This window comes from Paenibacillus sp. PK4536, from assembly GCF_028594455.2.
GTDB classification, from domain to species: Bacteria; Bacillota; Bacilli; order Paenibacillales; family Paenibacillaceae; genus Saccharibacillus; species Saccharibacillus nuruki.
Genome location: NZ_CP126313.1, coordinates 4,765,560 through 4,880,902, shown reverse-complemented (window position 1 = coordinate 4,880,902; position 115,343 = coordinate 4,765,560). Strand labels below are relative to the sequence as shown.

Here is a 115,343-nt window from a genome sequence, read left to right as displayed (position 1 = left end):
TATCTGTATTTGAAATCTACAAAATGAGGTGTATGATCAAAACATTACAGCAAGGAGGATTATCAATGAAAAAGGAAACTACTTTCAATGAAATCGTACGTAAAGTACGTAAAGATACATTTGGCAAAGGACCGGAACGGATTCATACGACCTTTGTAGATAATATGGCAATTACTAAAATGTGGGGCAATTTTACACCTACCGAAAAATTTATTGCTTTAACTTCTGAAGGCAAAGAAATGGTACACCGTGCGCGAACACAGATGGTGCAAGGACTATATGATCAGCATGTACCTGATGGTATGGAAGAATTATGCGGTTCTAAATTACAGCATTTGTTTACCGATATTAAGGTGGAAGATGATTTTGCCATCTCTGTATTTGTTTTCGAAAAAAATATTGAGCAAGGATGAGGCAGATGGATCTAGAATTGCAACAAGAGCGTACGATTGTGCGTTACCGGCGCGGACAAGTCACCACGATCACCGATCAGGTCGTTAGCGAACAACCGATTACTGTAAAAGTAAACGGCGAAGAATTTGTAACATTAGTCTGCACACCTGAGTATATTGAAGATATGACAGTAGGCTTTTTGGCTTCAGAAGGCGTGATCAAGCAGTATAGCGATATTCAAGAACTATGGGTACAGCCTGAAGAAGGTTTTGTCCATGTGCGTACAGATCGCTGGAAGCCACAGCATCGTCAATTATTTACCAAACGTTATATTACTTCTTGTTGCGGTACCAGCCGTCAGGGATTTGTTTTTTTTAATGATGCACGTACAGCCAAAGTTATAGATACAGTTAACGTTACTTTGTCTTTTGAAGATTGTTTTCGGCTAATGGAAGAAGTCCAACAAAGCGGGGAATTATTTCGTCATACAGGTGGTGTGCATACAGCCGCTTTATGCGATCCGAGTGGAATTATTGTGGCACGAAGCGATATTGGTCGCCATAATGCATTGGATAAAATTTATGGTTGGTGCCTCAAACAGAATCTTAGTTTAGAAGGTAAAATTATCGTATTTAGCGGTAGAATTTCTTCCGAAATTTTGACGAAAGTATCCAAAATTGGTTGTGAAGTAATCTTATCCAAATCTGCGCCTACAGGATTAGCTCTTGAGCTAGCCGATCATCTAGGCATTACAACTGTTGGATTTATTCGTGAAGATTCATGCAATGTATATACACATTCACAAAGAATTCTGGAATGTCAGGACATATCACCAGATTCTATGATACTCTAGTATGAAACCAAAAAATAAATACCAGAAGAAGATAATATTCTAAACTATCTTGCAACAAGGTAAGATGAACACGTTTCGAAGTCGATGTAAGACGGTACTAGCGAGGAATGGAGAGGTGTCTATGACTTCAAAAGATCAACATAATCGTATATTAAGAGACTTGCGCATCTCTGTCACAGATCGCTGTAACTTCCGTTGTCGATATTGTATGCCAGAAGAAATTTTTGGTAAGGATTATGCCTTTTTACCTAAAGAAAGCGTACTGACAGAGGAAGAGATCGGTCGAATTGCCAAAATATTTGTATCTCTAGGAGCCAAAAAATTACGAATTACCGGCGGAGAACCTTTACTGCGTAAAGACTTGCCTAATATTATAGAGCGTCTATCCACTTTGGATGCAGAAGATATATCGTTAACGACCAATGGTAGTCTGCTATCTCGTATGGCTGTAAGCTTGCGTCAAGCTGGACTTCATCGTGTTACCGTGAGTCTGGATAGTCTGGAAGACGATATGTTTTTGCAGATGAATGGAGGACGCAGTCGTGTTCAACCTGTACTTGATGGGATTGATGCGGCAGCTGAAGCAGGATTACAGGTCAAAGTAAATATGGTCGTACAAAAAGGATTCAACGAAGATGCAGTTGTACCGATGGTCGATTATTTCCGCCAAAGAGGTCATATTTTACGTATGGTTGAATATATGGATGTAGGAAATAGTAATGGTTGGAATCGTGAGCATGTAGTCAGTAAGCAAGAATTACTGGATCGGATCGGCGAACACTTTCCACTTCAACCGGTTGCACCGAATTATGATGGTGAAGTAGCAACACGTTATCAATTTGCAGATGGTATTGGAGAGATTGGGTTTATTTCCTCGGTAACCGAAGCTTTTTGTTCATCATGTACACGAGCAAGATTGTCTGCTGAAGGGAAATTATATACTTGTTTATTTGCAACTAAAGGTCATGATCTTAGAGATTGGTTACGTTCAGACCGTAGCGATGAACAGATTGCAGATTATATACAAGCCGTATGGACCAATCGTAAAGACCAGTATTCGTTAGAGCGAGGATTAGCTTCTGACAAAAATGATCCGAATGGTCATAAAGTAGAAATGTCGCATATTGGAGGATAGAAGGGGCAACCCTTCTATTTTTTTATTTGCAAATGTAGCAGAATTGGGTATTCCAAAATTTTATTTGTCACAGTATTGACAAACTTTAAGCACCAGATTAATCTTAATGAGCAGTTAGCGATTATTATTTGAAGCAGACTCATAGAATGTTTTTGCTTTAAATCTAACGATCAAGTTGATTGGTATCCTTATAGGCGTCTGTAAGGGCATTAACCAGCATTAATTATTCTCTATCCTCTTTTTGAGCTAGATCTAAGAGGTCTATTGGAGCATTGTTAATGGTGGTTTTTTGGCGTTTTTTTATAGTTTATGATAACGACGATCTGTTACAACGATGATGAACATGGAGGGTTTACAATGTCTTTTTACACCCCGCAAGAAATTATGAATATCACCGCTGAAAATGGTCTAAAAAAATCAAGATTACCATTCTGGACGGTATTGATTTTGGGCTTTCTAGGAGGAGCATTTATCTCATTAGGATTTTTAGCTGATATTCGTGTGATTGGTACAGCACCCAAAGAATTAGGCTCAATCGCAGGCTTTTTTGGAGCCGCTGTCTTTCCAGTAGGTCTGATGTTGACGATTCTTGCAGGAGCAGAGTTATTAACAGGCAATATGATGGTGATGGCTATGTCGTGGTTTGCCAAAAAAATTACACTATCTCAAGTAATCAGCAATTGGGTATTGGTATTGCTATCTAATTTTATAGGTGCGATTGCAGTTGCTTACTTTTTTGGACATGTGGTTGGACTTACAGAAGGTGATTTTTTAGCTAAAACACTCGCAATTGCACATGCCAAAGTGGGCGAAGGTTTTGGTGAAGCTTTTGTATCTGCGATTGGTTGTAACTGGTTAGTCTGTCTGGCAGTCTGGTTAGCTTATGGCAGTAAAGATTCAGTCGGTAAATTTATAGGAATCTGGTTCCCGATTATGGCATTCGTTGCAATTGGATTTCAGCACGTGATCGCTAATATGTTTGTGATTCCAGCGGCTATTTTTGCAGGGTCTGATATTACATGGACGCAATATGTAGAGAATTTTGTGCCTGTCTTTTTAGGGAATTTAGTTGGAGGGGCTATCTTTGTTGCTCTTGCTTATTTTGGAGCTTATCGCTATACGACAGAGCTTGCTATGACGACAGAAGCAGTAAGTGATTCTAACCATTATCATGAGCAAGGATTAAGTAGCTCAGTGGTCAAAGTCAAACACTAACAGCCATATACGCATATCTATCTATAAAAAAAGAAGCATGACCGAATCGATACGGCAATGCTTCTTTTTTATAGAAATAAAGCTAAATATACAAATCCATCATGTCGCTATTAAGCCGAAGTTTTCTCGTCATGTGGTGTTGAAGTAGGAGTAGATGGTCTGACGATCGATTCAACATTATTAGTGTCTGCTGAATCAGCTACTTCATTCATATCGATCTGGAAGCGGTTCAGTTCGTGTTGCATTTCTTCGCGAATCTGACGAAGCATTTTCACTTTTTCGCTAGATTCTAAGAATGAACGTTGTTGTTCCACTGTAGAAGCTGTAATTTCTTCACTACCAGCCGCTGATTGTTCAGTGATTGCACTGATATTTTCGATCGCTTGATGAACCTGGCTACTCATATCTTGAGAAACTTTCATATCTGTTGCGAGCTTACTTACATGTTCAGCAATCTGTCCGACTTTACTGCTAATTGCCGCAAAGGAAGCATCTGTAGAACTTGTCGCTTGCTCTTGTTCCTGAAACAGATCAATACTTTGAGCAACAGAAGATTTTACTTTATTCATCGCTACAGTAATGCCTTCAACTGCTGCAAAAATTTGTTGTACCGCGGTCACAGATTGAGAAGCTAGCTTTTTCACTTCATCTGCAACGACAGCAAATCCTTTACCTGCTTCGCCCGCGCGAGCCGCTTCGATGGAAGCATTCAGAGAAAGTAAATTCGTTTGTGATGCAATTTCAGACACTAACTTGGTCATATCTGTGATTTGTTCTGCATTTTTTTCAAGTTCAGAGACGGTTTTCTCGACTTCAGCCATCGCAGAACGATTGTTAGCTACGAGTTGCAATTGTTGCTTCATCACAAGACTACCTTGTTCAATCGCTTGAATCGCTTCTTCACTATACGCCGCAGATTCTGTGGTCGTCTCTAGATTGGATGAAAATTTCTGTTGCATATCATCAACAACCATAACTGTTGTGCTCAAGTCTTCCGCAATCTTCTGACTACCGATCGCTAATTCTTCTGTCGAAGTAGCGACTTGATTCACAATCTCTTGCATCACATCATTGCTACGATCAATATCTTGCGCCATATTATCGACACGGACGCCTGCTTGATCAATAGAAGTTACGATACTACGCAAGTTATCAATCATAATATGGAATGAACGATTAAGATCATCGAGTTCGTCTTTACCTTTAGTCTCTGCTAACTTGATCGTTAGATCGCCATCAGCAATTCGTTGAGCGGCAATATTCATTTGTTGAGTACGACGTGCAAATTTACGTGCTGTCCATGTGTTAAATACGCCGACAGCAATCAGTAAGAAGATAGCGCCGAATAAAGCGATTTGCCAAGTGAGATCAATACTGTGTGTTAAGTCTTTAGTATATTCGGCATACCGTGTCTGAGTAAGTTCATTCAAAATATAAATATCGTTCTGAACGCCTTCGATACGAATACTTTGACGCTTGGCTTCTGAGCTATCATCGTTTGTTAATGCTTGTTGTGATGTGTCACTTAAGTCTTTGAATTTAGTCACTATTAAAGTTAGACGTGCTTGTTCTTCAGGCGTCTGTAACATGCCATTCGAAAGGGTATCGATCGTTGCTTGCGTCTGAGTCAATTGAGTATTTACACTCGATTTATTACTAGCTGACATGGTAAAAGAGAAGTTAGCTAAAGCTTGCCCTGTCTGTACCATATTACCATCTAGCTGTTTGACATTTAGCATAGCTGGAACGAGATTATTGTTTTGTGAGTTGATATTAAGTAGTTGAAAAATAATGTATGCGACAAGAATTAAAGAAGCGATCAGCGAAATCATCGCATTTAATACTAATTTACCTTGTATTTTCATAAGATCCTCCACGTAGTTACTTTTAAATTCAGGAGCTATATTAGATTGATTAAGAATTTAGATCAATTTTGATCTCGCCTGAAATCAATTTTTTCTTTAAATCTTCTAATTGTTTTTGTTGTTCTTCGGTTAATTGAATAACATGAATATCGGTTAAGCCTACACCATCACCAGTTAGACCAAACACCATGTCTTTTTCTTTAAACGTTTTATTGTTTTTGGCAAAAGATTGTAATGCGCTATACAAAGCGACATCGACATTTTTGATCATCGAAGTCAACACTGCTTTTTCAGCTACGAAAAATTGATCGCTATCTACACCAATCGCATATTTACCTTGTGTCTGTGCTTCTTGTAAAGCACCTACGCCCGTCAAACCTGCTACAGTATAAATCACATCTACATTTTCATTTTCAATCATTTCTTTCGCTGTTTTGGCACCTAGTTCTGAATTACCAAAGTCACCTGTGTAGTTGGTTACAAAAGAAATATTAGAATTTACAGAGCGAGCCCCTTGTTCAAATCCAGATTGGAATTTATGCAATAATGGGGATTCTACACCACCCAAAAATCCAATACGATCAGATGTACTTGCCATAGCAGCTACAGCGCCTGCCAAAAAACTACCTTCTTCTTCTTTGAACGTGATCGAAGCAACGTTAGGTAGCTCTGAAGTCTCATCTACAATAATAAATTGTTTGGTAGGATTAGCTTTAGCCGCTTTTTCTAGACTTTCTTTCATGATATAACCAAGTCCAATAATGATATCGCTGTTTTCTTTCGTTAACTGGTTAAACGCTTCATCATACGTTTTGGTCTGAGAAATTTCTTTATAATCAAAGGTAATACTTTCTTCATTTCGTGCCTTTATTAATCCGCGAAAAGCAGCATCACTATAAGATTGATCACCTAAGCCAATATCCGATAATACAATCCCTACTTTGATTTTGTTTGCCCCTGTGGCAGCTTCTGTTTTTGTTTGCTGAGAAGAGCAAGCACTTAGTAATAACATGATTGCGATTAAAGCAGTCAATCCAGATAGAAACGTTTTTTTTCTCATCATACTTCTCCTATTCCCCTCTAATCCCAAAATAAATAACTTCCTTTCTTATATCGGTTGATGAGAGAAGTTCGTTTATAAAATTTTATTGATAACAACCTAATCTTTTAAATTCAAAGTATTTATTGAAGCACAAAATAGTTTTTTTGAAATTAATGCTTGGATGCGACACTGTGACAGGGTATGATAGACAATAAAAATACGAATTCGTTATTACTGGAGGAGAAGCATGAAGTATATCAGTACTAGAGGACAAGTAGAACCAAAAGGATTTATTGACACTGTATTAATGGGGCTTGCTGATGATGGCGGTCTAATGGTACCCGAGCATATTCCGGTGATTGCTCCTGAAACGTTAAATGAATGGAAAAGTCTAAGTTATGTAGATTTATTCCTCACTATATTTTCTTACTATACGAATGATGAGATTCCAGCAGAGGATTTGAAAGATTTAGCGACTCGCAGTTATGCTAATTTCCGTCATCCTGAAGTGACACCTGTGACTAAGATTGATGAATCTCTTTATATTATGGAATTGTTCCACGGACCTACATTTGCATTCAAAGATGTAGCTTTACAATTTATGGGTGAATTCTATTCCTATGTATCCAAAAAGCAAAACGAGATTATTCATATTTTGGGAGCAACATCCGGGGATACTGGCGCTGCGGCTATTCAAGGGGTGCGTGGTAAAGAAGGAATCAAAATCTGTATCTTACATCCACATGAGAAAGTAAGTCGTGTACAAGAGCTACAAATGACAACAGTGGATGATCAGAATGTACTCAACTTATCGGTTAAAGGTAATTTTGATGATTGTCAGAAGATTATTAAAGAGTTGTTTGGCGATCTCAATTTCAAAAAAGAATATCATCTACGTGCAATTAATTCGATCAACTTTTTGCGGATTTTAGCACAAACGGTGTATTACTTCTATGCTTACTTGCATATCGATCAAGGACAACACCAATTGAAAAAGATTAATTTCAGCGTACCTTCCGGTAATTTTGGTAATATCTTTTCAGGATTTTTGGCTCAAAAAATGGGATTGCCGATCAACAAACTGATTATCGCAACCAATGAAAATAATATTTTAGAGCGTTTTGTACAAACAGGTGAATACAAACCGGGTGATTTCAGAAGTACACATAGCCCTTCGATGGATATTCAAGTGGCCAGTAACTTTGAACGTTATCTTTATTATTTTGTAGGTGAAGATGCTACTAAAGTCTCCGAATATATGAACGTTCTCAAAAGCGAAGGACAAATTGTGATGACAGGCGAAGATCTAGCCAAAGTACAAAGTGACTTTGCGGCTTATGGCGCTTCCAATCAAGAATGTCTGGATACGATTTTGAAATATAAAGGCAATCATGATTATTTACTTGATCCTCATACAGCATGTGGGATTACAGCTTATGAGAAATATCAAGGAGACGATGAGATTTGTATTACTTTAGCCACTGCTCATCCAGCCAAATTTGATGAAGCCATTATTCTATGTGAAATTGAGCAAGAGTTCCCTGACGAAATCAAAGCACTATTCTCCCAACCGCAACATCAAGAAGTGGTTGAACATGATACAGCAGAAATTGTACGTCAATTAGAAGCTTTTTACACATTAGCGTAGTTCTAACCATATGACCGAATAAACATCCTTGTATTCTTTATATTCTGTTCAGGTCACCAGCCAGAAGAATAGATATAAAGAAAAGGATGTTTTTTGGTATGTACACGTAATGAGCTTTATTGACGATCATTCTTTGCTTCGTTAAAATTAAAGACATCATACATCTTGATTATATACAATCGCTTTTGACCAATATCATAAAGAGTACAGATAGAGCTAAACGCTAGGAAGTAGGGATCGATATGAAATTTTCAAAAGCTACCAATTATGCACTGCATACAATGGTCTATCTGGTGCAACAGGAATCGAATAAGCCTATCGGAGTGCAACAAATTGCAGAGACCTTCTCCGTCTCACCAACCTATTTATCCAAAATCTTGACCAAGCTGGTCAAAGCAGGCATTATTGAATCGGCTTCAGGAGCGAATGGAGGATATCGCTTAAGACGGAAGCGTGAAGAGATTTCATTTCTGGAAGTGATTCATGCTATAGAGGGCGTTAATTCTTTATTTACAGGCTGTTTGAATAACAATGATCAATGTGCTATTCAGCGAGTGATGTTCGAAGCAGAAGGTCAGATGGAACACTATCTCAAAGAGAAAAAGTTGATCGATGTGTCTATCCATTCGGAGATGACGATATAAAATAAGCTCCTTTTTGATCCAGTAGATCGCAGGTAATTATATCTGCGATCTTTTGTTTGCGTTAAGCCTATATTAAAATGGGTACTAAGAGGAAGCTGTATATGTTACAAGTTATGTATATTCATTGTTATACGAGGACATATTTGGGTCTGTAGAAAGGATGATATAGGAATGCTGCAACAGAATCTAGTCGAATGGCAACAACAATGGAAGCAATTATTGCACCAATTGGAGCTAAAAGGAGCAGACACTGCACTGCTCTGGGAGGAACCAGCTACAGATCAAGAAATTACTGATATTGAGCATCAATTAAAGATTACATTGCCAGAAGAGTTAAGAAGTCTGTTGCAAGATGGTGGCAAAAGAGTCATGGTCTACTGGAATATTTCATATGCTCAAACGGCTCCTTTTGAGTTATCTGGAGATACGGGTTGGGATATAGAAAGTATAGATTTTTCCGACTTTGGAGACGATGAACAGATTGATCAGAAGCGTTACTTATGCTTTTACCATGCAGGTAATGGCGATGAGCTGGTATTGGATCTGTATAGTAATCCTCAGCGTCCAATGGTATTCCACTGGGCACATGAGACAGGCGAATTTCATATTCTAGCTGTCTCGCTTACTGACTTTTTGAATAAAGTCACAGAACTGAGTTGTATCGGTGCAGAAGAATGGCAGTACCAGCCGTTTATCGATAATTGTGGATTGAATTTGTATAGTAAGCCTGCCAAGCAGTGGCAACAATGGATTCATGATTATCTGCATTTTACGTTAGAAGACGCAAGTCAGGATCTAAATCAATTGATTCGTTATACAGAATTAAATGGAATAGAAGATGATACGGTTCAAACTTTTGCACATTATCATCCAGACGAAGTATTACAAGCATGGCTTGAACGGATTCAGATCGAACATACACAGTCTATCAAAGACGGATTAATCGAATATACCGGATTAATTAATCGACATCATGCTGCGGATTGGGTGCGCAAATTATGGGATTTACCTGAAGATCAACGGATTAATTCATATATTCTTGCCTATCTAACAGCAATTTGCTTACCAGAAGATGAAGGTTTGGAACGGATATGGAGAAAGATTGAAGAAAAAGAAAAGGAAAAAGAGCGCAAATTAAATGGCTATGAAGCGAATACCGGTCTCAAAAATTTTCACAGTCGCAAAGTTATTCACTGGATCAAAGATCGAGTCACTTTTCCATACGATGGTTGGGATCAGCTCTTTGCCGTTTCGAATCCACAGAGTGAAGATTATATAGAGTGGTTACAAGGCAATGATGCACAGCGCCAGATCGCCATTTCAGCACTGGGCAAATCGGTACAATTAGATCAAACGTTTCACAGAGTTGAACAAGTTGAAAGTGTGCGTGTATTATTAGAACAGGCTATGAACAAAGCTGTAATTAAAAAAGAAAAGCGAATTATCGCAGAAGCGTTGAAAGTATTGGATCAATACAATGTTCAATAAGTAAATAAAGAATGATTTATAGTGGAGGCTAACTACGTGGTTCTGGTTATATTGTCGTGTCTTATTTTTGTGATCACATTAACATTTGTGATCTGGCAACCACGGAATCTGTCGATTGGTTGGTCTGCTTGTGGAGGTGCAGTCCTTGCGCTTCTGTTGGGTGTAGTGAGTTTTCATGATGTCTGGGATGTTACCTTGATCGTCTGGAATGCTACACTGGCTTTTGTTGGGATTATATTGATCTCGCTGATTTTGGATCGAGTAGGGTTATTTGAATGGGCAGCACTTCATGTCGCTCATATCTCCCGTGGTAACGGTGTACGGATGTTTATCTATGTAGGTATTCTGGGCGCTATTGTATCTGGACTATTTGCTAATGATGGAGCAGCACTGATCTTAACACCGATCGTTTTGGCGATGGTGCGTGCACTCAATCTGGATGAACGTAAAGTGTTTCCTTTTATTATTGCAGGTGGGTTTATCGCAGATACGACATCATTACCGCTAGTAGTGAGTAATCTGGTGAATATTGTATCTGCTGATTATTTTGGGATTACATTTATGCAATATGCAGGGCATATGATTGTGCCTAATCTATTCGCACTGATTGCCAGTATCGGTGTATTGTATCTTTATTTCCGCAAAAGTATTCCTCGTACGTTTGAAAGTACTCATTTAAAACCACCTATGGATGCTATTAAAGATGTACGGATGTTTCGCTTATCCTGGATCGTGCTGATTGTATTATTAATTGGCTACTTTGTGAGTGAATTTTTGAATATTCCGGTATCGATTGTTGCAGGAGTTATTGTCATTATTTTCTTAATTCTAGCACGCAAAAGTCCAATTGTTCCTGTCAAAGAAGTACTTAAAAATGCTCCGTGGTCGATTGTCTTTTTCTCTATCGGCATGTATGTCGTAGTCTATGGATTACGTAATGCAGGCTTAACCGATCTGTTAGCTACCTTAATTCAGAAGATAGCCGACCAAGGACTGTTTGCAGCTACGATTGGTATGGGCTTTATTGCAGCGATTATATCATCAGTGATGAATAATTTACCAACCGTTCTGATCAATGCACTTGCTATCAAAGCAACTGTAACATCAGAACCGATTCGTGAAGCACTAGTGTATGCGAATGTGATTGGTTCCGATCTGGGTCCTAAAATAACGCCGATTGGTTCTCTAGCTACTTTATTATGGTTGCATGTTCTGGCAACCAAAGGAATCAAAATCTCATGGGGAACCTATTTTAAAATCGGAATTATTTTGACCATTCCGACATTATTAATTACGTTACTTGGATTATATTTATGGTTATTGGTCGTATAATCATTCATCTGTATGCATGGTTAAACGTACGATTTCAACAGTATTGTTTCTCACAAAGAAGCGGTACTGTTTTTTTATGATTAATATTGTAAACGTTTACAAAATAAAGGATGTATATGGTGGCATAGATAACAACAGAAGCATATAATAGTCAATGTAGAACAACTATGAGATTTTTAACAATAGGCAAACAGTCGGAGGAATGAAGCGTGAGAATAGAAAAAGACTTTTTGGGTACAAAAGAAGTTCCCGATGAAGCATACTATGGTATTCAGACGATGCGTGCAGTAGAGAATTTCCCTATTACCGGACAACGTCTACATCCTGAATTGATTCGTGCGATGGCGATCGTCAAAAAAGGCGCAGCAATCGCAAATATGGAATTGTCACGTCTATATGCTCCTAAAGGAGAAGCAATGGTACAAGCGGCTGAAGAGATTATTGCTGGACAATGGCAAGATCAATTTATCGTTGATCCGATTCAAGGCGGAGCAGGTACCTCAATTAATATGAATACGAATGAAGTTATTGCTAACCGTGCACTGGAAATTATGGGAAAAGACAAAGGAAGCTATGTCGATATCAGCCCGAATAATCATGTGAATATGGCGCAATCCACCAATGATGCTTTTCCAACAGCGATTCATATTGCTACATTATCCATGATTGAGAAATTGCTGGTAGCGATGCGTGAATTACAGCAATCTTTTCAAGTGAAAGCAGATGAGTTCGATACAGTGATCAAAATGGGACGTACTCATTTACAAGATGCTGTACCGATTCGCTTGGGTCAAGAATTTCAATCTTATGCTCGTGTATTGGGACGGGATATTCGCCGTGTAGAAGCGACCCAAGAAAACTTGCTTCATATCAATATGGGCGCAACCGCTGTTGGAACAGGGCTAAATGCAGATCCACGTTATATCGTACGAGTAGCTGAAATACTGGCTGATATTAGTGGATTCCCTGTGGTTGCATCAGATCATCTCGTCGATGCGACTCAGAATACGGATGCTTATACAGAAGTATCCGCGGCTCTCAAAATCTGCATGATGAATATGTCTAAAGTGGCGAACGATATTCGCTTAATGGCTTCAGGCCCCTATGCAGGATTAGGCGAATTGGTATTACCTGCTCGTCAACCGGGTTCTTCCATTATGCCGGGGAAAGTTAATCCAGTAATGTGTGAAGTCGTTAACCAGATTGCTTTTCAAGTGATTGGTAATGATCATACAATCTGTCTAGCTTCAGAAGCAGGGCAATTGGAATTGAATGTTATGGAACCGGTATTGGTCTATAATTTATTGCAGTCTTTAGAAATTATGAAGCAAGGATTTACCGTTTTCCGTCTTCATTGTATTGATGGGATTCAAGCCAATGTGGATCGTTGCCGTGAGTATGTAGAACGCAGTGTAGGCATGATTACAGCCCTCAATCCGCATCTAGGTTATGAAGTGGTATCTCGTATTGCTCGTGAAGCGATTCAGACAGGTAAGCCTGTACGTGAGCTTTGCTTGCTGTATAACGTACTAACCGAAGAAGAATTGAATATTATTCTAGATCCATACCAAATGACAGAGCCGGGTATTGCTGGTGAACAGTTGTTGCACAAAGAATAATAGAATAATTATAGTCGTATAAAACAAATAAGCGATGCCTTTTCTCTACAGACAGAGAGGCATCGCTTATTTATGTAGAAGAACTGGAAAAGGGTTGGGCAATATGAGAAGGAATCAATAACCCCAATGTACTCATTTCTTGCAATATACAGCTCACATGATAATTGTAAATAATCTGCTGAGAAGAGATATCCAGTGGCAATTGAGCCATCAGATGACTGTGATGTTGCTCGGGCAGATCCCAATGATGATGAGTGGGTAATTCATCGGTGAGCAGACGAATCATTCGCATATGAGAGTACGTATTGTGATAGACATCGATTTCTTGCTCCAGATGCTCTAACATTTGTTGCTTATTCTTTTTGAGATGAAATTCAGAAGCATAGGTTTCATATGCTTTTTCCAAATTAGCCATATCTTTTTTGAGTGGACTAATATGAATAGTTCCACCTTCACGTAGCAATTCATGAGCGAGTTTGGTTAAGTGCTTACGCAATACACTACGCATCTGCTCCATCGACCGTTCATGATCTGGTGGGAAAACGAGATAATTAACCAGTACAGCGACACTAATCCCGATCAATGTATCTGCGACACGGTGCATACCATACAGAAAAGGGCTTTCCCCGGGGCGCAAATTCAGCATAATTGCTAGAAAGACAATACTGGCAATCGAGATCGATTTGTTCCATTTGAGCAAATTACAAATATAGATCACGATCACGATACCGATTGCAGAATAGACGGCACTATGCGGATCGATCCATGCAAAAACAAAGCCAATTGCCGCACCCACCAGTGTACCCATCATTCGGTTTTTGCCTACGGTATATGAGTTGGTTACCGAATTTTCCATAGCAATGATAGTTGCAATCACTGCGTAGAAAGGATACTCTAATTGCAGAAGTTGTGAGATAATGATGCAAATAAAAACAGCCAGTGCTGTTTTGAGATTACGCATACCTACTAAAAATTTCATAAGATTTCTGTGATTCCTTCCTAGAAAATAGTGAATCCTGATACATATCTGTAAGGAGGTCGATATTCGTTACCCTATGCTTTAATACCCTTAAATAAGGACGATTAAAAATATATAGTTTACTAACTGAGTGGAGGAATATAATGATGATTACCAAAAAGAAAATAATACAATTCTCTCTTATCTGTACAGCTTGTGCTGGGATACTGGTGAGTGTAAGCCCATTATCTTTACCTGCTACTACACAAGTGGTAAGTGCCGCCAGTAGCAAAGCCGATCAGAGTACAGATGTCACTTCCAAATTACAGCTAGTGGGTCAGCCTTTTTCTACACCTGCATATGCTCGTAATGTATGGGATATGCAAGTATTTGATGGCAAAATTTATTTGGGTCATGGCAATAGTAGCAATGCTGAGCCTTCACCTAATGCAGGGCCGATCCCTATTGTCTATTATAATCCTCAAACCAGTCAATTTGTAACGGAAAAAGTCACATACACCGATCCAAAAACAGGCAAACAAAGCACAGAAGATGCAACAAGTGAAGAACAGATCGATACGTTCAAAATTTTGAAAGGCAAACTCTATATTCCGGGTAACGATTCCAAAAGTGAACAGTGGAGCTTCGGTAATTTCTACAAGCTAGATGGCGGTCAATGGAACAAATATCGTAATTTGCCAGACGGTATCCATGTATACGATATGGCTTATTATCATGGGAAATTGCTAGCGGCGATCGGTACAGATACCGCACCCAAAGTACTGATTTCAGACGATAATGGAGAGAATTGGAAAGAACTCGCTCAGATCAAAGGATTAGGCACAAGAGCGTATAAGTTTTTTGAATTTAAAGGAACATTATATGCAGCTGCTATCTTAATGCCTAATAACAATATCTGGGGAGATCAGACCCATCTTCTTGCGATTGACAAAAAATTTAATGTGACACAACAACAAGTATCCGGTACTAATTTGTTGCCCGGTATGACCTATGTACAGACAGCTGGCAAAACACCGTATATGAAAATGGGCAAGACGGTCGTATTTAGAAAGCAACTTGCTTATATTGTAGGCGATGTATACAATGACGCTCAATTAGCACCTAAAGCGTTAATCGTTACTAAAAATATTGCAGACCCTGCACGTACAGTGACATTCCCTGATACCCATGCATTGCCTACTGATATTATCACACGTCCTAATAAAACCTATGTGCTTACGTATACAAAGCAAGCAGACGGTTCGTATATCAACCGTGTCTATATGACAAAGAATCTAACCAAGTGGACACAAATCTTGCAATTCAATCAAGATACGTATGCGAAGTCATTTGAAGAACTAGACGGTGATTTCTATTTTGGACTGGGAACAGACACCAAGCCTGTATCCGAATCGGCAGGTAAGATTTTGAAAGTGAAAGCTTCTGATCTTAAAGGAAAGTCTTAATCGGATCAAAGATTGAAAGTAACCGATGTGAGTGTTAAACTTACATCGGTTTTTGCTATACACATTAAAATAATATCGTGTATCATTTCACACAATTTAATTTATAGAATGGTATTTGCAAACATATGTACAATGTGTTATATTAGTTGAGTACTCAATAGTTGACGGGTCAATTAATAAGAAGTAATTGAATTGAGAACATGCTATATACTAGCAGTTCTGGATAAAAGGATTGGTTTTGGACAAGGAGGGACGCTGTGCTTCATTCATCGTCTGAAGATATTTTTAACCAGTTGCAAGGGCTGCATCGTCAGATCAGTAGCGTATTTGAACGTTGTGCTGGCATAAGTGCGTCGCGCCTACAATTGTTGCATCAGCTTTATCAAGTGGAAGAGATCAGTCAGACTTCTTTGCAAAAAACACTGGGTATTGATAGTGCAGCTGTCACTCGACATTTAAAGCAATTGGAAATATCGGGAATGGTGACACGTCGCATGAGTCCTGAAGACAATCGTTTTACACTCGTGCAATTGACTGAAGAAGGTCGGCAGAAAATTCTAGCCTACACCAAAGAAAAAGAACAATTTCTTGGAGATATGCTACAGAATTTTGAAGAGAAAGAACAAGAGCAATTATTGGATATGTTGCGTCGTCTCAATCAAAATATGAGTGAGATGTAACGATTAAATTGATATTTCAACTTACATTTAAAGGAGTTTTCCCAATGAATACTGTAAACCAAATTACAAAAACAAATGATTTTAACAAAATTGCTTTAGAGCGTCGTTCAATTAAAAAATACGACCCAACTGTAAAAATCAGCCGTGAAGAAATGACTGAAATTTTGGCTGAAGCAACACGCGCACCATCTTCAATCAACTTACAACCTTGGCGTTTCCTTGTTATCGAAAGTGACGAAGCCAAAGCTACATTGTTGCCACTTGCTATGTTTAACCAACGTCAAGTAGAAACAGCTGCTGCGGTTGTTGCTATTTTCGGTGATCTTCGTCATGAAGAAAATGCAGATGAAATCTTTAATGCTGCTGTAGAAGCGGGGCATATGCCTGCTGACGTAAGAGATCAACAACTTCCGTTTGCTAAAGCTTATTATGAAAATATTTCTGATGCTGCACGTAAAGATATCGCATTGATCGATAGCGGTCTTGTAGCAATGCAATTGATGTTGGTTGCTCGTGCTCATGGTTATGACACAAATGCAATCGGTGGATATGACAAAACTAAAATTGCTGAAGCATTTGGTATGGAAAAAGATCGTTATGTACCTGTAATGTTGTTGTCTATGGGTAAAGCAGACAGCGAAGGTCACGGTTCAGGTCGTCTTCCTGTAGAAAAAGTAGCAGAGTGGAAATAATCATCTACAACGTAGATGTGATCATATAAATAACAAAAACAGCAAAAAAACCTCCTTGCACAGTATTCGTGTTTAGGAGGTTTTTTGCTGTTTTGGAATCAGAGATAGTTAGTTTTTGATTTTTACCGCTAACATACCTAAATATTCTTTGATCGCTGTAGCCGTCGAAGACATAGCGCTTGCTGATGGATAGAATTTGCTGAAATACATCGACGAAGGCTGACTTACCCAGTAATCGGTTGGGAAAGGTTGAACGGTCAAGCCTACACGCTGGAACTGCATGACAGAGCGTGGAAGATGAAATCCAGAGGTGACCAATATCGGATGAGATAATCCTTTTTCTTTTAAAATCACAGCCGTATTATTAGCATTCTGCGCTGTATTAAGCGAGCGATTTTCAACCATAAGCTTACTTTCCTCTACACCCATGCCCAAAAGCTGGCGTTTCGCAATATCAGCTTCATTTCCACTATCTGAGAAGACCTGTCCACCCGAAAATAAAATCGGCAAACCGGTAATTCGGTGAAGACGTGCAGCTGTGATCAGACGGTTACCTGCTGAACCATACATATTACCTGTACCATCAATATCAGGTGTACCTTTAGAAGCTCCGGCACCAAGTACTACAATAACATCACCTTGAAGTTCAGCTACCGTAGGTTGTGGATACTGACGTTCTAGACTACCAATCAGTAGATTACTAACAATGCTAATCGAAGATATGTAGAGTAATAGTGTAATTGCTAACAGAACCATAGCTACGTTAAATTGACTTCGCCACAACCAGACCGTCATACCGAATAGTAAAACAATAAAAAGCCCGGGAGGGAGTACAAAACTATACAAAAATTTGATAATGTAAATCAAAACCGATCAACCGCCTTCTTTATTGCGCAACAGAGACACAATCCATTGGAATCAACTTAGAACATTAGATGTATTGTAACACGGTTATATCGATCATAAAACAAGCGTAATAAATAAAGACAGCTCAAGTGTATACTGATCCTAAAGATCGGGTATGCTTGGCTGTCTTTAATTGGTTTATACATCAACCTTTTGATCGGCTTCATTAGAAGTGAAGAGTTCTAGCTCAGGCCACTGAATATGATGCTTGGTATGGCTGAGCTTTTCATAACATAGAACCGAACCTTTTTGAAATAATCGAGTTAATACATGCATCAAAAAGCTAATATCAATCACAAATAATAATAAGCTACATAACGCACGCCAGACTGTATGAATATCAGGCAACACGATCAGATCACTCAAAATGTTGTTAAGCCCGAGAAATACCCCATACAATAACCCATAACGAATCGTTAAAGCTAGCAAAGATACTCTGGAGTGATCAGGACGTGTGCTAGTGACATAGATACGAACAATCCATTTACCTACCGTAATCCCATGCGTCCAATAAGGAATCAGAATGTAATAGATACCACTCGATATCCAGAAAGGAATAGGAATATCATTCAAAGTAAGCAAAATCATCAATAAATACCAGATAACTAGGTCAATCATAAAAGCCACAGCACGACGCGTATAAGACACACGTTTACTGGCACGATCAATATGGCGATCCAGATGTTCAATACGAGGGAGCCGCTTCGCAATCCATTCGGCAATCAAAAATCCAAGAATACCACCAAGTGTATTACAAAGTAGATCATCAATATCAAATATCCGGTAAGCATGATCATAGATACCATAGATTCCTGTGAGTTGAATCGTCTCAAACCAGAGCGATAACATAAACGATAATATCAATCCACTTAGCCAGCGAACTCTAAAATAATAGCGTAAAAACATTCCAAACGGCACTGTCAGTAAAATATTAAATACCACTTGTAAAAAAGCTCGCTCAACAAACATATGCCAGTACGTAGATGGATGCCTAAAGGAAACCGACGTTTCTTTCAAAAAGTCATATACAAATTGCAATGGCAATAATTGTAGATCACCATTCGCTAAAGCTGGATTATGACGAGAAGAAGGTAACGGTAGAATCACTAGAAAAAAAGCATTCATCAGATACAGTAACAGCAAATACAGCGTGATCGCACGTACTTTGTGAATATAACCATATTTGCGATACTGCACGATTAGAAAAGGCAAAGTGAACAAAGCTGCTACAAATGGAAAAGCAATAAAAGCATAGGCGATAGGGAATAGATAAGATTGATACATTGGTTGGACACCTGCCAGCAAGTAAATTGTATTTTTAGTCTAATATATCTTTTGTTCATATTCCATTCTGTTTAGTGAGCAGATTTGCGGAACTTAAAGATAGACCATACAATCAGAAAAGCTAAGAAGATCAAGCAAGCACCAATACTGATTCGATTATTCGCATCAAATATAAACAATATTGCAATGACTGCCAGACACAGAGTAGTGATTCCTGTGATATAAGGATATCCCCAGATACGGAATGTTGGCTCAATCGGATAGACTTTTCTTAATTTTAACTGAGCAAGACAGATACTAATCCAGACCAATAACACCACAAATCCAGGAACAGCAAGTAAAATACCAAATACTTGATCTTGAGCGACATAAGCAAGCATGGCTCCACCCAAAAGAACAACCGCACATAAAATCAAACTGTTGATCGGTACTCCTTTGGATGATGTTTTGGCAAGTGCTTTGGGTGCTTCATTATTTGTAGCTAGTGAATGTAACATCCGAGTTGCTCCATAGATTCCGGAGTTCGCAGCAGACAATACAGCAGTAATTAGAATAAAGTTCATAATATGAGCTGCACCTTGCAGTCCTGTCGAAGATAATACTTGTACAAATGGACTGGTCTGATCACTAAGTTGATTCCATGGAATCAGTCCACAGATGATTAGAATCGGTAAGGTATAAAATAAAACAACACGCAAAATAAAGCTTTTCACCACTTTAGGCAATATTTTATCTGCATTTTCTGTTTCTGTTAGCGTAAGTCCGATCAGTTCAGATCCACCATACGAGAACATGACGACCAGAAGAGCAGATATAATAGCTGTCCAACCATTAGGGAAAAATCCGCCATGAGCAGTAAAATTGCTCAAGTAAGGTGTAGGATCGCTAGGAATAATGCCGAATAACAGTAGACCTCCTAGAGCGATAAATACAATAATCATGCCTATTTTGATACCAGCAAGCCAGAATTCGACTTCACCTAGATTGCCGACACTCATCGTATTAATTAATAAAATAAATACAGCACTTGCTAGACTAAGTATCCATAAAGGGACATCCGGCATCCAGTACTGAAGAAAGCTACCCGCAGCAATGACTTCGATTACGCAGACCGATAACCACATAAAGCAGTACAACCAGCCTACAATAAAAGATAATCGTTCGCCAAAAGCCTGACGAATAAAGTCTTTCATATTCATATTAGGATAAACAGTAGCCATCTCTGCGATCGCACCCATGACCACTAATAGTAATATTCCTGCAAAAATATAGGTGAAAATAACGCCCGGTCCTGCTAACCCTATCGTTTCAGAACTCCCTTTAAAAATCCCTGTTCCGATTACGCCACCCATAGCCATAAATGTAATATGACGTGGACGTAATTTTTTCTGTAATGATGCTTCTTCTTTGACGTTCAACGTTCCAATCCTCCTCCATAAATACACACACTCTATATATATCGTTCGTTCAGACTATCTATATTACACCAGAATGTAAGCATGAGAAATGAATTTAATATGCAGTTGCTAACTCGGTAGCTAGTAACATCGATTTGACTCTATCTAGATAGACAAAAAAAGAGGAAACAGAATAATTCTGCTTCCTCTTTTTTATTATTTTTGAAGTACACTTGCCAGTACATCGTCGATGATTTGACCGTTAGCGATCGCACCGGTGTACAACCAGCTTGAATCTGCACTGAAATCATAGACATGACCTTTTTTGACTGCCGGAATATTTTGCCATACCGCAGGGCTAGTGATTTCTTCTTTGGATTGTTCGGTACTGTTAATCAAAAATAAATAATCAGCATCCAGATCAGTTAATTTTTCTAACGAAATGGCTTGCCAGTTTGCTTCACCTGATTTGGAAATTTCCTCTACAACCGCAGGAGCTTTTAAGCCCAGATCGTTATAAAGTACATCTCCACTGGATAAGTTACGACTTACCACATAGATATTTTTACCTGTCACCCATAACGCAGCCGCTGATTCGTTACCAATCTGTTGTTGCAGTTGGTCTTTTGCTGTTTTGGCTTTGGCTTCATAATCCACTAACACTTTTTTGGCTTCATTGCTTTTGCCAAGTACATCACCTATAGTGAGTAATTCTTCTCGCCAATCGTTATTTTGCTTTTTGCCGACCACATAAGTCGGTGCGATCTGATTGTATTGAGCATATTTGTCGCCAGCTACCATTTCAGCGCTATCCATCAAGATCAGATCAGGATTAGTATTCAGTACCGCTTCATAAGGAAGAGTGGAATCGATAGGAGGAACGTTAGCTAATTGTTTTTGCAAATAACCTTGTGTATTTCCTTCACCGATTGCCCATTGTGCAACAGGTGTTACTCCCAAAGCCACTAAAGGATCTTCCAAATACGAAGCCAAGACACGCTGTGGATTTGCAGGTACTTTGACTACATTTCCTATTGCATCGGTTAGTGTACGCTCTGTAGGAATCGACTCTGTGGTTGCTGTATTTTCAGTACTTGTTGCGGGTGCTGGTGTAGATGTGCCTGAAGAACAAGCACTTAATAAAAGTCCCACGCTTAATAATAAAATAAGGGTTGCTGAGTAAGTATGCTTACGGTTCATGTGTATATTCCCTCCACCAAGTTGTTGAAAATGATTATCATCCTCATCGCTAGTATAGCTTTAAATGTATACCATCACAACGAAAAATAAAGAGATTTGCAACATTTTCTTAGAAATATAACGTCAACCTAGGATCAGATCGGAAAATATCCTGTTTTTCTTACTAATTGTTGACCTTGCTCGGACAAGATCCAATTTAAAAAAGGTTGAATATTAGGATTCGCTGTATCCGTTGAATCTTTTGCTGTACGATCCGAAGCTGTAATCGCATAAAAAGGAGTAATAATAGGATAATTTTCATTACGAATCGATGCTTCATCTGGATATACGCCATCTACAGCGAGCAGACGGATATCATCGTTAGCATTCATTTGGGTGGCAAAATAGTGAAAAGAATATCCAATCGCATTTTTGTAATTTCGATAATCAGCAGTCTGTTCCATAATTCCACCCATACCTGATGCTACATCGTCTACAATTGGAGTCATCGGTGATTGATCACCCATCCAGCGCCGTAACATCGCTTGACTACCACTATCTTCAGGACGTTGAAAAGCACGAATCGGATCATTATTGCCTCCAACTTGTTGCCAATTGGTGATTTCACCTGTATAGATTTGCTTGATCTGTGCAGAAGTTAAGCTATGTACCGGATTATTTTTATGTACAAAAAATACAAAAGCTTCGCGTCCGATCGGTTGCATATTTAATTGTAATCCTTTAGCTTGAGCTAATTTTTCTTGTTCTTTCGATGGAGCTGCGGCAAAGATCATATCTACACGATGATGAATTAAGTGTTTGTATGCTTGACCTGTTCCTGTCATTCGAACACTACTTTTTTTATCATTAGGCTTATAATCGTTAGCTGGATAGACAGCTCTGACAAAAGCAGAATAAAGTGGATACAGAGCGGTTGCACCATCTAATACAGGTAATTGATCCTGAGCAGTTAGGGTATAGGTTGAAGGTTTATCTAATGTGACCACTTTAGTATGATCAGCAAAAGGGCGATAATCATCGACATTGACATCCTGTTCACTCACAATTAAATGTTGATCATACGCACGATGAATATGATAACCGACAGCTGTTAGTACAAATAAACCAAGACTGATTTTGATAGCTAATGGAAAAAAGCGATGACGAGCAATCGACTGAATATTGCTCAAAATCACTGCAATGATCATCGCACCTGCTAGGACAAAAATAAACGGAATATAAAAAGGCTGTGAATTGCTGAATAAAGCAACAACAATCAATCCTACAAAAGCTAAAAATAAAATCGCCAGAATCGCTCCAAAGCTTTTAAATAAATGATCTGCTTTGTCTTCTTTCAACACAAATCCTCCTTTAACGTAGCTTGCTCTTCTATTCTAGAATCTAGGATTGTACAGCATGATGTGCAGGCAACTCTGGAAAATCATTGATCTCTAACATAATCGGGCAATGATCACTACCCATAATCTGATGATCAATTGAAGCATCGATAAGATAAGGAGCAAGACGTTCAGAAGCTAGAAAATAATCGATACGCCAGCCGATATTACGTTCACGTACTTTGGACATATAAGACCACCAGCTATACACATCGGTCGTATCCGGATAGAAATAACGGAATGTATCCATAAAGCCTGCATTCAATAATTCGGTCATTTTACCGCGTTCTTCGGTCGTAAAGCCTGAATTGCCATGATTGGACTTGGCATTTTTGACATCAATATCGAGATGAGCGACATTCAGATCACCACAGATAATAACCGGCTTAAGCTGATCCAGTTGCTGAACATAGTGTCGGAACCGATTTTCCCATTCTAAGCGATACGGTAGGCGTGTCAGATCACGCTTGGCATTAGGCGTATACACATTAACCAGATAAAAATTCTGAAATTCCAGTGTGATCATACGACCTTCTTCTTCAGCATTTTCTTCTATACCGTAATACACAGATAGAGGCTTCACTTTAGTAAAAATAGCTGTACCGGAGTATCCTTTTTTGACCGCGTAATTCCAGTATTGATGGTAACGATCTCCATGATCCATTTCAATCTGTCCCGCTTGTAATTTAGACTCTTGAATACAGAAAATATCAGCATTCATAAGGTCGAAATACTCGTTAAATCCTTTTTTAACTGCTGCACGCAGTCCATTTACATTCCAAGATATTAATTTCATAAGTAAGTTATTCTCCTTTGTCAGACTTTTCATAGTGTACCATAACCAGTTATGATAAGAATCTAGCATTACCAACACCAAAGGAGCTCATTATGAAAGTATGCTTATTAATCCACGGATTTACCGGAGGAGAACATGAAGTATCTCCATTAGCTGAATATTTAGCACAACAAGGTTATCTAGTGAAAATGTTTACGTTAAAAGGGCATGGTGGCAGTAAAACCGATCTCCGTAATACTGATCGTTATGATTGGATCGACAGTGCTGAAATACAATTAAACCTATTGCTAACTACATATTCTAAAATACATCTTATTGGCTTTTCAACAGGATCATTAATAGCAGCTCATTTGGCTGTTAAATATCCAGATCGTATCTGCTCTTTGACGATGCTGTCTACACCTGTTTTCCCGCTCAATCCACAGCAGATTATTCGTACACTATATCGCTGGCCTATGGTGAAAGCTTATATTCGCAATTTCTTTGTTGTGCCTTCCAAAGCGACACGCGAATTTTACCGGATTGTTCATGAATCATTCGCTATTTATCCTCAGATCAAAATCCCTGCACTAATTGTACAGGGAGATGCTGATCATTTAGTCAAACCCAAAAGTGCTGCTTATCTAGCCCAACATCTAGGCACCTCTGATACTCAATTGGTGATGATACCAGATAGTGGACATTTGGTCTGTTATGCAGCACATAAACATATAGGTTTTACAGCTATTTACAACTGGATCAAGACTCACTCTATTCCTCAGGTAGATGAATAGAACACTTCTGAATGTTTGCTGCTAGACCACCTACTTGTACACTTTCGATCGATCCTTGAGTATTCAGTTGTAGTGTGGTTAGCAGGCGGGAAGGTAAATTCATCGTATACCCTTGTTCAAAAATAAAAGGTGCAGTAGCTGTGAATGGAATAGAGTTATGCTGATGGAGATAGCATATTAATGCTCCTGTAGAAGTACCTGTAGCACTTTCTTCTGGAATATCATACAGTGGAGCAAAGTTACGACATTGTGCGATAGCATCACCCGTTGTATCCAGTGTAAATAAGTGATAACCGACAACATCATACTTTTGTGAAATGTTTTTGATCTGCTCCAAATTAGGCTCTATGCGTTGTAATGTAGTTAACGAACGAATAGGGATCATCAGATCTCGCAATCCTGTAGATACGATCTGAACAGGTAAATCTACACTTAATTCAGATACAGAAATCCCTAACGAATCTGCAATCTCATGACGGTCGATTTCGATATCAAATTGAGGTAATGTCTGTGTTAAAAATACATAATGATCATCTTGAATATGTACGTCCAATCGTCCTACTAACGTCTCAATCTGATATTTGCCAGGGCGAATATGTTGCTGATTCACCATCAAATAAAAACTAGCAATCGTAGCATGACCACATAGATCCACTTCATGATTTGGTGTAAAATAACGAATGTGATAATCAGCGACTGTAGAAGGCAGGATAAAAGCAGTCTCTGAAAAGCCTAACTGGTGCGCAATATGCTGCATTTGTGCGGTCGATAAATGACTGGCATCCAGCACAACACCCGCAGGATTACCGCCTTGTTCTTGATAGGAAAAAGCATTTAAAGTATACACTTCAATATCCATTCTCAATCCCCTTTCTCAATATACGAAAGTATATCATGAGTCAAAAGTGATTCAAGAAAAGATTTTGACTGTAATAAGGTAATAGCAGAAGTTCAGAACAATGTATTTTATATTGTTTGCGTTCATCTTTTTAGCAATTAAATTGCTATTCACAAAAATATATGCTAGAATCCTACCGATGCTTTAATACAGCTTAGTCCCACTCCTTTAGTGCGTTACATTCTCCGTTTGGAGCGTGTATATTCGATTCAGGCGGATCAACGTCTCTCGGATGGACAGCCCGGCATATGGAACCGGTCAGAAAATCAAAGTGGAGGTTATCTCAAAAGATGAAAAAATTACCCGCTCTTCTTATATCTTGTGCATGTTTGTTCGGTACAGCTACGGTGGCTACGCCAGCCCATGCATTGATGCTGACACAAGGTATGAAAAATGAACAAGTAAGTCAGGTACAGGAGCAACTGGCTTCACGCGGATATTTTCATGTTGGCGTTACCGGTTATTACGGTCAAATTACCAGCAAAGCCGTTAAAAATTTCCAAAGAGATCATGGATTAACAGCAGACGGAGTTGTAGGCCCTGCAACTATGAAAAGGCTTAACCCGTCAGGCAAAGTCAACAATCACTCATTGAATATGTTAGCTAAAATTATTTATGCTGAAGCTCGTGGAGAATCATTCCGTGGACAAGTTGCGGTAGGTGCAGTCGTGTTGAATCGTGTGCAATCAAATCAATTCCCTAATTCGATCTCTGCTGTTATTTTACAACCCGGACAATTTACAGCAGTGCAAGATGGACAATACGGAATGAGACCGAATCAGAGAGCTTATGATGCAGCAAGACAAGCATTGAATGGTGTTGATCCAACGAACGGATCACTTTACTATTACAATCCTAAGATTGCAACGTCTAGCTGGAGTATTGCCCGTCCTAAAGTGATTTCTTTAGGTCAACATACATTTACGAACTAATCCAATAGAGATAAACAATATAATTTAATTGCCGTTTTGCTGATTCTATATGTGTAGAAAAGCAAAGCGGCTTTTTGCTTTAGGCTTCAGGTCGATGAGTAGGTAGAAGATATATTATTTTGCAAAATGTTGAATGAATAGGTTATTAAGTGGAAGAAGGGAAATATTATTCTAATCACATCTAAACATTTATTAGTAGGGATGTGATGATCGATGACAAAATGGAAAATATTCTATTATCGAAATGTCAGCATAAATTACTGGTCGATGCCTCACGGAATCGACCCCAAAAAGTTGTTTGCGAGATTGTACGAATGATAGAAACGCCCAGACCGAAATAACTTGAGATTCCAAGCTATTTCGGTCTGGGCGTTCGATTGTACGGGCTGATACCGCGTATGCCTGACAAACTGGTGGGGCTTTTTTACGTTGAGGAAGCGGAAAGGCTCGTGGAGAGAAGATAGCAGCTCAGATGCTAAAAAGAGGAATTCATGAGGATAGTCGCTTCTCAGCTCCAGATAAGCCCAGCAAGGACATCATCTCTAAGTTGATAGTTCAAGAGAAGAACTATTGGGCTTTTCCTCATCACTTAAAACAAGCTTCTAATATCCGTTTAACCCATCTTCAATATATTCCAATAGATCAGATGAATGATTGCGATATCTTATTTTCATTTTTGCTAAAAGTTCAACAGCTTTCTCGCCTCTAATCTCATCGACTGCACAAGCCACACCTATGAGTTCATCTTCCGCCAAGAGATCCGATTCTGCCGACGGCTGCAATAAAGACTCCAATAGAAACAAACCGTTTTCATTTTTCAGTCCACCAATCACATTGATCAGGACAAGCCGTATACTTTTGATACCGAGCAGATCCTCGATTGTATCTAAAGCATAGCGAGGGTTTCTACGTCCAACCGCGCTAAGAGCTTCTTGTAATTCGTATTCAAAATCATTCGGATCAATACGTCCTAGCTCGGGAGGATGTAATAAAATATCAATTAAAATATCGAACGAATCGTCTCCAAAAGTATCGTAGACATCCGTATGCATTTTAATAAAATCCTCAACAGAATCCATTTTTTGGAATGGGCTAAGTCCGTCGCATAAATATTTAAGAACCTCTACAATTGTATCTCTATCGTTTCTTAGCATACATAATCTCCTTTCAACATATTATTCTTCTACTACAAGTTCATAAATCGTTCTCGAAGTTTCAGATCCGACCCAATAGCCCACGCCTCCTGCTGCAAGCGTTCCTACTCCATGTGCCGCCCATGCCCAAGGTCCCGCTACATCCGCAGGTGCCCACCAAGCCGCAAAAGCAGTTGCTGAGGCAGTTGCTCCTGTCCAGCCTCCGGTGGATTCAACAATAGCTTTTACTTTATCCTCTGCCACATAAACCTTGTAAATATCAGCTCCTACGCCTACTACAATTAATACTTTACCTCCATAACGAAAAACATTGTTCACGATTCCCGTCCATTGATTCGATTTAGCTAAAGCTTCAGCAGATTCAATCAATGCAGGTTCTGCTACAATTCCGCGTTCCTTGATAAGTCTGGTTAAGTTTGTAATCCCACCGTCAACTTGAATTTTCGAAGCATCTGCGACTATTGCAAACTTACCATTTCCTGTTTTCGAAAACAGGCTACCATTTAGTATAACTTCTCCAACTTTAGATGTAGAGAGTCTAACTTTTTCTCCCACTTCATTCCACATTAATCTTTCCGCAATTTTATGCTGAGTTTTTGCTACTAAATTCATGTCTTTTGAGTTTAATTTTGCATCAATAGCTTTACCTGTTTGTTGTAATCTATAGGATTTAATTTTTGTTTCGGCTTCAGTCCTAGAAGCATCTTTATATTTATTATATATCTCAAGTAACGCAGTCTCATCAAAAACAAGCACATCTTTCGGCATATTGATTTTAACATCAATTTGAAAATCTTTCGTTTTATCAATACCAGTATAGGGGTTGCCTTCCAGTACAAAAAATGCCGAACCTCCATTATTTGAAAGTTCCGGCTTCCACGCGGGTTCGCCTTTGGACAGATTTTTCAAAACCTCTAGGGCGACTTCAGGCGTCACTTTGGTGTTTGCAGATGATGAAGGTGAATCACCTCTAGAAGGAGGATAGTAGAACCGAAATACTTCTTCAGCAAACTCTTCTGCTTCGCGTTCTTCGATCTCTTGTTTAAAAGTTCCTGAATCTTCTTCCCAGAATCCTCGGAAATTTTTAAGTGTCATGTATCCCCAAGCTGTACCAGCGACCGAAGACCAGACATGAAATTCATAAGGATAAGGAGCATAGCCTTTATTCGAATAAACCATGGCTCCGCTAGGATTAGCCGCTTGCATATTCAGCATTGATTGAGTCAAAGGACTTACATCTTGATTCAATCTCAAACCCAATGCAATGACTCCCCATGTCCCTTCAGACCAAACGATATCAGGTGCATCGGGATACGATGAGCTTTTTAAGTAAGGTTTATACCCGGATAATGAAGCCTGCGAAACGAAAGAAGTATTGTATGAGTTTTTTTCAGTGCTAGCAGACAGGGTCTGACCACTTAAATAAAATTGATTTGTGGTATCCATTGAGGCTTGTGCCATAGATTCATCGCCTATAGCATGGGCAAAAATCCCTCCCCATGAACTTGTATCCAAAGCATAAGCATCATCTCCCAATCCTTGATAAAAACGCTTTTCGGATGCCTTCCAATGATTTTTTGTGAGCGAATCGCGGACTGCTTTTGCGGCATCAAAATAATCAGGGTTTTTGCTCAATTCATACAAATCTCGAAAAAAGAAATAGCAATCGATGTTATGCTCTGTTGAATACCAATTTACATCGGGACCGCCTTTAAAACTTCCAGTCGATTTATCTTGCATAGTAAGTAAATAATTTGCGATTTTTTCGGAAAAGGGACGATAGGTTGAATCGGCGAAATACTTTTCATACACAACAGCTGCGTATCCAACCCAGGCTATTGCCCCGGATCTTTTAGCCGTGTCCAGTTTGCCTGAATAAACGTCGTATGCAAACTCTAAAGAACCGTCATTTTCCTGTAAAACCTGTAAAGATGATAAAATTTTTGATGCTCTGTCTTGATTGCCGGCCATAGAAAAAGCGATAACAGCAAGAGCATCATCATAAATCCAGCTTCTTCTATTGATGTTGGCAATTCGATCAGGATCATCGTTAGGAACTTGGAAAGAGCGTACAAGATTATAAATTGGAATTTCTGTAGACGTAATTACTTCTCCATGATCGATTTTCACCAAACTAGCTACTTTTGTGCCTTTATGTACTGTTGGATAATAATCCACAATATCGCGGTCAGCATTGAATACAGGCACCGGCTGGGAAACAAACGATCCATCTCTTCGTAATGGGATTTTAGCTTGCACATACGGTACATCGGATACAGCATATACCCAAACTTCGTATTGCGAGTTAACACTTACTTTTGAATCGCCCAAACTGCAAACGATTTTTCCGTCGGCCGTCATAAGATGCACTGACAAATTTCCGCGAAGCGTCAATTCTCCGGCATCCCACGTACCATTAGAATTTAAAGACACTTCTTTTTTTAAATATTCAATATCTGTTTTATCATATACAGCGATTTTGTAATCGCTTGGATTACTGATATCTGTCCATATTCCATGAATAGAAGAGGGTTCTCCTATAGTATAAGCGCTAGATAAAGCGATATAAGGATAAGCTTTCCAGTCTGAGGAAGCTAATTTGTCTACTTCTACATGACCTGTGACTTCGCCCAAGTATGAATCGGAATAGTTCTTCGAAAATTGGATATTCATATCATACTCAGGTTTATCTTGTTGTTTTGCCAACCAGTTTATCATTTTGGCTTGAGCACTAGTTGTATCTGGTAATGAACTTGCATAACTAACAGAAATCATAGGTACAGGTAGATTAACCATCTGTGTAATCATCAGCATAGCTAACATAAGTGAAACGACTTTTTTAATCAATGACATGAACTTTGCTCCTTTTTTGAATCTGAAAATCGTACATGAACTCGATGTAGTGTAATCTATTAATACATATTTTAGTAGGAAAATAATACATAATTTAGAATATAATTATAAATATAACTAAATTAATTACTTAGTATTTAAATAAATTGAAAAGAGAGGCTTTTTCGCAGTTTTCTTGTGTCAAAAGTAAAATATAAACATTTGTTTAAACAAGAGGGAGCAATGGGTGGACTGGAGCCCTTCGTAAGCTTATTATCAGGTCACAAAGTTAGCGAAGGAAAGTAGCGCATTGGAGCGCCGGATAGATCTGTATCACGAGATTACCACGCATCGCGGGAATTTGTGCTGATCCATATGTTCGACATCTCTTACCGCTAGATAAGGAGAGGAATCGGACTGCTTTATTTGTATATGAGCATTGGTTCATTTTCGTGTAGGGTCAATACCTATCTGGCTGTGTTTATCGCCTGCTTCAAGTCGATGCCGAACAATGGCATTGAATCGTACGGCTCCAACAAAATATCTGGATGGTTTGCTGTATTGGCGTATCGCAGTGCGGGTGCAATTTTTATTTGTTTTAAATTTAACAATAACGTTAAATTTATTAAGGTATATGATTAAATATATAAAAGTTACCATATTTGAAAAGGGGACATCATCAACGTGTTCGAAATCGACAAAGTCGCCCAAGAGACGGGACTTACTAAACGAACGATTCGTTATTACGAAGAACTCGTACTGGAACGAAACGATGAAAAGCGAAGCACTGATACAAACCACTCAACTGCCACGGAGAAAAAAATCCTGAAACAAGGCGGTTTTTATCGTAGCCAAAAGCGGACTAAGCCGTTATATTCGCCTGCATCATCTCGTTTATAGGCAGCGGGTTGTTCGATCTGTTTATGGCGACAGTGTTATCATTGATCGTCGTATCCACTTGATTACTGCTAAAGTGATTATATTGTTCTCGTCATTCCGAATACTTTGGGTAATAGATACAATAGACTTGTATTCTCTCGCTAAGGAGGGGTGAAATGAATCAAATTGCAGTACAACCTTATTACAAAGTCGAACGCAAAATCGAGAGCAAAAGCGATGGACTGGAACAACAGCATTGGATTGATGAACGGATGCTTATTTTATATCAAGATCGAGTAACGACTCATCGCCGAGAATTTGCTATTTTGGATGTATTTGATATGTCTTATCGTACATTTAGCGATGGGGAAGGTTTCTTTTATTTGCATACGCGTAAAGGTGTATTTTCATATATGATTCGTGAAGATCCTTCTTTGTTTATTCAGGCATTCAAAGACTACGCCAAGCCTAGATTGCACCTCAAGTGAATCGAATGCGAGGTACAAAACGTTGTGAGTCGTTGCTATCAAAAGGATCGATATATATTGTATTTAGCCCTAATCCTCGTTGGGGCTATTTTTATTTTGAGTAGAACTTTGAGATAATAAGAAATACTGAATAGAAAGAGAGATGAGTAGTATGGATTGGTTACATCCAGAAGTAGCATCACAATGGAGACAAGAAGGTAAAAAGTATGCGCATGCTATTAATGAATTTGTACGTATTGGTATAGCAAGTGATTGGCAGGAACCTCAAGACGAACCGGAAGAAGACAAGCGTCCTGTATTGGCATCTGATGTGATGGAAATGATTATAGCGGCTAATCAAGCTGATGATATAGAGCGTCTACATGAACAAGTTCCACCCGCATCTTCACCAATTACGCCTCATTTTGAAGAGCAATTACAACCGGTATGTCCCATCGGATGTATTCAGGATTATGCTATTGTTCAAGCAGGTAATACACGCGAGCATACGAAGTTGTATTTAGCCAACAGCGAGCAATTAATCGAAATTCCTAATATTCTTCGACTAGGTATATCTCCTGACCAGCAATATATAGCCAAAGTCACGGCAGCAGGGATTAGTGTTGTACATAACCCCGATCTTTTATTAAATGGAGATCATACCGCTTATTTTAGCTGGGAACATATTCAACAGATCCTGAAAAAGAAATTATCGCGCTGGGAATCACTCGCCGATAGTATCTATCCGGTTGAGACTTTGATTGATATTATTCCATTTGCCCAAGGAACCAAAGTATTGCTAGTTAGCGGATATGGTATTTATCTAATTGAAGGAGAACAAGCAGTCTTACTATCGCCTGAATTAGCAGAGATCGAATCGTATGGAAAAGAGTATACAACGATATCACTGGATATGGCGCATGGCGCAGTATCATTGGATAGTCGCTGGATTGCTTATGGTAGCCAGATGAGTGAACATTGCTTGTTAGATACATATACGCAGAAAATACACAAATTCGAACCGGCATCCAGTTATCCGCATTACAGTTTATTTGCACACGACAATCGTAGTGTCTGGTACAATGCCTGTCATTTTTATAATGGAGCAACCATTAAAGTTGATCTTACAGACATTCAACAAGATGAGATCAACGAAGAAGACGAATTACCATTGATGGATCAAGAAATGCGTGTCTATGCAGGAGCTTCATTGCCGTCCGGTAATATTGTAGGCGATGCTTATGGATACTTGCGCTTGATCGATTATGATGGACAAGAAATATGGCGTTATTTTGTAGGCAGTACGATTGTAGGTGTTGTTGTATCTTCTGATGAAAAGTGGTTAATTGTAGGAACGCATGGCGGTATGGCACATTGGATTGATCTACAAAGTGGAGTAAGAGATGAATATACCATTGGAACAGCACCGATAAGTGAAACCAGTCGCTGGATTCTTTGGAAAGATCAAATCCCATTACGCTGGTAATCAAAGTGAAGATGTACAGTATAGAGAAAGGAGTCTATTGATGAGCAATTGGATTGCAGGCGAATTAGAGGTGAATCAAGAACGAGCAATATATCCAGTACTGACGTTAGAAGAAGTATTACAATCTCAATGGTATAGCGATTATTTTACAGAAATTCGGGATATGAATAATGGTTATGTATGGTACTCTTTTCACAATGTTCCTATCTGCTCTAAACTATTTTCGTTAGCATTATGTTTTAAAAATTCAGTATTGGATAGTGTAATTATGAGTATTGACGATGATCAATATGGTACATCATGGGACGATTGGACGGAAGCGAAAGAGTTGCAACGCAAGCAAGAACATGATGCTTTGCTCCGCCAAGAACTAGAACGTGAACCAGATGTTCGGCGCTCTAAGCCCTATCCTTATATCGAATATAAGGTAGACTATGGCAGCATTAGCTCATCTTATGATCCTCGTTCTGCTAGTTCCTCGATAAGTATTACCTATACGTAATAGAATGGCTATATGTATACAACGCAAAAAACTCTCATACAAGTAAGAGAGCAGGGGAAGTGCTGGATTATAACGCCAGTGCTTCTTCTGTAATGCGTTTGATATCAATCGGAGACAATGATTCTTCATTCACCATATCCGGCAAAATCTCTTCAAGGAAATAATCAACACAATGCAGTTTGATATGCTTAATTTTGACCAGTGCATTACGATACATCACAATAAATTCTTTTTCCGTATTGCCACGTTGTAACTCTGCAAAAGCTTCATACACCTGATCCATTTTATCCGCAACTTCCAAAATCAAACCTTCAACCGATTCATCTTTACCTTCACGTAATTGTTGACGGAATATCGCTTTGAAATCTTCCGGAATATGTTCCTCGATAAAATGCTGTACCATGCCTTCTTCGACTTGTTGGATCAGCTTACGCAGTTCCATCGAAGAGTGCTTCACCGGTGTTTTGATATCTCCAATAAAGATTTCGCCATAATCATGACTACTGGTAATCTCATATAACTTTTTCCAATCGACAGTGACACCATGTTTTTCTTCAATATCTGCTAGTGTTTTGGCATACTGCACCACTTTCCATGAATGAGCAGATACACTGTGTTCTTCGAACTTAAATTTACCCGGGCAACGAATAATGCGTTCCAATTCATTAAGTGATCTAAAATACGCATGAATTCCCATAATATAAGCCATCCTTTAGCTACATCAAAGTAGTAGATTTTGATGAACACTTACATTCATTTCACAAAAAAATGTAAATATTCAGCAAGAGTATTGATAAGCTAAATTATAATGTTCATATGTTAGTAGGGTATTAACGCAGTATGAAATAAATGGTTATGATCTACAATTTATTTCTCTTTGTACACTGAGATAAGAACAACAGCCGTATCTTCCCCGATATTTTTAACCCGATGAGGGACAGAAGCATTCCAACTAAATGAATCACCTTCATGCAATTCAAATTGATCTTCACCTTGTTCTGCATAAATCGTTCCTTTAACCACAAGATGAACTTCTTCTCCTTTGTGCGCCATCGGCACTTCTCCTGTCGAAGCTCCTGGAGGAACTTCCACTAACATCATTCGCATATTCGAGGTATGACCCAGATGAGAGACTTTCAGCTGGTCAGGGCCGCTTGAAGTCAATTCACGTTCTTCTTTGCGAATCACTTGCATCCGTTCTTCTTGCTGTAACAGTAAATAGCTTAAAGGCACTTGAAGCGTCTGTGCTATATGTTCCAATGTATTGATCGAAGGAGAAGTTTTGTTCGTTTCTACCTGACTCATGAATCCTTGGGATAGTCCGGTTTCTTTACATATTTCTGCAATCGTTATATTTTTACGCTTCCGAATCGAACGAATCATAGCTCCTATATTCATTATATAACCCCGCATTTCTTTACATTATATTATGAGTTATTGTAACAACAAGTAATTAAATATAGCAACTAAAACCATTGTTTTTTATTAGTTATAGAAATATTTTATTGATAATAATAATATTTTTGTTGACAGTTCTGTTTGTATTGCTTTATAGTTACAAAATAAAAGTTACAGTATAAAAGTAACTATTAGAATATAAAAGGAGATGTATAATGATGAAAATTAACGTCGTTACAACTATTATGAGAGTCGTATTAGGAATTTTGTTCCTGGCACATGGTATGAGTAAAGTACAAATGGGCTTTGGAAATGTAGCTGGATTTTTTGAAAGTCTAGGCATTCCAGGATTTATGGCTTACGTTGTAGGTACGATCGAAGTGGTTGGAGGTATTATGTTGATTATTGGTTTATTGACACGTTATATCTCAATCGTATTTATTATTATTCTGTTAGGTGCTATTTTTACAGCGAAGTTATCTGCTGGTCTAATGGGCAATGGTCAAATGGCAGGCTACGAATTAGATATCGCTTATATTGTGATTGCGCTCTATCTAGCTGTAGCAAATACAAGAAGCTGGTCAGTAGACGGATTGTTATTTAAAAAGTCGTCAACAAATCGCTAATTAAATGTAGCGTAACCCTCATCTTTATCAAAAACCTCTGTGATCATAGCAATATGGTTATAGAGGTTTTTAGCTGTATATAGCTTCTATCCGATATACATAATCTTCGAAAAAAAGGTATACATATTCTTTTTTAAATAAAAAAGAAACCATTTACCCGGCTACAACGTATTATTCAAAAAGTTGCATTTCTTATATGTAAAAAAGATCATTTGAATAACCAATCAGCTTTAACTCTATTTTGTTCGCCCAAAACAATAGCAGAATATATTCATTTTTTATACTTGGCTAATCATGTTTATATGATATAATTTTTCATGTCGGCAGATTGACAATAAGGAAATATGTAGTATATTTATGGTTTTATAGGAATCACGAATATAAATAGAGTGTGCTAGATCGAAGAATGAATCATATCTTTCTTCATCTGATTTTTTTAAACATACCAGAAAAAAGAGAGAGGGTTGTGCGGTAATGACGTATAGTCATTTGTTTGAAATGAGTACATTTTTAGAAGCATTCGCAACACCTGTAGGCTGGGGCTTTATTTTATCCCTTGTCATTATCGAAGGTCTGCTATCCGCAGATAATGCGTTGGTTCTAGCAGCAATCGTTAACAAATTGCCTGCGCATCAACGTAAAAAAGCATTATTGTATGGTCTATGGGGAGCTTACGTTTTCCGGATCATTGCTATCGGAGTCGGTATTTACCTCGTGCAGATCGCATGGGTCAAATATATCGGTGCGGCTTATCTTCTCTGGATCGCGATTAAACACTTTTGGGATAAATTCAAAAGTAAAGATGGCGATGATGAAGGTGAAGAAGAAGGCGGTTTACAGAAATTACTTGCTAAGACAGGTATGAGCCTTTTTGTTCGTACAATCATTACTGTTGAAATGATGGATATCGCATTCTCTATTGATTCCATTCTAGCAGCATTTGCTGTATCACCTAACCCGTGGATTCTGATTGCGGGTGGACTATTGGGTATCTTGATGATGCGTCTAGTTGCTGGCTTTATCCTGAAATTGATGGATAAAATTCCTGAACTTGAAAATGCAGCATTTATCTTAATCGCTATTATCGGACTTAAAATGATTCTAGATACAGCAGGTATTTACCATATGGGACATGCTACATTCTTTGTTCTTCTGGTTGTTGTATTCGCAATTACATTTGTAATCAACCGTATTCGTGTAAATAAAGCTAAAGTATAATCAAGAACTCCTTTGTCATAACGACAGAGGAGTTTTTTTTATTATCTAGATATAAACCGTTTACATTTAGAAATGAACATGCTATTGTACGGATACGGATTGTGACTGATAATGCAGGCAAAACCTAAGTATATGTATCGCCCACACGTATGGGGTGCTACATGTATTTAGGTTTTTTTTCGTTCTCAGTCATGGTATCTGATGAGCAATTAGAAAAGGGGACTTATCATGAAAAAAGAAAAATGGCTCAAAGTGGGAATAGTTAGTCTACTATGTGTATGGATATTAACGGCTTGTACTCAAGCACAACCTCAAGCAGGAACCAAGCAGCAGACGAATTCAGATACACAGACTACAGTCGCTACGCCTGCCCCAAATCAATCGTCTAAAGCTCGAACAGTCATCACTACCGATGGTGAGGTGGATGATATGAACTCGGTCATTCGCTTTTTACTCTATGCGAATGAAATGGATCTGGAAGGCGTTGTATTAACCAGTTCTATGTATCATTATGCAGGAGACAAACAAGCGGGAATTAAGCCTTTCCGCTGGACAGGAACACAGTGGGTATCGGATATGACGGATGCTTATGAAGAGATTTATCCGAACTTAAGTCAACAGGCAGAAGGTTATCCTACTCCTGACTATATTCGCAGTGTGACCAAGATCGGTAATATTTCAGATAAAGGCGAAATGAAAAAAGTAACCGAAGGCTCTACATTTCTAGAACAGTTATTTTTAGACGATGATGAGCGCAATCTATATGTACAGACATGGGGTGGAACCAATACGACAGCAAGAGCACTCCAATCGATTGAAGAAAAATATAAAGATACAGCGGAGTGGGCAGATATTCAGAAAAAAGTAAGTGATAAGTTAGTCTTGTATATTATTTTGGATCAAGATGATAGCTATAACAATTATATTGCCAAAAAGTGGCCCAACATTCGTATTATCAATGACCAATCGAATTTCTGGCATTTTGCGTATGCTTGGAAAATGCATACCGATAAAGTGAATGATAAATTGCAAGGGGCATGGAATGTGGAACATATTCAGAAAGATCATGGTACATTGCTGGATATGTATGCACTGATGGGCGATGGCAAAATGATCGATGGGGAAGTTGCAGAAGAACAACGTGGTAGTGCAGAGTATCTAGCCAAAAATCCACAGTACAAAAAGTACGATTTTATTTCAGAAGGGGATTCTCCTTCGTTCTTCTATCTAATCGATAATGGTCTACGTAGTATGGAAGATCCTAGCTATGGAGGATGGGGTGGTCGATTTGGACAAGTAAGTGATACGTTGTACCGCAACACCGTTCTTGATTATGATATCTATACTAAGCAATATGAAGCTGAATATTCATTAATGCGCTGGTTTAATGATATTCAAAATGATTTTGCAGCTCGTGCAGATTGGGCTATAGCAGATCAATATGCAGACGCGAATCATAATCCTACATTAACAATTAAAGAAGGATTAGACCTTACAGCTACGCCGGGGCAAACGATGACGTTACATGCCGAAGGAACAGACCCTGATGGCGACAAATTGACATACCAATGGTGGAGATATTTTGAAGCTGATACTTATCAAGACTTCAAAGGGACACCAGAAAAAGTAGAACCGAATATGGCAGGCGACCTACAGCTTGGACTTCATCAACAATTAGCGACAGGTGAACAAGTAGATACCATTGCTTTAGCAGGTAAAGATACAAATACGGTAAGCTTCACCGTTCCAACAGATGCCCAATCAGGCGATACGATTCATATCATTGCTGAAGTACAAGATCATGGCAAACATCAACTCAAACATTATCAGCGTGTGATTATTACAGTACAATAAAATGATTTGATCAGTATGACCAAGCCCACGTTTATCGTGGGCTTATTCTGTGCGATAATAGACCTTTCCAGCCGTAATAATATACAGATCAATAATTTAGAATCATTTGCTTGTTTAAATAGCATTAAGTGTATATAACGACTTTAAGATCCTTAATGATAGAAGGAGATGCGGTATGAATGGTGAATTGCATCAACAATTATTGATTACAGCATTAGGCAATGCGTATTTAATACGAGGAACTGATGCTACTCATCCTGAGCTGACCCAACATGAAAGTATACATGTTCAATTTAAGTATCAAGAACAAAGCTGGACATGGATCAAATGGCTAGAGTATTTACGAGAAACAGGGTATCAGCGCTTGATGCTAGTCAGTAGCTCTGCACCATCTTCATCCTGGCAAAGTAGCGGGTTCGCAGGTGGAGGGACGCCGATAGGAATCAGAACGATAGGAACCGCTCTGGATACATTATGGCGACCGAGTTGGCAAGTTCATCGGCTTCCTGCTAAAGTCACATGGGACGTATCCTATACAGCAGAACCATATGAAGCAAGTAAGCAGGAGCAACATGCTTTTAAGCCGTTGAGCGAGTATATAGCTCATTTACACCATGTATTGCAACACATCTCTACCTTTGCCGAGCAGATTGATCAGACATTCTGGCAACAGCACTTTTTTGATCCTGCGATAGCGATATTACAAGGTTCTCAGGCTGCGCCTAAGCTTGCTTTTGAATTGCCAGAAGTCTATGCCGAAGAAGCGTATCTTCTACTGAATGCGGTATACAAAGCATGGGTATTCGGAGGAATGGGATCATGGAATGATGATCCAGCAAATAGCGCGCATAGTCATCAGTTAGAGCAACAATATCGGGATCTTTCCGGACAGTTATATACAGCGCTACTTCAATGCGCTCAAGCTGCTGTCAATTCGGTTGTTCTGTAGATGTATATATAGAAATCGTTCATTACATCAAGGGAGGCATATTACATTGAATTGGCAAGAAATTATAAAACTTCAAGATATGGAACAGCTTCGTCAAGCAGTACAGACGTTAGATATTAATCAGCAAGATGAACGCGGTCGAACTCCGCTAATGTTATTGATTACCAATCGCTCCTCTTTGGATGCTATTCAGCTTCTATTAGAGCAACAACCCGATCTGGAAAGGAAGGATAAACTTGGACATACCGCTCTAAAAAAAGCAATTAAATTCAAACAAACTGCTGTGATAACCGCCTTGATTCAAGCAGAAGTACAGTTAGATTCAGAGCAGGGTATTTTAGCGACACCGTGGAATTTTGCACGTCAACATCATCCGGGTATTGCTGATATGTTACTGGATACAGTAGGGTCGGTACGATCTGTTTTGCTTGAACAAGAAGAGCAACAGCTCGATGCCATTTTGTATGAAGAAGATATGGCGGTAGCATGTAGAGGAATTGAACAACTCGATTCTTCTGTGATATTGCATGCTGTAGTCAATCAATATAATTGGGATGATGGTCCAGAACCAATGTTAGCAGTTGTCAGGCATCCGTTATGTCTGTATATTACCAAGTTAGATATGTACGAACTACTAGAAGCAGACTACTGGTTAGCAAAAGAAGATCAGGAGCTGGCTGAAAATGAAGAATATCCACGCTGGAAAGAACTGGCTCTGTTATTAGATCAAGAATGTAAAGGAGAACACAATGGATAAAAAAGCGAAAAAGATTTTACTAGAAACATATTGGTCAGCACAAGGATGGAAATCAGCTCCTACGTCTTTTACAGGTGAAGAATTTGAGTATGCCAAAAGCCAGGGAACGATGTTTGATCGGCTATCGATCACTCATGATGCTATCATTCAAGATATACACCGATGGCATCAAGAAGTGATTACTAAAGAGCAGGTAATGCAAGCTTTTTTACATAGTCTTTCTACACGTCAAACACATGGGCGTAGTATCTTGTCTAGCTGGGCATTAACCGTCAACCTACCCCTACATACCTATGAAGAAAGACGTGCTGTACATGCGAATACGAGCAGTTGTGGAGATTGTAATTTTAATCGATTGATGTCAGATGACCAGTATACTGATGTTGATATCAATGTATTGAATTTCGAGCGGATCAAGTGGGGTGGTATTCGTCTGAATCACTTGCTGTATTGCTGGTTAGATCTGAAATTATTTATAGAACAATCCCCTTCAACAATCACGGTTACGTCAGAAGATATACATATTCTAAAGCAGATGATCCAAGCGATAGAAGAATGTGATGAAAATGAAGGTGCACGCAAATTAGAAAAACGATGGAAAGACCTTTTTCCAGCCAATAAACATGAACGTGATGTGATACTGGAAATATGGGGATATGCCGGCTTGCTAGTTCCTTTAGATACACCGCGCAAATTACGCGGAGGTTCTGGTGACTTCAATTCGGTGGCTATATGGCAAGGGGAAGACCGGTATTCCTCATCTATGCTCAACTATTATTTTGGAACGTATTTATAAGCGAATAGAGCATTGACCTTATTAGCCACTCATCCTAAAAAATAGAGGAGGAATCGTTATATGAGAGCCGATCCAGACCAGATACATAAGCAAAAAGTTATCGCAGAAGTAGAGCAACGTTCGCTGACTTCAATTATGAATCTTACAAAATGGAATGAGCTACAAGAAGCAATCTATCGCGAACTGCGTTTTCCTCCTGCTTTTCAGAACAAATCTATTTTAGAACCAGAGCCTTATCCATTAGTGTTCGAGCGAGATGTATTTTATCTAGGGGACTGGGAAAGTCTGAGTACAGCTTGGTACAATGTCGAATGGGTAAGAGTAAAGCCACGTTTGCTTGAACATACAGGAAAGTATACAGCACCGAATATGTTAGATATTGAAGCAGAATGGGTCAATCTATTACAACGACTACGTATCCCTTATCTGAAAAAAGAACAGGATTACTGGATATACGGGTATGCCACAGCCATAGAATTTGAACAACTAGGATATTAAGATGAGGTGAACATCTATGTACAGTCAGATTCGTGAAGGTGTTATTGAAGTGACAAAAGAATTGACTCCAGCAGAAATAAAAGAACTCTGTCACATGCCTGAACTCCGTATTGTTCAATATAATCATCCACTTGGTGCAAATACGTATACCTATCTAAATGATCTATTATTTGCAAAGCGCTCCGATGTGACTTTGCGAATATATGGATTTTATGATGAAGTATGCGATCTTGAATGTCTTGAACATATGCCTACTGTAACAAAGCTGTCTATTGAATGCATAGGAGAGATTGCTCATCTTCAGTCGATAGCTACACTTCAACAATTAAAGGAGTTCAGTCTACAGTGTGAACAAATTGATAGCTTTGAACTATTGTCGCAGATTCCTGCCCACCTTCAGTCATTAGAACTTGGCTCCACATCCTCCAAAAAGCCTGATCTGGAAGTGTTAGCACGATTTGAACAGCTAACGTACCTTTCGATAGACGGTCATCACAAGCATATCGAAGTAATCGGTCAATTAAGAACATTAGAACAACTGGTATTGCAATCGATTTCTGTATCTGATTTGGATTTTCTAACAGACTTGAAGTTATTATGGTCGCTTCATCTTCATTTTGGAGGTACTCGTCAGCTTGAAGCCCTTGCTCGTCTACAGCATATTAAATACCTGCGCCTGTCTCAAATTAAAGGATTAGATGATATCCATTTCATTTCTGCTATGCAAGGCTTGCAATACTTGTATTTAGAAGCTTTGCCTCATATCACAACATTACCTACTCTGGATGAACTACACAGTTTACGAAAAATTGAATTGATCGGCATGAAAGGGTTAAAAGATATTCAATCGTTAGAATATGCGCCTGCACTGATCGAATTTATTCATCGGGAAGCTTGGGAAATGGCACCAGAAGCGTATGAACCCTTAATGAGAAATCCTTCAGTGAAACGAGCATATGCTCATTTGAAAAATGCTAAAAAAATGAATACATTTCAGCATTTATTACACCATTATCACAAAAAGAATACACTGGAAGAACGCGATCACCATCATGAACATTGGTGGTTTGAATTTCCATATGAGAATTAATAGATCAGGATGCAATCTGTTGTAGACTTTTGCAATCGGATTACTCTTGTACAGCTTGCATCAACTGAACTATTTTACGAGTGGTATTTACATTGCGAATGGTCATCAATGGATAGAGTTTGGAACTTACTAATTTATTCATTTGACTCCGGGTAGCATCTTCACGGCTAACAGCAAATAGAATCGCTCCCGGAATATAGATCAGTGTGCCTATACCAGCTTTGAGAGGAAGCTTTTCTATGATCGATTCGTTATCAATCTCGTCCCAGAGAAAAAAGACATCGCTTTTCATCTGATCATCGTTGCTCCAAGATTCCGGTATTTGTGATAGAACGGTCTGCATTTGCTGCATATCTCGAATCATAACTTTGATCTGTAAATTAAAGTCTGTGGTTATAGCTTGCTCTAGAATAGAGGATAGTTCACTATGCGTGAGAGTAGAGTGGGAGAATATAATATTGCCTGAATTGATATAAGTAGTTACATGACGCATACCTGCTTGTTCAAATGTAGATTGGAGTGCTTTCATATTGATCTTGTTGTTACCACCTACATTAATACCACGTAGTAAAGCAATATAAATCATACATTCTACCTCTTCCGTATCAGAAATGATAATGATGTATGTATAGTGTAACGTGTTATCTCAAGGTTACAAGAGAATATTTATTCAAGTCAAAAAGGCTGTACTTCCTTTGATAAAGGAGTACAGCCTTTTTTGTTGTATCCAGATATTAAGCGGGTAATTGTGCTAATGGTGCCGATGATGATTGTGATGCTACTACTTTAGACGAGATCGGTGTAGGGGCTACCGCATGATCACTTTCAGATATTAATGTATTCAGACTTACGATCAGTTGTTCCAACTCACCAAAGCTAGACACCATATTCTGAGTCAGTTGATGCTGTTCTTCCATACTGGCTAGAATTTCTTCTGTAGCTGCACTAGATTGCTCGGTAAGGCTTGAGATTTCGCTAACTTCTCCGACCACTTTAGTAGATGATTGCTTCATGGTTACTGAACTATTTTCAATATCAGTAGCTTGAGTCAGTACTTGTTGAGAATTGGTATTCACATGACGGAATACTTCTGCGGCTGTCTGCACTGCATTGCGACCTTCTTGAAGTGAACTACGAATATGATCAAATCGCTCGGTTAGTGTCTTGGTACGATCTTGTAAGCTTGATAAAATAGAAGCAATATCAGTTGCAGATTGTCCGGAGTGTTCAGCTAGCTTACGTACTTCATCCGAAACCACAGCAAATCCTTTACCATGTTCACCTGCACGTGCCGATTCAATCGCTGCATTTAGAGCTAGCAAATTGGTTTGACGAGCGATATCAGAAATTCCATTTAAAATCACAGTCATGGATGCACTTTCTTCACTGAATTTTTTCATATCTTCAGCCGTGGTATCTACTTTCTCATACAGATCAACCATCTGTGTATTAAGATGCTCCATTGTGGTGCTACCTGTCGCTGTACGAGTCGCCATATGAGCAGATACTTCTTTCATCTGTAACGAATAAGAAGCAACATCTTGAATATGTTGATCTGAAATAGCTAGCGATTCAGAGATTTCAGCGACATTGGTAGCTTGAAATTCTACACCTTTAGCTACTTCATTGAATCCCATTGTGACTTCGTTAGTGATTGAACCTGTACTGATTACTTTTTGCTTAAATTGATCTGTAAATACAGTCAGACCGTTAACTGCTTCTTTGACATGTTGTAGCATATTTTTTACTTTGGTCTGTGATTGTTCGACTTCATTACGGCGTTGTTCACTCGCTGTAAATAGCTTTTTGTTCATACGAGAAACTGTGATCAAAATAATACCTGTAACAATAAACATCGTAATATTGATAATATCGTTGAAGAATACCATAGGATCAGCTTGCGTACCTGTGACTAATTTGATGATGTAATACAATAATAAAGCGCCAAATGAAATATTATAATGTTTACTATTTGGATATAATAATAGTGGAGCAGTGACTAGAATACCTTGCACTGTACTTACAGAATCACGGCTAACATAAATGCCACTTGCGATGACGGCAACCGTGACTACCCAGGGAATAATATGAATTCCTTTTTTAGTTAAGTTGGCGACTGTAATCAAGCCAGTCACTAGAACAGATAATAATGTAGAAAATAGTAAATCCGGTACAAGTACGGTTAATGCTGCACTGATCGCTGTAATAGCCCACAACATATAACTTACTAATTTGTTTCTCTGCCAAATAATCTCATCATTGCGAGTCATCTATACCCATCCTTTATGATTGTATATGTAGCGACTATAGTACTATTTAATAAAAAGATACACTACTTTTATGTATAAAAATTAGTATTTATGTATACTTTTTGATTATATTTATAGTTCAAAAGTTCTACTACTAACAGTATATCGGAACTTAAGACACAAACTTAAATAGCTAAGATGAAAAAAATAAGAAAAACAAAAAAATACCTCTCATCCTGCTAGATTCAGCACAGATAAAAGGTAGATATACATATGAAGTTGATTAGGAATGGGTTGAAGAACGAAGACGCTCTGCTTTTTGCATAAAAGCTTTTTGTTTGGCGGAATTGCCACAGAGTAGATACAATACCTGATCACGCTGATAATCTTCTAAGGACTGAAGCTGAGTATCCCATGCAAGAATAAGCTCATCTTTCTCCAGAATATCCCCCCAGCCTTTGATCGGTTTAGCCGATTCACTACTAGCTAACAGCACAGACATTAATGTAGGTACAAATGAGGCATCCATCCCATGAGCTTCTACTAGAGCCGCTGGATAATGATCTTGGGCAGATTGATGTTCTGTATCCACCAGTTTCATATAACGGATAAGAAGAGGAAAATAATCGGTACTGTATAGCCCTAGACCTAATATCGCATACGTTCCAGGCATCACCGATTTCTCGCCAGCTTCAACATCGTTATACCATGCGAATTCTTGCAAAGCCAATTCACCATACTCCGCAATCAAGGGATGCAATTCTTTATACTGCAAAGCATTAGCGAAAAAGCGATGTAATGCAGACTTAGCTAATCCTTTAACAGGTAAAAAGTTCTTTTGTTTACTGCTGAACTTCAGTACATATTCACGTGGGAAATCGGCACGCAAAAGATCGCAGATATAGATCAGAGCTTCACGATAATGTGGTTCATCTTCAGCAGTAAGCTTAATCTGTATCATTTGTAAAATGTCATTAGCTTTACCATGGAAAAGGTCGGTTTTGCGTTCACTTTCTATCGTGCCACTGCCTTGACGAAGGTAACGTTGAGCTTGTTCTGAATGTAATTGAACAGCATATTCTAGATATGTTTTCCGTTGTTCGGCATCCTGTTTACCAATACGTAAAGCGGCATAAATAAACAATGCTAATTCTTTTTCATTTATCGCAGGAAGACTTTCTGCTGATTTGAGATGTAATGTGGTGTTATATTCACTTTCAGCATCGAAATAGGTAGGTAAAAAGATTTCATTTGCCCAAAAACGTAAAGCCATCGTAGATGTAGACTGCCAATCACTGTACAGACTTCTAAAATTAAATAATTTCAGATCAAGCTGCTCAAATAAAGAATAAACACGTTCTACATCGGTAGGGATAATATCTTTATTCAACATTAATTTGGCAAAGAAAAATAAATCTTTTTCTTTAGGTAATACAGGCAGATCCGAAGTTACTTTATCGGTTATAAAATGATCTAGTGCTTGTTGTAATGTTGTTAATTTGGATGTGTTGATCCATTGCTCATTATGTATATACAATTGCTCGGCTTGTTCATTTTCAAATTCAAACCAAAGCTCAAAACGATAATCAAAAAAGTGACTTCCATATTCATCGGACATAAATAACGTATACAGGCGTTGTTGCAGAGCAGGAGCATATTCTTCTTGGAATAGAGTAGCAGATAGTTCATCGATAGAGACTTCACTTTCCCATGTATAGGCTGAATCGCTCCAAGAAAAAGGTTCTTCAATCTCTACAAAAAAGGAGCCTTGCTTATAGCTTGCTGTTCCTTTGCGATAACCAACTTTGAGATAATCACGTAATCCTGCTTGTAATGAATGATATGATTTGAATGCATCGATACGTTCTTTTTCCTTCAGATATAATGACTCGATCTGTGACCATGTTTCGGATAATAAAAGTTCAATATGTGGATTCAAAGTATAACCTCCTTGATTAATCACTGATTATGATTTGCTTATTATACCATGTACCGTTTGAATGATCTTATGGCTCTCATGAATACAAAAGAAAAAGGTCTCTAAGAGATATAGAGACCTTTTATGGTACTGCTTATATTACTATGCCATTAAAATGATGTCATTTTCGGTTCAAAAACAAGATCGCTAGTATCTGCTTCATCACGGATCGCACCGACAATTTTTTCTAAAATGTCTTCCATCGTCACTAGACCTATAGTATGACCGGATGGATCTATAGCAATCGCCATATGCACACGGCTTTGTTGCATTTTGATCAATACGTCTTTCACTGAAGAAGTCGATGGAAAATGGGGCATTTTATGAATAAAGTCAGCGACTTTGTAATCACGACCTGCGGCTACAGCCGTTAATAATTCTTTGGTATTGATAAATCCGATAAAATGATCGGGTTCGTCTAAGTCGATCACAGGATAACGAGTGTACTCATATTCATCCAATATCTCAATAATACCTGCAAGTGGCATTTCTTTCGCCAGCGTAGCGATTTGAGCTTTAGGGATCATAATTTCTTCTAATGTACGCTCATCAAATGTAAATATATTTTGCAAATAACTAAGCTCGGTTTTGTTAATTTCGCCACTCTCGTAACTCTGATCCACAATCCAGCGTAATTCTTCTTCAGAATATACAGAATCATGACCGGCAGGCTTAATGCCAAAGATACGTAGTAACAAAGTTGCCGAACTATTCAGAATATAGATAAATGGATACATGATTTTACCAAACCAGTACAGTGGAGGTGCCAACAATAATGTCATTTTCTCCGCAAATTGAATTGCTAATGTTTTGGGTGCCAATTCACCGATAACAACATGCAAGAATGTAATAATAGATAATGCAATTACATACGAGAGCACAGTAGATAGCGCAGCAGGTACATTCAATTGATCAAATAAAGGATGCAATATTTTCTCAACTGTCGGTTCACCGAGCGCCCCTAAGACTAGCGCTGTAATCGTAATCCCCAACTGACAGGCAGACAAATAATAATCAAGTTCATGGGCTACTTTTTTCGCCAGTACTGCTTTTTTGTTACCATCGGCGATCAATTGATCAATTCGAGACATTCTGACTTTCAAAATAGCAAATTCTGCTCCTACAAAAAAAGCAGTTAAGCCAATAAATACAGCTACTAAAAATAAATTTAAACCAATTGTTCCGTCCAATGATTTCCCTCAGATGAGGGATTCACCTCCGCGTGATTATAATTTTGTGAATATACGATATACTACCGATCTGATTATATTTTATTTAGTCGTACTTGCTTGATCTGTAAATGGTCTTTCTCTGTAACCGTCCAGACAGATTCATCTTCTTCTAATTGTTCACCGACTTGCACATCGGTTCCTTTATAATGCTGAATCCAACCGCCTATCGTATCAATCTCTTCATCATTTTCAAAAGTCATACCGAATTGCTTCTCTAACTCATCCAATAATGTACGTCCATTGATCAGATATTGATGGTCATCGATCTGTTGAATATCAGCGACTTCATCATCATCAAATTCATCGCGAATCTCGCCAACCAGTTCTTCCAATACATCTTCCATTGTAATCACACCGGAAGTACCACCATATTCATCAATAACGAGCGCCATATGCACACGTTCTTTTTGCATCCGAATCATCGCATCTTGAATAGGGGTTGCTTCTTGTACCGAAGGAAGAGTCCGTACAAACTGTTGCAATTGATGTTCTCGACCTGCCACGATATGAGGCAACATTTTTTTGACATTAACTACACCTAAGATCACGTCTTTATCACCGGATTCTGTCACCGGGTAACGAGTATAATAATTTTCATCCAGCGTCGCAATAATCTGTTCTTCTGTCATATTAAGATCAAGTGTAACCAGAGCAGTACGAGGAACCATAATATCGCGGGTTACCCGTTCGTCAAATGAAAACACATTTTCCATATAATCTAGCTTAGTCTGATTGATCTCGCCGCCTTGAAAACTCTGAGTCATAATAATCTTCAATTCACTTTCAGAATAGATATCTTCATGTCCAGCAGGCTTTACACCAACTGAACGAAGCAATACGCGTGAAGTACCATTCAAAGCCCAGATAAAAGGATTCATAATTTTACCGAACCAGTAAAGAGAAGGAGCAAGCATTAACGTCAATTTTTCCGAAAATTGAATCGCCAACGTTTTGGGAGCCATTTCTCCAATAACGACATGTAAAAAGGTGACTAAAGCAAAAGCAATCGCATACGAAGCAATCGAAGCTGTTGCAGCAGAAACATTTAATAGGTCAAACACAGGATACATTAACCGTTCTACAGCAGGTTTACCGATCGCTCCAAGTCCAAGTGCTGTTACTGTAATCCCTAACTGACAAGCAGAAAGGTAATAGTCTAGATCGCTTGCTACTTTTTTAGCTAAATGAGCTTTTTTGTTACCTTCTGCGATCAATTGATCGATTCGAGACATTCGAATTTTGACTACAGCAAATTCAGATGCAACAAAAAACGCAGTTAACACAATTAAAACAGCAAGTATAAGTAAATTAATGATCGTAATAATGTCCAATTATTTCCCTTAAAAAAGGGATTCACCTCCAAAAGTATAAAAAGCCTTATTCATTTGTGTTGAGCTAGCTATCCGTATAGAACAGGTAGTCTATCGAGAATATTCATTACAGCATCACTTGGCTTTAATTGAGTAACTTGATCCATTTGCAATATCGCCTTCCCAATTGGACTACCCCCTCTCTTGTTATATTCCTATGATTATATCATGTTCTTACCCCAAGCATACAGTAGCAGGTAATGGTTCTTATTTTGTCCACATTTTTGGTGATTATTGCAAAAAAGACCTCTTTACGAAAAAGAGGTCTTTGTCTATAAAATATGAATAAAATCAATCATTTAAATAGAGATAGAAATATATCAATAAAAGTAGATGAGTTCTCCTCAATTAGACTCTATAAAGGTCTTAACGATTACAGACTCGGAGAAACCATAATTTTTACTTGGTTTTTTTCTTTTAGCAATGCTTCAAATCCTTGTTCTACAATTTCATTTAAAGCGATACGTTTGGTGACTAATTTCTCAGAAGAGAAGTAGCCTTGACTCATTAAGCTAATCACCGCAGGGAAAACATCACGGTAACCGATAATACCTGTAATATTGCGCTCTTGCATGACGATCTGGTTTGGATGAATTGGAGCTTCTTTTTCAAAAATACTAACGATCATAATTTGTCCGCTCAGCTTCGTGGATTGAATCGCCTGTGTTAATACAACAGGTACACCTGTTACTTCATAAGCGACATCAGCTCCACCATTGGTTAGACGGTGAATTTCAGCAACCACATCTACTTCAGCAGGATTTAGACCAATAGCGCCTAGAGATTCAGCTGTTTGTCGACGTTCTTCTGATAATTCAACAGCATAGATTTCTGCTGCACCGGATGCTTTAAGTGCTTCGATCACTAACAATCCAATTGGACCTGCACCGAATACTACAGCACGATCACCGACTTTTAATTGACTTTGGCGTACAGCATATAGAGCTACAGCCGAAGGTTCAACAAGAGCACCTTGCTCATAAGACACACTATCTGGAATTTTGTGAACCATATGTTCATCAGCAGCGACATATTCGGAGAAACCACCGCCACCACCAGCAAGACCTAAGAATCCCATATGTTCGCACAGATTATATTTACCTTGCTTACAAGCTGTACATTTACCACATGCAAAAATAGGCTCTACGACCACACGGTCACCAGCCTTCACTTTGGTTACACCTTCGCCCACTTCAACTACTTGTCCGGAAAATTCATGTCCCATAACGACAGGGGCTTGTTCATGAGTTAATGGATGATTTGTTCCTTGAGAAATAAAGATAGGACCTGCTGCGTATTCATGCAAATCACTACCACAAATACCACACCACTCAATTTTGATTTTTACTTTGCCTGCGGATGCTTGAGGTTCTTCGATCGTTTCTACTCTTAAGTCTTTAACACCATGCCAACGCAATGCTTGCATTTCTGTCATCTCCCTAGTCTGAATATATCATTTTAAAGTTAATTATAAAATATTTTAGGAAACGTTTCCGAAAATTATAATGTCACATTATTGACATAAAGTCAAATGGTTTAGCGATAAAAAGTGATGATAATCATTGAAAAAATAGATTCTTTTTTCATAAGAATAATCTTTATATGAGATTATATTAGATCAAAAGGAGAGTTCAATAACGAAATAGAATCATGCGGATAATGCATTATCCCTTGATACAGCTTGTAGATCAGACTGCATGATATAATTGATGTAACTAATGAAAAATTTCAAAAGAGTATGGAAACGATTCCGGTAAGGAAGGACGATCTAAAGATGACTTCAAAAAAAGTAACGATAGAAGATGTAGCCAAGCAAGCGGGAGTCGGCATTGCTACCGTATCGCGGGCATTAAATAACAGTACAGGGATCAGTCAAGCGACTAGAGCACGGGTACTACAGATTATTGATGAAATGGGTTTTACACCGAATACGTCTGCCCAAAGTCTCAAAATTCGTCAGACCCGTCAGATTGCACTTGCAGTACCCGATATTCGTAACGCTATTATTCCTGATATCGCATGGGCAGTTGAACAAGCGGCAAAGCAACATGGATATCGTGTGGTACAGATCAATACACTTGGAAATGCCAGACTGGAACTGGAAACGTTACGTGACATCAAAAAGCTTCATGTAGATGGGTTAGTGATGATGCCACTCGCTTATCCCAAATCACTGGAAAGTCTTATTAATCGTGCAGGTATCCCGATATCGGTTATTAATTATAGTAAAAAGCTAAGCTCTGATCTCAAAGCCGATATTGTGGGTCTTGCCAAGCAAGAAGGCAAGTTAGTGATGGAGCATCTGATTCAGATTGGACGTACTCGAATTGCTTATGCAGGTGCACCCAAAGACAAGATTGAAGAACGTTATCTTGCTTATGAACAATCTGTGGGGCAGGTCGATGCTTCACTTGTTTATTTTGGCGAAGATTTCACCTTTGAGACGGGACGGCAAGCAGCGAATTATTTTTATCATCTCAAACACATGCCTGATGCAATCTATGCTGTAAATGATATGGTAGCGATCGGTATTGTGAATCGTTTCAAAGAATTAGGAGTGCGCGTTCCTGAAGATATCGCTATTGTAGGAATCGATAATAATTTATGGACAACGATCACGACTCCGCAGATCAGTTCAGTCTCGATTATGGGCAATGAAGTAGGAAGATTAGCCGCAGAACTATTACTCAAACGTATTCAGTCACCTGATAGAACTGAATATGAACGTGTCGAATTTGAACCCCGTTTAATTGTGCGTGAATCCAGTGTAGCGTCGCATCATTATTCTCATATCAACAAATCTAGTGATGTATAAATTTATTTTGGTTACTTGACGAAACTTTATATTTTAAATATACTAACTTACATAAAGTAAATAAATGAATTTGTGCTTAAGATAACAAATTATTTTATTTTGCTGAATGTAATATGAATTGCATACGTTATTGATTATGATGAATAAAGCAAGTTGATTACAGATCAAAAAATAATGTGAGATACGATGGAGGTTGCGCTTATGAAATTTCTAGTTACTGGAGCTACAGGTCAATTAGGTTCACTGGTTATTGAGCAATTATTAAAAACGGTTCCTGCTAGTGATGTCGTTGCAAGTGTACGTGATCCGAAAAAAGCAGAGCATTTAAGCGCTCAAGGTGTAGAAGTAAGAGAAGGCGATTTTGCTCGTCCAGAGACATTATCTTCCGCATTTGCAGGTATCGATAAATTATTGATGATCTCAACTTCGCCGGGTAATCGTGTAGCAGAGCAACAAGCTGCAATCGATGCCGCTAAAGCCGCAGGTGTTAGCTTTATCGCATATACCAGTGCACCGAATGCTCAAGAAAGTACATTCTTTTTAACAGAAGATCATCGTCAAACTGAAAATGCGCTAATCGCTTCAGGTATCACCTATGCTATTCTACGCAATAACTGGTATTTGGAAAATGAGATGGGTACGATTCAAGCTGCATTACAAGGGGCTCCGTGGTTAACATCTGCTGGAACCGGTAAAGTAGGCTGGGCGATCCGTCGTGATTATGCAGAAGCAGCAGCTAATGTGTTAACTCATGAAGGTCACAATAATAAAGTCTATGAATTGTCAGGTCCATTATTAACACAAGAAGAATTAGCAGCGATCTTAGCTGAAGTGAGTGGCAAAGATATTCCTGTTCAACAAGTGGATGATGCAACTTATGAACAAGTAATGAAAGAAGCTGGCGTACCTGTAGACGCTCTTCCATTTGTAGTTGGTATTCAGACGGCGATTCGTGAAGGTTCACTAGCTGTAGACAGTCAGGATTTCCAGAACGTATTGGGTCATCCGAATACACCACTTAGCGAAGGATTTCGTGATATTTTGAAGCAAAACTAATTTAAATAAATAATCGATTCCAACACATAAGTCTGCTGATACAGTGAATAATGCTGTAGAAGCAGGCTTATTTTTTGATAGCTATGATACAATACACAAAAAAGTAAGATGAGCTTAAAAGATACTAAAGTAGTCAAGCTTATACGAATGATCGTGAGGGAAATCGTGATGTCTGGTAAAAAGCAGTGGATTGTACAATGGAAATCAACACAAGCGTTAACCCATCAATGGATGTCGATCGGGGAATATCATTCTTTTATACATCCAGCATTCATTCTTATTATAGATGGACAGGCCATCTGGAAAATCAACGGTGAACGTGTTCAAGTGTCATTCGGTCAATTAATTGCAGTAGAAGCATACTCGTTGATCGAAGTGCTTGAAGGAGGTCAACTTGATTTGTCAGGTTGGTGCCTTGAATTTAATACATATGGTATAGCAGATAATACCTCCACTTTGACTGAATACCTATGGTCTGTTCCTGTAGAAGGAACGTATCAGAAAGTACAATTAACAGGGGGAATACTAGCCAATATTAGCCAACATTTGAGTCAAGAAGAAGCAGATCAACAGTACGAATTATCTATTAAGCATCCCTATATGATCTATGAATTGCTTAATTATCTGTATATGGACAGGATGCATCAACCCGATGATCAACAGACATTGACTCAAGGAATCATACGTTCTGCTGAATATATGCAGACTCATTATGATCAAGTGATTACCCGTAAGCAGTTAGCAGAGATTGCAGGAGTAAGTCCTTGGTATTATTCACGTAAATTTAGTGAGCGATTCGGGAAGTCACCGTTAGAGTATCTAGCTTCTTTTCGTATGTATCGGGCGCAAGAACAACTGATCTTTACACAGATCAATTCACAAGATATTGCCAAAAAGTCGGGCTTTGAAGATACGCATTATTTTAGCCGCAGGTTTAAGCAGTTGGTTGGTGTTTCGCCAAGTCTATATGCTGACAGCTTGTCATCACGCAGAATAGTCTGTCTTTCTTCTACCTGTGCAGACATTATGATTCACCTTGGTATAATCCCTTATGCGGTGATTGTTACTCCGATTCTTTTGGCTCCCCATCAGTTCAAGCAATTCGAAGCCCATGCTGTGAAAATGGTAGAGATCGCGCAGTATGAGCAAGATATTGGGCAGATTCAGCAATTAGAACCTGAATTGTTGGTTGGCAATGTCTGGTCTGAAGAGGTGAGACAACAGTTACGTGCTATTGCCCCTTTGATTACAAGCTTGAGTATAGATGTAATGACATTACTGGAACAATTATCGTCTGTATTTAACAAGCAGACAGAAGCTCAGCAACTTCAAATCCAGTTAGAACAAGAAATAACTATCGCCAAACAAGCGCTACAACCGATCATTAACGCCAAAGCGACTATTATGGTTTTACGAGTAGAACCGTTTGGATATCGTTATCTTGGTGTAGATGCAGTGGGGATTGCCCGATTATTGTATCATCAGTTGGATTTGAGTGCGCCAGAGGTATTACAAGAAGGTAAAGCATGGTTCAATCCGTGTACATTCGATCTGTTGCTATCAGCCAATCCTGATTATCTTTTTATAGAAAAAAGAATTATAGAGCAGTTCAGTACAGAAGAGAGCATGAACAAATTAATAGACAGTGATGTGTGGCAACAGTTAAAAGCTGTTCAGCAACAGCAAGTATTTGATATGGATACTCGATTGTGGGTAGAAGGACGCGGAATCCAAGGATACACGATGATTTTGGATGAAATAACGACTCATCTTAATCCTACTTTTAAAAATAGTGCACAATAATTCAAATCAATACGCACGATTCCCCATGTTAGGAAGAGTTGTTGTCTGATACTATATGATAATAATAATCATTATCATATGAGGAGAGATACATTTATGTCGCGTCGTTTGTTAAGTTGGGGAATAATCTTGATGGCATTTAGCGTGTTGATGTCCGCTTGTTCTAGCGGTTCGAATAAAGAAGCAAACACAGCAACAGCTACTGAACAAGCTACAGCAACCAAAGTAGTAAAAGATTATTTTGGAGAAGTCACTATTCCTGAAAAGCCTAAAAATGTACTGGTGCTTAGCTCGATCTATGCAGAGTATTTGATTGAAATGGGTGTTCCACCACAGATGGTGATTTTTGTACCGGAAGTAGAACCGGATTATCGTGCTCCTTATTTTGAAAAAAATGGGATTCAAATGATTGAAGCCGAGCAGTATCAATATAATTATGAACAATTGCTATCATTGTCTCCTGATCTGATCGTAGGGATTGGAGTAGGTATGGAACCCGGAACGTACGAAGAGTTATCTAAAATTGCACCAACAGTAGCGATCAATGCAGATAGTGAAATGAAAACGGCTATGCCTGAATTAGCTAGTATTTTTGATAAAACAGAAACGTCCAAACAAGTACTAGCAGCATTCGATGCCAAAGCCAAGCAAGCTAGAGAACAGATTCAGCAAGCCATTGGCGACAAAACAGTATTGATTCTACGTGTAGAGTCAGAGCGTTATCGTGTGATGGGACCCAAAGCGGCGAATAGTAGTGCATTCTTTTATCAGACATTAGGTCTACATAGCCCTGAAGCGATCAAAGACTCTACCGATTGGTTCTCTCCTATATCACTGGAAGCTTTACCTGATATGAATCCCGATTATATTTTTGTCGAAGATCGTATTTTGAAAGATCACGATAATACCGAATCAATGAAAAAGTTGAAAGAAAATAAAGTATGGGCAAGTCTGACAGCTGTCAAAAATGATCATGTATTCCCGCTCAAAACCAGTGACTTTGTTCATGGAGTAGGACCTGTCGGTTCTGTGTTATTGATGAATAACGTCGTCGAAAAGTTGGTGAAATAAGATGAATCCTATCGAACAGTTTGATATTTATGATATCACCATCATTGGCGGCGGCCCTGCGGGGATGTATGCTTCTTTCTATAGTGGAATGCGAGCAATGCGTACTAAGATTATCGAAGCCAAACATGAACTCGGTGGCTTTATGCGTACCTATCCTGAAAAATTAGTATGGGATGTAGGCGGCATTGATCCAACTCGTTGCGAGAACATTATTGATTCGCTTGAAAGACAAGCCAAAACATTTGAACCCACTATTGTATTTGGTCAGGAAGTGGCTCACTTGGAACGGCTTGAAGATGGAGTACTCATGCTTACTTCCAAAACAGGTGAACGTCATTATACACGGACTATTGTGTTGTGTATTGGTAGAGGGATGACTCAGATTCAGAAGCTAGATATTCAAGGCGCCAATCAATATGAGCTGACCAATCTACACTATACAGTAACCGATCTTTCTCGATTTGCGGGTAAACGCGTACTGATCTCTGGTGGTGGAGATTCAGCAGTCGATTGGGCAAATGAATTCGCAGGGTTAGCCAAAGAAGTCACTGTTGTGCATCGACGAGATGAATTTGGAGGACATGAACAACCTGTTGCACAAATGAAATCTTTTGCTAAGGTATGCACACCTTATCGTATAGATCATCTACATGGTGCACAAGATAAAATAGATAGTGTGGAAATTGCGCATATGCATACGGATGAGCGACAACATATTGAAGTCGATGAAGTCATCGTCAATCACGGATACGATCGTAACTTTGGTAATCTGATGGAATGGGGTCTAGAGCGGGAAGATTACGGTGTGTCGGTAGATCCACGTATGCGTACCAACATTCAAGGCGTGTTTGGTGCAGGAGATTGTATCACGTATGGAAGCAAAGTGAGACTGATCGCAGGCGCATTTAACGATGCTGTGCTTGCAGTAAATGCAGCCAAATTGTATCTAGAACCGGATGCTTCTCATATGGCAGGAGTCTCTTCTCACAATACACGTTTTTATGAAAAAAATAAAAATGTAAGTTCGTAAGTTAGCGCGTAGCAATTACAGTGTGATGATGGATGAAGAAGTGAGTATACCCAATAACGATAGACCCAAAATAGCATAGAACAATAATCTAAGTAATTATAAGCTAATTAGAAATAGAAGAAAATAAACGAGCTAATCTGTAACGACTATAGATTAGCTCGTTTTTTAGTGAGTAAAAAAAGTGAATATTAATTTCTTAATAGAGTCGAGATCGAATGAATGGATAGAAAAGAATCCTTATATCTTATTTGTGCACAAACAGCATGTTGAAAATGATAAAAGGACTGATATACTCAATAAAGAAATACATAATAAGGAGAATATATGCATAACATAAATCATTTACAATTAAATCCTACACAGAGATACGATGAGTTCGATCCTCAAAAAGATGGAAATAAAAATACAGAATTTATTGATTTTGTCATCGATGGTAAATCTCTTTATAACATGCTGAAAAAATATGATATGGTTCCTGTGTTAGGATGGGGTGGGAAAGAGCATCAAAAACAAATATTAGATTATTTGTTACTCAAACAGATGCATCCTTATCTATATTATAGATATCCGATATTGGTCTGTCCTTTGTGCGGGGATGAAGAATGTGGTTTTATATCTGTTCTCATAGAAAGAGAAGCAGACATGATCATATGGAGAGATTTTAAACTAGAGCCTGATAATAAAACTATACCTATAGGACCCTTTTATTTTGAATGGGAACAATATCAGAAATTAATAAGTAAGACTAAATAACAATATAATGATAGAAGTATTTACTCAGGAACATGTGAATATGGAAAGTTACATAGAATGGACAGAAATTGAAGAAGGTGATAATCGACCTACGATTCCAATAGGATATCCAAAATGCGAAAAGCATGATGTTTATTTAACCTGTCATGGGTGTGTGCTGTGTAATAGTGAAGTCTAAAGAATAGGAGAGTTTCTATGAAATTTATAATTTTATTTGGTCCGCAAGCAGTGGGGAAAATGACAGTCGGTCAGAGTCTTGTAGCTAAAACGAACTTTAAATTATTTCATAATCATATGTCGATTGATTTGGTGTCTAACTTTTTCGATTACGGTACGCCTGCTGGCAAGCGGTTGGTACAGGTCATCCGACAAGAGATATTTGAAGAAATATCCAAAAGTAATCTGGATGGACTGATTTTCACCTATGTATGGGCGTTTGATCTGCAAAGTGATTGGGATTATATAGAGAACATTTCTGATCTATTTCGATCTAGGGGTGCTGAAGTATATTATGTGGAACTTGAAGCAGATCTTGAAGAACGTAAGGTGCGAAATAAGACCGAGAATAGACTAATACATAAACCAACCAAACGAAATACCGAATGGTCTGAAAATGAGCTGATTGAAACAAATAAACTGTATCGACTCAACTCATTACCGGATGAGATACAAAAGCAACATTATTTACGGATCAATAATACTCATCTATCAGCAGATACGGTGGCAGACATGATTATAGAAAAGTTTAAACTAAAATAGGCTGTCTAGTTAAGGTAGCCTATTAAGACTAGTTCAGTTGATCTCCTAAGTCCTTAGCCTGCTCCATAAATTCTTGTTGATTAGCAGCCATTTGTTCATACATTTTGATAGTGTCATTATAAATAGCTTCATCTCCAGTTTTTAAGTAGCGTTTTAGATTATCTATAATTTGTTTACCTGTATAACCTATAACCAGTACATGATCGCGAAGAGCTATAACATCAGCTTGCAAATCAGTGTCCTTGATTTGAGGTGTAGTGATTAATGAAAGAGCGGATAATTTTTTCTCAATATTGTCTGAATAAGGTTGAATATTAGCCAGTATCTCATCTTCAGTCATTTCTTCAGATATATTAGCAGGTGTAGCAACTTCTTGCATTTGTTGACCTATATACTGTATACCTTGCGTATAAGTTATCAGATATTTTTTAATATCTTCTTTTTGCTGTTTAGACAAAGTGGTTTCTATTGTATTTTGTTGCTTATTTGTGTCTAGTGTTTTAGTTGTGCTCTCAGTAGTTGATGTAGAATCCGTACTTGAGTTAGTAACTTGTACATCTTCTTGTTGGTGAACACAGCCACAAAGGAGAATAATAACAGTAGCAGGTAATACTAACTTTTTAAATAACATGATTTCGCACATCCTATCATTTTTTATATTAATGTAATTAGTATTTAATAGAGTGAAATAGTTAAATATAACCAAATTCTTATCTATACTATCAAAGGATTAGGAATACAGCAATAAAAAATAGTATAAAAGAACTAATTTTAAATAAAAATTGAATAAATGATATAAGTTTTATATATCTACATCTATGGAGTTAGATATAAGCGAAATAATACAATGTATGGAATAAAAAAGAGGTGAAATTGATGGATCGGGTGATGGTGATAGGTTGTTCAGGTTCAGGAAAATCGACTCTTTCACAACAGCTTCATCAGGCATGGCAATTACCTGTTATTCATTTGGATCGTTATTATTGGAAAGCTAACTGGCAAGCGACAGAGTCTACAGAATGGGATCGGAAAGTAGAAGATTTTGCGTTAACAGATCGTTGGATTATAGACGGTAATTACTCCAGAACATTAGATATACGGATTAAGAGAGCTGATATCATTATCTTTTTGGATATGCCTAGATGGTTGTGTATGTATCGGATCATGAAGCGAAGAGTACAGTATCATGGCAAAACAAGACCTGATCTTAACGAAGATTGCCCGGAAAAAATCGATATCGAATTTATCAAATGGGTATGGAATTATAAAAAAAGAAATCGTGTGAGAACGTTAGAAAAGCTAGAACAGGTTGAAAAACATAAAAAAGTTATTATTATACGTCATCCGAAGCAGTTACAACAATTTATAAAGCAATTGCAAAATGATAAGAATGATCTGTTATAACCACAGAATCTGGAATATAAGTTGATTTTCCTTCTTAGCATTTCCCTGTTATAATTTGGATATACTACTGAATTGGGGGTCATACCGTGGCAATGTTGGTAGCAGTGCTAGATTGCTCGTTCACTACAAAGGCCTTACGCAAAGCCTAAACGGGGCGCATTTCTTTGTGTAGGGCGCGATAAGAACAAAGGATATCGCCCATGTTGTAACGTATTTTGGTATACGTAGGCTTTGCACCTTATGATTTGATGAATAATAATAAGGGGCTGAAAGCAATGCAAACACCATTTATCCAAAATTATCAATTGAATGTAATCAAAAAACAAGCAGATTTTCTTTTAAAAACAATGCGAAGTGTTGCCGATCGTAAAGTATTAGCAACCGTTAGAGAAACTGCTGTTATGAACGTTATAGAAGCTTTTGACGACTTGACCGCAGAGCAAAAAAGTCTTTTGGAACAGCTATCTACCTATGAAGCGACTCATGATCTGGAAAAGTATTTAGAACAACTGGATGCGTATGTGATTCCATTTCCAAAAGTGTCGCTCAAGCAGATTCAGAAGCTTTTCCCAAAAGCGAAAAAGCTCAAAACACCTAATCTAGAAGTAATCGATTATACACATACAACATATCTGAGATGGACAGATATTGCGACAAATCGTCTATATATTGTTTATCCGCATCAAGATCGGTTGGTCGGTATTGAGGGACAGATAACTTCGATGAATAAAAAAGGGTTTTGTATGTTCTGTAATCGACATCGTGAACTTGGATTTTTCAATGTGAAAATCAAAGCGAGTGGATCGCCGGATAATATAGCTTCTGTAGGTCAGTATATTTGTATCGATCATGAAGAGTGCAACCATAGTATTGCAGATACTGCTCCGTTGGAGAAGTTTATTTCTTCGGTAGGAAAATAATATTAATACCAGAAAAGGTCGCTCTTAGGAGCGGCTTTTTTTTATAATGTTAGTAAACAGAGATTATTGATATTAATAAATAATAAGATCGAAGTACATAAAAACTATCTAACTCAAAACTAAAACAAATAAATTTTAGAAGGAAATATTAAATATAATTGAGAATAAGTTAGTTCGAAGACAATGTATTGTCAAATACTTCATAGAAAGAGGAGAATGATATGAAAAAAATATGCACAGATTTTAATAATCCTAATCCATATCGAATAAGAATTCCTGATTTCGATATGGATTATTTTGAGCTTGTCGATGGAGAAAAAGTCATTTTATATGCTGAGGATATTCAGGTAGAAGCGAAAATTATGTATGATTCAGAGCAATCTTCTTGGTGTGGCGAGTTAACTAGTGAGTATATGGATGTTTCAAAAGATATTGAAGAAGCCAGAGACGATGGATTTATAAATGGGAAAGCATTTGGAATATGGAAAGAAAGAGCTGATTTGATGAGGAGAATGATAGAATTAAAAATAGATCCTCAAATCATTGCAGAGATAATCGGAGTATCGAAAGAAGAAATTTTAAGAAGATATGACTAAAAAGGAGAAAATACGTGATCTTAGAGTATTTCAATAGTTATGCCCAAAACACTGATTGCATACAACATTCTCCTCCTATAATGTATTGGAAAGACAGCAACTTTCTATATCTTTTATAGGAGGACAACCTGTATATAAAGAAGGATAAGAACATGTGAGCAGACGGCTAATTACTATTTCTATGTGTATATCAATTCGTGGATAAGATTACTTATGTTGTAGTCTGTACAAGCCTGATATCAGGCAGTTGTTGCTGGGTACGAGCCACATGACCGATACGGGCAGCAAGCTTGCGGAATGGGCCAAAGCTAGCGATCCGTATAAATGTCTGCATCGTGCCAACGCCGATTTTGGTTTGCGGATAAAAGAAATTTGGAGCACCTGGAGGTAAATGTTGCGCTTTATCTATAATCGGACGCATCCATTGCTCATACTTTTTGAGACAAATAGGTATGCCTCCTGCTTCATTAGATTCAGGTTGTGATAGAAATGCCGCCAGAACATATCCGCCAATCAATGCGAGTGACGATCCACCTCCACCGATAGGAGTGACACACCATGCTGCATCGCCGGTAACACATACTCTGCCTTCTGACCATGTAGACATCATAATTTGAGTAAGGTAATCAAAGTAAACATCTTGTGATGTAGCAAATCCGTCAATCACACGAGAATCTTCCCATCCTGCGCCTGCAAAAACCTTACTCAATTCTGTACGAGCCTGTTCCGAAGGAATAGCTGCCAGATTACGATCACGATCTTTAAAGGCGAGCATCGCACGTATCGTTCCCTGATTATCAGGACGAAGTGAAATTTGACGACCGCCTGTAGCTGTATACCAACGCCACCATCGGTCATCTCCAGCTTGTCGTTCAATCGTACCGTATGCTATGTTCAGACCCAATTCACGTCTAGATACACGATCTCCAAACACTTTATCCCGTGTTCTGGATCGTACCCCTTCAGCGATAATAAGTAAATCGTATATTTCTGTTTTGCCTGAATGCAGATCGATCTCAACATGTTCTTGGTGATCTACAATGTGTTCAATCCAGTCACCATAACGAACCTGAACTTGCGCTGGTAATGCATCCAAAACAATACGTGCCAAGTCGCCACGTAAGATTTCCAATTCAGCAGTCAGTCCATCTGAATCTTCTACCGGAAAAGCACCAACAGTTTGTCCTTTTTCATTTACAAATGCGGTTCCTTCTTCAGTCGTCGTTTGGTTGCGCACTTGATCTTCTAAGCCCATCATTTGAAGAACTTCGCGTGCAATCCCACGCACATCAACATTTTGCCCACCATCACGAAAAGTACTAGCACGCTCAATAACCGTAACTTCCCAACCAGCTTTGTTCAACCAGAATGCTGTACTAAGTCCAGCAATACTCGCACCTGAAATCAGTGCTTTTTGAACCGTCATGATGTTGCTCCTCTCGACGTGTAAATACGCCATTATGAATAACGTTGGAGTCATTAAAGACAATCATAAAAAAACCACAACTCACCCTTGATATAAAGTGGAGAGATGCAGTTAGATGTTCCTTACCCTCTGTGATTAGAAATTGAAACTGTGGATAAGATATATAGGTTGGTTTATTGTAAAATGATTAGCAAATATTCTTGAAATTATTGAAGTCTACCGTATCTTCTTAATCAAACAAACTGCTTGATAATGTTCTAAAGTATCTGGATAACTAAAATACTGAATCAAGGATGGAAGTGAATCTAGTAATGGCCAAATCAATCGTAACTTGCTGTAGTGTAGGTGTATATGAGCATGCGCTTAAAAGAGGTAATCAGTATATTGTCAATAATGAGAGTGATGATAAGTATAGAATAACTGGTAATCATGGCAGATTAGTTTGGATAGCTAAAGCTTATTTTATAGAGGGGAATATCACATTGCCCTATTTGAAAGAATGGAAAGTAGAAGATAATCCAGCAGAATTAGATTTTATAGAAGTTGATCTTATGTTTTCGGATGGTAGTAAGCGATGGTGTCTGATCACCACTCCTTCTAAACTTGCAGATTATTTTGAAAAGCAAATGTACCGTTTAGGTTTTAATATCAGGCATTTACTTATATTGAAAGAAATAAATTATGAAGCTATTGAAAAAACACTACGATATTTAGAAGCTCAAGATGAATTAACAGATGCCAGTAGAGCTTTAGAATAATAGTATACATAAGGAGATGATATTTTTGTTTAGAGATTCGAGTCATGCTTGGAATCCAACTTCTGAAGAAATTAGAAGTTGGGCTTATAGTAAAGAGAGTATTCCAGAGCAAGACTGGGAATTAGCAGTCAATAGTTTTGATCATATACCTATGATTTGTACTTTTATTGACGATGAGACATGTAATCGTGATCGCTTTTTTCTGAGTAGTCTTTATGTTTTTACTGGAGATGTTATTAGAGGTGCAAAGGTAGAAGAGATACAAAAACTTTCTATATTACTAAATAAAGTAGATAAGACTGCAAAGGCTAAAAAGTTAAAAGCTTGGATACAACGTTCAACACATCTTATACAATACCCTGAAGAATATAACCGTGATTATTGGGGTTTGGGAAGTAAGTATATTAAAATGAAATTTCTTTGCTGATCACCGTAGAGTCTGCAAGGGATTTTTGAGTTATATGCGAGCTTTTTTACTTATTTCTAATTTTCCTCATCATGAGAGCTCCTTCAAAAAGCATTTTCAAAATCTGGAAAGTCGACAAGGAGCTAATTTGCTTTCAGATTGCTGATTGATAATTTCATTTGCAGCCAAACGCGCAATAAGAGGTGCTAGCGTAATCGCAGCATGCATTGATGCTAGATAAAGACCTTTTATGCGGTTATCAAAGCCTACGATCGGATAACCGTCTTCAGGCATGGGTCTCAACCCAACTTTTATGCTTTCTAATTCTATTTGATCCCCATCTTTGAGGCTATGACGCAGCGTATCGAACGCTCGCTTACCAACTGCCTCAGGCCCATTTTCTAATGAATCGTCGATATAATCTTCAGCAGCTAATAGGATATGATCTGTCAGTTGACGTGCTTCAAATTTCGCATTCGAAATCAATGTATGGATATATTTATGGGATGTTTTCATCTGAATCAGAATAGAAGGTGACGATGTTACGGGTACATGAATTTCTAATGGGCTACACAGTTCAAGAATGCTTGTACCTGCTGCCAATACAACGATATCTGACTCTACAAAACCATTGGACGTGTGAACACCGATCAGTTGGGATGCGTCTTTTTCTAGCCCGGTCACCCGTGTGCTTAATAGAACTTTTGCTCCATATTCTTGCGCTTTGCCCAGTAAGAGTTTGGTTATTTCTATAGGATTAACTGCTCCTTCTTCACTAGCAAAAAACGCTTCATCGGGATATTCTTCTAAATTCGGTTCTAGTTCCATAAGTTGCGTACGATTTAATTTTTGAAAGCGATGCTGTTTAACAGGTGACGAAATGTCCCAAGTCAAAGCTCCGTTCCAATGGATATTCAGTTCTGGCAGTTCTTGCTGAAGTGTATGATATTCTTCCAAAGCCAAATCATATAAATGCTGGTATGGGGGAGCCACTTCATGAGTCGTATGTATCCAAGCAAAAGATTTTTCTGTCACTTCTTGTGCTGCGGCTGAATGCTGTTCAATCACGATTACATCTTGATTCCGTTTGGCGAGATGGTATGCCATAGAAGCTCCTACAATCCCTGCGCCAATAATGACGATTTTCGGTTTATTCAATAATAACGCCTCCTTTGCCCTCCATTGTAGCATAAGCCATATTCATCGGGCGTTATGACCATCCAATACCTAGCTTCTTTCAAATCATGTTCCAACTATAAAATCTATTCTTTCTTATAAGCCAGTATCCCTTAGGCTGTGATTAAAAGAAGCAGAAGGAATGACAGATGTGCAATTTACTGCATTTCCATTTTCAGGTCAAAATAAAGAAATAGTAGTATTCAGTCTGGAAACAGAAACAGCTAAAGGTTGGGAATCTGTATTTGTAACTACGTTTCAACCAAGTTCCAAAGTCCAAAAGCAACATATGACATTACCACGAAATGATTACAAAAAATTTCGAATTTTTATTTCAAGTATGAATCCGAATCTTGCCGTTTTGGGATATAAACAGTGGAGTAACTGAATCCTTCGTAGCTCCGTACGTATACTCATCTGAATCGATAACCACAATAATGGACAATGAATATGTAAGGGATTGATCGCGGTGTAGGATCAATCTCTTTTTGCTATTTTACAAAGCTTTTTCTGATTTTGATGACTTGTTCAATATTAGACTCCTAAGAAATGGATACAAAAGGAAACAAGAGTCCGTCTTTTATACAGAGTATTAAAAAAGTTCTTTCTAAAGGAGCCGACAATGTTAAAAAGACGCAAACTTATTCTCACCATAACACTACTGTATACGCTCTTTATTTTTTATTTTATGTTTTTTGCGTTCGGCAGAAGCGATTCTGAATCCGATAGTTATACATTTATCTTTGTACCCGATAATTTTTTGAAATTACCTAATCCATTAGACTTTTTGCATCCGACACTAATGGATATGGTGAGTCTAGGAAATATGGCGGCTTTTATTCCTTTTGGCATTTTAATTCCATTATTGTATTCGATAAAATTTATTCGATTCATTATCTTGTTTATATTTTCTATCCTTGTGCTTGAAACGATACAGGCTTTGACTTTACTTGGAAGCTTCGATATGGGCGATGTTTTGAAAAACTCAACTGGCGCAGTGATCGGGTTCGCAGCTTACAGCATTGGAATCCGTGCTAAAAACGTTCGACGAAGCGTTATCTCTATGGGCATTTCTATGGCTTTGCTATTGATCGTAACATGGGGAATTGGTGCTGGAATCGATAAAGCGGTTGCTAAAAATCCGGGATCATTTGTTGCTTTAAACGAATGGGAAAACAGCAGTGGAGTCACATCGAAAAAGACGAAATCGCTCCCCTTCAAAATAGGTGGACAAGAAATCACTCCTCAATTCAATGTATATGACACTAACGGTAAGAAATCAGAAACATATAGTTACAAGTTTAATGACAAAGAATTTTATTTTTATTTGCAATATGGAATTCCAGACCAAACCGATTTCCAAGGAAGTATAAGTGTGTCTGTAGACGGACGGCAAATCTTATCCTATTCCTCTGAATATCAAAAGCATAAGCCTGAGATATTCGAGTGGTATTTCGAACAAGCCGACGTGCTTACGATTACGTTAGAAGGAAACGAAAAGGCATGGGATATTGGATATCGAGAGATGAAGCATTTGTGGGAATAAGATCAATCGAATAGAAAAAGGAGCGATTCTAAGTCTTAATCTAGACTTGGAGTCGCTCCTTTTTGAATTTTTTAAATGTTATATATCTTCTCCAGTCGCCACCGGATTCTCCTTATAACTAATCCAGTCACTCCAACTTCCACTATACAACTTCACATTCTTATACCCAGCCTCTTTCAGCGCCAACACATTCGGACAAGCCGACACTCCAGAACCACAATACACAATAATCGACTGCTCTTTATCCAATCCTGCAAAATGCTTTTCCAACTGCTCTACATCGTCATACCGATCTTCTTCATCATGACGAGTATCTAACCAGAAATAATTCACCGCTCCTGGAATATGTCCCGCTTTGGGATCGATCGGTTCTTCAAGTCCCAGATACCGTTTGTTTTCACGAGAATCGATCAGTACAGGCAAAGAAATAGGATCTTGAGTCTGGACAGAAGGAGTCGTATCTGTAGAACCATAAGCTTGAGACACCTGACGAACTTCTTCGATATCTGCTAACATATCAGGCTGTACAGTTGCGACAAATGTGGTTGGAATCACAACAGGTTGATCGCTAGTCACAGGATACTTCGCATTTTTCCAAGTGGTAAATCCTTCGTTCAATACATACACTTGCTGATGCCCTACATAGTGAAGCATCCACCATAATCTGGCGGCATTGATTCCTTTGTTATCATCATAGATCACGACACGACTATTTGGATTGATTCCTGCTTTGCCAAGTGTAAGTGCTAATTGATCGACATCAGGTAATGGATGACGACCACCATGTGCTGTTACTGGAGCCGATAAATCTTTTTCCAGATCGAGATAGACCGCACCCGGTATATGTTCTGCTTCATAAGCCGCCGCACCCGCAGGTTTGTCATTTAACCAGAAGCGACAATCTACAGTGACGATATCAGGTTCGTACAAGCGAGCAAGTAACCATTTCATTGATACTATATTTTGCATTATATGTATCTCCTTTTATAAATAATATCTTTTTGTATAGTGTACATGATATTGCAGCAGGTATCTATTTGGAATTCGTAAAGACGTTTAACAAACTTAATATAAATAACAAACATAGCGTTAACAAAATTACCGTAAGATGTGGAAAGTACATAGATGCACAATTGTTGAGGAGGATTTACATTATTATGAAATTATCTAAATTTAAAATGCTAGGATTATCCCTGACGTTATCGGTATTGGCAGGTACGGTCGGTGGACATTCTTCGTATGCAGCAGAAGCGAAAGATGCATTGACACCAGTGAAGCCAGCATGGGGTTATTTTGTAGACAATTACAAAAACAATACGAAAGACAATATGTCTGCAACATCTAATCCGGCTATTGGTGTATTATCTGGATTTGAAAAGTTATGGACACCGGGTGCTACTTGGGATTCAGGTACAGCCGTAAATGCTAAAATCTTAGACCAGAATATTCAGATGGTCATCGACATAGCGAAAAAACGTACAGCCAGTCAAGCTCAAGCGGCTTATCTGGATGATCGTCGTAACCAGAGTTACAGTGTGATCGAAGGTCTAGGTTCGCTTACAGATGTATATCGTAAAGATGCAGGCGCAACGACCACAATTACAGATGTTCCCGCAGATGCGACAACGCAAAAGTATGATGATGGAGGCAACAATGCAGGTGATCCGAACTCTAGCTTGGGTAGTGTTGTAAGTCTGGTGAACAAGTTACGTGGTGATTATTCATCTACGAATCCAGCGAAAAGCTTTTTTAATTACAAACGTCCTTTCCGTTGGGATTCACCAGCGATTGTGATACCAACATTAGTGCCACAGATTAAGTCTGATCCAACCTCAGATGGAGGCTTCCCGAGTGGGCATACCAATGCAGCCTATTTAAGTGCTTTTGCAATGGCTTATGCTATGCCTGAACGTTATCAGGAGTTACTGACTCGTGCTTCTGAACTTGGTAACAACCGAATTGTTGCAGGAATGCATTCTCCATTTGATGTAATGGGTGGACGTGTGATGGCAACGGCTTTGTCGGCGGCTATTTTGAATGATCCAGCAAATAAAGAATTGAAGAAACAAGCATACCAACAAGCGCAAAAAGTATTAATGACGCAAACAGGAACAGCGCCAGATCGCTTTAGTGATTACAAAGCCAATAAAAAAATGTATACCGAGCGCTTAACGTACCAATTCCCGCAAGTGTATGCCAAAAACCAACCGATCGCTGTACCTAAAGGGGCAGAGGTATTATTAGAAACGCGTCAACCGTATCTAAGTGATAACCAGCGCCGAGCCGTATTAGCAACAACAGGGATTCCATCTGGTTATCCTGTATTGGATGATGCTGAAGGATGGGGACGTTTGAATTTATTTGCCGCAGCGGATGGTTATGGCGCATTTATGAGTAATGTTACGGTAACGATGGATGCTTACAAAGGTGGATTCAATCAGGAAGATCACTGGCGTAATGCTATCGCAGGTAAAGGCGGTCTGATCAAAAAAGGAACAGGTACTCTTTATCTAGAAGGTAAAAATACATTCAGTGGAAATACAACGGTTATGCAAGGCACACTCGAAGGAACAACAGCGACAGCATTTGGACGTGGAAATGTCACCAACCAAGGCGGTACACTTGCTGAACAAACAGCTGGCATGTGGACGATTGATGGTGATTTCAAACAAACACCTAAAGGTACACTGGAACTAAATATCGGGAGCAAAGCCGATCTTTTGAAAATCAAAGGAAAAGCTAGTTATAACGGTAAGCTACAATTGAACTTTACTAATAACTATATGCCTGCTAACGGTATGAAGATTGTGATCAATAAGAAATCTGTACAACATGGACAATTCTCGTCGATGACAACAACAGGATTACCTAAAGGTTACAGCATCAAAGCGATCTACAGTAATACCAGTGTGAAATTAAAAGTGAGTAAAAAATAATCTGCTATCGTGCATATATTGCTAAAAGTGAAGCCATCTTATAGATGGCTTTTTCTTTATACTTTTTTGCATTTTACCTCTTATGGTGCAAGTCATTCTTATATTGAAGTCGATGCTCATATATCCTATTTAACATTTCGCTTTACTTCATGATCTAATAGTTCAATGTCTTCTCCTTGTTGCTGACGAAGACTAATATTTTCTGTGCCCCATGCACACATCACTTCGACAATAGCATTGGCTGTTCTGCCGTATGCTGTTAAAGAGTATTCAACTTTAGGAGGCATTTGCTGATAGACGTATCGACTTACTAAGCCATCTTGTTCAAGTTCACGTAATTGCTGAATCAGTACTTTTTGCGAAATACCTTGAATATTACGTTGCAATTCACTAGTACGCATTGCATCCGATGCCATTAACAAACAGATGATCAACGCTTTCCATTTTCCGCCGATAATTTCAAGGGTGGCTTCTATGCCTAGATGATATTGTTTCATTCTTCATTTCCTCCGTTTGAGCTCATTTGCTTGTAGTTATTGAGCTATATAAGCCTATCGATCATAAGCTTGATTCTTTATTGTTACATCAGATCGTAGATAAAGTCTATACACACTTTAAAGTAAGTACATGACTTTATTGTGTGTATTTTCTTTTGGGTCAAGCTATATCATAATGGCAATATTCTCACATCACGAAAGGAAATTATATCGTATGAAAACATTGATTATTTTAGCACACCCGAATCTTGCAACATCCAAAGTGAATAAACGCTGGCATCAGGAATTACTTCAACACCCGGATCAAGTGACGATTCATCATTTATATCAAGCATATCCAGATTGGAATATTAATGTGGCTCAGGAACAACAATTACTGGAAGCTCATGATCATATTATTTTACAATTTCCATTCTACTGGTATAGCTATCCGCCTTTACTGAAGAAGTGGTTCGATGATGTCTTCTCATATGGATGGGCATACGGATCAGCAGGGGATAAGCTGAAAGGGAAAAAGATAGGCTTAGCGATGTCTATTGGAGATAAGCAGGAAAATTATGATCCAGAAGGTTCGGTTACTTTTACAGTAGAACAACTAATCAGTCCGTTCCAAGCAAGTATGCAGCATGTAGGAGCGATAGCATTGCCACACTTCGCTATGTTTGGGGCATCTTTTCAAGCAACAGACCAACAAATTGATCAAAGTGCTAAAAAGTATATTGACTATATTGTTGAGTATCAGAGTTAACCTAATCGTAAAAAACGTATCAAACATAAGCTTGAGTAGAAGTAGATTTATCGAAATACGACCTTTCACCACATAAGACATGTTTACTTGTAATGATTGTTTTCATTAATTCCTTTTACTAATCTTTCTATTGATTACCTATATCTATAAATCTTTTCTTGTATAAAAGGCTTTAGCCGTAGACGTTCAAGTGTAACGTTGGTATTTCGGTTAAAGTCTTTTTTTGTTACACTCAGAATAACGATAAATAAGAGGAGTCACACATCATGAATATTAACCAGATATTTGACCAATATTCGCTCGGGATTTACGCACTGATTGCAGTAGTTATTCTACTCATCATTATACTCACGATCAAAAGCATATCTCGCAGAAGAGCTAGAATACGCCGTCAACAACTTGATCCATACCGTATTACTATGCAGGATATTGACCAGATGGAAGGATCAGAATTTGAACGATATTTATATCGCTTGTTTACTGAATTAGGATATGAAGATACATACAAAACACAAAGCAGTGGCGACTTTGGGGCAGATCTAGTTTTTACCGATCGAGAAGGAATACGTAATGTACTACAAGCCAAATGCTATGCCGAACATAATAAAATTGGTTTGAGTGCTGTACAGGAAATTTATTCATCCATGCGTTATTATGAAGCAGAGAAGTGTATCGTATTAACATCTTCTTATTTTACCAAAGCTTGTGAAACACTTGCCGGTGTCAATGCCGTCACATTACTAGATCGCAATGATCTGATTCAACTGATTGAAGATTTCAAATCCAATGATCACGAAGAAGCTATGAACATCATCGAAAGTGAACCCCAGATTCTATTATCTCCGTGGAAACAAAGCACAAACCAACGACAATCTCAGCGCACACGTAAAAGTAGATAAAAAGGCTATCTTCCCTAATAAGGAAGTAGCCTTTTTTTAATTCGTTTTAATTCACTTTATATCCTTAAACCTCATTAAAGAAATAAAACCCAACACTCTTATAGTATTTGTAATTTTATAAACCCTAAACTCTAAATAATAAATTATAAATTATAAATTATAAATTATAGATTATAGATTGTAGATTATAGATTGTAGATTCTTAAAGGTTTTAAAAATGATCAACCCCCACCAAACGGAGGGAAAAGAATCGTGCTGAAAGAGCGAAGCGCTCGCCTTTAAGGACAGATATCGACTGCCTAGCAGTCCATCAAGATATCTGTCCTTAACAGCGACGACAAGAACGATTCTTTTCCCGCAGTGTCCCACTCCCATTCATTACAAATCGTTTGCGCATCATAGTTGATTTTATTTCTCCCGCTCCACCATTTCTTCCTCTGTCGCCATCAGATCAGGAGGAACAAGCGCTTCTGTTTTATCTTTTCCAAAACGAATAAACACCCATACGCCAAGTAAAATCAATACGCCAGCACCCAATTGAATCCCTGTTAACGATTCTCCTAGCAACCAGAAAGCCAAAAGAGAAGCAAAAACAGGTTCACCCAATACCGCCATAGACACAGCACCCGCGTTCATATATTTCAAAAGCCAGTTAAACAAATAATGTCCGAACAATGTGGGCACAATTGCAAGTAACCAGAATACACCCCAGTCTTTAGCTGCGTATCCGGTAAACGGAATATCATGAAACACATTGTAAAGTGCCATCACACTACCTGCGATAAAAAACACCCAGAAATTATAAATCAAAGCTTCCATATGAGAGCGGATATGCTTACTGATTAGCATATGTATAGCTACAGCAATTGTACCCAGAAACGATAAAATATCACCTTGTAGCGCTGTTCCCGACAGAGCAAAATCTCCCCACCCAATAGCGACTGATCCCAGCACCGCCATACCCATACCGATAATCATAAATCGATTGGTACGTGTACGAAAAAGGAAATAAGAACCGATGACCACCATAATAGGCTCAAGTGTCAAAATAACAGTAGAACTAGCAACGGTCGTTAAACGTAACGATCCCATCCAAAGTAGAAAATGAAGTGCAAGCATCAACCCTGATATACCTAGCATCAGCCATGTTTTGGGCTGAATCCGAAATAGTTCTTTGCGGTAACGAATCGCAAGCGGTAATAACAGTAAATTGGTGAAATACAATCGGTACATTCCGATCACAGATACTTCAGCATCTGACCACCGGATAAAGATCGACGAAAAAGAAATAGCTATAATGCCAATAACGTAGAGAAGTTCTAGAGGAATAGCAGGACTCTTAGAGGTTGCATGTGAATTCATAGGTGCGCTCCTAAATATAAGTATAATCATGTACATATTTTAATAAAATTATGCCTTCATGATTATACTCTATCCCTGATTAGCTGGGAATGATTACTCGAAAATCTTCCTATTGACAACAAAAATACCCTTAAGAACTAGTAAAAAAGAACCATTAATTTCTATTTTTTTAGAAAAATAGGTCTAAAGATAACAAACTTAATATATTGATATTTTACTATTAATTTTTATATACGCTTTAATATCAATGTATTATAGGAATTTTATTAAAAAAGTATTAAAAATAGAACTAGTACTTTTATACTAAAATAAAAACATTTTTAATCCTTTTTCGACAAAATAAGGTATCCGCACTAAACGGAGGGTACTATCATGCAGGGGCATATAACCATTTTTACGGATCATATCCGAAATATTGACTACGAAAATGTTATTTATTTCTATGAAACGTCATTTTGTAACCATCCAGATGAATTGGAAGTTTACGAAACCGCACGTTGTTGTGTAATTGCGTATACAGATCCTGAACGAACTGTTCACACGGCTAATCAGATCAGACTGTATTTTCCACAAATGGCGTTATTGTTAATCACTGATGTATCGCAGCCAGTTAGTGACCGACATCTAGTGCGTATTACAGGAGTAGGGCGATTACGGTTGTTGTATTGGAAAGAGAATCATAGTGAAGAAATGTTGTCTGAAATTCAAAGTTTATTGTATCCCGAATATCCAGCTAAAAGTCCGCATATCGCTTTTATTTTATCGGTATATAACGAAGAAGAGCGATTCAGTCATGTACAAAAATTTGCTGAACGATTACAAAAATTTATTCGAAGTCATCTAGTGGAAGGCTCTATTTATGTGATTGATGATGGAAGCTTGGATGGGACACAGCTTTTGTTAGAATCATTAGAAAATTCCACGAGTATGGTGATCAATCGAATCAATCGTAATGCCAGTCCATTATTTAAAGCACAGCAGTTAGAGCGGAATACACGCAAAGCTGGAACGTATTTAGAAGGTATGCGCACGATTGAAGCTGATTATTATGTATTTGTAGATGCGGATGATTCTTTTTTTATTGAAGATATTGCCAAAATGATCAATGTGGTAAGGCAAGGCTATTACGATGTGGTAATTGGAACCAAAGATATGACGGCTGAAAATCGTTCTTTTGTTCGTTCGATGGTGAGCTTTTGCAAACGACAGATTTGTCGACCATTTTTACCATCAGGTGTGATTGATTCGCAGACTGGTCTCAAAATTATGAGTTCTGTTGCTGTCAAACGAATGTTTCCTCATCTGAAGCAAGAACTTGGACTTGCAGTTGATCTAGAAATGATGTTTATTGCCAAACGATTACAATTGCGTGTATTACAGATTCCTGTCAAATGTATCGACCGTGAAGGTTCACATATTGAAGTGTGGAAAGATTCAGTTCGCTTTTTGCGATCTTTAATCGATATCTGGCGACTGGATCGGCGGGTGCGTTAACGTGATTCGTCGGATAAGACCTATGCTTTTTCCTTTTTTTAATGTATTGCTGAATGGATTCAACTTCTTCTTCCATATCGCTGCCAGCTGGTATTTAACAGGGACTGCTTATGGACAAGCAAATGCGTTACTGGCTTTATTCGCTTTATTGTCTGTTCTAGGATTATCAATTCAATTATTAACAGCTAAAGTGGTCTCAAAAGAAGATCGTACATTGTCGCTCAAGCAATTACCTTTAGGTTCATTGTTAATCAAAACACCGATTATATTGAGCTTTACTTCATGTATTATCCTGTTGATGCTGTTGCCTGTATTACGTTCTGTACTTGGTGTAGATTCCGGTTCTTTATTGTTACTCTACATACTTGTTTTCTTGCATACGATTGTGAGTATGACCCGTGGTGATATGCAAGGCAAAGAACGTATGTTAGCACTAAATATAAATTATTATATTGAAGTGTTAGGGAAGCTGATTGTCTTTTTTATACTTGCTGTTTTGGGCTTTACATTAGCAGCTGTTCTGATTGGTAGTTGTGCAGGCATGTTATTCGCTTTAATTCACGGTTGGATATATAGTGTGCGGCAAAATACAGCGCTCTCGGTCACAGCTGGGAATTCAAAGTTATCAGGGATTTGGAAGTCACTCGGTCAAGATTTTACAGATAGCTTGATGACCAATTTATTCGTTTTATTTTTTATTTCAATCGATATGATTTTTGTACAACATTACTTTCCCGTACAAAGTAGTGGTTATGCAATTGCTTTGAAATACAGTCAGCTCGTCTATTACGTTTCTTATAGTCTCATTGCTGCCTTTATTCCCAAATTAGGCGCTAATGGCGACAACAAGCAAGGTTTGCGTAAGTTGATTGGAATCTATAGCGTTCTAATGATCTGTGCAGCGATTGGTGTGTATATCGGAACTACTTTTATATTCCCATTATCAATTCCGTTGTTATTTGGTGAAGCTTACCAATCGGCAGAACAATATTTGGTATTAGGTGGTTGGGTGTACTGGTTATTCTCGATTGTGCTCTTTTTTGTTCATGTTCATGTATTAATCGGTCGACGCAAATTTATGTGGGGCATGTTAGCAGGGGCGGCTGCTTTATTGATTTCTTTTGGATGGTGGCATCAAAGCCCGCAAGACTTTTTACGTGCTGAACTGTGGTTATATAGCATTTTATCTATTTATTTTATTATTGATGCGTGGTTTTATTTATATTCCAAACAGACGTTGCCAGCACAACAGAGGCAACAACATGATCCAACTATTTTGAATTGAAGGAGCAAGATTATGGATTCTACTTATGTAAAAAAAGATCAAATTACTATTTTACTGTTATCATGGCGTGATATTCGCTCTCCAAAAAGCGGAGGAGCAGAAATTTTCACTCATGAAATGTTAAAACGTTCACAACAGAGTCGATATCGTTTTATCCATTTTGCTCCTCAATTTGAAGGTTTACCTGCTGAAGAAGAGATCGATGGAGTGACTTATATTCGTCAGGGCAATATCTATAGCGTTATCGGTCATGCGATTCGTTATTATCGCCAGCATCGCAATGAAATTGATTATGTAGTCAATCAATCCAACACACATCAATTTTTTACTTCATTCTGGGTAGAACCTGCAAAGCGTATATTCTTTATTCACCAGTTAACACGTGAAATCTGGTATGAAAATGCTAGCTTTCCACTGAATCATATTGGTCATGCTTTAGAACCCTGGATGCTGAAGTTAGCTCAAAAGGATCAGACAATCACAGTATCGCCTTCGACCCGGTATGATCTACTGCAATTAGGATTCGATGCGAAGCGTGTTCATTTATTACCAGAAGGCATTGAGTTCGAACACTGGCAACCCGAGCAGTTTTTGCCTAAAGAAGCTCAACCTACTTTTATGTATGTAGGACGATTTGTAAAATATAAAGGGATTGATCTGGTATTCCAAGCGTTCGGTGAATTGAAAAAGAAATTTCCGCAAGCTAAATTATGGATCGCTGGTCGTACCAATCAAGAGTATGTGCAATGTGCGTTATTGCCAATCATGAATCAATATGGATTAACCTATGGTGAATTGGATGATCCTGAAGTGGATGTGATTTTTCACGGATTTGTGTCGGAAGAACGTAAGCTTGAATTGATGAGTCGTGCTCAAGCGTTAGTCTTCCCATCATTGCGTGAAGGTTGGGGGCTTACGGTTACTGAAGCGGCGGCTGTCGGTACACCAAGTATTGTGAGTAATTCACCAGGACTTGTCGATGCAACCGATTTTGGCAAAGCAGGGTATCTCTGCTTTCATGGAGATGTAAAAGGGTTGTCCGAGCAAATGGAACGTGCAGCTATGGGCGGAGAAGATTATGCAGGGATGCGTAAGCGTGCATATGAGTATGCGTTAAAGTTTCATTTCAATCATACAGGAGCTGCATTCGATACGTTTGTAGATCATTTGGTAAAGGAGGCACAAGAGCATGAGCAAAGTCGTCATTCTCTTCTCCACGTACAATAATGAACAGACGGTGGTCGCTTGTCTGCAAAGTTGTATGAGTCAGGAGAATCATCAGTCGCTTCATATTGTTATTGCTGATGATGGCTCTAGCGATAACACGGTGCAGGTGATACGTGAGTTAGCTGAAGAGAGTATTGTACCTATGACTGTATTAGAATTACCGCATGGTGAACGTGGTATAGCACGGGTAACAGCGATTGCAGAAGCGCAGCGATTACATGCTGATTGTATACTGGTGATCGATTCCGATATGATTCTGGCAAAAGATCTGGTCAGTCAGTGTGTATCGTTTTTGGATAGTCATCCTCAGGTGGGAGCACTTGTTGTCCCTGAAGAAGCCTATTCGACAGCGACTAACTTCTTTTCCAAAGTCAAAGTATTTGAACGTAATGTCATTAATAATGCAGGAGAAACATTAGGTAAGCGTTCGATTGAAGCCGCACGATTCTGGCGCATGAATGCATATGAGTCAACTGGTGGCTTTAATGCCGATCAGATTGCTTTCGAAGAAATTCAGCCGACACTACGTTATGTAGAAGAAGGCGGAGATATTCGCCGTGCTGTATTCACACGTATTTATCATGATGAAAAGCAAGTATATCTTAGCGATATATTACGTAAAAAAGCATATTATTTTTCGGTTATGGATCAGACTATTTCTTCAGAAGAAGGCGGATTTCGTAAAGCGTTAGAACGATGGTACTTTTTCCGTCCTGTCTTGTATTCACGTGCGAATAGACTTCAATATTTGCGTCATCCGTTGTTAACTGCCGGAATGTGTTGGATGTATATTTGTCTCAGTGTGCTCGGGGTAACTGCACTACTAAAAAGCAGTTCCCATTCTACCCAATCTACACCTCTTAATGAAAATAAATAACACGCAATATCGTATCTTTAAATACTAATTGGTGAATCGTGCAAATATCACTCGTATAATGCTCAAGTTCTTGCCGTGCAATATATACATCATGTGCAGCAAGATGAATCCCATCATGGACAGGATGCAGAAGCGACTGTCCTACCGGATACATTTGATTCATCGAGTGATGATTAGCCATAACCAGATGATTATGATTGATCAGTACATACGGTTGATCTGTTATTTTCATCATATCTGTAATAAATGCCGATAAATGATTAGCGAACTGTTGTTCAGCATGATAAGCGAATAGATTTCGTTCAGATTGCTGTAACGCTTCGTACAGAATGTTTTTAAGTGTTTCTGTCAGTTCTAATGGCTTGGTTAGAAATTTGAAAATACCTACCTGATTGATAGCAGATAGCATTGATTGAGTATGTAAATGACCGGATAAAATAATACGGACAACATGAGGATAATCTGCTTTCATCATTGTTAAAAAAGCAAGTCCGTCCATACCGGGCATTAACAGATCAGATACAACAACATCAATAGGATGTTGCTCAATAATGCGTAGTGCTTCTTTAGGCGTATTTGCCATATGAATGTGAAATTTTTCCTCTTCTAACCAACGCTCTAGAATCGTTAAGACCATCTTATTATCGTCAACAAACAGAATACTTTGGGTTTTCATAAGCTCTGGATAACTCCAATCATAGGTTCAGAAATGAGGAACTACATGTATAATATCAATGTTTTGGCATTTTTGAAAGATACTAGTGTGGCGTGTGAACTACGCTTATTCTGTGAACGATTCAGTTCAGCCGAGCATGCACTCTGGGAAAAAGGGATGCATTTATTTCATCAATATCAAGGGAATCAACATGCTAATCTGACATTAACAGTCTCTCAAGGACTTAAACATATGGATGAACAATACGATGTATATATCGTGAATCTTCGCGAGTATACCGAAGAAGAATTGGATCTTCTGTATATCGCGAAGCATTGCGAACTGCTACTCCTCAGTAATGGAGAACCTGAAGATGCGGCTCGCTTTGCCGCGCTTCAGCGCCGAACACCGCGCTTATTATGTGCACGATTACCATTAGCCAAATTTGAATTGGAATGTCTAATGCAAGCGATTATTCACCGCTTGGAGCAGAATAAAGGAGAGGTACGGCAATGAAAGGTTGGGCATTTGTCAGACCAGCATGGCAACGACTGATTCTATATACCGTCGTTATGGGTATTGTAGCGCTGTTGTTATTTGCAATCCAGTGGTTCGCTGTTCATGAGTATCAGCTTCAGATCACAGAGATTAACGAAAGTCAGTTGCAAGATATTGTGCAAGCGACTTCAACCAATATGAACAATCAATATCAGACATGGCAAGTGGAATTGAATGAACTTGCCGCTACTATTGGTAAAAATATATTGGATAACAGCAAGCGAGCGTATACCAGTGGAATTACACGTAACCCCGGCGAATTTTATGTGCTTACCAATCAATATGAGATTATAGGCGGTCGTAACAATACCATTATGCAAAGTGCTGTTCAACAAGTACAAACGTTACAAAATGGCTGTGGAATCACAGGATTTACAACCGAAAATAATCAACCTGTCCAATATATGATTTGCCGTATCAAAGGAACCGATCAAAATGGATTTGCTGTGCGTGCTATTGATACATCAATGTTGAGTCAACGGATCATTGCTGATTCTACACATTACGAGACTTTAATTTATAACGAAGAATTCAAAGTAGTCGGCTCTCATAATGCAACAGATATCGGTAGAGTCGATATTACAGCAGTTACCAAAAAATTACTAGACGGTAACACAGGGATCATCGAAGATAACCATATTAAATATGGTATCGGGTTCAGTCGCATTAATGATGACCATGCTCTTTATGTCGCTGTACATGAGATCAATAATGATACGGCTCAAAATGTAAAAGCATTTCGCAATCAAATGGTGTTGATCTATATCCCTGTTTTTTTGATCGCAGCGATAGTGATGGTGTTTTACCGCAGACGCGTGATTAAAGACAATACAGTGAACACTCAAGTTCGAGATCAGCGTCGTGAAGAAGATTTGCGTCAACAGCAGGATACGTATTACTTGCCGATGTTGCAATCGATGGAAGAACAATTGCAAGAATTACAGAATCGAACCACCCGTTTAACCGGTGGCGATGATCTGAAATTACTGGGTTTCTACAACAACTTAGCAGACAATCTAGAAGCATCAGCCAGCCGAGGCGATTCTGCTTCACGTGCAGAACTTGAATTTTTTCGAGAGCTCAATCAGAACTTTACTCAAGGACGATTGAAGCAAGAATCTTATATTGCAGAGCTTGCCGTATCTGTGCAGGAACTTCGTGAAGAGTTAGAGCAGAAGATGCATGGTGCAGCAGGTATTAATTTTACAGATATGAATGAAGTGATCACAGAATCGTTGAAATGGGCAAATCGTGCTCTTGATATGAAAGGGATCGAAGTGGTCGTCAAGCAAGAACCTGTATCTCCAATAGCGGCGCAGTCGGCGATGTTATATCGTACGATTCAAGGATTGGTTGAAAATGCAGTTGTAGCCATGGCTCAGCATTATGAAGCACCTCCTGATGTGAGTGAACACGGTGCTTTTGCTCCAAGATCGAAGCGAGTGAACAAAACACTTAAAGTCAGTTCTCTGATGGATGAAGAAGAGATTCTAATTACGATTGAAGACACTGGCGGAGGGATTGATGATAAGATGCGCTGGAACTACTTCCAGTCTGATTATTCTCAAAATAATAATGCCGATACACTCAGTCTGTATCATATGGATGCTTTTCTGAAAACGATCGGTGGACGACTCAAATTACGTAATACAGATCGCGGACTGCAAGCGATTATCCAATTAAGACGTTGATGGATGATAAATATAAATAAGCGAAGAAAGGAGGCTGTCACATGAAAAAATGGATCGAGATGTATCGTTATGATCTGGTCGCTGTATTGATTATGCTGGCAGCTATCCTTTTATTTTTGCTTCCAATTTACAGTTCAGGACAGATTGTATTTAGTGATATCGCTTTTGGAGCGACTTCTCATCGTTATTTGGAAGAGATTGCAGGAGTATGGAATGAACGCTGGTCAACATCTACGTTATTTAATGCACCACGTATCCTTTATATTTTACCGTTTTATTTATTATCACTTGCTTTTGGCGAAAGTGGCCCGGTTTTGCTCAAGTCGTTTATTACGGGCTTGTTATTTATATCTGCGTTCTCCATGTATGCTTTTGCAAAGCGTCTGGTCAGTGTGTACTATTCACCTAGTTTTACTAAAACACGTATTTTTGCGATTGTGATCGGAGCTTTATTTTACGCGCTGAATCCGTGGGTAGTGTTTCGTATTCAACATATCTACTTATTGTGTGGATATAGCCTGTTTCCTTTAGTATTGCGCTTTTTCTTTAGTAGTTTTGATCCGAAGTTTCAGAAACAACAGATTTATCATTACAACCTACATAAGTTATATCAGCGTAATTGGATCGATCTTTTTATGTTAGCGGCTGTGTTTACAGTAAGTGCTGCTGCGATTCATTATTTCTTTTTTGGAATGATTTATCTAGCATTTTTTACCGGTCTGTTATTAATCAAATTAACATGGACGTATAAACAAAATGGTTGGGGATTTTTGAAATTGTTGTATCTTAACTTTGCTCGTAAATGGCTTATTTTTGGTTGTTTTTTTGGATTGTTAAGCTTTTACTGGTTGTCCTTGTATATGGGAAGTATTCTTATGGATGCGCAAGCGTCACAACATAATATCAATGTGGTCGATACCTTATCATTATTCAGTCGTAACAGTACGCTCAAAAATGTGGCTTATTTACTTAGTTACTGGTGGCCTATGTTTCCTTTATCCAGTTTACCGCTTATTTTCTATATCGGCGGTGGATTTCTGTTATTACTGATCGGCTATGCAATGGTTACACGTTCACACAAAAATCCGATTATTTTGATTTTTACTTTGCTAACTTTATTCTTTTTAATTGCTGCTACTGGAACGACATTTCCTTCGATTGCTGGATTTTTTGTCATTTTAGTAACCAAGACACCTGTAATCGGTTCTGTATTCCGTGATCCGAATAAGTTTATCGGTTTGATTGCTTTGAATTTTGGTGTGTTGTTGACGTTTGGGATCATTCAGCTGATTGAATGGTTCGGCTCGTCACGATTACAACGTATATTCAAACATACTGCTTTTGTTGCTGTAGTGGTATGTCTGGCGATTTATGTTACACCTTTACGGACTCAATTTGTAGAAGGGTATTATAAGCCTGTGACAGTACCCACAGAGTATGCCGAAATGGCGAACAAATTAACCGATCCTGATCGCTATGATAGCAAAGCGTTATATTTCCCCATTGCAGATAATATGATTCAAGGTTTTAACGGGGTAGCCACACCTTATTGGAATAAAGGTGAGACATCGATGCAGAAAGCAACAGGTGATTTCCAAGTCTATTCTTCGCCCAAAAATACAATCTTTCACCATGAAGGTAATGATCCGAGTATTACGTATTATATGAACTTTTTGCAGTATATGTTGGACAATGGATTAAGTTCAAAAATGGGTTCATTGTTTTCAACGTTTGGTATCAATCAACTTGTCTATCATAACGAATATGAAGGACAGGAGAAGCGGCAACAATTCCAGTTATCCATGCTGGAAGATCAAGCAGGATTGAAGCGCACCTACCAGAATTCGATCTTTTCGATATTCCAATTGGATCAAGCTCCTGAATATATGAATATTTTGCCTGCCAAAGTGATTACGCCTTATGGATATAGTCGACTGGAAAGTTATAGTCATCAGCCCGGCTTTAATTTCAATCAATTTGGAGTGTTGTTCAGTACACTTAATCCCAAGCTGGATACGATTCAGACGGTAAACAAAGGTGATTATGTAGAAGCTTCATCATATAACGATTTATTTTTATCACAATTACCAGAAGAAGATTATTTACGCCCATTTGATGCGATTGAAGATGGTAATGCTTTTCTAAAATGGTCCAAAACATTTGCTTCAACGAATGATTGGCTCTGGTATCTGTCCTCACAAAATATTAAAAACTTTTCATTTGATATGGAAATGGATGCAGGAATTGCTGTCACTTTTGCCAGTGAAAAATTAGATGTACAACCCTATCAGATGAGTAAGCTTGAAGGACGAACAGTCGTCGATTTTGATTCATTATTACGTACTGAAAAGTTTTTTACACCTGATAATCCGCAAATGTTCAGTGTACAGGCGAATCCATTAGATGAGTTAAATGATGTGCCTACACTACACGGAGAAATTATCAAAGGAGATGCCAATAATATCTGGCAAGTTGCCAAATCTGGCATGATCGAAGCCAAAGAAAACAATCCTTATCAATTCAATATCACCGCTTCAGGTCGAGGCACGAATAAAATGCATGTCAAAATGAGATTTTACGATGAACATATGGATGAACTTGGAGTGAGTTATGTCGTTGCTCCTTCGGAAGAAAATAACTTTAACGGTGTTAATTTCTACGGGGAATATGTATCACCACCGGGTAGCAAATGGATGCGAATTGATCTGTTAACTCAACAGCGTCCGGAGCAAAAAAATTACTGGTGGATTCATGATATTCAGTTACTTGATCTAGGGCAATATCGTAAGCCTAATACATTTACAATGCACAAAAAGTTAGATCAAGAGCAGACAGCTCATGTATACGCTCGGATATTTATGAATAAGCAAGGTGGAGAATTGGTATTTGGGATGCCTGATAAGCAAGTCAATATCAATACCCAACATGAAGGTAGTAATCAATTTGAATGGATTGACTTGGGAGAGCATCATTTCCCTGCGGGCGATTCAGCGATTACAGTGAATAATATTAAAGGCTTCAATGCAATCAATCTACTGGCTGTTGTTCCAACCGATCGAGCGGATCAATTATCATTCCCTGTAGAGCAAGCAGTGAAGCGAGGTAAGTTATTTTTCACTCTAGAAGCAGAGAATGATTTTGCAGGACAGGGCAATACGCAGACCGAACGTGCTTTTCCTTTATTAAGTATGGGAAAAGGAATCAGTTATCAACAAGGAACATTGCAGAAAAAAGTAGATATTCTCAAAACAGCAGAGTATTCGACATCGATTCTGGCAAATATTCCTTCAGGCTATCAAGGAAGCTTGACGATGAAATGGATCAATCAACAAACAGGAGAAGTCATTTCTCGCAAAATAGCAAGCGATCAAGTGTATACCCGATCAACCGATCCAGACACGATCAAAAATACAGTGATCGAAACGTTACCAGATCAAGATGGATTTGCCAAACAAAAGTTAAGTATTCCTCATTTACTTCGTAATTATGGACGTATTGAATGGAATCATTTACTGCTAACCAAAGGCACGTATCAATTGAAATTGGTGTTGGATAGTCAAGTGCCGTCGCTGACCAATGAGCAAGATCTTCACTTGATGAAAGCGGATGAAGTCAAAGTACTGCCAAGTGAAGAGAATAATGAAAGTTTACTTCAGAATACGTCAGCAGAATGTATGACAGATATTCAGCCCGGACAGACACGCAAAGTGATATCTAAAAATGGGATCACGATCCAGTATGCCCCTAGTTACTCTTGCGATTGGAATATTTATGCTTCTCAGAAAATGAAAGCTGAACCATTGGAAGAATATTCAGTCACTTTGGATGCTGTGTCTCAACAGATCAAACAGCGTCATATGAAATTAGTCTTCCTCAATGCTAATTCTCAAATTCTACAGACTACCTATATCAATGAAGTAGAAGAAGAGGATAAAAACAAGTGGAATCATTATGATCAAATCATAAAAGCGCCAGCCGAAACTGCAATGATGCAGTTCCAAGTGCTGGCGCATGCGGATCAAAAAGTAAAAGGTTCTTTTCAAATGAAAAAATACTCCATTATTCCGTATAAAGCGATGATTATGGTCGATCAATTCATGTTATTTGAAGGTGAGGATATCAATCAGTTCTTTACAGTTCCTACTCTCAAAGCAACAGTCCAAGCGACTCGTGAGAACTCGATGGAACGAAGCTTCATCTTGAGCAATCCAGCGCATGATCAAGTATTGATTCGTGAGACTGAATCGCCTAATCCACTCTGGGAATTCCGATTAAACGGAGAGACTCAGCGAGCCAGACTGGCTGTTAACGGAGTCACAACCGGATTTATCACCGAAGGAAACGGAAGTGGAACAGTTGTTATTATTCTTGCTTCTGCTTACCGGATAGGCTGGATACTATTTGCAATAGGTATTCTAGCAGGTATTGCTTGTATTCTTCCTTACCAGCGCTGGAAAAAGCGAAGGCAACGACGGTAATAAAATGTAAAATGATGTGCTTTTCGTTACATTACGTATTTGTATCCTGTACCCCAGACGGTGCGGATATGCTGAGGGTTTTTGGGATCGCGTTCTATCTTTTTGCGTAAGCTGGAAATATGTACATCAATGGTACGATCCAGATAAGCGCGATCTCCTCCTTTAATACGATCCATCAATTCATTGCGGGTAAATACTTTACCTGGATAATTATAAAGTTCTTTCATAATCGCAAATTCAATATGTGTCACTTCAACTTCTTGTTCTTCTACAAACAGACTGTGACGATAATCATTCACAGAAATACGACCTTTTTTGTCTTTCGAAACATTGACTTTAGGTTCATTAATAATGGTCGGGCCACTTCGACGTAATAAGGCTTTGATCCGAGCATCCAGCTCTTTGAGACTGAATGGTTTACACAAAAAGTCATCTGCACCATTATCCAGTGCTTTGATCCGTTCATTCAGCATCGTATTGGCAGATATCATCAATACAGGTACGGTAGATTGTTTGCGGATTTGACTGACTAATTCACTTCCATCCATATCAGGAAGCATAAGATCGGTTACGATAATATCGGGTTTGAAATGAAACAACTTTTGAATAGCGTCTTTGGAATCATGAATCATTTCGGTAAGGTAACCTTCTTCTTGAAGAAAAAATGCAATCATATCTGCCAGACTTTTCTCATCTTCAATAAGAAGAACTTTAATAGACATCGCTGTCACTCTCCTGTATGAAAAATAATAGGCTTGTTGAATATCTCCCTTTTCCTATTCTATACCATGTTTAATAGGACAATATTTAAATACCATGTATAGAATAATCAAGAACAGAATTTCAATAAAATAGTACTATTTCATTTTTGAATATAATGAAAGTAATCCAAATGTTAAAAAAATGCGAATCAATTAGCATGAAATTTTATACAGAAAAGAGAACTTTCTTAAAATATACATGAGAAAATGGAATAGGACTATAGTATCATTCGACTCTTTACATTTATTTTCGGCATAATCAGTTAAAATGAACAGTTTTTTAAGATTTACTACAATTTTTTTGGAAGAAGGTTTCATATATGCGCATGATATTGTTGTCCGGTGGGTCAGGTAAACGTCTGTGGCCTTTATCGAACGTTAATCGTCCCAAACAATTTCTTCCCGTTCTTCGCCATCAAGGTCAGCCTGAAAGTATGCTTCAGCGCATATGGCGACAATTACAAGATGCAGGGCTATCCGAGCAAGCTTATTTTTCGGCTAGCGGGCATCAAGCTGACTTGATTCGAGGACAAATTGGTATAAATGCTACCATTATCGAAGAACCTGCGCAAAGGGATACTTTTCCAGCAATCGCTTTAGCAGCTTCATATTTATATCATCATGCCGGTGCCAAACGTGATGAAATGATAGGAGTTATGCCAGTAGACGGTTATGCCGGTGATGAATTTTTTGAGCATTTGCGTAAGCTTCCATCTATCTTAGAGAATTCTGGTGATGACTTAGTTCTTATGGGTGCTTCTCCTACCGAGCCTTCAGACAAATACGGATATATTGTACCATTGTTGTCTGATATGGTGGATAAGGAATATTTTGGTGTTTGTTCATTTATAGAAAAACCAGATGTTATCACTGCCCAATCCTTAATACATAAAGGGGCATTGTGGAATTGCGGTGTATTCGCATTTCGCTTAGGATTTCTGCTAGATCATATGGATCATCAAGGATGGAACTCCAATTATAATGATTTACTAAGCAATTATTTGTCGTTACCAAAAACAAGCTTTGACGTAGCTGTTGTAGAAAAAACAAGTCATATATCAGTATTACCGTTTAATGGAGAATGGCGCGATCTGGGAACATGGGACTCTTTAATTCGTGAAATGGATTTTGATGTCACGGGTTCAGGATACATTTCTCCGTTATCTGATAAGACGCGAATTATCAACGAATTAGATATACCCGTGAGTGTATGGAATGTGCCAGGTATTATCGTGGTTGCCGGACCTGATGGCATATTAGTTACCGATCGGGAAGATGCAACAGGCATTAAAGATATGGTCGGGCAAGTAGAAATTGCCCCACGTTTTGAAGAACGATTCTGGGGAAAACAAACAATTCTTTCTCATCGTAAAGATGAAGGTGGACTTGAAACAGTGACTAAACGTGTAGTCATCACGTCAGGTAGATCGATTAGTTATCATGAACATAAGTTACGTAAAGAAGTATGGACTATTGTATCAGGTATAGGCAAGATTTGCCTTGATGGAGTCCTAACTATAGTATCTCCAGGTGATGTGATTGTCGTAGAGCCTGGGATAAGACATTATATTAGCGCTTCAGAAGGCGAACTGGAATTTATTGAGTCACAGATAGGGAAAGCTGTATCGGAGACTGACATTTTTAGATACGAATATCCTGGAGTGAATCCAGATCTTTTGTTATCAGAAGGTCTTTCGGGTTAACCTGCTGTCCGTGGTAGAAAGGACCGTTAGTCATGAAATACAGAATACTTCTTTGGTTCCGATCGCCTTGGATTGGAACAATCATCTTAACGATCTTGGGCATAGCAGGTAATTATTTTAAATGGGATTTATCTTTAAATTTACGATTTGCACTTGGCAGCGCAGCACTTTTGATTATTTTTCGTCTCTACGGATTACGATTTGCTGCGCCTGCTTTACTCGCTATAAATATACCTTTTGGATTTGGCGGGTCTTATCTTTTCATGACCGGCTTGTTTGGCTTGGAAATTTTGTTTTTGTACTTTTATTTTAAGTGGTTTAATAAAGGTATTTTGTTTAAAGGTGATCTTTTATTCTGGGGATGTATCGGACTCCCTTTAGTATTCTTAATGTACCAGTACCGTCTTGATGAAATGGGAATCAAGATGATGACACTGGTTATTCTGGAACAAAGTTTTAACAGTATTATCAATTTATTGATCGCTTCGATTTTGTTAGAAAGTATTATAAGTCGTATCAAAATAGATATTAAGCCTACGTATACGATTTCGTTGGGGCGAATTATTTTTAAGTATTTAATTGCCTTTGTTATCTTTACGTCATTGCTATTATTGACCGTTAGCAGTCATCAGCAATTTCAAGATATTCGAGGATTGTATTCTTCGTATTTGGAACGTTCTTCTTATATTTATAAGCAAGATATTGAAGGTAGTTTTTCGGATATGCGTACAGTCAAACCGTTAATGAATAAATATAAAAAAAATTTCTATATTGATTCTGTTCTGGTTAGTCCGTTAGGTTCGTCCATGTACAGCACACTAGATAATAAGACAACAAAACAACTCGTTCAAGATGGAAGTTATGAATCGTTGATGATTAAAGAAACAGCAGACGGAGCAAGAATTTTTCATCATTTTCCGTTAAATCGGTTAACCCTGATCGAGAGATGGCAGGAGTCGTACTTTGTTATGGATATTCCACTAAATCATAATTATCGATTACTTTTAAAATTGACAGCGGCGTTTTATTTAGAACGTATTTATATATTTTATATTCAGAGTATTATTACGATTCTGATCGTTATTGGTATTGCGATTTTGTTAGCACGACCGATTAGTCGCAAAATTACCAAACCTTTACTGGAATTAGCCAAAGCGTCTAACAATATTCCACGTAAATTGGTTAAAGATACGCCTATTGATTGGCCTAACAGCAATATTTCCGAATTTCATGCGTTGATCGAGAACTTCAAATTGGTATCGCTTGTGTTGGAGAATCAGTTTTTGCAAATTCAACGGGATAAAGAAAATCTAGAAATTCGTGTAGTCGAACGTACTTTTGATCTCGCTGAAAGTGAATCACAGAAAAGGGCTATTCTCAAATATGCGATTAACGGTATTATTTCAACCGATCATCAGATGAAAATCACAGAATTTAACCCTGCGGCAGAGCAGATGTTCAAGTACAGTCGTGAACAGGTCATTGGCAGGCCTTTATCAGATCTATTGGTTATCGACACAAGTCAGCAGGAAGACTCCAATCATTCTATTACAGCGATACGTTCGGATGATACGCCTTTTCAGGTGGAACTGACACGGAGTGAAATTTTGGCAGAAGAATCTTCTTTTCAGACTTTCTTTGTACATGATTTAACCCAGCAGGAAAAAGAACGTGCACAGCGCCATGAGCATGAACGTCAATTAGAAGCACTTAATGATCGCTTGCGAGAAGAGCAGGGTGTAGCTGAAAAGCAGAAAAGTATTACAGGGAATCTACTTGAATCGGTACAAGAAGGTATTGTGATGTGTGATTCGAAAGGAATCATTTCTTTTATCAATCCTACGATGTTATCGCTATTCAAAATCAAAGATTATACCGGCTACTCGGTACAGCAATTGTTACATCATATTGAAGATCAACTGATTGAAGGCACATCATCATGGATTGAAAAGTTAGAACAATTCTTAAATGGTGAACCTCATTGGAATCAAGGCGAGCTTGTATTGCTGAAAAATGAAAAGATTTTATCGCTTTATGTCACTCCAGTGACCGATACCGTGCAACAGATTGAACATGGTGTTATTCTTGTTTTTCGGGATCGTACAGAAGAAGAACAGGTCAAACAAATGCAAAATGAGTTAATTAGTGTCGTTTCTCATGAGTTGCGTACTCCTTTGTCAGCGATGATGGGATATATCGAAATGTTAATGATCTATCAGGATATGTCGATTGAGAAAAGACATACTTTTATAGAAACGATTCATCAAGAAGGGCAACGATTGTCTCATTTGTTAGATGATTTCCTCGATATTCAGCGCATCGAAGCAGATCATGCCGAATATCATATGACGTATATTCCTTTATATGAACTGTTACAAGGAATCTGTCATCAATGGAATCCAGATTCGAGAGATCGTATTATTCTTCATCATGAAGGGGTCGATGAAGTCTTTATTACTGGTGATCATCATCGTTTAATTCAAGTTTTTCAGAATCTAATCAGTAATGCGCTTAAATATTCATCTGCTGAATCGCTTGTTCATATTGTGATTGAAGAATTACCTCATCAGATTCGTGTATCTATAGAAGATTCAGGAATAGGTATTCCTGTTGAAGATCAAGCTCGTATTTTCCAAAAATTTTTCCGAGCAAGTTCTGCGTCTGAACATCAAATCAAAGGAACGGGGCTTGGATTATATATTACGCAACGAATTGTTAACGATCATAAGGGTGAATTAAGTTTTGTATCGAGACCGAATGAAGGTTCTGTCTTTTCTGTTCTTTTACCGAAGCCCAAAAAGAATGATTCTGCACATTCTATCGAATAATACGTTGTCATCTGTTTCATTGTTCTGTCTGCTAGGGTACTTACAATAGGAAAACAGATAACGTTGTGAGTATCAAAAAACAGTTATCTAGTACAAACACATTCTGAAATATGGAGGTTTATCCACATGGCAGAAACAAAATTAGTAGGTAAAGTAGCAGCAGTAACAGGTGGCGGATCAGGAATAGGTAAAGCATCAGCGATACGATTTGCGGCAGAAGGTGCTGTTGTATATATGTTAGATCGTACGCCTGAAAATGCAGAAGAAACCAAAGCCGAAATTGAAAAAGCTGGCGGAAAAGCATATGTGATTGAGTGCGATATTTCCAAACCAGAAATGATTGAAAGTGCTATGAAACAAGTAGTGGCTGAAGCAGGTCAATTGGATATTGTATTTGCGAATGCAGGAATCAATGGTAGCAAAGCCCCTATTGAAACATTAGAAATAGATGATTGGAATCAAACGGTAGAGATTAATTTACGAGGCACATTTGCAACTGTAAAATACGCTATCCCTCATTTGAAAGAAAAGGGCGGTAGTATTATTATTACAAGTTCAATCAATGGTAATCGTGTATTCTCTAATGTAGGATTCTCTGCATATGCTTCAACCAAAGCAGCGCAAGTAGCATTTATGAAAATGGCGGCGCTAGAACTTGCACGCTATAAAATCAGAGTTAATGCGGTCTGTCCGGGAGCGATCGATACCGAAATCGACGACAATACGTATCCAAGTGACGATCTAAAAGAAGTCGAAATTCCAATGGAATTCCCAGAAGGCGATCATCCGCTTAAAGGCGAACCTGGTAAAATCGAAGAAGTGGCTAATCTAGTGCTATTCTTGGCTTCTAGTGAAGCTTCACATGTAACAGGTACAGAGATATTTGTAGATGGCGCAGAATCGTTATTACGAGGATAGTTGTATCTACAAGTATAGATAGATAAATGATACTATGCTAGTCCTATCAAAGTCCTTTTTCGAGCATATCGGGAAAGGACTTTGTTGTCTTTATGCACAAAAGTATCCTTTTTCAAATCAATCAATTGACAGTGTCAGGTGTGCTGAATTAAGCTAAAGGTATCGAACGTATTCACGTGATTTAACTAATAACGAACCATTCAAATAAATAACTGCACATGAAGATAGAGGGAGAGTCTGTGGATGTATGTGATCCACCACCGAAGGAGCAAGTTAATCATTTGGCGATGATTGATTAATCTCTCAGGTACCCGAACCGCTATCGGATGCAACTCTGGAGAGAGCATACCAGCCACCCAAGGAGTACAACCGATACGATTCGGTCCAAACTCTCAGGTAACGAGGACAGAGGAATAAGCCACGCGCGGGCTATTCCCTGTCTTTTTTTGTGCGCGCATATTTTGGTGATAAGGGAGAAGAGGAATTTATGCGTTTTAAAAATGTATTCAATATTATAGGGCCGGCGATGGTAGGACCGTCTAGTTCACATACAGCAGGAGCAGCTCGTCTAGGAAGAGCGGCTCGTCATTTTTTAGGAGTATGCCCTGAGCATGTAAAGATTGTTTTGTATGGTTCGTTTGCAGAAACGTACTGGGGACATGGTACAGATCTAGCACTTGTCGGTGGTCTGCTTGATTATGATACCGATGATGATCGCTTACCAGATGCAGCAGAAGAAGCCGATCGTCAAGGGATAACGATTTCTTTTGATAAAGGCACAGGCAATTATCCGCATCCTAACTTTGTGCGAATTATTGTACAGCATGGAACAGAAACAGCTGAAGTAGCAGGTGCTTCGATCGGTGGCGGAAATATTGAGATTCATGAATTAAATGGATTCGATGTACGAGGCTCTGGTCAGTATCCGATGCTTGCTGTAGAACACACGGATAGTAAAGGTGTACTGGCTGATATTACACGCACACTTAGTGATGCGGAACTCAATATTGGATTTATGGATGTGGATCGCAAAGCTCGTAGTGGTGAAGCGATGACTGTTATCGAATTGGATACTGCGCCTGATCCGCATGTGTTGAATCGTATTTTACAATTGCCTTATGTAACTCGTGCGGCTGTTATAGACTTGAAGTAAATGAAAGACAAAGGAGAGTATAGAATATGCAATTTCGCACGTTAAAAGATATTGTTCGGTTATGTGAAGAACGTTCACTCACGATTGCGGAACTGATGATTGAAGAACAAGTAAAAGAAACAGGGGTTAGTGAACCTGAAGTGATCCAGCAGATGGCAGATTATTATCAAGTGATGAAAGAAGCAGTACATCGCGGAATTACAGAAGATACCGTTTCACGAAGCGGTCTAACGGGCGGAGATGCACGCCGTGTGCATGAGTATATGTTAAGTGGAGAAACTTCTTCAGGCAGTGATGCTACTCGTGCGATGGCGTATGCGCTAGCTGTATCTGAAGTCAATGCTTCGATGGGTCGTATTATTGCTACACCAACCGCAGGCTCATGTGGCATTATTCCTGGCGTATTTGTCAGTTCGCAAGAACGTTTTGGTTGGGATGATGCTCATATGGTTCTAGGACTATTTGCAGCAGGAGCGATCGGTTATGTGATTGCCAACAATTCTTCGATCTCAGGCGCAGAAGGTGGATGTCAGGCAGAAGTCGGTTCAGCAATTGGGATGGCAGCAGGAGCGATGGTCGAGATGCGTAAAGGTACACCCGAGCAAGCTATGCATGCTGTAGGATTGGCTCTCAAAAATACACTGGGATTAATCTGTGATCCGGTCGCTGGACTTGTCGAAATTCCTTGTATTGTTCGTAACGGATTAGGTGCAGTGAATGCGTTAGCAGCGGCAGATATGGGACTTGCTGGAGTGCGTAGCGCTATTCCATCAGATGAAGTGGTCGATGTGATGTTACAAGTCGGACGTTCTATGCCAAGTGAGCATCGTGAGACGGCCCGCGGAGGATTAGCACAGACACCAACCGGACGCAAAATTACTGAAGAATTAAGACGTAGAAGACAAGAAAATAAAAATTAACTTCCTCGCATGAACTATTTGAAGTGAAATGAAGAAAGTCGTTTATAATAAAACGACTTTTTTCGATTTTTCTTCAAACCTTTCCTTAATATTCCGATAAATTGTTGTATAATTCGATATATACGTAAATAAATTAGTAGTATAGTTGCTCAACTTTTACCCTAGATTAAATATATTTACTTACTTAGATGGGTCTAAAGTATGAATTTAATTTCAAATTATAGGTTCATAAGATGTGTTTGGAGGTGAATACAACGTTATAGCTTGTTTGAGATAGAACAGGTTATAACTAATTATATGATATCCAAAGCGGGGTCAACACATATGAAGCAATATATAGCTTGTTTGTTGATTGTATTGCTGTTCTGTACTAATGCCACCGATATATCAGCGATGAGCAAAGAAGCCTTTACAGATATTAGACAATCTTATGCTGTTGATGCTATTACGTCATTGTCGGCACAAGGAGTCATTACAGGCTATCAGGATGGCAGCTTTCAGCCGAGACGCTCTATTTCTAGACAAGAATGGGCAAGTGTATTTGTTAAAAGCTTAAATTGGACATCAGAACCTGGAACGGTACTCCCTTTTACCGATGTATCACCTTGGGCAGTTCCTTATGTTAGTGCTTTATATCAGTATGATATTACCAAAGGAATCAGTGCTACCGAATTTGGTGTAAAGCAACCGATTAGTCGTCAAGATGTCGCTGTCTGGTATGCTCGTTATCTTGGCTTGACTGATCAGCAACAGGTGACGAATGTATCAACGTTTGAAGATCAAGCCGATATTTCAGATTATGCGAAATCTAGTGTGTGGTTAATGGAGCAATTAGGACTGATGCAAGGCAATGAGCAGCATCATTTTGCACCCAAGCAACCTGTACAACGTCAAGCGGCTATTTTGGTAGCCTATCGGGTACTGCAATCAGGAGATAACTTACAGGAGCGTGCACAGCAGTTGTTAGCAAGCCGCTCTACAGAGGCAACTCCACCTGTACTGACTCCCGAGCGTCCACCTGTAATAATAGAAAAAGATCATTCTGAACCAACGTCTGGATCAAATTCTGTAGATAGTACGCCTGAACTGACAGGTAGCCGGGCAAATCCTAAAGACAAAGACCATGATCGCAACAACCCTAGTCCTGATCCAGAAGTGCCTGTGCCGCCCGTCGCACCTCCTGTGTTGCCTCCAGTGGAACCTTCATTTGTATTTGATCGGGTGAATATAGAAGCGCCTGTACTGTGGAATGATCCTGCAACATATAGTGCATATCGACTGTCGTTTTATTTCTGGTATCAGGGTCAGAAGATTGCTTTACCTGAACGGGTCTCATCCGATCTGACATACCAATTTGAAGATCCATTAAATATATTTGATACACAGGGCAAAATTATTCATCCTGAACATATTCCAGCCACAGGCGGATTAATTCCTGTTCAACTTCATATTGTCTCACCACAAGCGAAGCTTGATCTTAAGATCGAGACCCTGATAATGGTGACAATCAAAGCACCACCAGTGACTCCACCTGTTGAAGAACCGGAATACAAGCCAGATTATGTGATTCGTTCTGTCTATCTGGACACATATACGTTAGATCAATCGGTATCGATTAAGCCAGATTCATGGCGTATCGAGTATGTGCTCCAAGATGTATATGGTCAACCGATTGCTTCTGAACATTTGCCAGCCGATCTTCATATTCGATTTGAAAATAATACGGGTATTATTGATGAGCAAGGACGGATTATCAATGTGCATAATATCCCACCGGTAGGTAGCACAATTCCTGTCCAAATCAGTGTGACATCACCTTCGACTAGCGTATATCTCCATAAAGAATTTGAGTTGAACGTAGTGGCTGGTGAGCGTAGAAAACAATATTTTGCAGTATCCGTGATGTTAGAAGGTGGATCAGGTTCATCAACTACCCTAGCTGAAATGCAGCAGATGCGGAGTATGCTTGCTCAGATTGATCCGAATGTACATCTGACATGGGCAATTGATAACAATTTTGTTTTTCAAGAAAGCAATCGTCCTCAATTGCATCAAGTCTTACAGTATGTTGATCTGTATGGAGATGAAGTCGGTATTTTGTCTGGTTATCCGAACAATCACTATACGTTAGCACAGTGGGGCAATGAGATGAATGAGTGGTTGTATATGTATCGCTATAATGCTATGAATACATTGCATGAATCAGGTACAGTCGGACAACCATCGGTATTTGAAAGTATTCCAGCGGCATATCGTCCAACTTCATTATCTAGCTTTGCTGTCAATCCCGAGCAAGTGACATGGCTCAAAGATCATTTTGAGATTACATCCTATATGGGCTGGGCAGCGACGCAATATAATGTAAATCAATTATTTGGAGAAGGTTCGCCATTGATGCCTTACTGGTCGAATGAGCATAATCCATTGGTGCCTGCACAGGGAAGTTTAGATAATAGTGGAGCCGTCTTTATGAATCCAGTAACAATCGATCCTATCGGTTCACGTTATGTAGAAAAGTCTTCCCGGTGGACGATTCATCCGGGTGATCCGTATGTCAAAGACTCTAATGCTGAACCGCAATTGTATACTGCGCAGCAATATGTCGATAATCCTTATCAAATGATGAACACCGTTAACTATCTATCTATTGTGATTGATACAAACTGGGTGTTACGTCATGATAATTTGCTAAATGGATGGAAAGACTTTGTTGATCATTTTCCAGCAGGACGTAATGTGCATATTGTAGGGATCAATGAACTTGGGCAAACGTATCGAACGAAGTCGGGTTCTACCAATGATCAAGCTCAATTTACATTGATGTTCAGAGGTTCCGGTTATACGACGGCATTAGATGGTAATAACTCGCCAGCCGATACTCGTTATCTATGGACAGAGAATCAATATCAGCGTCTAATTTTGCGCAAGCACGATGGAGATCAAGCATGGTCAGTGATTGATTTTACTGATTATACAAAAACGCCTGTTCCGCAGACCCCATATGCTTTTGACAGTCATACTGAAGTTAGTTATGTGACTGGACGTAATTATAAGATTGCGCCTAACGCACCGTTAACATCAGCTGAAGTTCAGCGGATTCAAGAACGATTGCAACAGATTCATTTCACCGAAGATGTAGATTATCAGTAAAATAGTATATCAAAAAGCATTCCTAGATCATTAGGGATGCTTTTTTTGATAGATCCTTGTCTATGGTTGACGATACCATCTAAAAGGAAGAAGATAGAAGGATATTTTGGTGAAATAGGGTATTGAAAAGGAGCCGATCATATTGAATATTCAGCCTCATATCTCAGATCATGCCTATAAACTTAAAGGTATTACAGAATTATTTCAAACAGTATTAGAAGATAATCTAGTCGGTATTTATCTACATGGTTCTTTGGCGATGGGTGGGTTCAATCCTGAACAGAGTGATATTGATTTGTTAATTGTGGTACAAGATGCAATCAGTCAGCAATTGAAATTAGATATCGCTCAAAAACTTCTAATAGTAGAAGAAGATTTAATATACGGCAACGGGCTCGAGTTGAGTATATTATTGCAAAAAGATATAAACCCTTTTGTATACCCGACTCCATTTGAATTCCATTATTCAGCCTATCACCGCGAAAATTATCGTACAGATACACATTATATTTGCGGAGGGGATACAGATACCGATATAGCAGCCCATATTTTTGTTACATATCATCGAGGTCTAACCTTATATGGTAAACAGATCTCCGAAGTATTTGCGCCAATCGATCCTCATTTGTATATTCAATCGATTTTGTTAGATATAGAACATGTATCTACAGATATAATAGATTCACCTGTATATTACACACTTAACCTGTGTCGGATCTTGCTGTTTCTTCAAGAACATACCGTCTCATCGAAAAAAGAAGGAGGGGAATGGGGAATCTCTGCATTGCCTTCTACCTACTCTGAGTTTATTCGTAATTGCCTTGATATGTACAGTGGCAGTATAGATGATCCAAGATTGGAACCTGTACAGTTACAAGCATTTGCCGAATATATGGTAAATGAAATCCAACAACAGCTCAGTGATTCAACCGTATAAATAGGAGCACAATTCAGGGTATAGAGGAGCTACAGACATGTCTACATATGATAGTGACAAAGAGCAAAGCAGGCAGCAGACGATTGTTCAATGGATTGAAGATGATCGTTGGATGATGGATATTTTGCGCAGTGTACGACATCTGAATCTGCCGGATAGCTGGGTATGTGCAGGATTTGTCCGTTCGAAGATCTGGGATAGGTTACATCAGATTGAACCTCGCACAGTACTTGCTGATATTGATGTAGTCTATTACGATCCCAACCAGCTGGATGAAAATAATGAAAAAGAGTGGGAACGTCAATTATCCTGTATACAACCAGTAGTGCCGTGGTCAGTCAAAAATGAAGCAAGAATGCATATCGCCAATCGTATCGAACCTTACACCTCTACAGTAGATGCTATCTCATGCTTTCCCGAAACTGCGACAGCATTAGGAGTACGATTAGATGAAGATGATCAAGTGATTCTTGTCGCTCCTTGTGGACTTGAAGATGTATTTGAAATGAAGATACGTGTCAATCCACGCTTTCTTCAGACACGCGGAGACGTTCATATTTATCAGCAACGTGTTCAACAAAAAAATTGGCAACACACATGGAATCGTCTAACGATTGTCGATAAGTAGATCATATAAAATAAGGATTCATATCATCCATCGTTACTTATAGAAAATTACTTATAGAAAAAATCAATTAGAAAAGTGGTATAATCAATGTTAGATTATATTTAATAATCTGATGAACATAGTCGGAATAAAGAGGTGACAGAATTGAGTGACATTTATCGTTTGGCAACCGTAGAAGATGCAGAGCGTGTACTTCATATCACATATGAAGCATATGTGACTATTCGTGAATTAGGATTAACGTGGCCAGCAGCTCATGCTGATCTAGCATTAATTGAAGATAATATTACGCACAATAAATGCTATGTACTAGAGCAAGATGGCTTGATCGTAGCGACAGTGACTTTAGCTGATCCTGAACGGGTCAAAGAGTTAACCGCTGAGACGGGCTTACCGTTTATTATGTGGTTCGCAGTGGATCCGAATGTACAAGGAACAGGTGCAGGTAGCAAATTACTCAATTGGGTAGAAGAACATATTATCCGTGATGAAGTAGGCGCGCCTGCGGTTACACTGGGTACTGCGGAGAAACATCCATGGTTACTGCCAATGTATGAACGTAGAGGATATGAAAGTATCCGTTCTAGAGATGCAGGTAAAGGAGAAGGACCGATGCATTTGATGCGTAAAGTGGTTCATCCTGAGCGATTTGAAGCTTATCTTGAAGAGCGGAAGCAAGCAGAGCAACTTGAGCAGACGTCTTCTCAAGGGAAGTAAGAGACACAGCTACAAAAATATGCTTAAATCATAAAAGAGCAACTCTGTTAAGAGTTGCTCTTTGTGTTATAAACCTATGATAACAATACTATTTCATTTAATACATTAAGCTTCATCGAGTACAAGTGGACGAAGATTAGCTTCGATCTGTGCACGATTACCTTCAAGGAAAGGAGGTAAAGACAATGTCTCACCTAATGAATCCATAGATTCGTCGATATCGAATCCCGGTGTATCTGTAGAAAGTTCGAATAAGATCCCATTGGGTTCACGGAAGTAAAGAGCACGGAAATAGTGACGATCGACTTTACCCGAATTAGGAATGCCTAATTTGGATAATTTGTCTGCCCAACGTTCGTACTCGGATTCATCAGGTACACGGAAAGCTACGTGATGCACACCACCACGACCCAAGCGAGCATTCGGAAGATCAGGACGTGTCTCGATATGGACTTCTGCACCTGCTCCGCCTTGACCTGTAGAGTAGACTTCAATATCTGCAAAGTCACCTGCAAGCGAAGGATACGAGCCTGTGTGACGGAATCCCATCACTTCAGTCAAAATCATAATTGTAGAAGCTGGTTTGGCAAGTGTCAATGTGGTAGGCCCAAGTCCAAGAATACCGTATTCAACAGGAACTTCAGTCTGATCCCAAGCTTTGCCGGGAGCAACACCTTGTTCGCCATTATCGGCTACAAGAATAAGACGTGTACCTTCAAAGTCTTGGAACGCTAAAGTATCCCGTCCAGCCCGTTGTTTGATTTCTTCATGAGTAACATTCAATTGATCAAATCGATCAGACCAGTATTGCAACGCTTCTGTATTGGCTACACGTAATGAAGTGGCTGAAATACTAGATACTCCTTGATAGCTAGGCCCGATACCTGGTAGATCAAAGAAAGTTAATTCGGTACCGGGAGAAGCAACAGCATCCCCATAAAATAAATGATAAGAAGTCGTATCGTCTTGATTGACTCCTTTTTTGACCATACGCATACCCATTGTTTTGGTATAAAAATCGTAATTTTTTTCCGCTTTACCTGTCATAATTGAGACGTGATGAATACCTAATAATTCCATAATCGTCAACCTCCTAGTATATATATGAATGAATCATAATCGGCTTATATTTAAAATCTTAATATTAAGATAATTATAACATGGACAAAAATAATTACAAGTCATTTCCATGAAAAAAATATAGTAACTATGTAAAAAAGAAATGTATAGACAAAAAAGAACCTTTGAATCGTAGGCAAACAGCCTGTTGATTCAAAGGTTCTACTTGGTCAAAGCATAGAAGAGCTGGTTAGATTAGTGATTGGTTAATCCGCCTGATTCGGCACGAGTCACGACTTTGGTACGGTATTCATCTTGACTCAATCCAATTTTAGGCATGACTTCATTCAGATTCGGGAATTTCGCTAAAATAGTCTTATTGTCGGTACGTAAGTCCATTTTGCTGTAATCGTAGAATCCTGCACCTGTGACCGTAGAGATAAATTGATTACCTTCAACTTTCACATCACCTAATTTAGGAACCACAATATTCGGGGTATTGACCATTACATTGTTATTCATTTTTGTACCATTAGGATATTCAGGATGCCAGTTCGGATCAAGAATACTACTCCATAACGGATGATCATAACCATACGTTTTCTGTAATGTTGCTCCGTATTCTTTCCAGACACCACTGGTTGGATTCATTTCTCGAAGTTGATCTGCATAGATACTATTCACACCATGAGAATTACTATCGCCCCGTTGATCGACTTGAATCATATTGGAATCGACCACTAGATTGTTATTTGCGATATTGTCATGTCCATTGAGTAAAATACCTTTTGTGGAACCTTGTACAATATTGTAACGATAATTATCGCCGCTATCTGCACCATCTGAATAAAATCCATTAGAACGTTTGTTATGGTGAACAAAATTATATTGCAGCACATTACCATACGAAGCCCAATCTTGAGCGGTATAGAATGCTCCGGTATCGCCTTCGATCAACGAAGTGTTGTGTACTTCATTGTACTCAAATGTTAAATTGTTGCTGTACACATAACGGACAGCATCTTTGGGTACATCATGCAGTAAATTATGATCGAATTTGACTCCCACTGAATTACGCACCAGTATCGCTTCGAGGTGAGTAAGATCACCCACATTATGAATATGGTTATTGGTAACGCGGCTATTCGCTGCTGTTAATTTTTTACGGTCGCCAGCATCGTTAATACTGATCCCGAATCCGCCTGTTTCATAAATATCGTTACTCTGGAAAAGATTATTCGTACCATCTACATCCAGAATCCCACCATTACCTAGATTACGAAGCGTGTTGCCTGCAATCGTAATATGATCGGTATTTTTCAATTCAATTCCGTTCCCCATACCGCCTTCAACAGTGAACCCTAACATTTCCAAGTTGGAAGCACCGTTGATAGAGACAACCGGGTTTTCTTGATCGGCAATAATAATCGTTTGGCTTTTTAGATTGCCTTTCGGATAATAATAAATTTGCCCATCTTTGAAGTCGAGTGACCATTCACCCGGTACATCGATTTCATCCAGATAATTAATCAATTTCCACTCTTCCGAACCGGAACCGATTCGATAAGGCGCTTTAATTTTGGATGAATACGATGAAGGTGCGAAATACGTGCTGGCTGTCGCTGTTTTGTAGACATCATTTTTTACAGATGAAGAAACGTTGGCTGATTCGGAGTCAGCGGTATGTTCTGTCACAGTAGCATCGGTACCTGTATGTTCCGTTACGCCTGAAGGTAACGATAAGCTGTTTTCCGAGTCCGTCGCTTCGGTCGTTAATTGAGAATCGTCTGTCACATTTTCTTTCAAACTTACTGATCCTGATTCGCCTTGTTCGTTAAATAGCTTATATGATTGAGGCGTAGAATCAGTATCATGCAAAGCATCATCTGCCGCAGGCGCACTTGTCGCAGAGGTAGATGGAGCCACACTAGCTGACTTGGCATCGTCTCCATACGTATTCGCTGTAGCGGATGTAGCAGATGCATAATCAGATACGGTAGCACTCCATTTGGAACCCATACCGCCATCTGGAATATCTTTAAGTGTAATCACATTGTGCTTGGTATCGACGGATTGTACAGAACTGGTCAGTGGACTCCAGACCGTTCTCCAAAATCCTTTGAGATAAAGAGCATGACCTTCTGACAAAGACTTCTGCCAGCGTGCTGCACGATTGCTACCATCCAAATCCAATGTGTCCGTTGTATCTCCATTTTCAGGAATACCGCCTTCACCATAATAAAAAGATTTGGCATCCGCTGAACCGTTAGCAGTTGTCCATCCTTTACGATGTCCATCTACCGATTCGGTGATATTCGGCCATTGTGAGATCGGTTGACGAATACCGTTAGAGATCAGATCAATGATTCCCCATTTTTCGGTAAATGAAGTGCCACCTTCAAAATGTCTAATATGCTTCAAGCCCAGTGATTTTACATCTAACTGGTACAGAGCATTGGCATCTACATCAGGATGAACACGAGCTTTGGCAGCTGCGCTAAGAGGCTTCCAATCTGACGCATTGATACGAATACCATTGGTTAACGTTACTTGTTCTCCCGCATAGGTACGATAGATAATCGGTTTATCAGGCGTACCTGAATCTGCATCTGTAAATTCCAAGTTGGAAAATTCATATTCTCCACCTTTGACCCAGACCGTTACTCCATAATCGGGTAGGGCGCCTTTGAGGCTACGAATCGCATCACGTGCTCTTTCGAGGGTGGCGTATGGTTTCTCTTTTGTGCCATTCCCATCGGTATCGCTTCCGGCAGTATCTACATATAGATTCCAACCGGTTTTTGTCACAGCACCGCTATCAAGATTAATCACTTCTTGATTTCCAACTTTGTCAGCAGATGCATATGGAACTGCTATACCACTACTCAAAGCAAGAATAGCTGCGAGCGATATCATTTTCTGGAACTTCTTCATAAATATAAATTCCCTCCGTTTCTAGATACACTGATGTCGTTGGGATGATGGTTTATCCCTGCTATGGTGTAGATCATTGTTTTAATTAGTTAATCACCCCCTAAAATACATATAATTTGGTAATTTCTTTAGATGCTTTTATATAATAAAATACAGATACATATTTAGCAAAGACTATTTTCATACTTTCTTAATAAAATTTCAATTTATTCATAAATTAGTTTCTTTTTTGTAACCATTTGAGCATACTGGTAGATTGCTTGTCAAGTGTGTCGGACGAAATCTTAATCTATAAAAAGATAACTGATCAATTGCACCGAAGCACAACTGATCAGTCAGTAATATCAAGAAAAGTTTGATTTAAGAAGTCGATTGATGATCGGAAAGACCGTCTGAATCTGCACGATTAAAAGGCTGAGTGCGATAATCATCTTTGTACAATCCAATCGTTGGGAAAATGGTATTCAAGTCTGGGAATTTCTCTAGAATCTTCGCATTTTTGGTACGTAGATCCAGTGTAGCTAGGTTATAAAATCCAGCTTTGGATGTGCTACTCACAGTAGTATTCCCTACGGCTGTCACATCACCTTTTTTCGGTAATTTCACTTGTCCATCTGCACCTACAATAACGTTATGATTGAGCTTGCTGCCATTTGGATATTGCGGATTCCATTTCTTGCTTAATACGCTACTCCATAGATTGCCTTGCAGTCCGTATTTTTCAGCAAGTTGTTCACCGTATTTTTTCCAAGTTCCGGTTAAAGGTTGTAGTTCACGTAGACGATTTGCATTGTCGCTATTTAGTCCATAATCCAGTTGATTGGAACGGTCATTAATTTCAAGCGATTGGACATCAATTAATAGATTGTTTGTTGCTACATTATGATGACCATTTTCAAATAGGAAAGCACGGGAAGTATCTTGAATAATATTATACTGATACGTATTCCCACTGCTACCGCTGTCTGCATAGAATCCATTGGAGCGCTTGTTATTGTGAATAAAGTTATATCGTAATACATTGCCGTACGAAGACCAATCTTGAGCGGTATAGAAAGCTCCTGTATCGCCTTCAATCAGAGATGTATTATGAACTTCATTGTATTCTAGCAACAGCTTATTACTAAATACATAACGAACAGCATCTTTGGGAACATCATGTAGTAAATTATGATCTACCCGCACACCGACTGAATCTCGAATAATAATCGCTTCCAGATGAATCAGCTTGCCGATATGATGAATATGATTATTGGTAATGCGAGTATTTGCAGACGATAAGGTAGCCCGATCACCTGCACTATTCAGACTGATTCCGAAGCTAGCTGTATCATAAATATCGTTACTGCGGAATGTATTATGATGACCATCTACGTCTAAGATACCGCCATTCACATCATGAATTTTGTTGCCTGCTATCGTTATATGATGACTTCGTTTCATTTCAAAACCATTGCCCATATTATTCTGTATCGTAAATCCTTTAAATTGCACATAAGATGTACCATCCATACTGACAATCGGTGAATCTTGATCGCCAATCACGGTCTGCAATTTATGAATATCAGAAGGTGGATAGTAGTAAATTTTGCCGTCTTTAAAATCAAGCGCCCATTCTCCGGGCGTATCAATTTCTTCTAATAGATTAAGTGCACGGAACTCTTCAGAGCCATCACCGACACGATAAGTAGAAGGTGTACTACTGTTATCATTTTGCTCATTCGTTGTTCTCGATAGAGCAGAAGGAGACACGAGAGCACTGAATTTAGAACCCATACCGCCTTGAGGGGTATCTAAAAGCTTGATCGTTTTTTGAGCAGGGTCAATTTGACTGATCTGGATACTGGCTGGACTCCATAGTGTACGCCAGAAACCTTGTAAGTAGATCGCATGTCCTTGTTGAATCGCATTTTGCCAGCGCTTGGAACGATTAGTACCATCTTCATCCAGAATATTAACACTCGATGAACCGGGCTTTTGATAATAAAAAGATTGAGCATTATAGACACTTTGAGCAATCGCCCAACCTGCACGTTGTCCACCAGCGACTTCTGTAGTATTCGGCCAGCGGGAAATAGGTTGCATTTGATTATTCGCAAATAAGTTCAGGATACCCCATTTTTCTGTAAACGAAGTACCGCCTTCAAATCCATTAATATGCTTAAATCCTAATTTGCGTACATCCAATTCTACTAACTGCTTGGGATCAATCTTCGGATGAACTCTAGCTTGAGCTTCTTGACTGAGTGGTTGCCAGTCCGTTACTGTTTTGCCTGTAGATAACGTTACTTGTTCTCCGGTATACGTGCGATATGTAATTGGAGAACTGGCTGTTCCTGAATCTTTTTGATCCAGTTGTAAGCTAGAATCCATCAGATAATTCCCTTGCTTCACCCAGACCGTTATGCCTCCTTGAGGAAGCTTGCCCTGATAGGCACGAATCTTTTTCTGAGCTTGTTTTAAAGTCGCATAAGGACTGTTCTTGCTACCATTTCCAGTCTGATCATTCCCTGTTTTGGCGACATAGATATTCATTCCAGACTCCTTCACAGCACCGCTACTTAACGGATACGAATCGTTTTTCGTATGAAAACTGTAGTATAGTACTCCTAGTAACAAAGCGAATAAAGCGAGCCCCAAAAGGATCATTCGCGAGTTTGATGCTTTCAAGCGACCACCTCCTTATAATATATGTTTGGGTATAGATTGAGTTGGCATTAGTATAGGTAGAACAAAGGACTACTGTCAAACAGCACTTGGTTTGAGCAATACATTCATGGTAATAAAAAAGTAATGTTTACCAAACCAAATAGCTTACCTTTCTTATCCATAGGCTATGTTACAGTAGAAAGAACTATACCATACGCTCGTGTTGTACCTTAGATGTAAGTATACTAAATAATTAACTACCTTAGAAAGGTGGAACAATAATGGAAGAAAAAGAAAAAGTATATCATACTGCTGTTGAAGTCACATTGGAAGTGATCGGTGGTAAATGGAAACCTGTGATCTTATTCCATCTTACATTTGGTAAAAAACGCACCAGTGAACTTAAAAAGTTAATTCCAGCAATTACGCAAAAAATGCTAACCCAGCAATTACGTGAATTAGAAGAAGCAGGCACCGTATTGCGAACTTCTTATCATGTTGTGCCACCCAAAGTTGAATATGAATTAACCCCATACGGAACGACTCTAACAGAGTTACTTCATATGATGTGCAAATGGGGAGAAGTGCATGTGAATAAACACTATGGCGATCAAGCGCGTATTTTATCGTCTCCTCCTCAAGTGATGTAAATCAATAAAAGCCGAACCTTTGTCTTACCTAAGGTCGGCTTTTATTGATATATCGATACAAACGACAGAAGATCAGGCGATAATCTTACGCTTGCGGAAATCCTCAAAAATAGTGATAAACATTTCTTCGGTATCGACATACTCATGAAAGCCAAGACGACGTGCTTTACTACCGTCTGCAAAAAAATCATAATCCCACGAAAATACAAAATCACCAAAAGCCCATGAAGACACCTCTGCATAAGTATATGCTGTTAATCCATACCTACTAACGATCGAATCCCATAGAGCTTCTTTATCTTTCATCATATCGTTTAAGTCCATCGATAAAGGCGGAGCCGTTTCCATATCAAAATAATGAGCAATCTTAGGCCATAAGGATTCCCAGCGAAATACATCTCCGTTATTGATATTCAGCGCCTGATTAGCACATGCAGGCGTTGTTGCTGCCCATACGGTTGCTTTGGCGAGTAAACCTGCATCAGTCATTTCTAAAATGCTATGGTAAGCTCCTCGCTTGCCAGGGAAGCGTAAAGGGATTTGCAGTTCTTTAGAAATCGTCGCATAGATCGCAATCACCATAGCTAGATTCATCGGATTACCCACTGAAAATCCGCATACCACAGAAGGTCGAAGAGCAGACCATGTCCAATCTTTACCTTGTTGTTGCTGCACTAGATAATCCTGTTGTGCCATATTGAATTCAGGTGGCATCGGCTTCGCATCTGTTTCACGGGCAGGGGTTGGAAATGCACCCAGATGGGCACCGTATACTTTGTAGCCTTGCATCAGACTGATATGTTCAAGTTGAGGAGAAGTGGCTTCTACACTTTCTACAATATGAATCAGCATATTCAGATTAGGTTCTACTAATTCTGTCCATGTTGGACGATCTTGATAAGCCGCATAAAAAATATGCGTGATCGTGGGAAATGATGCTAAAACATGTTCAACTTCGCTTCGCTGTAAAAGGTCTACCGATACATAAGTCACACGATCTGTTGAAATACCGCCTCTACGGGATAACCCTATAATATCCCAATCAGGGAGTGTAATTAAGTGGTCAATCAGGTTACTACCTATAACTCCGTTGGCTCCAACAACCAGAGCGACTTTACGAGAATGATTGATCGATGTATTCATCTTGAGCTCTCCTTTAATCATGATAGGTTACATGATTAGCTTGCAGCATAATAGAAGAGATGAGAAGTACGCACTTTGAAGTGCGATAGGTACTTCAAAGTGCTCTAGCAGTATAAAAGCACACAGAGAAGGCAGTCAAAATGCCTATTCTGTGTGCTTTGGATACATGATAGTAGTGAGTAGAAAAGAAAGATTTATACTGTTTCTTCCCATATTTTTGCTTGATATTCTTTTACTTGCTCTTCAGATGGTTTTGGATACACATTACGGAAAGGATGGTGCTTCGCGTCAATGACTTCCACCATTTTGTCGATCATATCTTGAGGATCGAACTGTTGAGCTAGCATTTTTTCACCTTTTAACAAATCAGCACGTTTGGTGAAGTTGGTTTTCTCGTCATACCATTTCTCTTTTTGTTCAAACATATTATCGTTAAATCCTGTTTTGTAAGGACCAGGATTGATTGTAGCGACTTGGATTCCAAACTCTTTCAGTTCTTCTTTAAGCGCTTGAGCCATCGCTTCTACAGCATGTTTGGAGGCGCAATATGCACCAAGATAAGGAGTCACACTTAGTCCAGCGATAGAGCTGACAAAAATGATTTTACCTTTCTTTTTAGCGACAAATTGGCGAGCGACAATCTGTACCATTTCTAATGAGTTAAAAACGTTGGTATCGAAAATTTGACGGATATTATCGACTGGAATCTCAGCAAGTGGACCACCTTCACCAATACCTGCATTCGCTACATATACGTCAAAATCATATTTTTCCAATTGAATACGATCAAGTGGTTTATTTACATCTAATTTGAGTACTTCAATATCGAGTCCTTGAGCTTTGGCTTCTTCTCGAAGCTCTGTCACTTGAGGGATAATTTCTACGGAAGCAATCACTTTATGTCCTTTTTTGGCAAGACCTAATGCAGCACCTTTACCAAGTCCACTACCTGCACCTGTAATAAAAATTGTTTTTTTACCTAACATGATGAATTCCTCCTGTATGTTCTGTATCGTCTTCGTGTCGTTCGGATTCATAGTGCATTTACCCGTTCGCTTGGATAACTAATCAAATGGATTCATGTCATGCATAAGTATAGCTAGAGCTAAACACAACAAAAAACCGAACTTCTTTACAAAAGAAGTTCGGCTGTATCTTAGCCATTTAACTTAGTGATTGGTGAATCCGCCTGTTTCTGCACGAGTTACCACACGGATACGGTACATATCTTGTTGCAATCCGATTTGAGGGAAAATACTATTCAAATTCGGGAATTTCTCAAGAATTTGTCTGTTGTTAGTACGCAAGTCCATTTGACCGTAATTGAAGAAGCTTGCATCTGCTACTTTAGACAGAATATTATTTTTTTCAACAGTGATATTTCCAAGTTTGGGTTTGATAATACTATTAACTTGAACGAATGCATTATCTACTAATTTGGAACCATTAGAGTACTCTGGATGCCAGTTAGCATTTAGGATATCTGTCCATAAGTTATCTGTGTAACCATAACGTGTTTTGAGCTCACTTGCAAAGCCTGCCCAGACACCGGATGAAGGATTTTTAGCACGCAATCCATCTGCAAAGCTACTGCCGACTCCATAACTTTTCGTCATAATCGCATTTGCTACCACATCAGTTGTGAGTACATCACTACGATTTTCGATCTGTACTTTGGAAGAAGCAACCACGACATTGTTACGACCAATATTATGATGACCGTTAAATTGGAATGCACGATCAGAGCCTTGAATAATATTGTTGTAGAAGTTATCGCCTGCATCGCCGCCATCCACATAGAATCCGTTGGCACGTACATTGTTATGAATAAAGTTGTAACGAAGATCATTTCCGTATGAAGTCCAGTCTTGAGCCGTATAGAAAGCTCCTGTATCACTTTCAACTAGAGCAGCATTATGAATTTCATTAAATTCAAAGGTTAGATTTGTACTGCTTACATAACGAATACCATCTTTGGGAACATCATGGATCAAGTTATGATCGACCCATACATTATTGGAATCCCGTACGATAATACCTGCAAGGTGAGAAAGTAGACCAGTATGATGAATATGATTATTGGTTACACGTGTATTGGATTTGGTAAATGTCGTTGTGCGATCACCTGCATAACCAAGACTTATTCCGAATTCACCTGTATCGTAAATATCATTACTTTTGATCAAATTGTAATTGCCATAGTAATCGACAATACCGCCACCACTTACGTTTAAGATCGTATTACCTGCAATTGTAATATGGTGTGTTTTTTGCATTTCAATCCCGTTACTCATGCTATCTTCTAATTGGAAGCCTAGCAATTGAAGGTAGGACGTCGCATACATTTTGATGATAGGTGTAGCATTATCAGCGATTTCTACATCTTTTGTTTTGATATCGCCATCAGGGTAGTAGTATACTTTGCCATCTTTGAAATCAAGTGCCCATTCGCCAGGAACATCAATCTCATCTAGATAGTTCACTGCACGCCATTCTTCTGTTCCATCACCTGTACGGTAAACAGGGTTAGAGTTAGCAATATCTTTACTCCATTTGGAACCCATACCGCCTGTAGGGGTGTCTAACAAAGAAATACTGCCTTCTGCATTATCAATACTTTGTACTTTGCTTGTTACCGGGCTCCAGACCGTTCTCCAGAAGCCTTGAAGGTAGAGAGCATGTCCTGCATTCACAGAAGCAGCCCAACGCTCGGAACGATTGGTTCCATCTGCATTTAATTCATCATCAGTCTTACCATCTGTCGGGATTCCATTTTCACCGTAGTAAAAAGATTTAGCATCTGCGGAACCGTTAGCTGTTGTCCAACCAGCACGTTTGGAACCAGCCATTTCGCCTGGATTCGGCCATTGTGAGATCGGTTGACGTTCATGATCGACAATCAGATCAATAATGCCCCATTTATCGGAGAATGAATTGCCTCCAGGAAAGCTGTTAATATTGGTAAGCCCTAAAGCTTTTACATCCAGTTCAACTAGCTTGCTTGCACTAACTTTTGGATTAACTCTGGATTGTGCTTCACTATTTAAAGGTTTCCAAAGGGTAGGATCAACAGATGTACCGTTAGAAAGAATAACTTTCTCTCCAGGATAGGTACGATAAACGATTGATTTACCAGGTGCTCCAGAATCAGAAGCATTCATATCCATTGTAGAAGTGAATTTGTATGTGCCGCCCTTGACCCATACTGTAATTCCTCCAACAGGTAAAACTCCTTTTTTAGCACGAATCGCATTTCTAGCTTCGATCAGTGTTTTGAAGGGAGCATCTTTTGTCCCTGTTCCAGCAGTTGCTACAGAACCATCTACATAGATATTGAGACCTGTATTGGTCGTTGCTCCACTACTTAGGGTAACAACAGTTCCATTTACGGTACGATCTGCAAAAGCGGAACTTGGTGATAACAAAGTACTTACAACTAGTGTAGTTATCACCATTAACATGGCTAACGGTGTCTTTCTGAACATTATAAAACATCCTTTCATACTGTAATATGGTTTACCTATAGTTGTATTAGAATTGGATATTTGGTTTTATAATTATCGAATTAGGCTCACTAGTTACTTTGTCGGATACTTTTGCCCATTTTGTAATGGTTATAGATAAATTTGGTTAATTTAAGTGAAAAATCGACTTTTTTTGATAAAAGAGGGGATAATTAAGATATTTAGTTACTAATTATCCCCGAAATAAAAGTTATCTTTATGAATCATTAGTAGGAGGAGTGGAAAGGGTAGACCTACTGTATTCATAAAAAGTTCACAATAATATGGAAATTCCTATTCATTTTAATGATTACTCATTCCGCCTGATGCTGATCTAGAAACGACTTGCACTCTATACTCATCTTGAGATAATCCAATCTGTGGGAAAATCGTATTTAAATCTGTAAATTTGCTCAGAATACTTGCATTATTGGTACGATAATCCATTGTGTTAGCATTATAAAATTGAGCGTCCGCGATCGTATTTAGAATCACATTGTTCGCTACAGTAAAAGATCCTTTTTTAGGTGTAGTGACTGCGCCTGTTTGTACAAATACATTATTGGAAATCGAAGAACCGTTTGGATATTCTGGATGCCATTCAGGGTTAAGAATATCTGCCCATAGATTGGTAGTGTAGCCATAAGTTGCTTTCAAATCTTTACCGTACTGTAGCCATGCGCCAGAAGTTGGATTTTTGCTAATCAAATTCTGAGCATACGTGCTTGTAGCCGTATATCCACGTGTAATACCACGATCATCAATTTGTCCTGCTGCTCTAGAAGCGATAATCAGGTTATTTTGCGCTAGATTATCGTGTCCACCGCCCATGATAAAAGCGATTTGAGATTGTTGAATAATATTTTTGCTGACAATATCACCGCTATCTCCATCATCAAAATAGAATCCATGAGACCGTTTGTTATGATGAATAAAGTTATAACGGAGTACATTTCCATAAGAAGTCCAGTCTTGTGGTGTGTAAAAAGCACCGGAATCACTTTCAACTAAAGACGTATTATGAATTTCGTTATACTCAAACAATAAGTTGTTATCTGAAGTATACTTAACTGCCGCTTTGGGTGTATCATGAATAAGATTATGATCGACTTTAATCCCTACAGATTCGCGAATCACGATACCTTCAAGACTAATCAATGTGCCGATATTTGAAATATGATTGTTATTGATTCTAGAATTGGATGCTGTCAAAGTAGTACGATCTCCTGAGTACCCCATAGAGATACCGGCAGCTCCAATTTCAAATACATCATTACTTTGGATCAGATTGTTATTGCCGTAGTAATCGACAATACCTGTTCCTGTTACATAACAGACTGTATTTCCAGCAAGCTTCATATGATGAGAACGTTGCATCTCGATGCCGTTACCCATACCACCTTCAACCGTAAATCCAAGCCACTGAATATAAGAAGCGTCACTCATTTTGATAATAGATGCTTTGTTATCCGATAAGGTAATCATCTGTTTAGTAAAATCACCTGTAGGATAGTAATAAATTTTGCCGTCTTTAAAATCAAGTGCCCATTCCCCAGGAACATCGATTTCATCTAAATAATTAATAGCTTTCCATTCTTCTTTCCCTGTGCCAACTCTATAGCTCACACTTGTATCTGGAATAAAAGGTTCATCGTTAGCCAATCCATAGACACTAGCAGTCACATTGAAGAGGTTCACATTAGCACTTGGAACAGAAAATGCTGGAGTATACACATCTTTTTGTACTGAAGCAGAAGACATTAGATTAGGACGATAAACATCCATACTGACCGTTGAACTTTTGAGTGTGTTGGTTGTAACAACCGTTTTGCTAAATTTATCGCCCATACCGCCACTTGGAATATCATATAGAGAAATAATATGATCGTTAGGGTAGATAGCGCCTACTTTACTCGTTACAGGGCTCCATGCTGTTCTCCAGAATCCTTTGAGATACAGATCATGCCCTTTAGCCATGGAAGCTTTCCAGCGCTGAATACGATTGGTACCGTCTTGATTGACTTCATCGTCTGTAATTCCGTTCTCTGGAATACCGCCTTCACCATAATAAAAGGATTTGGAGTCTGCTGATCCATTCATAGTGACCCAACCTGCACGATTTGATGCGATGTTTTGATTTTCATTCGGCCATTGAGAGATCGGTTGTCTAATACCATCTACAATCAGGTCAACAATACCCCATTGTTCTGTAAATGTTGTACCTCCTGCAAAGCCAGCAATATTCTGTATATTGAGCGAAGCTACATCTAGCTCGCGTAGTTTACTTGGTTGAATAGAAGGATTAACACGTGCCGCTGCATCTGCACTTAAAGGTTGCCATGATGTAGGATCAATGCCTTTACCTGTTGTTAAGGTAACCGTCTCTCCCGGGTACGTGCGATAAATAACAGGTTTATCGGGTGTTCCTGAATCTTGAGCATTGAGATCGAATGTTGTAGCTAGATTATATGTTCCGCCTTTGACCCAGACGGTAACACCACCTGCTGGTAAATTGCCTTTGTAAGCACGAATCGTTGATCTAGCTTTGAATAATGATTTGAAAGGTGCTAATTTAGTGCCTGTCCCTGTTGTATCATTTCCTGTTGGATCGACGTATAGATTAACGTTAGTTGCAACCGTGTTACCACTACTAAGCATTTGATTTGTTGCAGCATAACTGGTTTGCCCTGTTGGTAGAAGAGTAATCATAAGACTCAGTGAAAGTATCCATGCTACCCATTTCGTAGTTGTTACCATTATATTTTCCTCCTAAATATCCTGAATGCTATTGTTATCAAATAAATGATGAACGAATAGATGTACTCTAAGATGGCTAACTGTAGCTGTTTTCTTATAATTGAGTAGGGTTATTAGGTCAGATATAGTATTGGATTAATCCGTGATCTCAACTTTCGGTATACTCGTATTAGAAAGAAGATCAAGGAAAGCAAAATGTAATGAAGTAGGGATAACGTAAACAAGTAGGTTAAGTAGTAGAATAAAGAGTGGGAAGAAGTAGAAGAGATAGATAGAAGAATAAATTGAAAGTGTTGGTGTTTCTTTAGCCACCCTCAGTATAGTATATGTTCCAACAACTGATAACCGCCTTAATGTCTCATTCTTGAAGGTATCTATTGCGATAGAAAATCAAATTATATTAGTATGTCCTTCCTATTCAGTCAGCAAGCAATAGCCCCGATAGCTATATAGGACATAAGAAAATAGCCAAAAGTCTCAGATCAATGTCTGAAGCTTTTGGCTATTTGGATTGAGAAGGTATTCTTTTAACCTAAATAGGATCTATTAATCAGAAGAGGAGGTAGAGATAGCATCTCCTTTTTGCAATCCAATCTGTGGATAAATGGTATTGATATTTGGAAAGATAGCCAAAATCGTAGGATTTTGAGTGTAGAATCCATTTGTTGTATTCGGATTCAGTCCAGCCGATTGAGTGTTTGTGATTCTTGGGTTGTTTTGAATAATAACAGCTCCTTTTTTAGGAATAACCAGTGTACCCGATTGAACAATAGCATTATC

At 38.7% G+C, this 115,343-nt stretch carries 96 protein-coding genes and 2 riboswitches (1 of these 98 only partly in view); of the genes, 60 read left to right on the top strand and 36 right to left on the bottom strand.

The window, feature by feature from the left end:
- The first annotated feature begins 65 nt into the window (after nucleotides 1-65).
- The 4 genes from PO903_RS21585 to PO903_RS21570 all read left to right on the top strand — a co-directional run bounded on the left by PO903_RS21585 (nucleotide 66) and on the right by PO903_RS21570 (nucleotide 3,596).
- Nucleotides 66-413 carry a Na-translocating system protein MpsC family protein gene (locus PO903_RS21585; RefSeq protein WP_069330010.1) on the top strand — a complete coding sequence of 116 codons (348 nt, stop codon included), beginning with the start codon at nucleotides 66-68 and terminating at the stop codon, nucleotides 411-413.
- Nucleotides 414-418: 5 nt separating this feature from the next.
- Entirely contained in the window at nucleotides 419-1,246 is an 828-nt protein-coding gene (gene fdhD / locus PO903_RS21580; protein ID WP_137223413.1) for a formate dehydrogenase accessory sulfurtransferase FdhD, read from the top strand.
- Nucleotides 1,247-1,361: 115 nt separating this feature from the next.
- On the top strand, nucleotides 1,362-2,381 hold the full coding sequence (gene moaA, locus PO903_RS21575) for a GTP 3',8-cyclase MoaA (protein ID WP_137223415.1): 1,020 nt from the start codon (nucleotides 1,362-1,364) through the stop codon (nucleotides 2,379-2,381).
- A 357-nt stretch (nucleotides 2,382-2,738) separates the two neighbouring features.
- On the top strand, nucleotides 2,739-3,596 hold the full coding sequence (locus tag PO903_RS21570; protein WP_273594535.1) for a formate/nitrite transporter family protein: 858 nt from the start codon (nucleotides 2,739-2,741) through the stop codon (nucleotides 3,594-3,596).
- A gap of 110 nt (nucleotides 3,597-3,706) precedes the next feature.
- Here PO903_RS21570 and PO903_RS21565 read toward each other — a convergent pair whose 3' ends face one another.
- Nucleotides 3,707-5,461, bottom strand: coding sequence for a methyl-accepting chemotaxis protein (locus PO903_RS21565; RefSeq protein ID WP_273594534.1), 1,755 nt, complete (start codon nucleotides 5,459-5,461; stop codon nucleotides 3,707-3,709).
- Nucleotides 5,462-5,510: 49 nt separating this feature from the next.
- Nucleotides 5,511-6,521, bottom strand: coding sequence for a BMP family lipoprotein (locus tag PO903_RS21560; RefSeq protein WP_069330005.1), 1,011 nt, complete (start codon nucleotides 6,519-6,521; stop codon nucleotides 5,511-5,513).
- Between the two features lie 229 nt (nucleotides 6,522-6,750).
- On the opposite strand from PO903_RS21560, the gene thrC reads away from it, so the two are divergent.
- From thrC to aspA, 5 genes are all read left to right on the top strand, one after another.
- Nucleotides 6,751-8,151 carry a threonine synthase gene (gene thrC / locus PO903_RS21555; protein ID WP_273594533.1) on the top strand — a complete coding sequence of 467 codons (1,401 nt, stop codon included), beginning with the start codon at nucleotides 6,751-6,753 and terminating at the stop codon, nucleotides 8,149-8,151.
- 242 nt (nucleotides 8,152-8,393) lie between these two features.
- Nucleotides 8,394-8,795, top strand: a complete 402-nt coding sequence (locus PO903_RS21550) for an RrF2 family transcriptional regulator (RefSeq protein WP_069330003.1) — start codon at nucleotides 8,394-8,396, stop codon at nucleotides 8,793-8,795.
- Between the two features lie 171 nt (nucleotides 8,796-8,966).
- Entirely contained in the window at nucleotides 8,967-10,283 is a 1,317-nt protein-coding gene (locus tag PO903_RS21545) for an SMI1/KNR4 family protein (RefSeq protein ID WP_273594532.1), read from the top strand.
- Nucleotides 10,284-10,319: 36 nt separating this feature from the next.
- A complete protein-coding gene (locus PO903_RS21540) occupies nucleotides 10,320-11,615 on the top strand; it encodes an arsenic transporter (RefSeq protein ID WP_193555952.1) in 1,296 nt (431 codons plus the stop codon).
- Between the two features lie 209 nt (nucleotides 11,616-11,824).
- The gene (gene aspA / locus PO903_RS21535) at nucleotides 11,825-13,234 is read left to right on the top strand and encodes an aspartate ammonia-lyase (protein WP_069330000.1); all 1,410 of its coding nucleotides are present in this window, start codon (nucleotides 11,825-11,827) and stop codon (nucleotides 13,232-13,234) included.
- Nucleotides 13,235-13,304: 70 nt separating this feature from the next.
- Here aspA and PO903_RS21530 read toward each other — a convergent pair whose 3' ends face one another.
- Nucleotides 13,305-14,213 (bottom strand): FUSC family protein, encoded by a 909-nt coding sequence (locus PO903_RS21530; protein WP_273594531.1) that lies wholly within the window; start codon nucleotides 14,211-14,213, stop codon nucleotides 13,305-13,307.
- Between the two features lie 143 nt (nucleotides 14,214-14,356).
- On the opposite strand from PO903_RS21530, the gene PO903_RS21525 reads away from it, so the two are divergent.
- From PO903_RS21525 to PO903_RS21515, 3 genes are all read left to right on the top strand, one after another.
- Nucleotides 14,357-15,658 (top strand): hypothetical protein, encoded by a 1,302-nt coding sequence (locus PO903_RS21525; RefSeq protein WP_069329998.1) that lies wholly within the window; start codon nucleotides 14,357-14,359, stop codon nucleotides 15,656-15,658.
- Between the two features lie 257 nt (nucleotides 15,659-15,915).
- Nucleotides 15,916-16,338: a MarR family winged helix-turn-helix transcriptional regulator gene (locus tag PO903_RS21520; RefSeq protein WP_069329997.1), complete on the top strand. Its 423-nt coding sequence runs from the start codon at nucleotides 15,916-15,918 to the stop codon at nucleotides 16,336-16,338.
- Between the two features lie 44 nt (nucleotides 16,339-16,382).
- Nucleotides 16,383-17,030, top strand: coding sequence for a nitroreductase family protein (locus tag PO903_RS21515; RefSeq protein WP_069329996.1), 648 nt, complete (start codon nucleotides 16,383-16,385; stop codon nucleotides 17,028-17,030).
- 108 nt (nucleotides 17,031-17,138) lie between these two features.
- Here the strand turns inward: PO903_RS21515 and PO903_RS21510 are convergent, their stop codons facing one another.
- The 6 genes from PO903_RS21510 to PO903_RS21485 all read right to left on the bottom strand — a co-directional run bounded on the left by PO903_RS21510 (nucleotide 17,139) and on the right by PO903_RS21485 (nucleotide 23,989).
- Nucleotides 17,139-17,897 carry a YdcF family protein gene (locus PO903_RS21510; protein ID WP_273594530.1) on the bottom strand — a complete coding sequence of 253 codons (759 nt, stop codon included), beginning with the start codon at nucleotides 17,895-17,897 and terminating at the stop codon, nucleotides 17,139-17,141.
- A 177-nt stretch (nucleotides 17,898-18,074) separates the two neighbouring features.
- Nucleotides 18,075-19,220: a VanZ family protein gene (locus tag PO903_RS21505; RefSeq protein WP_273594529.1), complete on the bottom strand. Its 1,146-nt coding sequence runs from the start codon at nucleotides 19,218-19,220 to the stop codon at nucleotides 18,075-18,077.
- A 71-nt stretch (nucleotides 19,221-19,291) separates the two neighbouring features.
- Nucleotides 19,292-20,638, bottom strand: coding sequence for an amino acid permease (locus PO903_RS21500; protein WP_137223433.1), 1,347 nt, complete (start codon nucleotides 20,636-20,638; stop codon nucleotides 19,292-19,294).
- Between the two features lie 195 nt (nucleotides 20,639-20,833).
- The gene (locus tag PO903_RS21495; RefSeq protein WP_273594528.1) at nucleotides 20,834-21,817 is read right to left on the bottom strand and encodes an ABC transporter substrate-binding protein; all 984 of its coding nucleotides are present in this window, start codon (nucleotides 21,815-21,817) and stop codon (nucleotides 20,834-20,836) included.
- Nucleotides 21,818-21,951: 134 nt separating this feature from the next.
- Nucleotides 21,952-23,154 (bottom strand): PstS family phosphate ABC transporter substrate-binding protein, encoded by a 1,203-nt coding sequence (locus tag PO903_RS21490; RefSeq protein ID WP_273594527.1) that lies wholly within the window; start codon nucleotides 23,152-23,154, stop codon nucleotides 21,952-21,954.
- Between the two features lie 43 nt (nucleotides 23,155-23,197).
- Nucleotides 23,198-23,989 (bottom strand): exodeoxyribonuclease III, encoded by a 792-nt coding sequence (locus PO903_RS21485; protein ID WP_273594526.1) that lies wholly within the window; start codon nucleotides 23,987-23,989, stop codon nucleotides 23,198-23,200.
- 92 nt (nucleotides 23,990-24,081) lie between these two features.
- Here PO903_RS21485 and PO903_RS21480 point away from each other — a divergent pair, with 92 nt between their 5' ends.
- Nucleotides 24,082-24,762, top strand: coding sequence for an alpha/beta hydrolase (locus tag PO903_RS21480; protein WP_273594525.1), 681 nt, complete (start codon nucleotides 24,082-24,084; stop codon nucleotides 24,760-24,762).
- Here the strand turns inward: PO903_RS21480 and PO903_RS21475 are convergent.
- A complete protein-coding gene (locus PO903_RS21475; protein ID WP_273594524.1) occupies nucleotides 24,740-25,621 on the bottom strand; it encodes a PhzF family phenazine biosynthesis protein in 882 nt (293 codons plus the stop codon). The genes PO903_RS21480 and PO903_RS21475 overlap by 23 nt on opposite strands.
- Nucleotides 25,622-25,950: 329 nt before the next feature.
- On the opposite strand from PO903_RS21475, the gene PO903_RS21470 reads away from it, so the two are divergent.
- A complete protein-coding gene (locus tag PO903_RS21470) occupies nucleotides 25,951-26,592 on the top strand; it encodes a cell wall hydrolase (protein WP_273594523.1) in 642 nt (213 codons plus the stop codon).
- A 602-nt stretch (nucleotides 26,593-27,194) separates the two neighbouring features.
- Here PO903_RS21470 and PO903_RS21465 read toward each other — a convergent pair.
- Nucleotides 27,195-27,746 (bottom strand): hypothetical protein, encoded by a 552-nt coding sequence (locus PO903_RS21465; RefSeq protein ID WP_137223445.1) that lies wholly within the window; start codon nucleotides 27,744-27,746, stop codon nucleotides 27,195-27,197.
- A 21-nt stretch (nucleotides 27,747-27,767) separates the two neighbouring features.
- On the bottom strand, nucleotides 27,768-30,599 hold the full coding sequence (locus PO903_RS21460) for a hypothetical protein (protein WP_273594522.1): 2,832 nt from the start codon (nucleotides 30,597-30,599) through the stop codon (nucleotides 27,768-27,770).
- Between the two features lie 663 nt (nucleotides 30,600-31,262).
- Here PO903_RS21460 and PO903_RS21455 point away from each other — a divergent pair.
- The 4 genes from PO903_RS21455 to PO903_RS21440 all read left to right on the top strand — a co-directional run bounded on the left by PO903_RS21455 (nucleotide 31,263) and on the right by PO903_RS21440 (nucleotide 33,912).
- A complete protein-coding gene (locus PO903_RS21455) occupies nucleotides 31,263-31,478 on the top strand; it encodes a MerR family transcriptional regulator (RefSeq protein ID WP_273594521.1) in 216 nt (71 codons plus the stop codon).
- Nucleotides 31,479-31,633: 155 nt separating this feature from the next.
- Entirely contained in the window at nucleotides 31,634-31,945 is a 312-nt protein-coding gene (locus PO903_RS21450) for a hypothetical protein (RefSeq protein WP_273594520.1), read from the top strand.
- 151 nt (nucleotides 31,946-32,096) lie between these two features.
- Nucleotides 32,097-33,410, top strand: coding sequence for a WD40 repeat domain-containing protein (locus PO903_RS21445; RefSeq protein WP_273594519.1), 1,314 nt, complete (start codon nucleotides 32,097-32,099; stop codon nucleotides 33,408-33,410).
- Nucleotides 33,411-33,450: 40 nt separating this feature from the next.
- Nucleotides 33,451-33,912 carry a hypothetical protein gene (locus tag PO903_RS21440; protein ID WP_273594518.1) on the top strand — a complete coding sequence of 154 codons (462 nt, stop codon included), beginning with the start codon at nucleotides 33,451-33,453 and terminating at the stop codon, nucleotides 33,910-33,912.
- Nucleotides 33,913-33,979: 67 nt separating this feature from the next.
- On the opposite strand, the gene PO903_RS21435 is transcribed toward PO903_RS21440, so the two are convergent.
- Both PO903_RS21435 and PO903_RS21430 read right to left on the bottom strand, forming a co-directional pair.
- Nucleotides 33,980-34,609 (bottom strand): YfbR-like 5'-deoxynucleotidase, encoded by a 630-nt coding sequence (locus PO903_RS21435; protein ID WP_069329981.1) that lies wholly within the window; start codon nucleotides 34,607-34,609, stop codon nucleotides 33,980-33,982.
- A 170-nt stretch (nucleotides 34,610-34,779) separates the two neighbouring features.
- Nucleotides 34,780-35,310 carry a helix-turn-helix domain-containing protein gene (locus PO903_RS21430; RefSeq protein ID WP_069329980.1) on the bottom strand — a complete coding sequence of 177 codons (531 nt, stop codon included), beginning with the start codon at nucleotides 35,308-35,310 and terminating at the stop codon, nucleotides 34,780-34,782.
- A gap of 215 nt (nucleotides 35,311-35,525) precedes the next feature.
- Here PO903_RS21430 and PO903_RS21425 point away from each other — a divergent pair, with 215 nt between their 5' ends.
- The 8 genes from PO903_RS21425 (at nucleotide 35,526) to PO903_RS21390 (ending at nucleotide 43,098) form a co-directional block, all read left to right on the top strand.
- Nucleotides 35,526-35,936 (top strand): DoxX family protein, encoded by a 411-nt coding sequence (locus tag PO903_RS21425; protein ID WP_069329979.1) that lies wholly within the window; start codon nucleotides 35,526-35,528, stop codon nucleotides 35,934-35,936.
- Nucleotides 35,937-36,410: 474 nt separating this feature from the next.
- Entirely contained in the window at nucleotides 36,411-37,154 is a 744-nt protein-coding gene (locus PO903_RS21420) for a TerC family protein (RefSeq protein WP_069329978.1), read from the top strand.
- Between the two features lie 228 nt (nucleotides 37,155-37,382).
- A complete protein-coding gene (locus PO903_RS21415; protein WP_273594517.1) occupies nucleotides 37,383-39,008 on the top strand; it encodes a DUF1593 domain-containing protein in 1,626 nt (541 codons plus the stop codon).
- Nucleotides 39,009-39,183: 175 nt separating this feature from the next.
- Nucleotides 39,184-39,957 carry a hypothetical protein gene (locus PO903_RS21410; RefSeq protein ID WP_273594516.1) on the top strand — a complete coding sequence of 258 codons (774 nt, stop codon included), beginning with the start codon at nucleotides 39,184-39,186 and terminating at the stop codon, nucleotides 39,955-39,957.
- Nucleotides 39,958-40,003: 46 nt separating this feature from the next.
- Nucleotides 40,004-40,714: a DUF4274 domain-containing protein gene (locus PO903_RS21405; RefSeq protein WP_273594515.1), complete on the top strand. Its 711-nt coding sequence runs from the start codon at nucleotides 40,004-40,006 to the stop codon at nucleotides 40,712-40,714.
- Complete coding sequence (locus PO903_RS21400; RefSeq protein ID WP_273594514.1) at nucleotides 40,707-41,510, top strand: hypothetical protein; 804 nt, start codon at nucleotides 40,707-40,709, stop codon at nucleotides 41,508-41,510. The genes PO903_RS21405 and PO903_RS21400 overlap by 8 nt, the downstream gene beginning before the upstream one ends.
- Nucleotides 41,511-41,570: 60 nt before the next feature.
- Entirely contained in the window at nucleotides 41,571-42,008 is a 438-nt protein-coding gene (locus PO903_RS21395; RefSeq protein WP_273594513.1) for a DUF6678 family protein, read from the top strand.
- A 16-nt stretch (nucleotides 42,009-42,024) separates the two neighbouring features.
- A complete protein-coding gene (locus PO903_RS21390) occupies nucleotides 42,025-43,098 on the top strand; it encodes a leucine-rich repeat domain-containing protein (RefSeq protein ID WP_273594512.1) in 1,074 nt (357 codons plus the stop codon).
- A gap of 40 nt (nucleotides 43,099-43,138) precedes the next feature.
- On the opposite strand, the gene PO903_RS21385 is transcribed toward PO903_RS21390, so the two are convergent.
- The 6 genes from PO903_RS21385 to PO903_RS21360 all read right to left on the bottom strand — a co-directional run bounded on the left by PO903_RS21385 (nucleotide 43,139) and on the right by PO903_RS21360 (nucleotide 51,353).
- On the bottom strand, nucleotides 43,139-43,684 hold the full coding sequence (locus PO903_RS21385) for a DUF1697 domain-containing protein (RefSeq protein WP_137223465.1): 546 nt from the start codon (nucleotides 43,682-43,684) through the stop codon (nucleotides 43,139-43,141).
- A 148-nt stretch (nucleotides 43,685-43,832) separates the two neighbouring features.
- The gene (locus PO903_RS21380; RefSeq protein ID WP_273594511.1) at nucleotides 43,833-45,368 is read right to left on the bottom strand and encodes a methyl-accepting chemotaxis protein; all 1,536 of its coding nucleotides are present in this window, start codon (nucleotides 45,366-45,368) and stop codon (nucleotides 43,833-43,835) included.
- 262 nt (nucleotides 45,369-45,630) lie between these two features.
- On the bottom strand, nucleotides 45,631-47,286 hold the full coding sequence (locus PO903_RS21375; protein WP_273594510.1) for a DUF6138 family protein: 1,656 nt from the start codon (nucleotides 47,284-47,286) through the stop codon (nucleotides 45,631-45,633).
- 149 nt (nucleotides 47,287-47,435) lie between these two features.
- Nucleotides 47,436-48,515, bottom strand: coding sequence for a hemolysin family protein (locus PO903_RS21370; RefSeq protein WP_273594509.1), 1,080 nt, complete (start codon nucleotides 48,513-48,515; stop codon nucleotides 47,436-47,438).
- A gap of 74 nt (nucleotides 48,516-48,589) precedes the next feature.
- Nucleotides 48,590-49,888 (bottom strand): hemolysin family protein, encoded by a 1,299-nt coding sequence (locus PO903_RS21365; protein ID WP_069329968.1) that lies wholly within the window; start codon nucleotides 49,886-49,888, stop codon nucleotides 48,590-48,592.
- A 412-nt stretch (nucleotides 49,889-50,300) separates the two neighbouring features.
- Nucleotides 50,301-51,353, bottom strand: coding sequence for a 2,3-butanediol dehydrogenase (locus PO903_RS21360; RefSeq protein WP_069328396.1), 1,053 nt, complete (start codon nucleotides 51,351-51,353; stop codon nucleotides 50,301-50,303).
- A 348-nt stretch (nucleotides 51,354-51,701) separates the two neighbouring features.
- On the opposite strand from PO903_RS21360, the gene PO903_RS21355 reads away from it, so the two are divergent.
- From PO903_RS21355 to PO903_RS21325, 7 genes are all read left to right on the top strand, one after another.
- On the top strand, nucleotides 51,702-52,742 hold the full coding sequence (locus PO903_RS21355) for a LacI family DNA-binding transcriptional regulator (protein ID WP_069328395.1): 1,041 nt from the start codon (nucleotides 51,702-51,704) through the stop codon (nucleotides 52,740-52,742).
- A gap of 201 nt (nucleotides 52,743-52,943) precedes the next feature.
- Nucleotides 52,944-53,798: an SDR family oxidoreductase gene (locus tag PO903_RS21350; RefSeq protein WP_273594508.1), complete on the top strand. Its 855-nt coding sequence runs from the start codon at nucleotides 52,944-52,946 to the stop codon at nucleotides 53,796-53,798.
- A gap of 168 nt (nucleotides 53,799-53,966) precedes the next feature.
- Complete coding sequence (locus tag PO903_RS21345; RefSeq protein WP_273594507.1) at nucleotides 53,967-55,601, top strand: helix-turn-helix domain-containing protein; 1,635 nt, start codon at nucleotides 53,967-53,969, stop codon at nucleotides 55,599-55,601.
- Between the two features lie 96 nt (nucleotides 55,602-55,697).
- Nucleotides 55,698-56,672: an ABC transporter substrate-binding protein gene (locus tag PO903_RS21340; RefSeq protein WP_273594506.1), complete on the top strand. Its 975-nt coding sequence runs from the start codon at nucleotides 55,698-55,700 to the stop codon at nucleotides 56,670-56,672.
- A 1-nt stretch (nucleotide 56,673) separates the two neighbouring features.
- Nucleotides 56,674-57,702 (top strand): NAD(P)/FAD-dependent oxidoreductase, encoded by a 1,029-nt coding sequence (locus PO903_RS21335; protein WP_273594505.1) that lies wholly within the window; start codon nucleotides 56,674-56,676, stop codon nucleotides 57,700-57,702.
- 324 nt (nucleotides 57,703-58,026) lie between these two features.
- The gene (locus tag PO903_RS21330) at nucleotides 58,027-58,455 is read left to right on the top strand and encodes an oxidoreductase (RefSeq protein ID WP_273594504.1); all 429 of its coding nucleotides are present in this window, start codon (nucleotides 58,027-58,029) and stop codon (nucleotides 58,453-58,455) included.
- A 195-nt stretch (nucleotides 58,456-58,650) separates the two neighbouring features.
- Nucleotides 58,651-59,214, top strand: coding sequence for an ATP-binding protein (locus tag PO903_RS21325; RefSeq protein WP_273594503.1), 564 nt, complete (start codon nucleotides 58,651-58,653; stop codon nucleotides 59,212-59,214).
- 28 nt (nucleotides 59,215-59,242) lie between these two features.
- Here PO903_RS21325 and PO903_RS21320 read toward each other — a convergent pair whose 3' ends face one another.
- Complete coding sequence (locus PO903_RS21320; protein ID WP_273594502.1) at nucleotides 59,243-59,845, bottom strand: hypothetical protein; 603 nt, start codon at nucleotides 59,843-59,845, stop codon at nucleotides 59,243-59,245.
- 245 nt (nucleotides 59,846-60,090) lie between these two features.
- Here PO903_RS21320 and PO903_RS21315 point away from each other — a divergent pair, with 245 nt between their 5' ends.
- The 3 genes from PO903_RS21315 to PO903_RS21305 all read left to right on the top strand — a co-directional run bounded on the left by PO903_RS21315 (nucleotide 60,091) and on the right by PO903_RS21305 (nucleotide 62,134).
- The gene (locus PO903_RS21315; protein ID WP_273594501.1) at nucleotides 60,091-60,618 is read left to right on the top strand and encodes a DNA topology modulation protein; all 528 of its coding nucleotides are present in this window, start codon (nucleotides 60,091-60,093) and stop codon (nucleotides 60,616-60,618) included.
- A 275-nt stretch (nucleotides 60,619-60,893) separates the two neighbouring features.
- Nucleotides 60,894-61,538: a FusB/FusC family EF-G-binding protein gene (locus PO903_RS21310; RefSeq protein ID WP_273594500.1), complete on the top strand. Its 645-nt coding sequence runs from the start codon at nucleotides 60,894-60,896 to the stop codon at nucleotides 61,536-61,538.
- A gap of 221 nt (nucleotides 61,539-61,759) precedes the next feature.
- Entirely contained in the window at nucleotides 61,760-62,134 is a 375-nt protein-coding gene (locus tag PO903_RS21305) for a hypothetical protein (protein WP_273594499.1), read from the top strand.
- A gap of 211 nt (nucleotides 62,135-62,345) precedes the next feature.
- On the opposite strand, the gene PO903_RS21300 is transcribed toward PO903_RS21305, so the two are convergent.
- Nucleotides 62,346-63,560 carry an FAD-dependent monooxygenase gene (locus PO903_RS21300; protein ID WP_273594498.1) on the bottom strand — a complete coding sequence of 405 codons (1,215 nt, stop codon included), beginning with the start codon at nucleotides 63,558-63,560 and terminating at the stop codon, nucleotides 62,346-62,348.
- Nucleotides 63,561-63,871: 311 nt separating this feature from the next.
- Here PO903_RS21300 and PO903_RS21295 point away from each other — a divergent pair, with 311 nt between their 5' ends.
- Together PO903_RS21295 and PO903_RS21290 are read left to right on the top strand one after the other, a co-directional pair.
- On the top strand, nucleotides 63,872-64,318 hold the full coding sequence (locus PO903_RS21295; RefSeq protein ID WP_273594497.1) for a hypothetical protein: 447 nt from the start codon (nucleotides 63,872-63,874) through the stop codon (nucleotides 64,316-64,318).
- A gap of 25 nt (nucleotides 64,319-64,343) precedes the next feature.
- Nucleotides 64,344-64,745: a hypothetical protein gene (locus PO903_RS21290; protein ID WP_273594496.1), complete on the top strand. Its 402-nt coding sequence runs from the start codon at nucleotides 64,344-64,346 to the stop codon at nucleotides 64,743-64,745.
- Nucleotides 64,746-64,841: 96 nt separating this feature from the next.
- Here the strand turns inward: PO903_RS21290 and PO903_RS21285 are convergent, their stop codons facing one another.
- Nucleotides 64,842-65,882, bottom strand: coding sequence for an NAD(P)/FAD-dependent oxidoreductase (locus PO903_RS21285; RefSeq protein ID WP_273594495.1), 1,041 nt, complete (start codon nucleotides 65,880-65,882; stop codon nucleotides 64,842-64,844).
- Nucleotides 65,883-66,042: 160 nt separating this feature from the next.
- Between PO903_RS21285 and PO903_RS21280 the strand changes: the two genes are divergently transcribed.
- Together PO903_RS21280 and PO903_RS21275 are read left to right on the top strand one after the other, a co-directional pair.
- A complete protein-coding gene (locus PO903_RS21280; RefSeq protein WP_273594494.1) occupies nucleotides 66,043-66,288 on the top strand; it encodes a hypothetical protein in 246 nt (81 codons plus the stop codon).
- 234 nt (nucleotides 66,289-66,522) lie between these two features.
- Nucleotides 66,523-67,446 (top strand): VanZ family protein, encoded by a 924-nt coding sequence (locus tag PO903_RS21275; RefSeq protein ID WP_273594493.1) that lies wholly within the window; start codon nucleotides 66,523-66,525, stop codon nucleotides 67,444-67,446.
- A 78-nt stretch (nucleotides 67,447-67,524) separates the two neighbouring features.
- Here PO903_RS21275 and PO903_RS21270 read toward each other — a convergent pair whose 3' ends face one another.
- Complete coding sequence (locus PO903_RS21270) at nucleotides 67,525-68,415, bottom strand: sulfurtransferase (protein ID WP_273594492.1); 891 nt, start codon at nucleotides 68,413-68,415, stop codon at nucleotides 67,525-67,527.
- 188 nt (nucleotides 68,416-68,603) lie between these two features.
- Here PO903_RS21270 and PO903_RS21265 point away from each other — a divergent pair, with 188 nt between their 5' ends.
- Entirely contained in the window at nucleotides 68,604-70,382 is a 1,779-nt protein-coding gene (locus tag PO903_RS21265; RefSeq protein WP_273594491.1) for an acid phosphatase, read from the top strand.
- Between the two features lie 125 nt (nucleotides 70,383-70,507).
- Here PO903_RS21265 and PO903_RS21260 read toward each other — a convergent pair whose 3' ends face one another.
- Complete coding sequence (locus tag PO903_RS21260; protein ID WP_137220840.1) at nucleotides 70,508-70,879, bottom strand: winged helix-turn-helix transcriptional regulator; 372 nt, start codon at nucleotides 70,877-70,879, stop codon at nucleotides 70,508-70,510.
- Nucleotides 70,880-71,093: 214 nt separating this feature from the next.
- Here PO903_RS21260 and PO903_RS21255 point away from each other — a divergent pair, with 214 nt between their 5' ends.
- Together PO903_RS21255 and PO903_RS21250 are read left to right on the top strand one after the other, a co-directional pair.
- Nucleotides 71,094-71,627, top strand: coding sequence for an NAD(P)H-dependent oxidoreductase (locus PO903_RS21255; RefSeq protein WP_273594490.1), 534 nt, complete (start codon nucleotides 71,094-71,096; stop codon nucleotides 71,625-71,627).
- A gap of 266 nt (nucleotides 71,628-71,893) precedes the next feature.
- The gene (locus PO903_RS21250) at nucleotides 71,894-72,526 is read left to right on the top strand and encodes a restriction endonuclease (protein ID WP_137220836.1); all 633 of its coding nucleotides are present in this window, start codon (nucleotides 71,894-71,896) and stop codon (nucleotides 72,524-72,526) included.
- Between the two features lie 408 nt (nucleotides 72,527-72,934).
- Here PO903_RS21250 and PO903_RS21245 read toward each other — a convergent pair whose 3' ends face one another.
- Complete coding sequence (locus PO903_RS21245) at nucleotides 72,935-73,888, bottom strand: DMT family transporter (RefSeq protein ID WP_273594489.1); 954 nt, start codon at nucleotides 73,886-73,888, stop codon at nucleotides 72,935-72,937.
- Nucleotides 73,889-74,260: 372 nt separating this feature from the next.
- Between PO903_RS21245 and PO903_RS21240 the strand changes: the two genes are divergently transcribed.
- From PO903_RS21240 to PO903_RS21225, 4 genes are read left to right on the top strand one after another with little or no spacing between them, the layout of a single operon-like run.
- Nucleotides 74,261-75,382: a glycosyltransferase gene (locus tag PO903_RS21240; RefSeq protein ID WP_273594488.1), complete on the top strand. Its 1,122-nt coding sequence runs from the start codon at nucleotides 74,261-74,263 to the stop codon at nucleotides 75,380-75,382.
- Between the two features lie 22 nt (nucleotides 75,383-75,404).
- Nucleotides 75,405-76,667 carry an MATE family efflux transporter gene (locus PO903_RS21235; protein WP_502921657.1) on the top strand — a complete coding sequence of 421 codons (1,263 nt, stop codon included), beginning with the start codon at nucleotides 75,405-75,407 and terminating at the stop codon, nucleotides 76,665-76,667.
- Between the two features lie 12 nt (nucleotides 76,668-76,679).
- Nucleotides 76,680-77,894 carry a glycosyltransferase family 4 protein gene (locus PO903_RS21230; RefSeq protein ID WP_069329899.1) on the top strand — a complete coding sequence of 405 codons (1,215 nt, stop codon included), beginning with the start codon at nucleotides 76,680-76,682 and terminating at the stop codon, nucleotides 77,892-77,894.
- A complete protein-coding gene (locus tag PO903_RS21225) occupies nucleotides 77,857-78,771 on the top strand; it encodes a glycosyltransferase family 2 protein (RefSeq protein WP_273594486.1) in 915 nt (304 codons plus the stop codon). Before PO903_RS21230 ends, PO903_RS21225 begins: the two co-directional genes overlap by 38 nt.
- Here PO903_RS21225 and PO903_RS21220 read toward each other — a convergent pair.
- A complete protein-coding gene (locus PO903_RS21220; RefSeq protein WP_069329897.1) occupies nucleotides 78,755-79,447 on the bottom strand; it encodes a response regulator in 693 nt (230 codons plus the stop codon). The genes PO903_RS21225 and PO903_RS21220 overlap by 17 nt on opposite strands.
- A 45-nt stretch (nucleotides 79,448-79,492) precedes the next feature.
- Between PO903_RS21220 and PO903_RS21215 the strand changes: the two genes are divergently transcribed.
- Genes PO903_RS21215 through PO903_RS21205 form a run of 3 tightly spaced genes read left to right on the top strand, consistent with a single transcriptional unit; the run spans nucleotide 79,493 to nucleotide 86,153 of the window.
- Complete coding sequence (locus PO903_RS21215; protein ID WP_069329896.1) at nucleotides 79,493-79,942, top strand: hypothetical protein; 450 nt, start codon at nucleotides 79,493-79,495, stop codon at nucleotides 79,940-79,942.
- Entirely contained in the window at nucleotides 79,939-81,675 is a 1,737-nt protein-coding gene (locus tag PO903_RS21210; protein WP_273594485.1) for a sensor histidine kinase, read from the top strand. Before PO903_RS21215 ends, PO903_RS21210 begins: the two co-directional genes overlap by 4 nt.
- A gap of 41 nt (nucleotides 81,676-81,716) precedes the next feature.
- Nucleotides 81,717-86,153, top strand: coding sequence for a polysaccharide biosynthesis protein (locus PO903_RS21205; RefSeq protein ID WP_273594484.1), 4,437 nt, complete (start codon nucleotides 81,717-81,719; stop codon nucleotides 86,151-86,153).
- Nucleotides 86,154-86,179: 26 nt separating this feature from the next.
- Here PO903_RS21205 and PO903_RS21200 read toward each other — a convergent pair whose 3' ends face one another.
- On the bottom strand, nucleotides 86,180-86,875 hold the full coding sequence (locus PO903_RS21200) for a response regulator transcription factor (RefSeq protein WP_069329893.1): 696 nt from the start codon (nucleotides 86,873-86,875) through the stop codon (nucleotides 86,180-86,182).
- A 359-nt stretch (nucleotides 86,876-87,234) separates the two neighbouring features.
- Here PO903_RS21200 and PO903_RS21195 point away from each other — a divergent pair, with 359 nt between their 5' ends.
- The 9 genes from PO903_RS21195 (at nucleotide 87,235) to PO903_RS21155 (ending at nucleotide 99,868) form a co-directional block, all read left to right on the top strand.
- Complete coding sequence (locus PO903_RS21195) at nucleotides 87,235-88,617, top strand: sugar phosphate nucleotidyltransferase (RefSeq protein ID WP_137220820.1); 1,383 nt, start codon at nucleotides 87,235-87,237, stop codon at nucleotides 88,615-88,617.
- Nucleotides 88,618-88,649: 32 nt separating this feature from the next.
- On the top strand, nucleotides 88,650-91,445 hold the full coding sequence (locus PO903_RS21190) for a PAS domain-containing sensor histidine kinase (RefSeq protein WP_273594483.1): 2,796 nt from the start codon (nucleotides 88,650-88,652) through the stop codon (nucleotides 91,443-91,445).
- 126 nt (nucleotides 91,446-91,571) lie between these two features.
- Nucleotides 91,572-92,363 carry an SDR family oxidoreductase gene (locus tag PO903_RS21185; protein ID WP_069329890.1) on the top strand — a complete coding sequence of 264 codons (792 nt, stop codon included), beginning with the start codon at nucleotides 91,572-91,574 and terminating at the stop codon, nucleotides 92,361-92,363.
- Between the two features lie 218 nt (nucleotides 92,364-92,581).
- Nucleotides 92,582-92,692, top strand: a riboswitch (glycine riboswitch).
- A gap of 3 nt (nucleotides 92,693-92,695) precedes the next feature.
- Nucleotides 92,696-92,774: riboswitch (glycine riboswitch) on the top strand.
- Nucleotides 92,775-92,850: 76 nt separating this feature from the next.
- Entirely contained in the window at nucleotides 92,851-93,516 is a 666-nt protein-coding gene (gene sdaAB / locus PO903_RS21180; protein WP_069329889.1) for an L-serine ammonia-lyase, iron-sulfur-dependent subunit beta, read from the top strand.
- A gap of 26 nt (nucleotides 93,517-93,542) precedes the next feature.
- Nucleotides 93,543-94,436, top strand: a complete 894-nt coding sequence (sdaAA, locus tag PO903_RS21175; RefSeq protein WP_137220814.1) for an L-serine ammonia-lyase, iron-sulfur-dependent, subunit alpha — start codon at nucleotides 93,543-93,545, stop codon at nucleotides 94,434-94,436.
- A gap of 324 nt (nucleotides 94,437-94,760) precedes the next feature.
- Nucleotides 94,761-97,586 (top strand): DUF3863 domain-containing protein, encoded by a 2,826-nt coding sequence (locus tag PO903_RS21170; protein WP_273594482.1) that lies wholly within the window; start codon nucleotides 94,761-94,763, stop codon nucleotides 97,584-97,586.
- Nucleotides 97,587-97,728: 142 nt separating this feature from the next.
- A complete protein-coding gene (locus PO903_RS21165; protein WP_273594481.1) occupies nucleotides 97,729-98,523 on the top strand; it encodes an aminoglycoside adenylyltransferase domain-containing protein in 795 nt (264 codons plus the stop codon).
- Nucleotides 98,524-98,560: 37 nt separating this feature from the next.
- Nucleotides 98,561-99,151 (top strand): nucleotidyltransferase family protein, encoded by a 591-nt coding sequence (locus tag PO903_RS21160; RefSeq protein ID WP_273594480.1) that lies wholly within the window; start codon nucleotides 98,561-98,563, stop codon nucleotides 99,149-99,151.
- 144 nt (nucleotides 99,152-99,295) lie between these two features.
- Nucleotides 99,296-99,868 carry a GNAT family N-acetyltransferase gene (locus PO903_RS21155; RefSeq protein WP_137220808.1) on the top strand — a complete coding sequence of 191 codons (573 nt, stop codon included), beginning with the start codon at nucleotides 99,296-99,298 and terminating at the stop codon, nucleotides 99,866-99,868.
- A 105-nt stretch (nucleotides 99,869-99,973) separates the two neighbouring features.
- Here the strand turns inward: PO903_RS21155 and PO903_RS21150 are convergent, their stop codons facing one another.
- From PO903_RS21150 to PO903_RS21140, 3 genes are all read right to left on the bottom strand, one after another.
- Entirely contained in the window at nucleotides 99,974-100,948 is a 975-nt protein-coding gene (locus PO903_RS21150) for a ring-cleaving dioxygenase (RefSeq protein WP_069329885.1), read from the bottom strand.
- 234 nt (nucleotides 100,949-101,182) lie between these two features.
- Nucleotides 101,183-103,861: a right-handed parallel beta-helix repeat-containing protein gene (locus PO903_RS21145; RefSeq protein ID WP_273594479.1), complete on the bottom strand. Its 2,679-nt coding sequence runs from the start codon at nucleotides 103,859-103,861 to the stop codon at nucleotides 101,183-101,185.
- 360 nt (nucleotides 103,862-104,221) lie between these two features.
- Nucleotides 104,222-106,531: a right-handed parallel beta-helix repeat-containing protein gene (locus PO903_RS21140; RefSeq protein WP_273594478.1), complete on the bottom strand. Its 2,310-nt coding sequence runs from the start codon at nucleotides 106,529-106,531 to the stop codon at nucleotides 104,222-104,224.
- A 260-nt stretch (nucleotides 106,532-106,791) separates the two neighbouring features.
- Between PO903_RS21140 and PO903_RS21135 the strand changes: the two genes are divergently transcribed.
- Complete coding sequence (locus PO903_RS21135) at nucleotides 106,792-107,160, top strand: winged helix-turn-helix transcriptional regulator (protein ID WP_069329882.1); 369 nt, start codon at nucleotides 106,792-106,794, stop codon at nucleotides 107,158-107,160.
- Nucleotides 107,161-107,232: 72 nt separating this feature from the next.
- Here PO903_RS21135 and PO903_RS21130 read toward each other — a convergent pair whose 3' ends face one another.
- The 5 genes from PO903_RS21130 to PO903_RS21110 all read right to left on the bottom strand — a co-directional run.
- Nucleotides 107,233-108,303 (bottom strand): SDR family oxidoreductase, encoded by a 1,071-nt coding sequence (locus PO903_RS21130; protein ID WP_273594477.1) that lies wholly within the window; start codon nucleotides 108,301-108,303, stop codon nucleotides 107,233-107,235.
- 194 nt (nucleotides 108,304-108,497) lie between these two features.
- Nucleotides 108,498-109,289, bottom strand: a complete 792-nt coding sequence (locus tag PO903_RS21125) for an SDR family oxidoreductase (RefSeq protein WP_069329880.1) — start codon at nucleotides 109,287-109,289, stop codon at nucleotides 108,498-108,500.
- A 183-nt stretch (nucleotides 109,290-109,472) separates the two neighbouring features.
- Entirely contained in the window at nucleotides 109,473-111,788 is a 2,316-nt protein-coding gene (locus PO903_RS21120) for a right-handed parallel beta-helix repeat-containing protein (RefSeq protein WP_273594476.1), read from the bottom strand.
- A gap of 321 nt (nucleotides 111,789-112,109) precedes the next feature.
- Nucleotides 112,110-114,563, bottom strand: coding sequence for a right-handed parallel beta-helix repeat-containing protein (locus tag PO903_RS21115; RefSeq protein WP_273594475.1), 2,454 nt, complete (start codon nucleotides 114,561-114,563; stop codon nucleotides 112,110-112,112).
- Nucleotides 114,564-115,109: 546 nt separating this feature from the next.
- Nucleotides 115,110-115,343 carry the final stretch of a right-handed parallel beta-helix repeat-containing protein gene (locus PO903_RS21110; RefSeq protein WP_273594474.1) on the bottom strand. It continues 2,217 nt past the right edge of the window, so 234 of the gene's 2,451 nt are visible here — the last part of the coding sequence; the start codon falls outside the window, past its right edge; the stop codon is at nucleotides 115,110-115,112.

What these genes read in the sequence shown, in the direction of transcription:
- PO903_RS21585 (WP_069330010.1), top strand. Translation starts at nt 66, where the DNA reads ATGAAAAAGGAAACTACTTTCAATGAAATCGTACGTAAAGTACGTAAA.
- fdhD (WP_137223413.1), top strand. Translation starts at nt 419, where the DNA reads ATGGATCTAGAATTGCAACAAGAGCGTACGATTGTGCGTTACCGGCGC.
- PO903_RS21570 (WP_273594535.1), top strand. Translation starts at nt 2,739, where the DNA reads ATGTCTTTTTACACCCCGCAAGAAATTATGAATATCACCGCTGAAAAT.
- PO903_RS21565 (WP_273594534.1), bottom strand. Translation starts at nt 5,461, where the DNA reads ATGAAAATACAAGGTAAATTAGTATTAAATGCGATGATTTCGCTGATC.
- PO903_RS21560 (WP_069330005.1), bottom strand. Translation starts at nt 6,521, where the DNA reads ATGAGAAAAAAAACGTTTCTATCTGGATTGACTGCTTTAATCGCAATC.
- thrC (WP_273594533.1), top strand. Translation starts at nt 6,751, where the DNA reads ATGAAGTATATCAGTACTAGAGGACAAGTAGAACCAAAAGGATTTATT.
- PO903_RS21550 (WP_069330003.1), top strand. Translation starts at nt 8,394, where the DNA reads ATGAAATTTTCAAAAGCTACCAATTATGCACTGCATACAATGGTCTAT.
- PO903_RS21545 (WP_273594532.1), top strand. Translation starts at nt 8,967, where the DNA reads ATGCTGCAACAGAATCTAGTCGAATGGCAACAACAATGGAAGCAATTA.
- PO903_RS21530 (WP_273594531.1), bottom strand. Translation starts at nt 14,213, where the DNA reads ATGAAATTTTTAGTAGGTATGCGTAATCTCAAAACAGCACTGGCTGTT.
- PO903_RS21525 (WP_069329998.1), top strand. Translation starts at nt 14,357, where the DNA reads ATGATGATTACCAAAAAGAAAATAATACAATTCTCTCTTATCTGTACA.
- PO903_RS21515 (WP_069329996.1), top strand. Translation starts at nt 16,383, where the DNA reads ATGAATACTGTAAACCAAATTACAAAAACAAATGATTTTAACAAAATT.
- PO903_RS21505 (WP_273594529.1), bottom strand. Translation starts at nt 19,220, where the DNA reads ATGTATCAATCTTATCTATTCCCTATCGCCTATGCTTTTATTGCTTTT.
- PO903_RS21495 (WP_273594528.1), bottom strand. Translation starts at nt 21,817, where the DNA reads ATGAACCGTAAGCATACTTACTCAGCAACCCTTATTTTATTATTAAGC.
- PO903_RS21485 (WP_273594526.1), bottom strand. Translation starts at nt 23,989, where the DNA reads ATGAAATTAATATCTTGGAATGTAAATGGACTGCGTGCAGCAGTTAAA.
- PO903_RS21480 (WP_273594525.1), top strand. Translation starts at nt 24,082, where the DNA reads ATGAAAGTATGCTTATTAATCCACGGATTTACCGGAGGAGAACATGAA.
- PO903_RS21475 (WP_273594524.1), bottom strand. Translation starts at nt 25,621, where the DNA reads ATGGATATTGAAGTGTATACTTTAAATGCTTTTTCCTATCAAGAACAA.
- PO903_RS21470 (WP_273594523.1), top strand. Translation starts at nt 25,951, where the DNA reads ATGAAAAAATTACCCGCTCTTCTTATATCTTGTGCATGTTTGTTCGGT.
- PO903_RS21465 (WP_137223445.1), bottom strand. Translation starts at nt 27,746, where the DNA reads ATGCTAAGAAACGATAGAGATACAATTGTAGAGGTTCTTAAATATTTA.
- PO903_RS21460 (WP_273594522.1), bottom strand. Translation starts at nt 30,599, where the DNA reads ATGTCATTGATTAAAAAAGTCGTTTCACTTATGTTAGCTATGCTGATG.
- PO903_RS21450 (WP_273594520.1), top strand. Translation starts at nt 31,634, where the DNA reads ATGAATCAAATTGCAGTACAACCTTATTACAAAGTCGAACGCAAAATC.
- PO903_RS21445 (WP_273594519.1), top strand. Translation starts at nt 32,097, where the DNA reads ATGGATTGGTTACATCCAGAAGTAGCATCACAATGGAGACAAGAAGGT.
- PO903_RS21440 (WP_273594518.1), top strand. Translation starts at nt 33,451, where the DNA reads ATGAGCAATTGGATTGCAGGCGAATTAGAGGTGAATCAAGAACGAGCA.
- PO903_RS21435 (WP_069329981.1), bottom strand. Translation starts at nt 34,609, where the DNA reads ATGGGAATTCATGCGTATTTTAGATCACTTAATGAATTGGAACGCATT.
- PO903_RS21430 (WP_069329980.1), bottom strand. Translation starts at nt 35,310, where the DNA reads ATGAATATAGGAGCTATGATTCGTTCGATTCGGAAGCGTAAAAATATA.
- PO903_RS21425 (WP_069329979.1), top strand. Translation starts at nt 35,526, where the DNA reads ATGATGAAAATTAACGTCGTTACAACTATTATGAGAGTCGTATTAGGA.
- PO903_RS21420 (WP_069329978.1), top strand. Translation starts at nt 36,411, where the DNA reads ATGACGTATAGTCATTTGTTTGAAATGAGTACATTTTTAGAAGCATTC.
- PO903_RS21415 (WP_273594517.1), top strand. Translation starts at nt 37,383, where the DNA reads ATGAAAAAAGAAAAATGGCTCAAAGTGGGAATAGTTAGTCTACTATGT.
- PO903_RS21410 (WP_273594516.1), top strand. Translation starts at nt 39,184, where the DNA reads ATGAATGGTGAATTGCATCAACAATTATTGATTACAGCATTAGGCAAT.
- PO903_RS21400 (WP_273594514.1), top strand. Translation starts at nt 40,707, where the DNA reads ATGGATAAAAAAGCGAAAAAGATTTTACTAGAAACATATTGGTCAGCA.
- PO903_RS21395 (WP_273594513.1), top strand. Translation starts at nt 41,571, where the DNA reads ATGAGAGCCGATCCAGACCAGATACATAAGCAAAAAGTTATCGCAGAA.
- PO903_RS21390 (WP_273594512.1), top strand. Translation starts at nt 42,025, where the DNA reads ATGTACAGTCAGATTCGTGAAGGTGTTATTGAAGTGACAAAAGAATTG.
- PO903_RS21385 (WP_137223465.1), bottom strand. Translation starts at nt 43,684, where the DNA reads ATGATTTATATTGCTTTACTACGTGGTATTAATGTAGGTGGTAACAAC.
- PO903_RS21380 (WP_273594511.1), bottom strand. Translation starts at nt 45,368, where the DNA reads ATGACTCGCAATGATGAGATTATTTGGCAGAGAAACAAATTAGTAAGT.
- PO903_RS21360 (WP_069328396.1), bottom strand. Translation starts at nt 51,353, where the DNA reads ATGCAAGCATTGCGTTGGCATGGTGTTAAAGACTTAAGAGTAGAAACG.
- PO903_RS21355 (WP_069328395.1), top strand. Translation starts at nt 51,702, where the DNA reads ATGACTTCAAAAAAAGTAACGATAGAAGATGTAGCCAAGCAAGCGGGA.
- PO903_RS21350 (WP_273594508.1), top strand. Translation starts at nt 52,944, where the DNA reads ATGAAATTTCTAGTTACTGGAGCTACAGGTCAATTAGGTTCACTGGTT.
- PO903_RS21345 (WP_273594507.1), top strand. Translation starts at nt 53,967, where the DNA reads ATGTCTGGTAAAAAGCAGTGGATTGTACAATGGAAATCAACACAAGCG.
- PO903_RS21340 (WP_273594506.1), top strand. Translation starts at nt 55,698, where the DNA reads ATGTCGCGTCGTTTGTTAAGTTGGGGAATAATCTTGATGGCATTTAGC.
- PO903_RS21335 (WP_273594505.1), top strand. Translation starts at nt 56,674, where the DNA reads ATGAATCCTATCGAACAGTTTGATATTTATGATATCACCATCATTGGC.
- PO903_RS21330 (WP_273594504.1), top strand. Translation starts at nt 58,027, where the DNA reads ATGCATAACATAAATCATTTACAATTAAATCCTACACAGAGATACGAT.
- PO903_RS21325 (WP_273594503.1), top strand. Translation starts at nt 58,651, where the DNA reads ATGAAATTTATAATTTTATTTGGTCCGCAAGCAGTGGGGAAAATGACA.
- PO903_RS21320 (WP_273594502.1), bottom strand. Translation starts at nt 59,845, where the DNA reads ATGTTATTTAAAAAGTTAGTATTACCTGCTACTGTTATTATTCTCCTT.
- PO903_RS21315 (WP_273594501.1), top strand. Translation starts at nt 60,091, where the DNA reads ATGGATCGGGTGATGGTGATAGGTTGTTCAGGTTCAGGAAAATCGACT.
- PO903_RS21310 (WP_273594500.1), top strand. Translation starts at nt 60,894, where the DNA reads ATGCAAACACCATTTATCCAAAATTATCAATTGAATGTAATCAAAAAA.
- PO903_RS21305 (WP_273594499.1), top strand. Translation starts at nt 61,760, where the DNA reads ATGAAAAAAATATGCACAGATTTTAATAATCCTAATCCATATCGAATA.
- PO903_RS21300 (WP_273594498.1), bottom strand. Translation starts at nt 63,560, where the DNA reads ATGACGGTTCAAAAAGCACTGATTTCAGGTGCGAGTATTGCTGGACTT.
- PO903_RS21295 (WP_273594497.1), top strand. Translation starts at nt 63,872, where the DNA reads ATGGCCAAATCAATCGTAACTTGCTGTAGTGTAGGTGTATATGAGCAT.
- PO903_RS21280 (WP_273594494.1), top strand. Translation starts at nt 66,043, where the DNA reads ATGACAGATGTGCAATTTACTGCATTTCCATTTTCAGGTCAAAATAAA.
- PO903_RS21275 (WP_273594493.1), top strand. Translation starts at nt 66,523, where the DNA reads ATGTTAAAAAGACGCAAACTTATTCTCACCATAACACTACTGTATACG.
- PO903_RS21270 (WP_273594492.1), bottom strand. Translation starts at nt 68,415, where the DNA reads ATGCAAAATATAGTATCAATGAAATGGTTACTTGCTCGCTTGTACGAA.
- PO903_RS21265 (WP_273594491.1), top strand. Translation starts at nt 68,604, where the DNA reads ATGAAATTATCTAAATTTAAAATGCTAGGATTATCCCTGACGTTATCG.
- PO903_RS21260 (WP_137220840.1), bottom strand. Translation starts at nt 70,879, where the DNA reads ATGAAACAATATCATCTAGGCATAGAAGCCACCCTTGAAATTATCGGC.
- PO903_RS21255 (WP_273594490.1), top strand. Translation starts at nt 71,094, where the DNA reads ATGAAAACATTGATTATTTTAGCACACCCGAATCTTGCAACATCCAAA.
- PO903_RS21250 (WP_137220836.1), top strand. Translation starts at nt 71,894, where the DNA reads ATGAATATTAACCAGATATTTGACCAATATTCGCTCGGGATTTACGCA.
- PO903_RS21245 (WP_273594489.1), bottom strand. Translation starts at nt 73,888, where the DNA reads ATGAATTCACATGCAACCTCTAAGAGTCCTGCTATTCCTCTAGAACTT.
- PO903_RS21240 (WP_273594488.1), top strand. Translation starts at nt 74,261, where the DNA reads ATGCAGGGGCATATAACCATTTTTACGGATCATATCCGAAATATTGAC.
- PO903_RS21235 (WP_502921657.1), top strand. Translation starts at nt 75,405, where the DNA reads ATGCTTTTTCCTTTTTTTAATGTATTGCTGAATGGATTCAACTTCTTC.
- PO903_RS21230 (WP_069329899.1), top strand. Translation starts at nt 76,680, where the DNA reads ATGGATTCTACTTATGTAAAAAAAGATCAAATTACTATTTTACTGTTA.
- PO903_RS21225 (WP_273594486.1), top strand. Translation starts at nt 77,857, where the DNA reads ATGAGCAAAGTCGTCATTCTCTTCTCCACGTACAATAATGAACAGACG.
- PO903_RS21220 (WP_069329897.1), bottom strand. Translation starts at nt 79,447, where the DNA reads ATGAAAACCCAAAGTATTCTGTTTGTTGACGATAATAAGATGGTCTTA.
- PO903_RS21215 (WP_069329896.1), top strand. Translation starts at nt 79,493, where the DNA reads ATGTATAATATCAATGTTTTGGCATTTTTGAAAGATACTAGTGTGGCG.
- PO903_RS21210 (WP_273594485.1), top strand. Translation starts at nt 79,939, where the DNA reads ATGAAAGGTTGGGCATTTGTCAGACCAGCATGGCAACGACTGATTCTA.
- PO903_RS21205 (WP_273594484.1), top strand. Translation starts at nt 81,717, where the DNA reads ATGAAAAAATGGATCGAGATGTATCGTTATGATCTGGTCGCTGTATTG.
- PO903_RS21200 (WP_069329893.1), bottom strand. Translation starts at nt 86,875, where the DNA reads ATGTCTATTAAAGTTCTTCTTATTGAAGATGAGAAAAGTCTGGCAGAT.
- PO903_RS21195 (WP_137220820.1), top strand. Translation starts at nt 87,235, where the DNA reads ATGCGCATGATATTGTTGTCCGGTGGGTCAGGTAAACGTCTGTGGCCT.
- PO903_RS21190 (WP_273594483.1), top strand. Translation starts at nt 88,650, where the DNA reads ATGAAATACAGAATACTTCTTTGGTTCCGATCGCCTTGGATTGGAACA.
- PO903_RS21185 (WP_069329890.1), top strand. Translation starts at nt 91,572, where the DNA reads ATGGCAGAAACAAAATTAGTAGGTAAAGTAGCAGCAGTAACAGGTGGC.
- sdaAB (WP_069329889.1), top strand. Translation starts at nt 92,851, where the DNA reads ATGCGTTTTAAAAATGTATTCAATATTATAGGGCCGGCGATGGTAGGA.
- sdaAA (WP_137220814.1), top strand. Translation starts at nt 93,543, where the DNA reads ATGCAATTTCGCACGTTAAAAGATATTGTTCGGTTATGTGAAGAACGT.
- PO903_RS21170 (WP_273594482.1), top strand. Translation starts at nt 94,761, where the DNA reads ATGAAGCAATATATAGCTTGTTTGTTGATTGTATTGCTGTTCTGTACT.
- PO903_RS21160 (WP_273594480.1), top strand. Translation starts at nt 98,561, where the DNA reads ATGTCTACATATGATAGTGACAAAGAGCAAAGCAGGCAGCAGACGATT.
- PO903_RS21150 (WP_069329885.1), bottom strand. Translation starts at nt 100,948, where the DNA reads ATGGAATTATTAGGTATTCATCACGTCTCAATTATGACAGGTAAAGCG.
- PO903_RS21145 (WP_273594479.1), bottom strand. Translation starts at nt 103,861, where the DNA reads ATGAAGAAGTTCCAGAAAATGATATCGCTCGCAGCTATTCTTGCTTTG.
- PO903_RS21135 (WP_069329882.1), top strand. Translation starts at nt 106,792, where the DNA reads ATGGAAGAAAAAGAAAAAGTATATCATACTGCTGTTGAAGTCACATTG.
- PO903_RS21130 (WP_273594477.1), bottom strand. Translation starts at nt 108,303, where the DNA reads ATGAATACATCGATCAATCATTCTCGTAAAGTCGCTCTGGTTGTTGGA.
- PO903_RS21125 (WP_069329880.1), bottom strand. Translation starts at nt 109,289, where the DNA reads ATGTTAGGTAAAAAAACAATTTTTATTACAGGTGCAGGTAGTGGACTT.
- PO903_RS21120 (WP_273594476.1), bottom strand. Translation starts at nt 111,788, where the DNA reads ATGTTCAGAAAGACACCGTTAGCCATGTTAATGGTGATAACTACACTA.
- PO903_RS21115 (WP_273594475.1), bottom strand. Translation starts at nt 114,563, where the DNA reads ATGGTAACAACTACGAAATGGGTAGCATGGATACTTTCACTGAGTCTT.